At 67.9% G+C, this 115,343-nt stretch carries 82 protein-coding genes (2 of these 82 running past the window's edge); 28 read left to right on the top strand and 54 right to left on the bottom strand.

The features are described from left to right. The 9 genes from ACY34H_RS02515 to ACY34H_RS02555 all read right to left on the bottom strand — a co-directional run. Positions 1 to 442: the 5' portion of an NADP-dependent malic enzyme gene (locus tag ACY34H_RS02515; protein WP_464975901.1), read on the bottom strand. 1,757 nt of this gene lie to the left of the window's left edge; only the first 442 of its 2,199 coding nucleotides appear in the window; it begins with the start codon at positions 440 to 442; its stop codon lies beyond the left edge, outside the window. A 120-nt stretch (positions 443 to 562) separates the two neighbouring features. Further along, positions 563 to 3,958, bottom strand: coding sequence for an exo-rhamnogalacturonan lyase family protein (locus ACY34H_RS02520; protein WP_464975902.1), 3,396 nt, complete (start codon positions 3,956 to 3,958; stop codon positions 563 to 565). Between the two features lie 29 nt (positions 3,959 to 3,987). Then, a complete protein-coding gene (locus ACY34H_RS02525) occupies positions 3,988 to 6,561 on the bottom strand; it encodes a TonB-dependent receptor (protein ID WP_464975903.1) in 2,574 nt (857 codons plus the stop codon). A 78-nt stretch (positions 6,562 to 6,639) separates the two neighbouring features. Continuing rightward, a complete protein-coding gene (locus ACY34H_RS02530) occupies positions 6,640 to 7,596 on the bottom strand; it encodes a FecR family protein (RefSeq protein WP_464975904.1) in 957 nt (318 codons plus the stop codon). Then, positions 7,593 to 8,114, bottom strand: a complete 522-nt coding sequence (locus ACY34H_RS02535) for a sigma-70 family RNA polymerase sigma factor (RefSeq protein WP_464975905.1) — start codon at positions 8,112 to 8,114, stop codon at positions 7,593 to 7,595. Before ACY34H_RS02535 ends, ACY34H_RS02530 begins: the two co-directional genes overlap by 4 nt. Before the next feature lie 219 nt (positions 8,115 to 8,333). Next, positions 8,334 to 8,582, bottom strand: a complete 249-nt coding sequence (locus ACY34H_RS02540; RefSeq protein ID WP_464975906.1) for a DUF378 domain-containing protein — start codon at positions 8,580 to 8,582, stop codon at positions 8,334 to 8,336. Positions 8,583 to 8,814: 232 nt separating this feature from the next. Further along, positions 8,815 to 9,021, bottom strand: a complete 207-nt coding sequence (locus ACY34H_RS02545) for a hypothetical protein (protein ID WP_464975907.1) — start codon at positions 9,019 to 9,021, stop codon at positions 8,815 to 8,817. 125 nt (positions 9,022 to 9,146) lie between these two features. Continuing rightward, positions 9,147 to 11,345 carry an ATP-binding protein gene (locus tag ACY34H_RS02550; protein ID WP_464975908.1) on the bottom strand — a complete coding sequence of 733 codons (2,199 nt, stop codon included), beginning with the start codon at positions 11,343 to 11,345 and terminating at the stop codon, positions 9,147 to 9,149. Positions 11,346 to 11,417: 72 nt separating this feature from the next. Next, positions 11,418 to 12,254, bottom strand: a complete 837-nt coding sequence (locus ACY34H_RS02555) for an AraC family transcriptional regulator (RefSeq protein ID WP_464975909.1) — start codon at positions 12,252 to 12,254, stop codon at positions 11,418 to 11,420. Positions 12,255 to 12,310: 56 nt separating this feature from the next. On the opposite strand from ACY34H_RS02555, the gene ACY34H_RS02560 reads away from it, so the two are divergent. The 9 genes from ACY34H_RS02560 to ACY34H_RS02600 all read left to right on the top strand — a co-directional run bounded on the left by ACY34H_RS02560 (position 12,311) and on the right by ACY34H_RS02600 (position 22,612). Beyond that, entirely contained in the window at positions 12,311 to 12,766 is a 456-nt protein-coding gene (locus ACY34H_RS02560) for a DUF3224 domain-containing protein (protein WP_464975910.1), read from the top strand. A gap of 138 nt (positions 12,767 to 12,904) precedes the next feature. After that, positions 12,905 to 15,535 carry a PepSY domain-containing protein gene (locus ACY34H_RS02565; protein WP_464975911.1) on the top strand — a complete coding sequence of 877 codons (2,631 nt, stop codon included), beginning with the start codon at positions 12,905 to 12,907 and terminating at the stop codon, positions 15,533 to 15,535. Between the two features lie 143 nt (positions 15,536 to 15,678). After that, positions 15,679 to 16,749: a sensor histidine kinase gene (locus ACY34H_RS02570; protein WP_464975912.1), complete on the top strand. Its 1,071-nt coding sequence runs from the start codon at positions 15,679 to 15,681 to the stop codon at positions 16,747 to 16,749. After that, entirely contained in the window at positions 16,746 to 17,351 is a 606-nt protein-coding gene (locus tag ACY34H_RS02575; RefSeq protein WP_464975913.1) for a response regulator transcription factor, read from the top strand. Before ACY34H_RS02570 ends, ACY34H_RS02575 begins: the two co-directional genes overlap by 4 nt. 78 nt (positions 17,352 to 17,429) lie before the next feature. Beyond that, positions 17,430 to 17,816, top strand: a complete 387-nt coding sequence (locus ACY34H_RS02580) for a response regulator transcription factor (protein WP_464975914.1) — start codon at positions 17,430 to 17,432, stop codon at positions 17,814 to 17,816. A 104-nt stretch (positions 17,817 to 17,920) separates the two neighbouring features. Next, the gene (locus ACY34H_RS02585) at positions 17,921 to 18,655 is read left to right on the top strand and encodes a sensor histidine kinase (RefSeq protein ID WP_464975915.1); all 735 of its coding nucleotides are present in this window, start codon (positions 17,921 to 17,923) and stop codon (positions 18,653 to 18,655) included. Position 18,656: 1 nt separating this feature from the next. Beyond that, positions 18,657 to 19,280 (top strand): response regulator, encoded by a 624-nt coding sequence (locus tag ACY34H_RS02590; RefSeq protein WP_464975916.1) that lies wholly within the window; start codon positions 18,657 to 18,659, stop codon positions 19,278 to 19,280. A gap of 102 nt (positions 19,281 to 19,382) precedes the next feature. Beyond that, complete coding sequence (locus tag ACY34H_RS02595) at positions 19,383 to 21,479, top strand: TonB-dependent siderophore receptor (RefSeq protein ID WP_464975917.1); 2,097 nt, start codon at positions 19,383 to 19,385, stop codon at positions 21,477 to 21,479. Between the two features lie 11 nt (positions 21,480 to 21,490). After that, positions 21,491 to 22,612, top strand: a complete 1,122-nt coding sequence (locus tag ACY34H_RS02600) for an acetyltransferase domain-containing protein (RefSeq protein WP_464975918.1) — start codon at positions 21,491 to 21,493, stop codon at positions 22,610 to 22,612. 71 nt (positions 22,613 to 22,683) lie between these two features. Here ACY34H_RS02600 and ACY34H_RS02605 read toward each other — a convergent pair whose 3' ends face one another. The 4 genes from ACY34H_RS02605 to ACY34H_RS02620 form a co-directional block, all read right to left on the bottom strand. Next, on the bottom strand, positions 22,684 to 24,072 hold the full coding sequence (locus tag ACY34H_RS02605; protein ID WP_464975919.1) for a zinc metalloprotease: 1,389 nt from the start codon (positions 24,070 to 24,072) through the stop codon (positions 22,684 to 22,686). Then, entirely contained in the window at positions 24,069 to 25,190 is a 1,122-nt protein-coding gene (locus ACY34H_RS02610) for a hypothetical protein (RefSeq protein ID WP_464975920.1), read from the bottom strand. The genes ACY34H_RS02605 and ACY34H_RS02610 overlap by 4 nt, the downstream gene beginning before the upstream one ends. A 10-nt stretch (positions 25,191 to 25,200) precedes the next feature. Next, a complete protein-coding gene (locus ACY34H_RS02615; protein ID WP_464975921.1) occupies positions 25,201 to 25,767 on the bottom strand; it encodes a hypothetical protein in 567 nt (188 codons plus the stop codon). A 448-nt stretch (positions 25,768 to 26,215) separates the two neighbouring features. Then, positions 26,216 to 27,514, bottom strand: coding sequence for a sugar MFS transporter (locus ACY34H_RS02620; protein ID WP_464975922.1), 1,299 nt, complete (start codon positions 27,512 to 27,514; stop codon positions 26,216 to 26,218). Between the two features lie 246 nt (positions 27,515 to 27,760). Here ACY34H_RS02620 and ACY34H_RS02625 point away from each other — a divergent pair, with 246 nt between their 5' ends. Next, entirely contained in the window at positions 27,761 to 30,436 is a 2,676-nt protein-coding gene (locus ACY34H_RS02625) for a bifunctional diguanylate cyclase/phosphodiesterase (RefSeq protein WP_464975923.1), read from the top strand. Positions 30,437 to 30,481: 45 nt separating this feature from the next. On the opposite strand, the gene ACY34H_RS02630 is transcribed toward ACY34H_RS02625, so the two are convergent. Then, positions 30,482 to 31,330: a ferritin-like domain-containing protein gene (locus ACY34H_RS02630; protein ID WP_464975924.1), complete on the bottom strand. Its 849-nt coding sequence runs from the start codon at positions 31,328 to 31,330 to the stop codon at positions 30,482 to 30,484. A gap of 171 nt (positions 31,331 to 31,501) precedes the next feature. Next, positions 31,502 to 32,887 (bottom strand): PQQ-dependent sugar dehydrogenase, encoded by a 1,386-nt coding sequence (locus tag ACY34H_RS02635; RefSeq protein WP_464975925.1) that lies wholly within the window; start codon positions 32,885 to 32,887, stop codon positions 31,502 to 31,504. Between the two features lie 446 nt (positions 32,888 to 33,333). Between ACY34H_RS02635 and ACY34H_RS02640 the strand changes: the two genes are divergently transcribed. After that, entirely contained in the window at positions 33,334 to 36,360 is a 3,027-nt protein-coding gene (locus ACY34H_RS02640; protein WP_464975926.1) for an Ig-like domain-containing protein, read from the top strand. 45 nt (positions 36,361 to 36,405) lie between these two features. Here ACY34H_RS02640 and ACY34H_RS02645 read toward each other — a convergent pair whose 3' ends face one another. After that, positions 36,406 to 36,549 carry a hypothetical protein gene (locus ACY34H_RS02645; protein ID WP_464975927.1) on the bottom strand — a complete coding sequence of 48 codons (144 nt, stop codon included), beginning with the start codon at positions 36,547 to 36,549 and terminating at the stop codon, positions 36,406 to 36,408. Positions 36,550 to 36,629: 80 nt separating this feature from the next. Further along, on the bottom strand, positions 36,630 to 37,058 hold the full coding sequence (locus ACY34H_RS02650; RefSeq protein WP_464975928.1) for a KGG domain-containing protein: 429 nt from the start codon (positions 37,056 to 37,058) through the stop codon (positions 36,630 to 36,632). A 331-nt stretch (positions 37,059 to 37,389) separates the two neighbouring features. Between ACY34H_RS02650 and ACY34H_RS02655 the strand changes: the two genes are divergently transcribed. Both ACY34H_RS02655 and ACY34H_RS02660 read left to right on the top strand, forming a co-directional pair. Beyond that, the gene (locus ACY34H_RS02655) at positions 37,390 to 37,542 is read left to right on the top strand and encodes a hypothetical protein (RefSeq protein ID WP_464975929.1); all 153 of its coding nucleotides are present in this window, start codon (positions 37,390 to 37,392) and stop codon (positions 37,540 to 37,542) included. Positions 37,543 to 37,788: 246 nt separating this feature from the next. Further along, entirely contained in the window at positions 37,789 to 37,935 is a 147-nt protein-coding gene (locus tag ACY34H_RS02660; protein ID WP_464975930.1) for a hypothetical protein, read from the top strand. Between the two features lie 65 nt (positions 37,936 to 38,000). Here the strand turns inward: ACY34H_RS02660 and ACY34H_RS02665 are convergent, their stop codons facing one another. The 3 genes from ACY34H_RS02665 to ACY34H_RS02675 form a co-directional block, all read right to left on the bottom strand. Beyond that, entirely contained in the window at positions 38,001 to 38,306 is a 306-nt protein-coding gene (locus tag ACY34H_RS02665; protein WP_464975931.1) for a hypothetical protein, read from the bottom strand. Positions 38,307 to 38,617: 311 nt separating this feature from the next. Next, positions 38,618 to 39,856 (bottom strand): acyl-CoA dehydrogenase family protein, encoded by a 1,239-nt coding sequence (locus tag ACY34H_RS02670; protein ID WP_464975932.1) that lies wholly within the window; start codon positions 39,854 to 39,856, stop codon positions 38,618 to 38,620. An 11-nt stretch (positions 39,857 to 39,867) separates the two neighbouring features. Next, a complete protein-coding gene (locus tag ACY34H_RS02675) occupies positions 39,868 to 42,159 on the bottom strand; it encodes a TonB-dependent receptor family protein (protein WP_464975933.1) in 2,292 nt (763 codons plus the stop codon). 240 nt (positions 42,160 to 42,399) lie between these two features. Here ACY34H_RS02675 and ACY34H_RS02680 point away from each other — a divergent pair, with 240 nt between their 5' ends. Then, on the top strand, positions 42,400 to 43,305 hold the full coding sequence (locus ACY34H_RS02680) for a CysB family HTH-type transcriptional regulator (protein WP_464975934.1): 906 nt from the start codon (positions 42,400 to 42,402) through the stop codon (positions 43,303 to 43,305). Positions 43,306 to 43,326: 21 nt separating this feature from the next. Here ACY34H_RS02680 and ACY34H_RS02685 read toward each other — a convergent pair whose 3' ends face one another. The 10 genes from ACY34H_RS02685 to ACY34H_RS02730 all read right to left on the bottom strand — a co-directional run bounded on the left by ACY34H_RS02685 (position 43,327) and on the right by ACY34H_RS02730 (position 57,008). Beyond that, entirely contained in the window at positions 43,327 to 44,100 is a 774-nt protein-coding gene (locus ACY34H_RS02685; protein ID WP_464975935.1) for a YybH family protein, read from the bottom strand. Between the two features lie 113 nt (positions 44,101 to 44,213). Next, the gene (locus ACY34H_RS02690) at positions 44,214 to 46,013 is read right to left on the bottom strand and encodes an ABC transporter ATP-binding protein (protein ID WP_464975936.1); all 1,800 of its coding nucleotides are present in this window, start codon (positions 46,011 to 46,013) and stop codon (positions 44,214 to 44,216) included. After that, complete coding sequence (locus ACY34H_RS02695) at positions 46,010 to 47,965, bottom strand: ABC transporter ATP-binding protein (RefSeq protein ID WP_464975937.1); 1,956 nt, start codon at positions 47,963 to 47,965, stop codon at positions 46,010 to 46,012. The genes ACY34H_RS02690 and ACY34H_RS02695 overlap by 4 nt, the downstream gene beginning before the upstream one ends. Then, positions 47,962 to 48,972 carry an aldo/keto reductase gene (locus ACY34H_RS02700; protein ID WP_464975938.1) on the bottom strand — a complete coding sequence of 337 codons (1,011 nt, stop codon included), beginning with the start codon at positions 48,970 to 48,972 and terminating at the stop codon, positions 47,962 to 47,964. Before ACY34H_RS02700 ends, ACY34H_RS02695 begins: the two co-directional genes overlap by 4 nt. 34 nt (positions 48,973 to 49,006) lie before the next feature. After that, entirely contained in the window at positions 49,007 to 50,632 is a 1,626-nt protein-coding gene (locus ACY34H_RS02705) for an ABC transporter substrate-binding protein (protein WP_464975939.1), read from the bottom strand. A gap of 11 nt (positions 50,633 to 50,643) precedes the next feature. Continuing rightward, positions 50,644 to 52,032 (bottom strand): SfnB family sulfur acquisition oxidoreductase, encoded by a 1,389-nt coding sequence (locus tag ACY34H_RS02710; RefSeq protein WP_464975940.1) that lies wholly within the window; start codon positions 52,030 to 52,032, stop codon positions 50,644 to 50,646. A gap of 24 nt (positions 52,033 to 52,056) precedes the next feature. Continuing rightward, positions 52,057 to 52,866, bottom strand: coding sequence for an ABC transporter permease (locus ACY34H_RS02715; RefSeq protein WP_464975941.1), 810 nt, complete (start codon positions 52,864 to 52,866; stop codon positions 52,057 to 52,059). Beyond that, entirely contained in the window at positions 52,863 to 53,849 is a 987-nt protein-coding gene (locus ACY34H_RS02720; protein ID WP_464975942.1) for an ABC transporter permease, read from the bottom strand. The genes ACY34H_RS02715 and ACY34H_RS02720 overlap by 4 nt, the downstream gene beginning before the upstream one ends. Positions 53,850 to 53,859: 10 nt before the next feature. Further along, on the bottom strand, positions 53,860 to 55,620 hold the full coding sequence (locus tag ACY34H_RS02725; RefSeq protein ID WP_464975943.1) for an ABC transporter ATP-binding protein: 1,761 nt from the start codon (positions 55,618 to 55,620) through the stop codon (positions 53,860 to 53,862). Beyond that, positions 55,611 to 57,008, bottom strand: coding sequence for an LLM class flavin-dependent oxidoreductase (locus tag ACY34H_RS02730; RefSeq protein WP_464975944.1), 1,398 nt, complete (start codon positions 57,006 to 57,008; stop codon positions 55,611 to 55,613). The genes ACY34H_RS02725 and ACY34H_RS02730 overlap by 10 nt, the downstream gene beginning before the upstream one ends. Positions 57,009 to 57,424: 416 nt before the next feature. Here ACY34H_RS02730 and galB (ACY34H_RS02735) point away from each other — a divergent pair, with 416 nt between their 5' ends. Next, entirely contained in the window at positions 57,425 to 60,172 is a 2,748-nt protein-coding gene (gene galB / locus ACY34H_RS02735; RefSeq protein ID WP_464975945.1) for a beta-galactosidase GalB, read from the top strand. Positions 60,173 to 60,257: 85 nt separating this feature from the next. Further along, positions 60,258 to 62,435 (top strand): hypothetical protein, encoded by a 2,178-nt coding sequence (locus ACY34H_RS02740; RefSeq protein ID WP_464975946.1) that lies wholly within the window; start codon positions 60,258 to 60,260, stop codon positions 62,433 to 62,435. Between the two features lie 12 nt (positions 62,436 to 62,447). Here the strand turns inward: ACY34H_RS02740 and ACY34H_RS02745 are convergent, their stop codons facing one another. Together ACY34H_RS02745 and ACY34H_RS02750 are read right to left on the bottom strand one after the other, a co-directional pair. After that, entirely contained in the window at positions 62,448 to 63,272 is an 825-nt protein-coding gene (locus tag ACY34H_RS02745; protein WP_464975947.1) for a ThuA domain-containing protein, read from the bottom strand. A 77-nt stretch (positions 63,273 to 63,349) separates the two neighbouring features. After that, positions 63,350 to 63,931, bottom strand: a complete 582-nt coding sequence (locus ACY34H_RS02750) for a histidine phosphatase family protein (protein WP_464975948.1) — start codon at positions 63,929 to 63,931, stop codon at positions 63,350 to 63,352. Between the two features lie 169 nt (positions 63,932 to 64,100). Between ACY34H_RS02750 and ACY34H_RS02755 the strand changes: the two genes are divergently transcribed. Further along, positions 64,101 to 66,893 (top strand): glycosyl hydrolase 115 family protein, encoded by a 2,793-nt coding sequence (locus tag ACY34H_RS02755; RefSeq protein WP_464975949.1) that lies wholly within the window; start codon positions 64,101 to 64,103, stop codon positions 66,891 to 66,893. A gap of 86 nt (positions 66,894 to 66,979) precedes the next feature. Beyond that, the gene (locus tag ACY34H_RS02760) at positions 66,980 to 67,195 is read left to right on the top strand and encodes a hypothetical protein (protein ID WP_464975950.1); all 216 of its coding nucleotides are present in this window, start codon (positions 66,980 to 66,982) and stop codon (positions 67,193 to 67,195) included. A 43-nt stretch (positions 67,196 to 67,238) separates the two neighbouring features. On the opposite strand, the gene rnk is transcribed toward ACY34H_RS02760, so the two are convergent. Then, positions 67,239 to 67,646 carry a nucleoside diphosphate kinase regulator gene (gene rnk, locus ACY34H_RS02765; RefSeq protein WP_464975951.1) on the bottom strand — a complete coding sequence of 136 codons (408 nt, stop codon included), beginning with the start codon at positions 67,644 to 67,646 and terminating at the stop codon, positions 67,239 to 67,241. 432 nt (positions 67,647 to 68,078) lie between these two features. Between rnk and ACY34H_RS02770 the strand changes: the two genes are divergently transcribed. Next, positions 68,079 to 69,017: a DMT family transporter gene (locus ACY34H_RS02770; protein ID WP_464975952.1), complete on the top strand. Its 939-nt coding sequence runs from the start codon at positions 68,079 to 68,081 to the stop codon at positions 69,015 to 69,017. Positions 69,018 to 69,157: 140 nt separating this feature from the next. Here ACY34H_RS02770 and ACY34H_RS02775 read toward each other — a convergent pair whose 3' ends face one another. Continuing rightward, complete coding sequence (locus tag ACY34H_RS02775) at positions 69,158 to 69,691, bottom strand: DUF488 domain-containing protein (protein ID WP_464975953.1); 534 nt, start codon at positions 69,689 to 69,691, stop codon at positions 69,158 to 69,160. Between the two features lie 169 nt (positions 69,692 to 69,860). On the opposite strand from ACY34H_RS02775, the gene ACY34H_RS02780 reads away from it, so the two are divergent. Further along, positions 69,861 to 70,076 (top strand): hypothetical protein, encoded by a 216-nt coding sequence (locus ACY34H_RS02780; RefSeq protein ID WP_464975954.1) that lies wholly within the window; start codon positions 69,861 to 69,863, stop codon positions 70,074 to 70,076. 73 nt (positions 70,077 to 70,149) lie between these two features. Here the strand turns inward: ACY34H_RS02780 and galK are convergent, their stop codons facing one another. From galK to ACY34H_RS02815, 7 genes are all read right to left on the bottom strand, one after another. After that, positions 70,150 to 71,313, bottom strand: a complete 1,164-nt coding sequence (gene galK, locus ACY34H_RS02785) for a galactokinase (protein WP_464975955.1) — start codon at positions 71,311 to 71,313, stop codon at positions 70,150 to 70,152. A 39-nt stretch (positions 71,314 to 71,352) separates the two neighbouring features. Next, on the bottom strand, positions 71,353 to 72,402 hold the full coding sequence (locus ACY34H_RS02790; RefSeq protein ID WP_464975956.1) for a UDP-glucose--hexose-1-phosphate uridylyltransferase: 1,050 nt from the start codon (positions 72,400 to 72,402) through the stop codon (positions 71,353 to 71,355). A 224-nt stretch (positions 72,403 to 72,626) separates the two neighbouring features. Further along, a complete protein-coding gene (locus ACY34H_RS02795) occupies positions 72,627 to 74,297 on the bottom strand; it encodes a sodium:solute symporter family transporter (protein ID WP_464975957.1) in 1,671 nt (556 codons plus the stop codon). Between the two features lie 405 nt (positions 74,298 to 74,702). Continuing rightward, entirely contained in the window at positions 74,703 to 75,896 is a 1,194-nt protein-coding gene (locus ACY34H_RS02800) for a GGDEF domain-containing protein (RefSeq protein ID WP_464975958.1), read from the bottom strand. A 408-nt stretch (positions 75,897 to 76,304) separates the two neighbouring features. Next, positions 76,305 to 79,037, bottom strand: coding sequence for a family 78 glycoside hydrolase catalytic domain (locus ACY34H_RS02805; RefSeq protein WP_464975959.1), 2,733 nt, complete (start codon positions 79,035 to 79,037; stop codon positions 76,305 to 76,307). Positions 79,038 to 79,042: 5 nt separating this feature from the next. Further along, entirely contained in the window at positions 79,043 to 80,797 is a 1,755-nt protein-coding gene (locus ACY34H_RS02810) for an NPCBM/NEW2 domain-containing protein (protein WP_464975960.1), read from the bottom strand. A 16-nt stretch (positions 80,798 to 80,813) separates the two neighbouring features. Further along, positions 80,814 to 84,458: a TonB-dependent receptor gene (locus tag ACY34H_RS02815; protein WP_464975961.1), complete on the bottom strand. Its 3,645-nt coding sequence runs from the start codon at positions 84,456 to 84,458 to the stop codon at positions 80,814 to 80,816. 342 nt (positions 84,459 to 84,800) lie between these two features. Here ACY34H_RS02815 and ACY34H_RS02820 point away from each other — a divergent pair, with 342 nt between their 5' ends. Genes ACY34H_RS02820 through ACY34H_RS02830 form a run of 3 tightly spaced genes read left to right on the top strand, consistent with a single transcriptional unit; the run spans position 84,801 to position 90,251 of the window. After that, positions 84,801 to 85,391 carry an RNA polymerase sigma factor gene (locus ACY34H_RS02820; protein WP_464975962.1) on the top strand — a complete coding sequence of 197 codons (591 nt, stop codon included), beginning with the start codon at positions 84,801 to 84,803 and terminating at the stop codon, positions 85,389 to 85,391. After that, positions 85,384 to 86,409 carry a FecR family protein gene (locus tag ACY34H_RS02825; RefSeq protein ID WP_464975963.1) on the top strand — a complete coding sequence of 342 codons (1,026 nt, stop codon included), beginning with the start codon at positions 85,384 to 85,386 and terminating at the stop codon, positions 86,407 to 86,409. Before ACY34H_RS02820 ends, ACY34H_RS02825 begins: the two co-directional genes overlap by 8 nt. Before the next feature lie 26 nt (positions 86,410 to 86,435). Next, positions 86,436 to 90,251, top strand: a complete 3,816-nt coding sequence (locus ACY34H_RS02830; protein WP_464975964.1) for a TonB-dependent receptor — start codon at positions 86,436 to 86,438, stop codon at positions 90,249 to 90,251. Between the two features lie 80 nt (positions 90,252 to 90,331). On the opposite strand, the gene ACY34H_RS02835 is transcribed toward ACY34H_RS02830, so the two are convergent. Further along, positions 90,332 to 90,730 (bottom strand): response regulator, encoded by a 399-nt coding sequence (locus ACY34H_RS02835; RefSeq protein ID WP_464975965.1) that lies wholly within the window; start codon positions 90,728 to 90,730, stop codon positions 90,332 to 90,334. Between the two features lie 387 nt (positions 90,731 to 91,117). Here ACY34H_RS02835 and ACY34H_RS02840 point away from each other — a divergent pair, with 387 nt between their 5' ends. Both ACY34H_RS02840 and ACY34H_RS02845 read left to right on the top strand, forming a co-directional pair. After that, positions 91,118 to 94,141 carry a TonB-dependent receptor gene (locus tag ACY34H_RS02840; protein ID WP_464975966.1) on the top strand — a complete coding sequence of 1,008 codons (3,024 nt, stop codon included), beginning with the start codon at positions 91,118 to 91,120 and terminating at the stop codon, positions 94,139 to 94,141. Positions 94,142 to 94,428: 287 nt separating this feature from the next. Beyond that, positions 94,429 to 95,406 (top strand): aldo/keto reductase, encoded by a 978-nt coding sequence (locus ACY34H_RS02845; RefSeq protein WP_464975967.1) that lies wholly within the window; start codon positions 94,429 to 94,431, stop codon positions 95,404 to 95,406. Between the two features lie 8 nt (positions 95,407 to 95,414). Here ACY34H_RS02845 and ACY34H_RS02850 read toward each other — a convergent pair whose 3' ends face one another. Then, the gene (locus tag ACY34H_RS02850) at positions 95,415 to 96,326 is read right to left on the bottom strand and encodes an FkbM family methyltransferase (RefSeq protein ID WP_464975968.1); all 912 of its coding nucleotides are present in this window, start codon (positions 96,324 to 96,326) and stop codon (positions 95,415 to 95,417) included. Between the two features lie 199 nt (positions 96,327 to 96,525). Between ACY34H_RS02850 and ACY34H_RS02855 the strand changes: the two genes are divergently transcribed. Beyond that, positions 96,526 to 96,972, top strand: a complete 447-nt coding sequence (locus ACY34H_RS02855) for a Fur family transcriptional regulator (protein ID WP_464975969.1) — start codon at positions 96,526 to 96,528, stop codon at positions 96,970 to 96,972. 84 nt (positions 96,973 to 97,056) lie between these two features. On the opposite strand, the gene ACY34H_RS02860 is transcribed toward ACY34H_RS02855, so the two are convergent. The 3 genes from ACY34H_RS02860 to ACY34H_RS02870 all read right to left on the bottom strand — a co-directional run bounded on the left by ACY34H_RS02860 (position 97,057) and on the right by ACY34H_RS02870 (position 103,335). After that, entirely contained in the window at positions 97,057 to 99,153 is a 2,097-nt protein-coding gene (locus ACY34H_RS02860) for a TonB-dependent receptor domain-containing protein (RefSeq protein ID WP_464975970.1), read from the bottom strand. Positions 99,154 to 99,265: 112 nt separating this feature from the next. Continuing rightward, entirely contained in the window at positions 99,266 to 101,362 is a 2,097-nt protein-coding gene (locus ACY34H_RS02865; protein WP_464975971.1) for a hybrid sensor histidine kinase/response regulator, read from the bottom strand. Between the two features lie 74 nt (positions 101,363 to 101,436). Beyond that, the gene (locus ACY34H_RS02870; protein WP_464975972.1) at positions 101,437 to 103,335 is read right to left on the bottom strand and encodes a glycoside hydrolase family 43 protein; all 1,899 of its coding nucleotides are present in this window, start codon (positions 103,333 to 103,335) and stop codon (positions 101,437 to 101,439) included. 197 nt (positions 103,336 to 103,532) lie between these two features. Here ACY34H_RS02870 and galB (ACY34H_RS02875) point away from each other — a divergent pair, with 197 nt between their 5' ends. Next, positions 103,533 to 106,085 (top strand): beta-galactosidase GalB, encoded by a 2,553-nt coding sequence (gene galB, locus ACY34H_RS02875; RefSeq protein ID WP_464975973.1) that lies wholly within the window; start codon positions 103,533 to 103,535, stop codon positions 106,083 to 106,085. A gap of 81 nt (positions 106,086 to 106,166) precedes the next feature. Beyond that, complete coding sequence (locus ACY34H_RS02880) at positions 106,167 to 106,865, top strand: GntR family transcriptional regulator (RefSeq protein WP_464975974.1); 699 nt, start codon at positions 106,167 to 106,169, stop codon at positions 106,863 to 106,865. Positions 106,866 to 106,867: 2 nt separating this feature from the next. On the opposite strand, the gene ACY34H_RS02885 is transcribed toward ACY34H_RS02880, so the two are convergent. The 8 genes from ACY34H_RS02885 to ACY34H_RS02920 all read right to left on the bottom strand — a co-directional run. Next, a complete protein-coding gene (locus tag ACY34H_RS02885; protein ID WP_464975975.1) occupies positions 106,868 to 108,235 on the bottom strand; it encodes an enolase C-terminal domain-like protein in 1,368 nt (455 codons plus the stop codon). Between the two features lie 340 nt (positions 108,236 to 108,575). Beyond that, positions 108,576 to 109,268 carry a GntR family transcriptional regulator gene (locus ACY34H_RS02890; protein WP_464975976.1) on the bottom strand — a complete coding sequence of 231 codons (693 nt, stop codon included), beginning with the start codon at positions 109,266 to 109,268 and terminating at the stop codon, positions 108,576 to 108,578. 2 nt (positions 109,269 to 109,270) lie between these two features. Further along, entirely contained in the window at positions 109,271 to 109,945 is a 675-nt protein-coding gene (locus tag ACY34H_RS02895; RefSeq protein ID WP_464975977.1) for a TetR/AcrR family transcriptional regulator, read from the bottom strand. A gap of 20 nt (positions 109,946 to 109,965) precedes the next feature. After that, complete coding sequence (locus tag ACY34H_RS02900; RefSeq protein ID WP_464975978.1) at positions 109,966 to 111,003, bottom strand: HlyD family secretion protein; 1,038 nt, start codon at positions 111,001 to 111,003, stop codon at positions 109,966 to 109,968. 21 nt (positions 111,004 to 111,024) lie between these two features. Beyond that, on the bottom strand, positions 111,025 to 112,617 hold the full coding sequence (locus ACY34H_RS02905) for an MFS transporter (RefSeq protein WP_464975979.1): 1,593 nt from the start codon (positions 112,615 to 112,617) through the stop codon (positions 111,025 to 111,027). Between the two features lie 2 nt (positions 112,618 to 112,619). After that, positions 112,620 to 112,877: a hypothetical protein gene (locus tag ACY34H_RS02910; RefSeq protein WP_464975980.1), complete on the bottom strand. Its 258-nt coding sequence runs from the start codon at positions 112,875 to 112,877 to the stop codon at positions 112,620 to 112,622. Between the two features lie 175 nt (positions 112,878 to 113,052). Further along, positions 113,053 to 114,252 (bottom strand): CaiB/BaiF CoA transferase family protein, encoded by a 1,200-nt coding sequence (locus ACY34H_RS02915; RefSeq protein ID WP_464975981.1) that lies wholly within the window; start codon positions 114,250 to 114,252, stop codon positions 113,053 to 113,055. Positions 114,253 to 114,257: 5 nt separating this feature from the next. Then, positions 114,258 to 115,343, bottom strand: partial view of an acyl-CoA dehydrogenase gene (locus ACY34H_RS02920; protein WP_464975982.1) — the 3' portion only. Its footprint extends 99 nt past the window's final position; only the last 1,086 of its 1,185 coding nucleotides appear in the window; the start codon falls outside the window, past its right edge — the gene reads right to left on this strand; the stop codon is at positions 114,258 to 114,260.

Genomic DNA, 115,343 nt, shown 5'->3' on the forward strand with positions numbered 1-115,343 from the left:
GGTTGATGCCGCCCACCGTGGGTTCGAGCATCGCGATGGCTTCCACCAGCTTGTCCGGGTCGTTCTCGGCCAGTTCGATGTCGAACACGTCGACGCCGGCGAACTGCTTGAACAGGCAGCCCTTGCCTTCCATCACCGGCTTCGAGGCCAGCGGGCCGATATTGCCCAGGCCGAGCACCGCGGTGCCGTTCGAGATCACGGCCACCAGGTTGGCGCGCGACGTGTATTCGGCGGCGGCGGCCGGGTTGGCGGCGATCTCCTCGCAGGCATAGGCCACACCCGGCGAGTAGGCCAGCGACAGGTCGCGCTGGTTCGACAGGGGTTTCGTTGGCACCACCTCGATCTTGCCGCGGGTGGGGAAACGGTGGTATTCCAGCGCGTCCGCGCGCAACTGCTGCTCGCGGCGTTCGTCCTTGTTTTCGTCGTTGTATGGATTCGACATTGCAATCTCCTTCAGGCCGCCCATCGCGCCGCCATGCGGCGGCGCCGGGCGAATTGGTCATAAAGCACAGTGATCGGCTATCGCGATATCAAAGTGACACGGTATGCGGAACCGTCAATATTACCCTGAAGTGGAGGAACGCGTGAGCGGCCCTTTTGGCACGATCGTTCGATTTGACGGGCGTTCGGCCAAACGAAACACGGCGAAATCGCTGATCCGCTGTCGCGACAGCGTGGTGCGAAAACCGAACAGGCCCGCGCCGATCCGCTCGCGCGCGGCGAAATACTGCACGTTGTCGACATACAGCCGGGTGCCGGCGCCATCGACGACGATGCGCACCCGGTACGGGTGATTGGCACGCAGCAGGTATGGACTGTCGGTATATTCCTGCAGCAGTATCCGTTCGCCGCTGCCGTCGTAGCGCCGGAAACGGGTCGTGGCATTGTAGTTGCCGCCGATGCCGGCATAGAACATCGGTACCCGGTCGTAGTCCGACAGCTTGCCGGACAGCGGCCGTGTCATCTTCGCCTGCCAGAACATGTTCATGTCCGACACCCGGTCGTGCGGGTTGCCTTCGTCCAGCACCGTGCAGGTGTAGGCGATCTCGTAGTGGCCGTCGAGCGGCTCGGTCAGCCACACGGTCAGGCCGGCGCGCGTGTCGAGCAGCAGCGCGCCATCCTTCACCGTCACGACGTCGCGCGGATCGCCCTGCTCCGCTTCGACGCGCCAGCGCCGCCGGTCGAAGGTGCTGAAATCGTCGCGCAGCAGCAGCGTGCCCGGCGCGCCGGCCCGGGCATCCAGCGCCAGCAGGCCCAGCGCGCCAAGCCCCCATTGGGCGGCGCCATTGGTGGAGATGCGCGGCGCCTCGTCGATATCGTTCAGCACCGCCGGCCGCGCGACCCGCCGGACCGCGAAATCGGCCTCGCGCAGCCCGGCCTTGCCGGCCTCGAACAGGCTCCACGCCTGCGCCATCAGCGTCCGCGTCTCCGCCTGGCTGCTCCCCTGCGCCGCCGCGTAGCCGAGCAGCCGGGCATGGCCCTGCGACAGGTTCAGCTTGCCGAGTTCCTGCCCCAGTTCGGCCTTCTGCACGGCGGGTGCGGCGTTGTACAGCCGGCAGTACTGCAGCCACGCGGCGCGGAACGCCGGTTCCGGCAGCGTACGCAGCAGTTCGGCGCAGATCTCCGTCAGCCCGAACACGGCCGACAGGTGCGAGACCGAGATCTTGTCCGAGTCGCTGATGCGGAACGCGCCGGTATCGAGGTTCATGATGGCGCTGCCGGTGAATAAGCCGCGCGGCTGCGCGGCGATCGTGGCCATGCTGGCCAGCAGCCTGTCGCGCCACGCCTTGTCGCCGGTGCGCTCCCATGCCGTGAACCACGCGCCGGCGATGGCGCCCCAGTCGGTGCCGAAGCCCACGCTGGCCTCGTTTGCGCCCGTCGCCAGCCGCTGGCCGATCTTGCGGCCCGGCGCGATGTCGCGCAGTCGCAGCACCGCATCCCGCTGTTCCGTCAGCAGGTCGCCGATGCGCTCGTCGGCCGTCAGGTAATACATGAAGCGCCGGTTGATCGCCGTGGAAATGCGCAGCTGCTTTGCGCTGTCGCCCCAGTGCTGCACGCCATGCCGCGTGCCCAGCAGGCTGAATGGGCCGATGTGATGCACGTCCACCTCGCCGGTGTGCCGCGTCATCGCCTCGGCCAGCCGGAACGCGTCGGCGCGGCCCGAATGCAGGAAGTAATGCCATAGCCAGATGTCGGTGGACAGTTCCGAATTGTCCCAGGCGAAGCCGCCGACGTCGTAGCGCCACTGGTGGCGGCGCGGATCGTAGGTGTGCATCACGTCGCCGTAATCCCAGAAGCCGTACCAGCGGCGCTGCTCGACCTGCCCCTGGTAGTAGTCGAACAGCGCCGCCAGCCGCGCTTCCAGCGGTGCCGCGCGCACGCCGCCCCGCCCCTGCGGCGCCCAGTAGTCGCTGAACACGCCGGCCGCGTACAGCCGCTCCGGCGCCGCCATCAGCCGCGGCGGCCGGGCGATGCGCGCGCCGATCGCGGCCAGCCCGGCAGCCGGCGGCGTGGCCGGCAGCAGTTGCAGTTCCAGTTCGCTGGTGCGCGCGATGCCGTACGGCGTACCGAAGCCGGGCTCGTAGTCCTCATAGGTGATGTCGAGCGCCGCCCGCTGCTTCGCATGGGTGTCCTGGCCCATGCCGTCGTGGAAGAAGCGCAGCTGCATCGGCGGCGCTTCCGGCGCCCACAGCCACAGCGTGACCGCGCAATCGTCGCCGGCGGCCCCGGCGATGTCGATCTGGCCCGGATGGCTTTGCCAGAAGTTGCGTACGCCGAACGCCACGCCGCCCTTCGCGCCGCCGACATAGGCGGTACCGCCGGCCCGCGTGCCGCTCCCGGCCGGGATCCAGCCGTGGCCCTTCGCGGTACGCTTGGCGATCGTGAATCCGTCGGCGTTCGGCTGCAGCAGCCGGTAGTCGCCGAAGGCGGGAACGTACTGCAGGCCATCGCGCACCGCCTGCGGCAACTGTTCCACCGGCGGCAGCGGCAAGCCGGCCACCTGCAGCGCGGCGTTGTCGTCCCCCACGTCGCGCCGCAGGCCTGTCAGGCTGCGCACGCTCTCGGCGAACACCCCGCCGGCGGCGGACGTGAAACGCACGTGGCGATCGTGCGGCGCCCCGTCCGGCGCCGTGCCGAAGCGCAGGCCGATGCCGCGCACGTCCAGTTTCGCCGGGTCGACGTCGATCACGAAGGTATGCAGCACGCGGATCGTATCGCTGTCGCGGTGGAATTCCAGCCGCAGCGTAAACGGCAGCAATGCGGGCAGCAGTGCGGCCTCTTCACCGGCGGCACCGTCCGCGCGGTGCGTGCCGGTCAGTTTCAGCACCGCGCGCACCGGGCCGTCCTGCTCCACCTGCACCTGGGCGATATCGCCCTGCCAGCGCTGCCGCCGGACCGTCCCCCCTTCACCATCGCCGATGCCATCGTTCACGGTATCGGTCAGCAGCACCAGCTCGCCGTCGCGCAGCAGCGTGTGGCCGGCCAGCGCAACGCCGCCGAGCACTTTGCGGCCCTTGCCCGGCACGCGGGCACGCAGCTTGCCGGTATCGATGACGAAGCCGGCGCCATCGCGGCTCACCATGCCGGCGGCGGCCGGCGAGGCGGGCCCCGGCTGCAGGTCATAGCTGTCGGCCGGCGCGCCGGCACCGATCGCGTGGGCGCTCCATTTCACGGAACCATCCGGCCAGAAGGCCAGGGGCCACGACTGCAGGGGTGCTGCCGCGCCGCCGGCGCTGCGCAATGCGAAGCCGCTGTCGCGCGGCACCTGCCCCTGCGGCCACGGCACGCCGAACGTGGCGCCGGCGAAGCTGGCGGGCGGCTCGCCGTCGAGCCAGCGCAGGGTGGTCGCGCCGACCGGCATGGTGGTGGTGGCGCCGGCGGCGCGCGCCGGCAGCATCGTCATCGCCGGTGCGCCAGCCAGTAGCGCGGTAAGTTTCAGCAGGTTGCGGCGGTCCATCGGTCTCCTTTGTTGTGTAACGTTATGTATCAGTAGCGGTATGCAAGCGACACGCCAAGTGTACGACGTTCGCCCAGCCAGCCGGCAACCGAACCGTATTCTCCGTTCGCAAGACGCTTGTAGTAGGTCTTGTCGAATGCATTGTTCAGCCACACCGACGCGCTCCATTCGCCGTCGCCCACCCTGCCTTCGGTACCGGCCGCGAACGAAGCAAGCCCGTAGCCGGGCACCCGCGTGAAACGCGACGTGTCGACCGTGCCGAACATCCAGCTGCGATAGGCGTAGCGGGCCGAGACGAAGGACCGCAGGCCATTGTCGCCGGTCCAGCCGTAGCGCACGCTGGCGTTGGCGGTCAGCTTCGGCGCGTTGAACACGCGCGCGCCGGTCAGGTTGCACGATGGCGGCGGGTTTGGCGCCAGGGTGACTTCGGGCGGGCAGCGCGCATTGTCGTAGTGCGTGTAGTACGTGTCGTTCCATACGGCCGCCGCGTCGACGCGCCAGTTGCGGTCCGGCGCCCAGCGCGCGCTGGCCTCGGCGCCGCGCGAGATGAACGTGCCGGCGTTGAGCAGGTAGACCTGCTGGTCGTCGGGATTGTAGCCCTGCGTCTGGAAGTCGCCGATCTCGGTCAGGAACAGCGCGCCCTTCAACGCCAGGCGCTCGTCCGCCAGGCTGGCCTTCACGCCCACTTCTCCGGTTTTCGTTTTTTCCGGCCTGATGTACAGCGAATCGAGGCCGGCCTGGCGGGCCGCGCCGGCCGAGATGTTCAGGCCGCCGGACTTCTCGCCGTACGAGGCGGCGGCATAGGTGCTCCAGCCTGGCGCCGTGCGCCAGGTGGCCGTCAGCGTGCCGGAGGGCAGCGTGTGATTCTCTTCCAGGTAGCCGGAATTGAACGGCACGCGGTTGTAGCGGATGAAGCTGCCGCCCTTCTTCTGCACGTTGGCGCGCACGCCGGCCGTGATGTCGACCGAGTCGCCCACGTGCAGCGTGCCCTGCGCGAACGGCGACAGCATGCGGTCGCGCAGCAGGCCGAGGCGGATGATATCGAGGTTGCGGAAGGCCGTGCTGTCCAGCCACAGCGCCGGCACCGTGGTGTTGGCGTAGCGCGTATGGGCCAGCGTTTCGGCGTGCTGGCCCAGGTAAGTCAGGCCCAGTGCGTATTCGAGGGGGCGGCCGGCGGGCGAATCGAGGCGCACTTCCTGCGACCAGGTCTTGTCGCGCACCTCGGTGCCGGTATTCGAATAGACCTGCACCGACAGGCCGTCGGCCATTGTGGGCTGCGAATGGAAGTAGCGCAGCGACGTGACCGAGCGCAGGCGCCAGCCGCTCTCCAGTTGCCATTCCGCCAGTGCGGAGACGCCGCCCTGCACCACGTGGATGCGGTTCTCGTCATCCAGGTCGACGTTCGGGCCGAACACCACGTTGTTGCCCGCCGCGGCGGAATGCGCCAGGTACGTGTCACGGCCGTTGACCGCATGCGTCGCCAACAGCACCGCGGTCGGTGCGCTGTTGCTGTTGTTGTAGTCGGCGGACAGGCGCAGCGTGAATTTCTCGCCGCCACGATACAGCAGCTGGCCACGGGCGCCGTTCGACGAGCCGCCGTTGAGCGCGTTGCCGGTGCGGATATTGGTGACCGCCCCGTCCGAATTGCTGCGCACGACGTTGACCCGGCCGGCCCAGTTCTGCGACAGCGGGCCGGAAACCACGCCGCGCACGCGCTGGTAGCCGTGCTGGCCGGCCGATACCGCGATGCTGGCCTCCGGCACGAAGGCCGGCGATTTCGTCGTGATGTTCACCACCCCGCCGGTGGCATTGGCGCCGAACATCGTGCCCTGCGCCCCGCTCAGCACTTCGGCCTGGGCGATGTCGCCAAGGCTCGACAGCATGCCGGGACGGGCCAGGTAGACGCCGTCCAGGTACACGGCCACGCTGCCCGGCATGCCGATGTTCGAGTCGCCGCTGGCCTGCCCGCCGCCGTCGCCGATGCCGCGGATCGTCACCTGCATGTCCGACGGGTCGGTGCTCTGGATGTTCAGGCCCGGCACCAGTTGCTGCAGTTCCTCCAGCGTGGTGACATTCTGTTCGTCGAGCTCGGAACCGCTGATGCGGTAGGACGACGTGGGCGTGCGCTGCGGATCGTCTTCCAGGCCGCCACGGCTATCCTGGCGCGTAGCGCTGACGGTGACAGTCGCCATGGCCGCAGGCGGCGCCGCCGCGGCGATGACGGGTGTGGCAGGCGTGGCCGGCGCCGACACCTTCAGCAGCGGTACCGCCGCCGGCGCTTCCGGCTTCGCAATGGCGCGGCGCCGGATCGTCAACGCCCCGCCGCTGCCGCTGGCCAGCTCGAAGCCGCTGCCATCGAGTGCGCGGGTGATCGCCTCCGCTGCGCTGTAGCGGCCGACGACGGGCGCCGAGCGCGCCCCGCCCAGCTGGCGCGGATCATAGGCAAGCGCCACGCCGGTGTCGGCGGCGATCGACAGCAGCGTCCGTTCCAGCGGGGCGGCCGGCAACTGGTAATCCTGGCGCCCGGCCTGGGCCTGGGCGTGAAAGGGAGCGAATGCGGGAAGAGTGGCCAGCACGGCCATGGTCATGGAATGCTTGTGCAAGGGATACCTCATTGAAGTCGTTGGTATTCACCTTGTGGAACGAGATGCGCAAAGCGTCAGCGCGAACCGAAAATATTTTTATTCGATGACCGTCAGCAGGCCGTACCGCGCCACCCGTACCGGCAGCACGCCGGCAAGCTGGCGCAGCGCGCCCGCCAGATCGGCAAGCCGGAATACGCCGCTGACGACGTGGCCTGCCGCTGCGCCGCGCACCTGCACGATGCCGCGATGGTAGCGGCCGAAGGCTTCGGCCAGGTCGGGCAGCGGCAGGCGATCGGCCACCAGCATGCCGCGGGTCCACGCGGCGGCGGCGTTGAACGACAGCGGCGACGCATGCGCCCCGGTACCGTCGAACGTGTATGCAGCGCCGGATGCGAGGGCGACAGGCGCGCGGCCCGCCAGCCGCAGCAATGCGCCAGCACCGCGCACGGCAACGACGCCGCGCCGCCCCAGCCGCCCGGCACACAGCTCGGCGCCATCGCAGACGATATCCGCGCCCGCCAGCGACACGGCGAGCGGTCCGCGTGCCCGCACCAGCATCTGGCCCTGGCGCAGGTGCAGGTGCGGGCGGCTGGCGCCGGCAGGCCCGCCCGGGGCCACGTGCGCCACGGCGTCGCGGAGATCGATGCGCGTTGCCGCATCGAAGCGCAGTGCGGATCCGTCGGCCAGCGTGGCCGCACCGTGCTCGCCGATGGCGCTGCGCCAGGTGGCGTCGTAACCCAGTTCGTGGGCCAGTTTCCACCCGCCGGCACCCGACACGGCCAGCAGCGCCATGCCGAAGCCGGCGCGCAGCGCGCGGCGGCGCTCCTCCACCGGATGGCGCAGCGCCCGCGCGACGGCCATGCCGCCGCCCCCGTGCCCCGCCATCTGCCCCAGCCGGCGCTGCAGCGATGCCCACGCCGCCGCGTTCTCCGGCGCGTCGTCATGCCATGTGCGGAATGCGTCCGGCACGCGTGGCTCCGCCGCCGGGTCGCGCAGCCGCACTTCCCAGCCGATGGCCGCGCGTTCGGCGCGGCTGCGCGACGCGCCGCTCATGCCGCGGGCCAGCAGGCGGCCAGCGCCCGCGCCACGTACTTGCGCACCATGCTGACCGAGACGCCGAGGCGCAGCGCGATCTCGGCATAGCCGAGCTCCTCGAACTGGCTCAGGATGAAAGCCTCACGTGCCTTGGGCGGCAGTGTCGCCAGCGCGGCATCGATGCGCACGATCTCCTCGACCGTCATGCATACCTCCTCGGCGGAAGCGCCATGCCCTTCCGGCCGCAGCGCCAGCTCGGCCAGCCACGCGCGCTCCAGGTCGCGGCGGCGCCAGAATTCGTATGTGAGACGGCGCGCGATCGTCGTCAGCAGCGCCCGCGGCTGGCGGATGTCGCGCACGTCGTCGAGCGCGGCCAGTTCGGTGAAGGTGGAGGCGGCCAGGTCTTCGGCATCGTTGCGGGAACCCACCAGCCGCTGCACCGTAGCGGTCAGCCAGCCGTAGCTGCGCCTGAATTCACCGCCCAGGAAGGCATCGCGCAGCGCCAGGAGTTCATTGGATCGGGGTGCGGCGTTCATCGTTTCGGTCATTGGCAAGAGCGCGGCACATGCCGGTGCATGGCCGCGTCGCCAATATAGAGGGACTGACAACGAAACTGAACGAAGCATTCCGACTATGCTTCGTTGGAATTCACCGTTACATATCAGGGGTGAACAGCCGGGGACAGCAAAAAGCCGGAGCGGCGAACGATCGCGGCTCCGGCTGCGCAGCGGGTGCTGGGCGGGGCTGATCCCTGTTCAGTGATTCGGCAGCTTTTTCGCGGCCAGGTAAATCCCGTACAGGGCGGACAGGCCGACCAGCGCATACACGATGCGCGACGCGGTCGTCTGTTCACCGAAGATCGCGGCCACCAGGTCGAACTGGAACAGGCCGACCAGCCCCCAGTTCAGGCCACCCACGATCAGCAGCACCATCGCGATCCAATCCACGGCATTCAAGGCCTTGTGCGCGACCACGTCGGCCGAGCCGGTATTCATCGTTGCCATCAGCTACTCCTCGAATCAGGTTGCAGGGACCCGCGGATGCGGGCAGGATTCATTGTAGGCAGACCGTCGATGCAATTCAGTCGGAGAGCAATCCTGCCCGGTGTAGGATCAGGCCTAGATTCGAGGTGGAAACGAACGAAATGGCGAAGGGGTGCTGGAGGGAAGGCGGAAAGGCAGGCGCAAAGGCAAGCCGAAGAACAGGCGGAAGGCCTGTCGGTAGCCGGGGGCCGGCTCAGCGGGGATTACGACGGCGTTCGCCATGGCGGTGGAACTGCGGCGCACACAGGACGCGCAGCGCGATGTCGCGCGGCACGCCAGCGCGCTGCATGAATTCCAGCGCAGGATGGATCCCATCCTCCTCGACAATTTTCAATGCATCGTCCACGCGCGCAGCCGTCGTTGCGTCAGCGCGCGACCGCTTTGTGCCGCGTTCCGCCATGATGCCTATCCAGTTCAAGAAACCCCAAATGGTACACCAACCCGCAACCGCGTGGCGTTCGCGAAGTTGTCTTTTTTTCACGCTCGAGGCCGCCGGTCAGCTGCCGCTCGCATTCCCGCTGCCCATCAGCTGCTCAACGACCGGCGCAGGTCGTCCAGCGACGCCGGCTTCGTCAGGTGCAGGTCGAATCCCGCGGCCTCAGCCCGCTCGACATCGCCCTTGCGGCCATAGCCGGTCAGCGCCACCAGCCGCAAGGCACGCCCCGATGCGGCCTCGCGCAATGCCGCGGCCAGCGCGTAGCCATCCATGTCGGGCAGGCCGATGTCGAGCAGCGCGGCATCCGCCGGCCTGTCGCCATAGGCGGCCAGCGCTTCATGGGCGGTGTGCGCCACCTGCACATCCAGGCCGATGTGGCGCAGCATCTGCGCACTGGCGCATGCCGCGTCCTCGTTATCGTCCACCAGCAGCACGCGCAGGCCCTGCGCGACCGGCACCTGCGGTGCCTCCACAGGCGCCGGCCGCCGCGACGCCAGCGGCAGCAGTACTTCGAAGGTGCTGCCCTGCCCCAGGCCCGGGCTGTGCGCCGTCACATGGCCGCCGTGCAATTCGACGATCTTGCGTACGATGGCCAGCCCCAGCCCGAGGCCGCCGGTACGCCGCGCCAGTTGCTGGGGTGCCTGGTAGAACGGTTCGAACACCCGCGCCAGCAGTTCCGGCGTCATGCCGGTACCGCGGTCGCTGACGGCCAGGCGCGCCATTTTTCCATCGCCGGCGGACACTTCCGACAGCGTGACGGCCGCTTCGCCGCCGCCGAACCGGCCGGCATTCGACAGCAGGTTGCCGAGCACCTGGGCCAGCCGGCTGTCGTCGCCGGCCACCCACAGCGTTTCCGGTGCCTGCAGCGTCACACGCAGGCCGCTCGCCGCGGCCACCGCCTGCCGCGCGATATCGGCCAGGTCCACCGGCCGCAAGTCCAGCTCCAGCTTGCCCGAGGCGATGCGCGATACGTCCAGCAGGTCGTCGACCAGCCGCTTCAGGTGCGCCACCTGGCGCCGCAGCACGGCGCGCTCGCGCTGGGCGCCGGGGTCGCCGCGCAGATCCATCAGGTCCAGCGAGGCGACGATCGGGCTGAGCGGATTGCGCAGCTCGTGCCCGAGCACCGCCAGGAACTCGTCCTTGGCGCGGCCGGCCTCGCGTGCGTCGGCCAATGCCTGTTCCTGGGATGCCACGGCCCGCTCCAGGGAAGCCAGCAGGTCGGAGCGCTCGTGCTCGTGCCGGTCGCGCGCCGCCGCCGCCGCGGCCAGGGCCTGGCCCATCTGTTCGATCTCGCGCACGCGCGACGTCTCCACCGCCACCGGCTGGCCGGCACCGAGGGCGGCCGCCCCCTGCACCAGGCTGTCGATACGGCGCACGATGCGGCGTGCCAGCAGCGAAGCCAGCGCGATGCACGCCACCAGCGTGAGTGCCAGCCCGGCCGCGTACACGACGGCGCCGCGCAGCAGCGGCGAACGCAGCGACGCGGTCGGCGCACTGACGACCACAGACCAGCCCCAGCGCGACGAGGTCGTGAACGCGGTGCGCACCGCGACGTTCTCGATCGTGTACGAATCGCCGGTGCCTTCCGTGCCGGAACGCAGCAGGCGTTGAAGGCCGGCGCTGGCCATGCCGCCCAGGTAGCGTTCGTGCTCGCGCGACCGCGCCACGCGCCGCCCGTCGGCGTCCATCACGGCGATCACCCAGTCGTCCGGTGCGCGCTGGCGCCGGATCACGTTGACGATGCGGTCCGGCGCGATCACGGCGGACAGCACGTAACGGCCGCCGGCCAGGTCGACGGGAACGCGCACCGGAAACGCCGCCCGGCCCCCAGCGCCGCGCACCACGCCGCCGGCGACCGGTACGCGCCGGGCAACAGCGCGGGCCAGGCTGGCGGGATCGGCCACCGGCGCGGGCGCCGCGCCGAACGGCACCATCGTGCGGAACAGGGAATTCCCGGCCGCGTCGGACAGGATGACACCCAGCCACTGGGCCTGCGCCCTGGCCTGCTGTGCCGCCATGTCATGGAATGCCCGCAGGTCGCCGCCACGCGCCACCGGGGAACTGGCGATGCCGGCCAGCGCCGCCGCCGCGCCGTCATGCTCGGCATCGACGGCCGACGACAGCGCCCGCGCCAGCTCGAGCATCGAACGGTCCTGCTCGCGCTGCTGCACGTCGGCGGCCGCCATCAGGCCCCAGCTGCCGAGCAGTGCCAGTGGCAGAAAGCCGATCGCCGTCAGCAGGAGCAGCAGATGGCGCAGGCTGAGCGTGATGCCGCGGCGGTGGTGCATGGGTCGGGCCCGGCTAAGGAAAGGCCCGATTATAACGGGCATCTTCCGGGGCGGCCTTCCGCCGTCCGGCTTTCAGGCTGCTGCCAACTGGCTCTTCCGGTATTCCAGCGGCGCGCGGCCTGCCAGCGCCGAAAAGGCCCGCGTCAGGTGCGCCTGGTCGAAGAAGCCCAGCCGCTGCGCCAGCGTCGCGAGGTCCGGACACACTGGCGCCGCCAGCAGCGCGGCCGCCTCCTGCAGCCGGTAGCGCTGCACCACCCACTTCGGCGGCACCCCCACGTACTGCTGGAACAGCCGCTGCAGGCCGCGCTCCGGCAGGCCGGCTGCCGCCGCCAGCATGGCGACGGAAATGGGGCCGTCCTGCGCGGCGGCGGCGTCGAGGGCGCGTTGCGCCAATGCCGCGCGGGGATCCGGGCGGGCCGCCGCGGCGGCCGGCGCCAGCAATGCCAGTACCTGCTCGACCATTGCGGCGTCGTCGCCGGCACCCAGCACCTGCCGCTCGGCAGCGGCCGTATCGATGCCGAAGACCTGCTCCAGCGGCACGATCCTGCCCGTCAGCGACGCGGCTGCCCCCTGCCACCATGGCTGCAGGCCGCCGGCGCGAAAACGCACGCCCAGCGCCCGGCCGCGGCCCGACAGGCACTTGTCGAACGGGCCGCGCACGACGCCGTGCAGCGCGCTCGCGCCCGATTCGAATACCAGGTGCGCATGCGGATAAGGCAGCACGCGCTGCACCTGGGCCGGCGCGCCCTCCAGGTTCCACTCGACGATCCACAGGTAATCGACGAACGGCGCAAGCACGGACGGCGGCGGCAAGCGCCGCAAGCCGAAGCGGCGCGGCATCGCCCCCGGGTCCAGGATACCTTTCGGCAGGCCGCTGCCCACGTTTCCCTGCGTGTCGCTTTTTTCCAATCCGCCTCCGCCGCCGCCCGTTATAGTCGCGCCATTATCAATCGAAGGAGAATGCCATGCAAACCATCGCCGCCCTTGCCCTGGCCGCCGGGCAGGCCGCCGCCGCGGGACAGGCCATCGAAGCGAGCGGCACGTTCGAGGTGAAGATCACCCCCGTCCCCGCGCCAAGCGCCGCCGCGGACGACACGCGCGGGCGCATGACCTTCACGAAGACATTCCAGGGCGCCCTGGCCGGTGCCGCCGAGGGCGAGATGCTGACGGCCGGCGCGCCGGGCGCCGGCAGCGCCGGCTACGTCGCCCTGGAGCGCTTCACCGGCAGCCTCGACGGCCGGCGCGGCAGTTTCGCCATGCAGCATTCGGGCACCATGCACGCTGGCCGGCAGGACCTGGCGATCGCGATCTCGCCGGGGTCGGGCACCGGCGAACTGGCAGGCATCGCCGGTACCGCGACGATCCGCATCGAAGGAAAGCAGCACTTTTACACCTTGCGCTATACCCTGCCGGCACGCTGAGCGGCGGATGCAACATCGGCGTACATAAACAGGAATGATTCTCATTACTGGCGGTTGTCGCCTATAATGCCAGTCACCCGAACCTCCGCCGCTACCGCCGTGCCCCGCGCCGCCGGTACGGCGTGTCAACCGCCCATCATGAAACGCGACTCCCTGCCCGCCGGCGTCATCTCCGCCACCATCCCGCCCCGCCGTCTTGCCCTGCCGACCTGGAAGCAGGTGTGGTTCCAGCTCCACTGGTTCATCGGCATCACGGCCGGCACGGTACTGATCGTGATCGGCCTGTCCGGCGCGCTGCTGGTGTTCAAGGACGAGATGCTCGACCTTGCCAACCCTGGCGTGCGCCACGTTCCCGTGCAGAACGCACCGGTGCTGGCCCCGCAGCAGGTGGCGCAGGCGGTGCGCGCCGCCCACCCGGAGCGCCGCGTCACCTCGGTGATCGTGTATTCCGAACCGGGCAGCGCCGCCCGCGTCGGCCTGGCGGCGCTGCCCGGCCAGCCGCGCGGCGAGTCGGTCTACGTGCACCCGTACGCGGGCACGATCCAGCCGGAACTGGCCGGCGAGGCGGCATTCGAATGGATCGAATTCCTGCACCGCTGGCTGCTGCTGGGGCGCGAGGCGGGCAAGCCGGTCACCGGCACGCTGGCGCTCTGCCTGCTGGGGCTGGCGCTGTCCGGGCTGTACCTGCGCTGGCCGCGCAACGCCCGCAACTGGCGCACCTGGCTGGCCATCGACACGCGCCTGAAAGGCCGTTCGTTCCTGTGGGCGCTGCACGCGGTGGCCGGCACCTGGGCGCTGGTCGCCTACGTGGTCTTCACGCTGACGGGCGCCTACTGGGCGTTCGACACGGTGCGCGACACGGTCGACGGCTGGGCCGGCGTGAAACGCCCGCCGCGCGAGGCCCCCGCCAGGCCGGTCGCCAAGGCGCCGGGCCAACAACGCGACAAGCCGGTACCGGTCGACCTGGCGCCGGCCTGGAATACGTTCACGGCCAATGCGCCGGGCTGGCAGATGGCGTTCCTGCGCTTCACCGACAAGCCGAACGACCCGGTCCAGGTTGCCTGGCTGGCGGCCGACGCGCCCCATCCGCGGGCGCGCAGCGCGATGACGATCGGGCGCGACGGCACGCTGGCAAAGAACGAACCGTATGCCGCCAAAACGGCCGGCGCCCGCGCGCTGACGACGCTCTATCCGCTCCATATCGGCACCTACTTCGGCCTGCCCGGGCAGATCGCCATGATGCTGGCCAGCCTGGCCCTGCCCGGCTTCGCGGTGACCGGCTGGATGCTGTACCTGAAGCGCCGGCGCCTGGCGCGCGCGGCGCGCGCCGAACGTGCCCGCCTGCAGGACATCGATGGCAGCGCCGGTTCGCCCGGTGCGATGGACAGCCACCCGGTCCTGGTCGCGTATGCCAGCCAGACCGGCCAGGCCGAGCGCCTCGCATTGCGCACCGCCGCCGCGCTGCGCGCTTCCGGCACGCCGGCCGAGGTGCGCGCCGTGGCCGCGCTGACACCCGGCGACCTGGCCTGCTACCGGGAAGCGCTGTTCGTGGCCAGCAGCTACGGCGAAGGCGAACCGCCGGACGGCGCGCGCCGGTTTGCCCGCCTGCTCGCCGGGCGCGACGCCGGCCAGCCTGGCCTGCCCGGTCTTCGATATGCCGTGCTGGCACTGGGCGACAGCAGCTACGCGCGGTTCTGCGGCTTCGGCCGCGCGCTCGACGAGCGCCTGGCCGAACTGGGCGGCACACGCCTGTTCGCGCCGGTCGAGGTGGATAACGGCGACGAGGCGGCCGTGGCACGCTGGTCGTCCGCGCTGGCCTGCCTGGGCGCCGCCCCGCTGGCTGCCGCGCCGGCCGGCGCCGCCGAACCGTGGCACACCTGGACGCTGGCCCAGCGTACGCTGCTCAATCCCGGCAGCCTGGGCGCGCCGCTGTATGAAGTACGCCTGACCCCGCAGGGAGACGCCGCGGCGCCCGGCTGGCTGCCCGGCGCGCTGGCCGAGGTCGCTGTCCGCCATGCCGATGCCGTCGTGCAGGCCTGGCTGGCACAGGCCGGGCTCGACGGCAGGGCCGTCGTTGGCGATCAGACGCTGGCCGGCCTGCTGGCCGCCAGCGAATTGCCCGATGCGAGCCACCGCTTTGCTTCCGCGGGAGCGTGCGCCGCCGTGCTGAAACCGCTGGCGCCGCGCCGCTATTCGATCGCGTCGCTGCCGGCCGATGGCGCGGTGGAACTGCTGGTCCGCCAGGTGCGCCATGAACAGGGACTGGGCCTGGCGTCCGGCTGGCTGACGGCGCACGCGGCACCCGGCACCGCGGTGAGTGCGCGGCTGCTGGCCAACCCCGGTTTCGCGCCGGTCGATGCCGACGTACCGTGCATCTTCATCGGCAACGGCTCCGGCCTGGCCGGCCTGCGCGGCCACCTGCGCGCCCGCGTGGCCGCCGGCCGGCAGCGCAACTGGCTGCTGTTCGGCGAACGCCAGCGCGCATTCGACGCCATCTGCGCTGGCGAACTGGGTGGCTGGGCCGCCGCCGGCTACCTGCCCGAACTCGACCTGGTCTTCTCGCGCGACGGCGAAGGCTATGTGCAGGACCGCCTGCGCGCCCGCGCGTCCTTGCTGCGCGCATGGATCGCCGACGGCGCCGTGGTCCTTGTCTGCGGCAGCCTGCAGGGCATGGCCGCCGGCGTCGATGCCGCGCTGGCCGACCTGCTGGGCCGCGACACGGTGGAACTGCTGGCCGCCGAAGGGCGCATCCGCCGCGACGTATACTAGGCCCGCGAGGCAGACCCGCACTCGCCTACCCCGATCCCGCGATGCCGGCCTCTCTCTTTGGCGAGAGACCACCTGCGGGAGCTGCCAGCCTTCCGACCACTCGTCATATACTGCCGGCAACTAACAACCAGTGATGACTTTCCATGCCCGGTCCCCTGCGCTCCGCCCTGCTGAAGGCAGCCATCGTGCTGCTGGCGGCCGCGATCTTCGCGCTCGATGCATTGACCTCGATGGACAGCGCGATCGCCGTGATGTACGTCGTCGTCGTGCTGGCAACCGTGCACGTGTGGCCGCGCCGCGTGCTGGCGGTCACGGCGGCCTGCCTGATGCTGACACTGGCCGCGCACCTGATCACCGGCTGGTTCGGGGTCGTCAATTCGTCGCTGGCCCGCTGCGCCGTCAGCCTGGCGGCGATCGGCATCAGCGGCTACCTTGCCCATGCGGGCGCGCAGGCCACCGCGCGGCTGCTGCAACGCGAGGAATCGCTGCGGTTGTCGCGCATGCAGCTGGCGCACGCGACGCGGGTGACGACGCTGGGCGAGCTGGCGGCATCGATCGCCCATGAAGTCAACCAGCCGCTGGCCGCCATCTCGGCCAACGGCGAGGCGGCGCTGCGCTGGCTGCGCCGCCAGCAGCCCGATCCGCAGGAAGTCGAATACGCGCTGCGGCGCATGCTGGACGACACCTGCCGCGCCAGCGAAGTGATCCGCCGTATCCGCGCGCTGGCGCAGAAAAGCGAGGCGACCTTCGCACCGGTCGAGCTGGCCGGCATCGTGCACGATTGCGTCGCGCTGCTGCAGCGCGAGCTGGCCAGCCATGGCGCCCGGCTTGCCGTCGATGTGGCGGACGACGTGCCGCCGGTTGCCGGCGACCGCGTGCAGCTGCAGCAGGTGCTGATCAACCTGCTGATGAACGGCATGCAGGCGATGGAACCGCACGGCGGCACGCTGCGGCTTTACGTGGCGCCGCTGGATCGTCCGGACGGCGACGCCGTGCGCATCGCCGTCGCCGACGAGGGCCCGGGCATTCCGGAAGACGGCTGCGGCCGCCTGTTCGAGCCGTTCTACAGCACCAAGCCCGACGGCATGGGCATGGGCTTGCCGATCTGCCGCTCGATCGTCGAGGCACATGGCGGGCGCATCGCGGCCGTGCCGGGCGGCCCCGGCGCAACGCTGGAAATCACGCTGCCGGCCTGCCGGAAAGTTGCCGCATGAAGCCGCTGGTCTATATCGTCGACGACGACGCGGCGCTGCGTGAAGCCCTGTCAAGCCTGCTGCGTTCGGCGGACATGGACGTGGCCACGTTCGGCACCGTGGCCGAATTCGCCGACCATTGCCGCGACGAGCGCAACAGCTGCCTGCTGCTGGACGTGCGGCTGGGCGGCCACAGCGGCATGGACCTGCATGCCGAGCTGAAGGCGCAGGGTTGCGCGCTGCCGGTCGTGTTCATGACCGGCTTCGGCGACATCCCGATGTCGGTACGGGCCATGAAGGCCGGCGCCGTCGACTTCCTTGCCAAGCCGGTGCGCGTCGAGGAACTGCTCGACGCCGTCGGCCAGGCCCTGGCCCGCGACGCCGCCGACCGCGCCGGGCAGGCCGAGCATGCCCGACTGCGCCAGCGCTACCAGACACTGACCCCGCGCGAACGCGAGATCATGGCGCTGGCCGCCCGCGGCCTGATGAACAAGCAGATCGCCGCCGAAGTGGGCACCAGCGAAATCACCGTCAAGATCCACCGCGGCCAGGCAATGCGCAAGATGCAGGCGAAAACCTTCGCCGACCTGGTGCGGATGGCCGAAGCGCTGCAGGACCGCTGACACGCCTATACCCACGTATGATTCCCGCGCCGCGCGCCAGCCGGTAAGCTCCTGCCGATTGCCATACCAGGAGCCGCAGTGTCCCTTTCAGATCAGGAAGTCTGCATCGTCGACGACGATGCCTCGGTACGCATCGCCGTCAGCAGCCTGGTGCGCTCGCTGGGCCTGCGCGCCCGGCTGTTCGCTTCGGCCGAAGAGTTTCTCGCCGCCGGCTGCGCTCCCGGCCTGGTGATTTCCGACGTGCAGATGCCGGGCATCAGCGGCATCGAACTGCTCGAGCTGCTGCGTGCCCGCGCCGACCAGGTGCCGTTCATCGTCATCACCGCCTTCCTGCAGGATGCGGTGCAGGGCCGCGCGGCGCGTGCCGGTGCAGCATGCGTGCTGGGCAAGCCGTTCCGCGCCGATGCGCTGATCGGCTGCATCGAGCGCGCGCTGGCGGAGGATACCGGTCATACGCACGTATGATTCCCGGCGCCGCCGAGGCGCCTTATGCTGTGTTCACGATGCACGGCGGCACAGACGAATGATGCTGCCGGCATCGCCGACCAACTCCCAGCCAACGAGTAGCCATGAGACAGCTGACGATTCCCCGCGCCGCGGCGCCGCTGCACGATATCCACGAAACGCCTGCCGCCAGCCGTGAAGCACGGCTTGACCGGAACGAGGCGCTGCATGACCGGCACGAAGCGCTGCGGGCGGACGAGCGCCTGCGCTGTGCCCGCGACGTGCACGACATCGTGCTGCAGGACCTCACCGCCGTGCTGCTGCAGCTGCGCGCCGCCAGCGGCAGCGGCGATCCGGCCCAGGTGGCGGCCTGCCTCGCCACCGCCATGCAGGCTGCCGAACAGGGCCTGGCCAGCGCGCGCGATTTCGTGCGGCGGCTGCGCGCCGCGGCGCCGCAGCGGCAGCGTTCGGCCAGCCTGGCCGCGGCGATCCGCACGGCGCTGGCGGCGCAGCCGCTGGCCGCCGGCACCAGGCTGCGCCTGCATCTCGACGACGATGCGATGCTGCCGCCCACCGCCTGCGAGCAGGTGGCGATGATCGTCCGCGAAGCGGTCGGCAATGCCGCCAAGCATGCACGGGCGCGCACCGTAACCTGCCACCTGCGGATCCGCACCGGCCGCGTCCAGGTGCAGGTGCGCGACGACGGCACCGGCTTCGACATCCACGTGCCCCGTGCCGGCTTCGGCATCGGCGGCATGCACGAACGCGCGGCGCTGGCCGGCGCCGCGCTGACGCTCGACAGCGTCGCCGGGCGCGGCACCACCGTCCACCTTTCCCTTCCACTCGATGCAGGAGAATGACATGTCCATATCCGTAATGCTGGTCGACGATCACCCCCTGGTACGCCTCGGCATGGCCGGCGTGGTTTCACGCCAGCCCGGCTACGCCGTGACCGCCGAGGCGGCCGACGGCGCCGAAGCCATCGAGCTGTACCGCCGCCTGCGCCCCGACGTGGTGCTGATGGACCTGATGATGCCGCGCGTCGGCGGCCTGGAAGCGCTGCATGCGATCCGCGAGTTCCATCCGGAAGCGCGGGTGGTGATGGTATCCGGTTCGGACGGCGAAGAACACGTCTATCGCGCCCTGCACGCCGGCGCCCGCGCCTACCTGCTGAAGGATGCGCCGGAAGCCCAGCTGGCCGAATGCCTGCAGGCGGTGCTGGCCGGCCGGCGCTATGTGCCGCCGGACGTCGCCACGCGCCTCGCCTCCCGCCTCGACAACGATGCGCTGACCGGCCGCGAGCTGGACGTGCTGCGCTTCCTGTCCCAGGGCCTGTCGAACAAGCTGATCGCACGCGCCGCCGGCATCGCGCCGGGCACCGTCAAGTACCACGTGAAGAACATCATGGCCAAGCTCGGCGCCTCGTGCCGCACCGAAGTGCTGCGCGAAGCCGTACGGCGCGGCCTCGTCGATATCGTGCACTGACGCGGTTGGCGCGGCGCGGAGGCATCGGGTACAATCCGTCGCTTCTGATAATCCGTTCTCATTTAAATGACCGCCGGCCCAAGTCTCCGATACCGCCGCGCAGTGCGCGGCAGCTGCGCCCAGTGTGCCCTGTGCACCCGATATGCATTCGCCCTGGCCGCACTGGGCGCATTCGCGCTGCCCTGGCCTGCTGCGCTGGCGGCCGATGCCGGCACCGTCGTCATCGACGGCCAGCGCGGCGGCTACCGCACGCTGGCCGTGGCCGGCGCCACCAAGACCGATGCGCTGTCGAAGGACTTGCCGCAAAGCGTACGCACGCTGACCGGCGAGCTGCTGCGGGATGCCGGCGTGACGTCGCTGGCTGGCGCGCTGGACCTGGCCAGCGGCATCGCCCGCCAGAGCGACCTGGGTGGTTTGTGGGACAGCTATGCGATGCGCGGCTTTACCGGCGACCCGAATTTCGGCTCCGACTACATGGTCAACGGCTTTGCCGCCAGCCGCGGCTACAACGGCCTGCGCGACATCGCCGGCACCCAGGCCGTCGAAATCCTGAAAGGGCCGGCATCGGCGCTGTATGGCCGCGGCGAGCCGGGCGGCACCGTCAATATCCTGACGAAGAAGCCGCGCTTTGCGCCGCGCTACGCGCTGGAAGCGGGCATCGCCAGCCATGCGACAAGGCGCGTGGCCGCCGACCTCACCGGGCCGCTGTCGCAGACGCTGGCCTACCGGCTCAACGGAGCGCACCAGGGCGGCGACAACTTCCGCGGCCTGCACACCGAGCGCGACTACCTGGCGCCATCGCTGCTGTGGCTTGCCGGACCGGACACCACGGTGTCCTATGAACTGGAGGCGTCGCGGCAGCGCTCACCGTTCGACCGCGGCATCCCCGTGCCGGACGGCCGCCCGGAAGTTCCCGTGGAACGCTTCCTCGGCGAGCCGGCGGATGGCCCGATCACCGTGAAATCGCTGGGCCACCAGCTGTTCGTCCAGCATGGCCTGGGCAACGGCTGGTCGCTGCAGGGCGGCGCCGCGTACCGGGACAGCTCCCTGGCTGGCTTCTCGACCGAGGCGAACGATGTGCTGCCGGACGGACGCACGCTGCGGCGCCAGCGGCGCTTCCGCGACTGGTCGGCCACCGACCGGTCGGCGCGCGCCGAACTGCTGGGCAACGCCGGCGCGTTCGGCTTGAAGCACGCACTGCTGTTCGGCGCCGATGCCTACCGCTTCGACGACACGCGGGTGCAGTGGCGGCGCAATCCGTCGAACGCGAATCCGTATGCGATCGACCTGTACGCACCGGTATATGGCGGCGAGGCCGCGCCGCTGGCCCTGTCGGTCGATACGCTGGAACACCAGCGCGCCCATGCCGTGTACGCGCAGGACCAGGTAACGCTGGGCGAACAGTGGAAGATGCTGGTCGGCGTGCGGCACGACCGCTACCGGCAGACCTTGATCAACCGGCGCACCGCGGCGGTCAACGCGCAGGCGCTGTCGGCCACCAGCCCGCGCGCCGGCATCGTCTGGCAGCCCACCGGAGCGCTGTCGCTGTACGCCAGCGCGGCGCGCGGCTTCCGCCCCAACAGCGGCATCAGCATCGAGAACACGGCGTTCCCCGCCGAACGGAGCGTCTCGTACGAGCTGGGTGCCAAGATCGAAACCCGCGGCGGCCTGGCCGGCACGCTGGCGCTGTACCGGATCGACAAGGAAAACGTGCTGACCACGAATCCCGTCAACACCGACTTCGCCATCGCCGCCGGCGAGGTGGCGAGCAAGGGCGTCGAACTCGATCTGTCGGGCGAGCTGGCCCGCGGCGTCCGGCTGTCGGCCGCCTACGCGTACACCGACGCGCAGGTGACACGCGGCGACAGCGCGATCGCCACCGGCAGCCGCCTGCCGAACGTGCCGCGGCACAGCGGCAACGTGCTGCTGATGGCCGGCAACGCCGTCGCCAGCATCGGCGGCGGCATCGCCTACGTCGGCGAGCGCCGCGGCGACGTGGACGCATCGTCCGGCTTCACGCTGCCCGGCTACACCACCGCGCGGCTGCTGGCGGCCTGGCTGCCGTCGAAACAGCTCCGGCTGGCGGTCAACGTCGACAACCTGTTCGACCGCCGCTATTACGCCAGTTCGTACAGCCGGCTGTGGGTGGCGCCGGGGAGCACGCGCACCGCGTCGCTGACCGCCACCTGCGTGTTCTGAGCGCGGCCGCCATGAAACATTCCAATCGCATCGCCTCGATCGACATCGCGCGCGGCATCGTGATGCTGCTGATGACCGTCGACCACGTCCGGGAAACGTTCTTCCTGCAGCACCAGGTGGGCGATCCAATGGACGTCGCCGGGACTGACCCCTGGCTGTTTTTTTCGCGCGTCGCCGCGCATTTCTGCGCGCCGATGTTCGTCTTCCTCACCGGCCTGGCGGCATGGCTGTATGCCAATCCGCCCGCCGGGCCGCGCGATGCCACGGGCTTCCTGGCCAAGCGGGGCCTGCTGCTGGTCGGGCTGGAACTGACCGTCGTCAATTTCGCCTGGACCGGCGACCTGACGCCGTCGACGCTGTACCTGCAGGTGATCTGGGCCATCGGGCTGGCGATGCTGGCCCTGGCGCTGCTGCACAAGCTGCCGCTGGCCGTACTGGGATTGCTGGGCGCCGCGATCGTGGCGGGCCACGGCGCGTTGCAGTTCTCGCCCGAACCGGGCACTTTCGCCGCCGCCGCATGGACGGTCCTCGAACAGCGCGGCTTCCTGGTCGACGGCCCGCTGCGCATCAAGATCAGCTACCCGTTGCTGGCGTGGATCGGCGTGATCCTGCTCGGCTATGCCGCCGGCCCGCTGTACGCGCGTGCCACGTCGCCGGCGCTGCGCCGCCGCCGGCTGCTCTGCATCGGTGCCGCCAGCCTGGCATTGCTGGCCGTGCTGCGCGGTGCGAACGGCTACGGCGAGCCGGTGCCATGGACGCTGCATGCCGATCCGCTCCTGAACGCGATGTCGTTCCTGAACTTCACCAAGTACCCGCCGTCGCTGGATTTCATCCTGCTGACGCTCGGCGTGGGCGTCATCGTCCTGGCCCTGGTCGAGCGGCCGATGCGCTGGACGGGCGTGGCCGCAGTCTTCGGTGGCGCGCCGATGTTCTATTACCTGCTGCACCTGTATGCGCTGCTGGCCCTGCAGCGCATCGCCGCCTTCGCGCTGGACGTGCCGCGCGCGGACTTCGATCACGTGTGGCAGGTATGGCTGGCCAGCGCGCTGCTGGCGTTCGCGCTGTACTGGCCGACCCGCTGGTTCGGCCGGTACAAGCGCAGCAGCGGGAAGGCGTGGGTGAAGTATTTCTGAGGCAGCCGGGAAAGGCCAGGGAAGATTCTGCATGGTACTGCGAGCATACAGTCTCCCATGGTCCCGGAACGCTACGTCCCGCTCAGGTTTTCCAGCATCCGTTCGGCAAGTTCCCGGCGGTGCTCGCCTAACGTGGTGCGTCGCGCCGCAAGCCGGAGCTGGTGCCGTGCCTCGCGCGCTAGCGTAGCGGCGGCCACTCCCTTGCGGTCGAGGGCGGCCCGCCCCAACGCCCGGCCGACCGCGTAGCGCGTCATTGCGCTCGTGGCGTCTCTCCTGTGCGCTTCCGCGAACTCGGTCAGCCTTTGCAGTGCCGCGCGGCGCTGCTTCGTCATGCGTCGGTAATACAGGGACTGGGCGCCATGGACGCTTGCCAGCACAGCCGCGCCATCGCGCCAGAACGCCGATCGTTCATCCTCCGCCAGCACTTCCACCTCGATCACGTTCGACCGCACCCCAATGCCGGGCCGGTATTCGAACACTGCCCATATCCGGTGCCGGCCCGCGCGGCGGAACGTGTAGCCGCCCGATTCACCGAAGATGCTGATGTCGCGCCGGAACGCGTTCTGCGCATCCAGCGTCAGGGTGCCGCGGGGCGAGCAGTAGTGCACCGGCGACCGGCGCTTGCGGCGAGTGCCATCAGGCTCCTCGATCCACAGCGAGAAGACGTCGTAGCCGGTGTCGAGCGCATCGGGTACGACGAGTTTCCTGCCGCCGCTACCGCGCAGTTCCACGTCCAGCTCCACTGGTTCGAAGTGCCAGAACGCTTCCTTGCTCGCGCTGATGGTGAGGGCGCAGTCAGGCGTGTTCGTGATGTCTTCCAGCTTCGCCGACTGAAGGACGCCGAGGTCGCCGAACGGGGAGCCACCCGGCCGGATAGAGGATTCGCGGCTGCATCGGGAGAGCCAGTTGCATTCCTTGGCGTTGAACGCGCCGTCCTTGACCGGACGCGGCTCCAGCGCCGATCGATACATAAAGCTGCGGCTGTCGCTGTGCTGCAGGTTGAATACGTGGCCCAGTTCGTGGATCGCGGTAAACAGCCCCTCTTCGAGCCGGTCGGATGGCGCGCGCGCTCCGGCGATCCCGTCCAGGAACACGGCACACCCTTCCCGCGGCGTGCGCTGTCCGGCGTTCGAGCCGTCCGGCCAGAAGGCATCGTCGAACATGATACCGAACGCCTCTCGCGCGGGCGCGTAGGAATCGGCGATCAGCAGGCCGATATTCGCGACCTCGTCCTGGTTCCTCTGGTAACCGGTCATGTCTTCCAGACGCGAGTGCAACGCATCGCTGGTCACGGCGCCGCCCCCGCCCAGTGAGCCATGGTCCTCGATGGAGAGCCGGATATCGTCATCGGATGCGTGCAGAAACAATTGCCGTGCCCTGGCACCGACCAGCTGCCTCAATGCCGCGGCGGACGGCTGTTTCGACAACGCCCCGATCATCAGCGTCAGGGCGATCGTCATTTTTCCACCCGCACCGTCAGCGTCACGGATTCCACCTCCGGCTTCTCCTTGGTACCGGTGTCGAATTTGAAATCGAACACGTAATCGCCCGCCTTGAAATTCTTGGGCAGCTCGATCCGGACGGAGACCTTATCCGGCTGCAAACTCACGACCGGGATCATCGAAAGGGGAAGTGCCAACTGCTTTTTCGTCGCGTGATCGATCGCCTTGTCGAAGCGCGTGCTGCGCAGGGGCATGTTGCTGCGCACAGTGGCACTCAAGGCACCGGATTTCGCCGCGGGCCGGATCACCAGTTGCGCCGGCAGCACTTCCAGTTCCGACGGCCCCGTCTGCGCGGGCGTGATTTCCCATGTGTCGCGGCTCGTCTGTTCGAACGCCTGGATCAACTCGACATCGTCCTTCAACATCTTTACACGCAGGAAGACGGGCTCCGGCGCCTTAAGATACTTGCCCGGTGCCGGCGCATTGGCCGAGGCCGGATTGAAGGCCACGCCGACCTGGCGCTCGCGCACGATGTCGATGCGCATCGCAGCTTCGGCTTGTGCCGCCTCTGCTGCCAGCAACTGGCTGGGCAGGTCCGCCGGTGCGCCGGGCCTGCCCTGCGCGGCCCGCAGCAGGTCGACCTTGGCCGTGGCTACGCGCAGTGCGGTCTGCGCCTCGGCGAGCACCAGCGCGGCGGCAGCCGTCGCGGCGGCCCGCGCGTCGCTCGCAGCCTTCGCCTGCTCCGCTTCCAGCTTGGCCTTGGCGGAGCTTGCCTCGATTTCGGCGGCGCGCACGGTCGCGTGGCTGGAGATCAGCTGCTTTGCCAGCTCGGTATTATTCGACGAGAACGACACCGTCTCCAGAAATCCTTCTTCGGAGCGGTTGATCTCGATCGTGTAGTTGCCGAGCAGGCTCGTGGTGGTCACCGTGTATTCGTGCGCCGGATCGGGCAGGTAGCGCGTTTCGACGCTCATCGTGCCGTCCGGTTTCGGCGTCAGCACGAGGAACACCTGCGGCAGGAAGTAGCGAATGCCGGCCGCGTTGGGGTTGGTTCCGTCGACCCTGGTTACCCGGACGGTCGAGATGCAACCGGCAAGGCAGGCGCACAGCGCCACGAGAAGGATAATGGATCGCATGGCGTGCTCCTCACTCGGCGAACTTGATCTGGATGGGCACACCTGGTTTGGGGGATATAGCCTTTTTGGTGTCCCCATGCTTCAGCGCCTGTCCGCCCTTCAAGTTCCAGCCCCCCTCGCTATCGCCGACGATACGGAACAAATAAGGCGAAGGAATGCCATTCCGATTGCTGTTCATCGCCTTGATACTGGCGGTGGCTACCTTCTCGAGCGCGGAAACGACGGCGGCCGGGATGATTGCTTCGTCGACGACCGCCTTGGCCTGCACGAGCCGGCCCTTCTCGAACTTCAGCGTGGAGTCGTTCTTCGCGCCATACGCGTAGGGGCGCACGGTGCGCAGCTTCGTTGCGTCCGGCAGGTACAGCACTTGACTGATGAGTCCGCCCTTGCCATCCGTGTACATCAACAGGAATGGCGACGTCTCGTAATAGCGGAAGCCGAGGTCGTCAGCCAGGTCTGTTGCCTTGGGAGCCCGCGCATCGATTCCGGCACAGCCTGCCAATAAACCAAATGCCGCTCCCGATACGGCCCCGATCACTGCCCGGATTGCCGCCCTGCTGCCTGCGCTTGTTCTCATGCCCCCCTCCTCGGACTGATGCGTGTCGTTGTGGATGTTGTCGATCAGGGGTGCAAGTCTTATGCCACTAAGAAAAATCCTATTCCTATCAGACGCTTATAACTTGCATCACGCTGCATGCATCATGCAAGTTGTAAAGGAACGCGACAGCACACTCTGCGCCTACGGGAATCTGCCAAGTAGGACGAGACGCGGCGTGCCAAGGCAGGTTTGCCAGTCTCGTAACGTCGGCTGGCGCAACATCGATTTCGTCGATGCGACCAAGCGCCCGCGTGGCTGGAGCGCCATCGGTGGCGCCATGCGTGTGGCAAGGGGCGTGTAACGAGGGACTCGTGAATGGCTGCAATGAGGCGGAACCATCTGCCGAAGCAGGATGCCTTTGTTCAGTCATCAGCAGGGAATGTCGGGCACTGAAAACGAAAAGCCCGCAACCGCGGGCTTTTCAACATCAGGACTGCATCTCCGGGAACGCATTGGTGGGCCTGGCCCCCCAAATCGCATAGAACAGGATGTACAGCTCGCACACCACGGTCAGCAGGAACGAGGTCTGCAGGCCGTACATGTCGGCCAGCCAGCCCTGCACGACGACCAGCGCGCCGCCGGCAATCGCCATGATCAGCAGGCCGGCGCCCTCTTCCGTCAACGGACCGAGGCCGCGGATGCCCAGCGTGAAGATGGTGGGGAACATCACCGAGTGGAACAGGCCCACGGCGATCAGTGCCCACATCGCGGTCGGGCCGGAAGCAAAGGTGGCGACCAGCATGACGATGAACGCGCCGATGGCGGCGCCGGCCAGCACGCGCTCGGCCGAGATCGAGCGCATCAGCACGCTGCCGACGAAGCGGCCCACCATCATCCCGCCCCACAGCAGGAACAGGTAGTGTGAAGCGCGCTCGTGCGTCAGGTTGCCGATGTCGGGCTGCGACACGAAGTTGATGAACAGGTTGGCAACGCCGATCTCGGCGATCAGGTAGATGAAGATGGCCGGGATACCGAACACCAGGTTGCGGTGCTTCCACAGCGAATGCGAACCGCGCTCCTCCTTCGATACGCGGCGCGACGTCATCGCCGGCAGCGGGTAGCGCGCGATGATGACGGCCAGCAGCACCAGCACGGCCGCCACGATCAGGTACGGCAGCTGCACGGCCTGCGCATCGGCCAGGCGCTCGGCCTGGGTCAGCACCTGGCCCGCCTCGGCGGTGCCGCTGGTGGAACGGCCGAGGATCAGGTAGCCGCCGAACAGCGGCGCGAACATGGTGCCCAGCGAATTGAATGCCTGCACCAGGTTCAGGCGCGACGATGCCGTCTGCGGCGGCCCCACCACGGCAACGTAGGGGTTGGCGGCCACCTGCAGCAGCGTGATGCCGCAGGCGATCACGAACAGCGCGACCAGCGTCACCGCGTACGACGGCAGCCGCGCCGCCGGGATCATGCCCAGCGCGCCGGCGGCCATGATGCACAGGCCGACCACCATGGCTTTCTTGTAGCCGACCCGCTCGATCAGCCGTGCCGACGGGATCGACGCGACGAAATAGGCGATGAACCAGACGGATTCGATCAGCGTCGTCTGCGTATAGCTGAGTTCGAACACGCTGCGCAGGTGGGGCAGCAGCGTATTGTTGATGACGGTAATGAAGCCCCAGATGAAGAACAGGCTTGCGAGCAGCGAGAGCGCCGACTTGTAGCTGGCAGGCGATGACGCCTGGCCATCGGGCGTCGCGCCTGCGGAAGAGATTGGGCCGGCCACGTAAATTCCTTTGTCGGAAGGTAAAAGGCGCATCGTATAGGGGCCCTTGCCTGATTACCAATTCAAAAATTGATGTCTGCTATATAAATTGTCGATATCTCGGCCATTTCGGCATCTGTGCGGACACGCACGCAGCTCGCCACTGTTGCGCTGCGACCGGTGCGCGGCCGTGTAGCGGCGCCGACAGGAGTATCCTGCTGTCATGACGCTAGCCTGTGCCGCCAGCGCCTTATTTCCGGACTCGACATGCGATTCAGGTTCGCCAGCCTGCGCCCGCCCCCGCTGGCCGCCTTGCGCCCATACCTGGTCTTTATCCTCCTGTGGCCGGTGGCCGGGCTGCTGATCGCCGGCGCCTCGTGGCTATTTCTGCTTAACAACTTCAGCCGCGAACGGGCGGCCGTCGAACGGCAGGTACTGGCAGCGACGCAAAAGATCGCCGAGGACGGCGCCGCGCAGAGCCGCACCAACCTCGGCATGATCGACCAGGTGCTGATGATGATCCGGGTGCAGTGGCAGGCGCTGAACGGCGACATGAAACTGGACCAGTTCGCCAAAATGCTGGACCCGGCCGGCACGCCGCTGCGCCTCAGCGTGTTCGGGCACGACGGGCGGCTGCGCATGAGCAATGCGAACGGCTTGTGGTCCGCCGCCGACCTGGCCGGCGTGGCGGAGTTGTCGTTTTTCGCCTCGCAGCAGTTGCGCGCGGCGGACGACCTGTTCATCGGCATGCCGCTGCCCGATGCCACGCAGACGGGCTACACGGTGCGTTTTTCCCGCAAGCTGCTCGACGCCGACGGCGAGTTCGCCGGCGTGGCCGTGATCTCGATCGACCCGGACAACCTGATCGCCGACTACGACGATGCCCACCTGGGCAGCCACGGTTTCCTGGCCGCGGTGGGCAGCGACGGCACGGTGCGCGCCTTCAAGCTGGGCGAAGCGTTCCGGCGCATCCAGCTGCTGCCGCCACCGCTGCAGCAGGCACTGACCAGTGCCAGCGGCAGTGCCTTCATCCGCGGCACGGAATTCGGCGACGGCGTCGGCCGCTACGTGGGCTGGCAAGCGGTCGAGGGCTTTCCCCTGATGGTGCTGGCCGGGGCCGACCAGCCGCATGCGCTGGCCCTGCTGCGCGAGCGCGAGCGGGCATCGCGCCAGACGGCCGTCGGCGCGTCGGTCGCGCTGCTGATCTTCGTGCTGGTGGGCATGGCGCTGTCCGGCCGCCTGGCGCTGCAGCGCTACCGGCTGACGGTGGCGCAGGATGCCTACCGTAATGCCACCGAGGCCAGTACCGAGGGGTTCTTCATCACGGCGCCGGTCTACGGCGATGGCGGGCAGATCGTCGACTACGTAACCGTCGACTGCAACGAACAGGGGGCGGCGCTGTCGCGCAGCACGCGCGAGGAACTGATCGGCAGGCGGATTTCGACGCTGCCGCGCGATTTGCCGGTGGAGCCGGCGCTCGCGCTGCTGGGCCAGGCGATGGCGCAGGGCAGCGCCGAAGGCGACATCGAGTCGCAGTTCGGCGGCAAGCCTTCGTGCGTGCGCGTGAAGGTGCGGCGCTCGGGCGACGTGCTGGCCGTAACCCTGCGCGACGTGACGATGGAACGGGCTCACGTCTCGAACCTGGAACGCAAGAACTTCGAGGATACGCTGACCGGCCTGCCGAACCGCGCCTGGGTCGGCAAATGCCTGCCGGAAGCGGTGGCGCGCGCCAGGGCCGGAGGCAGGCTGCTGGCGGTGCTGTTCATCGACCTGGACGGTTTCAAGGCCGTCAACGATACCTTCGGCCACGCAGCGGGCGACGAACTGCTGCAGATCGTCGCCCGTCGCCTGAAGGTGGCGGTGCGCCCGGGCGACCACGTGGCACGGCTGGGCGGCGATGAATTCATCGTGATCCTGGAACACCTGAACGGCACCGGCGAGGCGGCGCAGGTGGCGGCGCGGGTGCTGCAGGCATTCCACGCCGGCATCGCGATCGGTGCCGGCACCGCGTGCGTGGGCGCGTCGATCGGCATCAGCATGTGCCCCGGCGATGCGCACGATGTCGACACGCTGCTGCGCCACGCCGACATCGCCATGTACGAGGTCAAAACGCGCGGCAAGAACGGCTACCAGTTCTTCGATCCCGCCTTCTACGGCGCCATGCGGCAACGCAAGCAGCGCGAACGCGAACTCCAGGCGGCCATCGTCGACAGGCAGTTCGTCATGCATTACCAGGTGCGCGTGGACGCCGCGACGCAGCGGGTGGCCAGCCTGGAAGCGCTGGTGCGCTGGAATCACCCCACCGCGGGGCTGCTGTACCCCGACGAGTTCATCCCGCTGGCCGAGGAGACCGGCATGATCGTGCCCCTGGGTGAACTGGTGGTGGACAGCGTGTGCGCGCAGATCGCCGCCTGGACGCGCGACGGCTGTGCCCCGGTGCCGGTATCGATCAATGTATCGAGCCGCCAGTTCAACGAGCGCGACATGCACGCACTGTTCCTGCAATCGCTGGAACGGCACGGCATTCCAGCCAATCGGGTGGAAATCGAACTGACCGAATCGACGATGATCCGCGACCCGGAACGCACCTCGGAACGCCTGCAGGCGATGCACGCGCTCGGGATCCGCCTGCTGGTCGACGATTTCGGTACCGGCTACTCGTCGCTGTCGATGCTGCAGCAGCTCGATTTCGACCTGCTGAAGGTCGACAAATCATTCACGCACCGCCTGGGCCACGACGGCCAGGGAGAGATCCTGTTTACCGCCATCATCACGATGGCCCATGCACTGGGCATGAAGGTGGTCGCCGAAGGCGTCGAACGGCCAGAACAGGCCGATGCGCTGGCGCGGCTGCAGTGCGACGAGCTGCAGGGATATTACATTGCCTCGCCGCTCGATGCGGTGGCGGTGCAGGGGGAGATCAGGCGGCGGCAGGCGGCTTGAGACGAGCACTGCACGCCGGCGCCGTCCCTCGGGAAAGGGCGTCCGCTATCGACGGTCCGTTCCGGGCGCTGCCGGCTGGCCGCCCGGAGACATGGCGGCAAAGCGCGCCAGCTCTTCTTCCGTGAATCCCGCCAGCCGCCGCGCCTCCAGGTTGAACGGCCCTTTCAGTACCGGGGCGCGGTACTTTTCCACCAGTTCGTCATACGTCGAGTACGGCTCCAGCCCGTGCCCCTGGCACAGCCAGCGGTACCAGCGGTTGCCGATTTCCACGTGCCCGACTTCGTCGCGCAGGATGATGTCGAGGATCTCCGCCGCCGCCAGGTCGCCCGCCTGGGCAAGCTTGGCGCGCATCGGCGGCACGGCATCGAGGCCGCGCGCCTCCAGCGTGCGCGGCACGAGGGCCATCCGGGCCGTGACGTCGCCGCGCGTCTTGTGCACCATTTCCCACAGGCTGTCGTGGCCGGGAAAGTCGCCGTACGCATGGCCCAGCGTGGCCAGGTGCGCGGCCAGCAGACGGTAGTGGGTGGATTCTTCATCGGCCACGCGCAGCCAGTCCGCGTAGTACTGTGCCGGCATGTCCGGGAAGCGCCACAGCGCGTCGAGCGCCAGGTTGACGGCATTGAACTCGATGTGGGCCAGTGCATGGATCAGCATGGCCCTCCCCTCCTTCGTCGCCATCGAGCGGCGGCCGACGCTGGACGGCGACACCAGTTCGGGGCGCGCCGGCCGGCCCGGGATCGCCGGCGAATCGGCCAGGGCGGCGTGGCGGTCCAGCGTACAGGCACCGGCGCCCCAGGCCGCCGCCATGCGCGCCACTTCCGCTGTCTTGGTGAGCGGATCGGTGTCGAGCAGGCAGCTTCGTGCCCACGCGCGCAGTTCAGGGGATGGCACCATGTGAAAGACCTCGTGCGAATGCAAAAGGCCGAAGTGTAGCAAAGAGGCGGCCGGACGAGGCAGCCGCGCATCGCCGCAGAACCACCTGCGCGCCATGTCTGCTGCACCGCCGGGGGCTGCCGCGCGGGCCCGCGCCCGACATGGCGGACACGGGCACGCGCTAACGGGCCGTCAGCGCTGCCGGCTCAGCCGCAGTACCACGCCGGTATTGCCGCGAGTGGTGCCGTCGGCATTGCCCAGCACGTAGATTTCGCCGGCCGCATCCTGCGCCATGCCGAGTACCGGGATACCGAGCGGATCGCGCTGCGGCGCGACCAGCCGCTCGACCTGGTTGCGCACGCCCAGCGTCAGCAGCTTGCCGGTGGCATCGTCGCCGACGTAATCGGCAAACACGTACTGGCCGCTCAGTTGCGGGATCGACGTGCCGGTGTAGACATAGCCGCCGATTACGGCGCGCCGCAATACCGGCTGGTCCACGCCGTCGGCATGGTCGTACTCCGCCACCGGGTCGATCAGCCCGGCCGGCGCGCCGGGACTGGCCTGGTAGACGAATCCTCCGCTGGCGCCGTTCGCATCGAACAGGAAGCTGCCTTCCTTGATGCGCCAGCCGTAGTTACCACCGGAAACGATGTGATTCACTTCCTCGACCGCGCCCTGCCCCACGTCGCCGGCCCACAGCGTGCCGGCGGCGTCGAAGGCCATGCGGAACGGGTTGCGCAGGCCATACGCGAAGATCTCGTCGGCGCCGTCACGGTTTACGAACGGATTGTCGGCCGGGATACCGTAGGCGCCGTTGGCGGAATTGCTGCCCAGTGGATCGATGCGCAGGATCTTGCCGAGCACGTTGCCGGGCGCCAGGCTTTGCGCATTGCCTTCCGGAGCGTGGCCGGTGCCCTGGTCGTCGCCGGCACCGCCATCGCCGAGCGAGATGTACAGCATGCGGTCCGGCCCGAACGCCAGCGCGCCGCCGTTATGGTTGCCCTGCGGCTTGTCGATGCGCATCAGGACGCGCACGCTGGCAGGATCGACCGTCGGGTTGGCGCTGCCCGGGTTGGCCACGCGCCACTCCGACACCACGCTGTGATTGACCGGCGCGGTGCCGGCCGGCAGCGTGGTGAAGTCCGCCTGCCCCTGTACCGGTTCGGACGTAAACAGGTAGAAGCGGCCATTGCTCGCGTAATCGGGGTGGAAGGCCAGGCCCAGCAGGCCCCGCTCGTCCCGGTTGTTGAGAGGAACCAGCCGGCTGCTCACATCGATGAACAGCGCCGAGACGCCCTTGCCGGCCAGGCCGCGCACCGGTGCCCTGTGAACCTTGCCGACCTGGTCGACGATATACAGGAAATTCGGCTCGCCCGGCGCGACCGCACCGGCGACGGGCGCCGTCAGGTTTGCCAGGAACGGCCGCAGCGCGACGTTCACCGCGCTGGCCGGCAGCGTGCCGGGAATCGGATCGGCGAGCGGGGTGTTCTGCGCCAGCGCTGCCGGCGCAGCGATGGCAAAGGATGCAACGGCTATGGCACGTGCTGCGGACAACGGGCGTATCGGTCTGCGGGTCATGGCGGTCTCCGTCGTTGGTGGGGCGATATTGGGCTGACGCGGGGAATAGCTGTGTGGAAGCGATGCCGGAAAATCATGCGCCACTCCGGCTCGACATACAAGCGCGCCTGCTGCCGTGCGCGCCAAATGTCGAGTTTTCGCACTGTTTTCTTGCCTCAACATTTCCCCTCGCTTTGCGAGGTTTCCAGACGCTAAAAGGCCGCCCCAAAAGAAGGAATGGCGCGGCGCGCTTCCCTGGGGTGGCTGGCCGCCGGAGTCGTCCGTGTCGATGAATGCAACCTGCATCCAGTGCAAGCTTGCCAAAAAACCGTGGAACCAATCCTACAAATGTAATTTCTTTGCAGATAGTTTCCACGTAGATATTTCCCTGTTTTATGACGGCCTCTACCATTGCCACACAGCATCATCACATTATCCATACAAGCTCTGGACACGAAAGCCGTTATATGACCACCACCAAACCGACCAGTACCGACTTCAACGATTACGTGGGCCCCATTCAGCCGCTTCCCCTGCCGCTCGCCGTGAACGGACTCATGTTCGAAAGCACCACGACGACCTCGGCCGGCGTCTTCATCCCGGTCGCGTTCTATAACGGCAGCTCCGATCTGTCTGACTACGCATTGGCCCTGGAAAGCGGCGGAATCTCGACCGACACGAATTCGGTCTCGCCTGTGTTCAGCATGCATTCGGCTTCCCTGGCCGACAACTTCCAGCTGGTGTCGATCGCATTGCCCGTCATGACGTCCGATTTCGTCATTACCGGCTACAACGACGGCGTGCAGGTGGCTGCCGATACGGTCTCGATCTTGCAGAACGACAGTTCGGGCTCGGTGACGTATGCATACGCGATGAGCAACGTGGGGCAGGCGGCCGAGTTTCCCAGCGGGACACTGACGTTTGGCCAGGAATGGACCAATATCGATACCGTGACGTTCACAAGCACGACGGGCGAGCTGTACTTCGGTCTTCTGCTCGACGATATCGTCCTGAATCCCATCACGATGCAGCTCCAGCTCGACGCGGGCAGCGAATCCGGCGCGAGCATGACCGACAACATCACGAACGACAGCACGCCCCTGCTGACAGGCGTCGCCAACGCCGGCAGCGCCATCGACATCTATCTTGATAACGCCGCCAACCCTGTCACAACCGTGCAATCGGACACCGACGGCAAATTCACCGTGCCCGGCCTGCAACTGCAGGATGGCACGCATGTCATCAGCGCCCGCACCCAGGGCAGCAGCGAGGCCGCTACCCTGACGGTCACGATCGATACCGATGCCGGCGCCCCGGCGGCCCTGGCGCTGCAGGACAAGACGCTGCAATCCGATACCACGCCCACCATCACCGGCACGGCCGAGGCCCATGCCGGTGTCACGCTGTACGATGGCACGACCGTCGTAGGTACCGCCACGGCGAACAGCCTGGGCGCGTGGGAAATCACGGCGAACGCGCTCGATGACGGCGACCATTCGCTGACAGCCGTGCAATTGGACGTGGCCGGCAACCTGTCCGCCGCGAGCGACGCGCTGACCGTGACGGTGGACACGGGCCGCCCGGGCACGCCGGCGCTCGCCGAGGCGGACGATTCCGGCGCCAAAGGCGACAACATCACGAACGTGCGGATGCCCACGCTGACCGGCACGGCGGCGCAGAACGCCACGGTGTACCTGATGAAGAGCGGCGCCATCATCGGCGAAGGCCAGGCCGGGGTGGACGGAAAATGGTCGATCGCAGTGGAACTGCAGGATGGCGACCACGTCGTCAGCGCCGCGATCGCCGATCCGAACGCGCAAGTGCTGTACAGCGCGGCGTCGGGCACGCCGCCGATAGGGCAATTGCTCGAAGGCGACGCGCTCACCATCACGATCGACACCGAGGCGCCGGATGCGCCGGCCGGCCTGGCGCTGGCCGCGGCCAGCGACTCGGGCACGGCGGGCGACGGCAAGACCAGTGTCGCCACGCCGACGATCACGGGCACGGCTGATGCGAACGCGACCGTCACGCTGCACGACGGCACCCGCCTGGTGGGCACGGCGCAGGCGAACGACCAGGGCGTATGGAGCATCGCCAGCGACTCGCTGGCCGAGGGCGCCCACACACTGACGGCCGCGCAAGCCGACGTGGCCGGCAACCTGTCGCAGACCAGCACCGCGTTCAACCTGACGATCGAGGCCATGCCCATCGTCGAAACGCCCGTCGTCGAAACGCCCGTCACCACGGTCGATGGCGTCAATGTCGACGTCAAGCCCATCACGCTGCCTGGCGGCGCCAGCGGCACCGCCATCACGGTGCCGGTCGTGACGCCGGGCCGCGCCGAACAGAGCGGCGGCACCAGCACGGCCGACATTCCGCTGAGTTCGCAGGGCAGCACGGCGCTGGTGACGGCGCAGGTGCACACGGGCTCAGGCCTGTCCGCGGCGGGCGGCGTGAGCCAGGGCGCGGCCGCGTCGCTGGAACAGCTGATCGCCGCGATCAGGGCCACCGGCTCGGCAACGGGCAGCACGGACACGGGCGGCATGACGGGCAGCGGCAATACCTTCCTGTCGCACCTGCCGCACAATACGGCGCTGCTGGTGCAGACCGTCACACTGGGCGGTGAAGGCAAGGCCGACTTCGTGGCCGGCCAGGACACGGGCACGCCGGTTGCCATCGTGCTGGACGGCACGCAGCTGCCGGCCGGCGGCGCCGTCACGCTGAAGGACATTCCGTTCGCGGCCGTGTTCGGGGCGGTCACGGTGTCCAGCGGCACCCCGGGCCAGATCCTGACCGGTGACAGCGCCGGCCAGACCTTCGTCGTCTCGGCCGGTGCGGGCGGCAGCGTCCTGGCGGGCGGCGGCACCGACGTGCTGCAGTTCGGCAGCGCGGCCCGGGCGGGCGCAGACGGGGCCAGCGGCGGCGAAGTGCTTCCGGCCATCACGCTGCTGCATGGCGGCAAAGCCGCCGACACGGCCGTCTTCACCGGCGCCCAGGCCGACTACACGGTCGAGCAGCACGGCGGCTATCTGCTGGTCGCCAGCAAGGCCGTGCCGGAATCGGTGGCCAAGGTGGTCAACGTGGAAACGCTGCAGTTCGGCGATGGCGCGGTCGCGGTGGAAAACCGTGTCGAACTGACGACGCTGGCCGGCCTGTATGAAAACGTGCTGGGCCGCCAGGCCGACGTGGATGGTTTCGCCTACTGGGCCGGCGTGGAAGCGCAGGGCACGAGCATGGGTGCCATCGCCCTGCAGATCATCACGTCCGCCGAAGGTGTGGCCGCGTTCGGCGCACTGGACGGCAACGCAGCGCACGACGTGGCGATTCTCTACCAGGGCATCTTCAACCGCGCCCCGGATGCCGCTGGCCAGGCATGGTGGGCAGACCAAGTCGTTCAAGGCGTGACGCTGGAAGCGGTAGCGCAGGCGATGACGCAATCGGCCGAGATCGTGGGCCACCAGGTCGCCGCGACGGACTGGAACTTCACTGCCTGACGCCTGGCATAGCGACGAAAAGGGCTGCCGCGGCAGTAATGCCGTTCAGTCAGCGCTGAACGGCATTTTCCTTTTCAGCTGTTGCAAGCGGTGGCCCGGCGCCGTCGTCAGCGTCTCGTCAGGCTCCGCCATGAAGAACGGCCCGATCGAAAATTCGATCGGGCCGTCGAAGCCTTCCCTCAGCGCCATACCGTCCGTGTCTTGAAGAAAGACCTTGACTGAACGGCATCACCCCCAGGGCGGCTGTGCACAGCGATGTAGATTGCCGGTCAGCGGTCGTTCTTGTGACTCTGGCGGCCCGCGGCGGCGTGCTGTTCCGGCGTACCGCCCTGCGTGCCGCGGCCGCCCTGGTTACCCGACTGGCTGTTGCCGCGGTTGCCCGACTGGCTGTTGCCGCCCGATGCGCTCTGGCGGTTGCCGTCGTTCTTGTGGCTCATCTGGCCGGCGCGGCGCGCTTCTTCCGACGTGAACTCGTGGGCGTTGCCCGAAGCGTGGGCGGCGCGGCCGCCTTCCGAAGCGATCTCGCGCTGGCGTTGCGGATCCATCGATGCGAAGCCGCGGTTGCTGGTGCCGCTCTGGCTGTTGCCCTGGTTGCCCGACTGGCTGCTGCCGCGGTTGCCGGACTGGCTGTTGCCGCTGTTCTGCGTGTGCTGGTTGTTGCCCTGCGGGTTGTTGTTGTTCGAACGGTTGGCTGCCATGATGATCTCCTTAAGTAGGTGTAATAAATAAGTTGAACACTGCACATCCATCTGCGAGCTGGTCAACACCAGGTCGCTTGAAGGAGTGGCCATAGTAGGCCTTGGTGAACAGTTTTTTTATAAGCCATGCGCCTAGCGGCGCGTAGGAATCCGCGCCAGGGACGGGTCGGAGCGATCACTCATCGCTTGCAACAAATGTGGCGGTGCCGCCGTGCAGCGCGTAGAAATCAGATCAGGTTATAGCCCACATCCAAACTCGAAATTGGCGTTATATCTCACTCTTCCGTACCATTCGTCCATCGCATAACGCCAACGACTCAAGGACACCGCCATGAACGCGACGATCGCCGCTACCGCCCCCGCCCGCACACCCAGGACCGGCTCTGCCGTGCGCCGTGCAGCAGGCAGCTTCTTCCGCTTCATTCGCAACGCCATCAAGCAGTACGGCGCGCCGTACCTGAATGGACCGCTGCCGCCGCTGTGAGAACGCCTGCCGGCGTACCGCCCAAAGACCAGGATCGATTCCTGGTCTTTTTTCTTTTCAGAAAGTTATCGCGCGGTAGAGAAATAAGCAAAACGAATATTTACGTAACGAAACAGTGATGACAGCGCCGCACAGTTATTCGACCTGGTTATCGCCGGCATGGGAAATCAAAATTGGCCATATATCTGAGCGGCGCGTAAGATTCATCCATCGCAATCGCCAACGCACAAAATTCAGGAGCTGACCATGACGACCACTACCGCACCGCGCTTTGAAGCCGCCACCGAAACCTCGGGCTTTTCCCGCCTGCTCGCTTCCTTCCTGGCCGAAGTCCGCCGCGCCATCGAACTGGCTGGCGCACCGTACGTGAACGGCCCGCTGCCACCGCTGTAATTTTCAGCCGCCGCCGTTGAAAAAGCCTCCGCTCGCGGAGGCTTTTGTTTTATGGACAGGCCCGGTCAGTGGGCATGCCGGGGCGCCCGCATGCGCACCGCCGGAGCCGGAAACTGCTTCGCTTCGACGGCGAAGCGGTCGCCGTCGCGGCGGTTGTCCGGCGCCGACAGTACCCGCGTGATCACATTGCGCGGCACGCCTTGCGCCGCCATGTACACCCACGCATTGGCCGCGCCGCGCTGCGCATCGACCACCAGCCCCTGCCGCACCACCGCTTCCATCTCGCTGTTCCTTCTCAGCTGGCGCGTCATGATGCATGCTCCACCGGCAGGCAGGTGCTGGCCGGGATTGCCGCTACGGACGTCCGCCATGCGATGCACGCCTTGCGCGTGCCTGGCCGGACAAGATTCTCGAAACAGGGCGAATCGGGATCGATCGCCTGGATAGGGGCGCCACCGGCCGGAACACGGGACTGCGGCGCCAGGTTGATAGACAGGAAGTTCATCTGCGAGCCTTATAGTTGTTGAACTGCGCAAGATGCCGCCGGACGGCCCGGGGTTACCCGGGCAGCTTCGCGACGAACGCTGGTAGCGCTCGCTGCGGCATCTTCAACATGGTAGCGGCTGGCGGATAAAAAACTGTCATCGATTGTAACTACTGCCGCCCGGAAATGGCCGGCCGGCTAGTTCCGTGCCGGCCCGGCCGCCGGCATGCGCGGCGGTACCGTGCCGTTGAGCCAGTAATCGCCGATCATCCGCTCGCGGAAGATGGCGGGATTATGCGAGGCCGCCGTACGCGCGTTGCGCCAGTGGCGGTCGAGCCGCCGCGCCTCGCTGGTGGCCGAGGCGCCGCCCACGTCGAACAGCAGCGTGCTGGCCTGCAGCACCAGGTCGATGACCACCTGCTGCGCCTGGAACGCCTCGATCTCGACGGCGGCATACAGCGCATCGTCCGCGGCGCCGGCCAGGGCGCGCTGCCAGACGTCCTCCAGCGACCGAGCGACAGTCCCGACAATACTGTCGGCCGCATACGACAGGCTGGCGATGCGCCCCACCACGCGCTGCACCAGCGGGTCGTGGCGAGGGCTCGACTCGCCCGGCACGTCGAATGCCCGCGTCTTGCGCTGTACGAAGGCGATCGCCTCGCGCAACCCGGCCCGGGCAGCCCCGGCCATGCTGGTCAGCAGCACCAGTTGCAGGAACGCCTTATTGTACGAGACCGGCAACGTGCCGTCGAAACGGCGCACCACGTGCTCGTCGCGCAGCCGCACGTTGTCGAACACGGTGGTACCGCTGCCGGTCATGCGCTGGCCGAAGCCGTCCCAGTCGTCCAGGCGGGTCACGCCGGGCAAGGTGGCGGGAAAGGCGATGCTGGCCAGCTGTTCGCCATCCTGTGCCGTTGCCACGATCCAGTCGGCATAGATCGTGCCGGTGCTATAAAACTTCTTGCCGTTCAACAGCCAGCCGTCACCGTCCCGGACGATGGTGGTCCCGATCGTGGTGCTGGCGGACTGCTCCGCCATCGCGTAGCCGATCAGCGCGCCGTCGGCGACTTTCGGGAACCAGAATGCGCGGGTGGCTTCGTCCTCGTGGTTCAGGCGGCTCTCGAGGAAGGAGAAATGGCCGCGCAACAGGTGCGAGATATTGGAATCGGCCGTGGCCAGGTCCAGCAGCAGCGCGAAGAACTGCGGCAGTGTCGCCCCCAGGCCGCCGTAGCGGCGCGGGATGCGCAGCGCGCCGAAGCCGGCGCCGCGCAGCTGGCGCACTTCGTCGAACGGCAGGCGGCGCTGCTGTTCGCGCTCGACCGCGCCCAGCGCGATGCGCTCGAATACCGGCCGGAAGCGCTCGCGCAGCGCTTCGGTAGTCCATTCGGCGGCCGTTGCCGCAGGCTGCGTGGGATCGGATGCGTGGATGTCGCTCATGGCTGCTCCGTTCAGCGGAATGCGTACTGGATGCCGGCGTACACGCCGAATCCTTCGCCCGGCGCCGAACGGCGCTGGTCGGTGCCCGCGTCGTTGTAGGCCGGCGCCACGCTCGACACGTAATGCTTGTTGGCGAGGTTGCGCAGGTCGACGAACAGCTTCCAGCCGTCGCGCGGATGGTCGTAGCCCAGGCTGGCGTTGACGATGCCGTAGCCATGGGTGCGGAACGAGTTGGCGTAGTCGACGTCGATCGGCGACGCCGCCTGCACCGACACGCTGCCGTAGAAGCCGCCCGGGTGCTCGTACTGCAGTTCGCCCTGGTAGAAGCGTTTCGGTATGCCGGGCAGCGTGTTCCGTCCGAAGCGGGCATCGTTGCGGAAGTAGAAGTCGTTCAGCGTGAACGACTGCCGCGCCGACACCTTGCCGGCCGCGCCGCCATTCCACAGCTGCGATTCGAGGCCCGCCTCGATACCCTGGTGCACCGTCGGCGTGGCGTTCGACTCGGCCGTGATCGCCGCCGACGTCGCCGAGGACGGAATCACCTCGACCGACAGCAGCTCGTTCTTCACCAGCGCGCGGTAGATCGACAGGCTCCAGTTCGAATCGAAGGCGCGGCCGCGCGTACCCAGTTCGACGGTATTGGCCTTCTGGTCCTTCAGGTCCAGGCCGCGCCGCGACAGCCCGCTGGCGGGGCCGGAGGTGAAGGCCGGCGGAATCGTCAGGAATGCCCACGAATTCGGCGGCTCGACCGAGCGGCTGACGTTGCCGAACACCTGGATCTCGTTGTCGAAGGTGTAGCGCAGGCCGGCGCGCGGCGCCAGCGCCGTCGTGCTGCGGCGGTACGGTTCGTTCGTGACCGGATACACCACTTCCGTGTAGCGCTTGGTCCTGATGGCGGAAACGCCGGTGGTCAGCCACAGTCTGGATGCCACTTCCAGGTCGTTGCCGGCATGCAGTACGTGGTCCTCGCCGTCGTACTCGGCGCGGCGGATCAGCGTGCCGACCGGCAGCGCGGCGGTGGCCGCCGCCGGAATGCGCACCCGCGTATCGAGCCAGCCACGATTGATGTGACTAGTCGACAGCGCGCCCACCTTCGTTTCGCTGCGCCTGCCGAACAGCGTATCGCGGCGCGCGTACTGCAGAGAGTACGACGCATCGGCGAAGCCCCAGCTGCCGACGTTGACGGCCAGTTGCTGGTCGATCGGGTAATCGTGCACTACCAGGCCCACCTCGAGCGACGAATCGTCGTCGATGGTCCACGTGGTCTTGTTGGCCAGCCAGCGCGAACCTGGCTGGTTGCGGTGCGCATCCTGTGCCACGGCGACCGGGTTGGCCTGGCGCGGATCCTGTTCGACCTGCGCCACGGTCAACGCGCCGGGCTGCCAGTTGTCCGTCTTCCGGTAGCGGAAGTAGAAGCGCGTGTCCAGCTTCGGCGTGATCCGGTAGCCCAGGTTGCCGATGAAGCCGCGCGACTCGCCCTGCGACAGCTGCTGGTAGCCGTCCCGCTCGGAAGCGATGCCGGCCACGTAGTAATCCCAGTCGCCGATCACCTGCCCCGAGCTGACCGCCACCTTCCTGTAGCCATAGCTGCCGCCCTCCACGCGCACCTCGAACGGCGCCGCGTCGCGGCCGGTGCGCGTGACGTAGTTGATCGCGCCGCCCAGCATCAGCGCGCCCTCATCGAACGCGTTGGCACCGCGCAGGATCTCGGTGCGCGACAGCCCGAGCGGTTCGAACAGTTCATACGGCGTGCCGCCCGGTCCCGTGACGGGCAGGCCGTCGAACAGGAACAGCGTGCCGGAACGGAAGAAGTTGGTGCCGCGGTTGATGGCCGAGCCGCGGATCGAGATCTTGATGCCGTCGGTACCGCCGGCCGCCTGGGCGTACACGCCCGGCTGGAAGGCCAGCACGTCTTCATTGGTGAACACGCGGCCCTTTTCCACCTGTTCCTGGCTGACGACGCTGACGCCGCCCGGCACGTCGTCCAGCCGTAGCCGCGCGCGGTCGGCGCCGTTCAGGGCCTTGCCCGCCACATGCACGGTGCCCGCCATCGCGATGCTCGTATCGGCGTCGGCCGCCGCGGTCGCGGCAGCCGCGGCGCCCGCCACCTCGGCCTGCCCCGCCATGGCAACGGCCAGCGCGGGCACCGCCTCCACGGCGGCAACCGCCGCGGCGACCGATGCCGCCTGCGCCGGCGCCAGCATGGCGCACAACGCTGCCGCCGCTGCGGCGCTGGCGGTCAGCGCGCCGCGGCCGGTTTTGTTCCTGTTTTTCTCCTGAAGCTTCGATTCTGCCTGGTACACGTGCGGTTCTCTCTTTCGATGGGTGCAATGGAATAGTGAGCCCGACGTTACCGAACCACACCGGCTTGCACAAACAATCAAAAGTGGAATCGATATGAGCGCCGCCGATATATGGATCCGCGCCGCGGCGCTGCTTTGCAAAGCGGCCCTGCGCGTTTTCGATATCCATATTCGGAACGGTTCGTTGTCATTCGCGCATGGATAACTATGATGGTGGCGTGATAGTGACCGGAGTGACCGATGAATTTCCAGCAGCTGCGCTTCGTGCGCGAAGCCGTGCGCAACAACCTGAACCTGACCGAAGTGGCGGCCGTGCTGTACACGTCGCAGTCGGGGGTAAGCAAGCAGATCAAGGACCTGGAGGACGAACTGGGCATCGAACTGTTCGTGCGCTCCGGCAAGCGCCTGACGGCCCTGACGCGCGCCGGCGACGGCGCGGTGCAGATCGTCGGCCGCATCCTGCAGGAGACGGAAAACCTGCGCCGCTACGCCAGCCAGTATGCCGGCGTGGACAGCGGCCGCCTGGTGATCGCCGCCACGCACACGCAGGCCCGCTACACGCTGCCGAAAGTGGTGGAGGAATTCAACCGCGCATATCCCAAAGTCACGCTGGAGCTGCACCAGGGCACGCCGCGCCAGATCGCCGCGATGGTCAGCGAGGGCGACGCCGACATCGGCATCGCCTCGGAGGCACTGGACGCGGCGGCGGCCGTCCAGGCGTTCCCCTGCTTTACGTGGAACCACCGGGTGGTGGTGCCGGCCGGGCACCCGCTGCTCGCGCGCACGCCGGTCACGCTGGCCGACATCGCGGCCTACCCGCTGATCACCTACAACGAGCAGTTCACCGGCCGCAAGTGCGTCGATGCGGCATTCAGGCAGGGCGGCCTGGTGCCGGACCTGCGGCTGACGGCGATGGATGCCGACGTGATCAAGACCTACGTGCGGCGCGGCCTGGGCATCGGCATCGTTGCCGAGATGGCGCTCGATGACCTGGCGCAGTCCGGCCTGCAGGTCCTGGAAACCGACGGCGAACTGTTCGGCACGTGCACGACGATGCTGGGCGTACGCAACGGCGTGTTCCTGCCCAGCTTTGCCTACCGCTTCATCGACATGTTCGCGCCGGGCCTGCAGGTGGCCCCGCAGTAGGCGGGCGCACGCGTCCGGTGATTAGAGGCGCTTGCCCTGGTCGACCGGCTGCCCGTTGGCGCGCACCACGTGGCCGGTCACCTTGCCGTCCGCTCCGGACTTGAACTCGATCTCGATCGGGCGTTCCTTCATGAAGAAGATGTTCGCGCTCTTCGGATACAGCGTGACGGCGCGCCCTTCGACTTCCACCGACAGGTGGCCGTCGACACGCTTGAAGTCCAGCGACTTCTGCATGCCGGAGCTGTAGCTTCCGGCAAAACGGTCCAGCTCCGCGGCGGGCAGTTCGATTGCCTTGCTGTCGTTGGGGATCGGTTTGTGGTCGTAGCTGATCACGCGCGAAATGGTCCAGCCCTTGTCCGCGCCGCGCAGCCACAGCATCGAATACAGCGCCTGGCCGTCCGGCGCCACCGTGCTGCCCACCGGGCCTTCGGCAAACGCGTGCTTGCCGGTGACGAGCGCGCCGTAGACATCCGGCCCGCGGTTCAGCAGGTGGATCTGCACGTCCTTGTCCTGCGCCGTGCGCGTGACCGCCACCGCGGGCCGCCGGCCGCAGATGTTCTTGCGCACACTCTCGGTCAGCGCGGCGCGGCCATTGGTGACGCCGCCCCGGTCATGGTAGAACTCCACGTTCTCGGCCGTCAGCTTGTCCAGCGCCGCGTAGTCGCAGTCGTTGTACGCCTTCCAGTAGGCGGCATCGGCCCCCTTCACCTCCGCCAGCAGGCCGGGATTGGCATGGGCGGCGAGGACGGGGACAGTCAGTGCGATGGCGGCGAGCGACGTGCGGAGCATGGACATGGTATGCCTGTTGATGGTTTCAAGGACTCACATGGTAGCAACGGTTCACCGCCAGCGGGCGTCAACTTTCGCTCAAGCCATTGATTGCATTGACTTTCATATGCGTAGCCACGCTACCCGGACGCCGGGTCGTCGAACGAGGCGCTGCTGCTGCGGTGCAGTGCGGCGTACATGCCGTCGCGCGCGAGCAGTTGCCGGTGGTTGCCCTGCTCGACGATGCGGCCGCCGTCCAGCACCACGATCAGGTCGGCGTCGCGGATCGTCGCCAGCCGGTGGGCGATGATGATCGTCGTGCGGCCCCGGCGCAGCACGTCCAGCGCCCGCCCGATTTCCTGTTCCGTGAAACTGTCGATGCTGGCGGTGGCTTCGTCGAGGATCAGGATCTTCGGCGACGCCAGCAGCGCGCGCGCAAAGCTGAGCAACTGGCGCTGGCCGATCGATAGGCTGCGCCCGCGCTGGCCCAGCGGCGTGTCATACCCCTGCGGCAGCGCGGCGATGAAATCGTGCGCATGCACCGCCTTGCAGGCCGCGACAACCTGCTCGCGGGTGGCGCCGGCGAGGCCGTAGGCGACATTGTCGGCCACGCTCCCGCTGAACAGGAACGGCTCCTGCAGCACCATGCCGATGTGCCGGCCCAGCGAATCGAGCGTCAGGCCGCGCACGTCGCGCCCGCCCACCGACACCGTGCCCTGCCAGGCGTCGTAGAAGCGGTGCACCAGCGCGGCGATGCTGGTCTTGCCGGAGCCGGTCGGCCCGACCAGCGCCACGGTCTGGTACGGCGCGATCCGCAGGGTCAGGTCATGCAGTACCGGCAGGCCGGGACGGTAGCCGAACGTCACGTGCTCGAACGACACCGACGGCGGCGCATCCGTCCACTCCGCCGCGTCGGGACGGTCGTCCAGCGTCACGGGTACCTCCAGGACCTCGATGATGCGCTGGCCGGATGCCATGGCACGCTGCATCACCGTGTACTGCATGGCCAGCGTACGGATCGGGTCGAAGCAGCGCTGCACGCAGAAGATGAACGCCAGCATGACACCGACATCCTGCTCGCCGGCCAGCACGGCGCGCCCGCCCGCGACGACGACGACGGCCATCGCCAGTCCCGTCAGCAGGTCGACGGCCGGCATCATCACTTGCGACACCAGCGACGATCCGGTCTGCGCGTCGAGGTTTTCGCGCGCCCGGGCCGCGTAGCGCTGGAGGTTGACCGTTTCGCGGCGGTTCTCCTGCACGGTGCGGATGCCGTTGATGTTCTCCGCGAGCGCCGCGTTGACCGAGGACGACGCCTCGCGCGCCCGGGCGAACACCCGTTTCGCCCACGGCAGCCACGCATGGCGCAGCACCAGCAATGCCGGCAGCACCCCGAGCGTCAGCAGGCCGAGCTGGAAGTCCATCGTCAGCAGCAGGATCACCAGCCCGGCCAGCAGGAACAGCTCGCCCAGCGCGGTGACCGAGGTTTCCATGAACTCCTGCAGCGCGTTCACATCGCCCTGCAGCCGCGCCATCAGCCGGCCGACGTGCGTCTGGTCGAGGATCGCCAGCGAGACGCGCTGCAGGTGGGCGAACATGGCACGGCGCAGGTCGAAAATCACTGTCTGCGCCAGCCGTGCCGCCAGCCACTCCTGGAAAAAAGTCAGTACCGCGTTCAGCACGACCAGCAGCGCGAACGCCGCCAGCACGGTGTCGAAGGCATGCGTCGACCGCCCCAGCGCACTGTCGACCGCGTGGCGGATGGCGACCGGGAACAGCACCTGCACGGCCGTGTACAGCAGCACCAGCAGCACGACCACGGCCAGCATGGGACGGTGGCCGTGCATGAATTGCCACAGCCGCGCCGTCACGCTGCGGTCGAAGGGGGCGAAGACTTCCTCGCCCTGCTCGCGTGTGGCGCCGTTCGAAAAGGCGCTCATGTGCCCACTCCCGCCACCGGCTCGTGCATTTCCGGCACGCCCCGCCCGCCATCGCGCAGCGGGTCCCGATGGTCGTCGCGGGCCGCGCGGTGCTGCAGCGACCACAGCGCGGCATAACGCCCGCCTGCCGCGAGCAGCGATGCGTGATCGCCGCGTTCGACGATCGCGCCGCCATCGAGCACGACGATGTGATCGGCATGCCGCAGCGCGCCCAGGCGGTGCGCGATGATCACGGTGGCCGCCTCGCGGCAGGCGCCGCGCAGGGCCTCTCGCACCCGGCCCTCGGTGACCGGGTCGACGGCGGCGGTGGAATCGTCCAGCACGATCACGGCCGGGTCGCCCACCAGCGCGCGGGCAATCGTCATGCGCTGGCGCTGGCCGCCGGACAGCGCCGCGCCCCGTTCGCCGACGCGCGTGGCATAACCGTGCGGCAGCCGCGCGACATGCTCGTGGATCTGTGCGATGCCCGCGGCGGCCGTCACCGTCGCCGCGCTGGCGTCGGGCGATGCATAGGCCACGTTGTCATGGACCGAGGTATCGAACAGGAAATTCTCCTGCTGGACCAGCGCGACTTCGCGCCGCAGCGACGCCAGCGTGACGTCGCGCACGTCGCGGCCGCCCAGCGTGACCCGGCCGCCGCCGGGATCGTAGAAACGCGACACCAGGTGCGCGATGGTCGACTTGCCGCTGCCCGGCGCGCCCACGATGCCCAGCACCTGCCCCGGCGCGACCGTGAAGCTGACGTCGCACAGCACCTGCCGTCCGCCTTCCACGTAGCGGAAGTCCACATTCTCGAAGCGCAGCGTCTTCGGCCCTGGCGCCAGGTCCACCGCGCCGGGGCGGTCGGCGATCTCCGGTACCGCGTCGAGCACCTCGAACAGCCGGGCTCCCGAACCGGTGGCGCGCGCGCTGGAATTGACCACCATGCCGACCTGGCGCAGCGGCTGCTGCAGGATCGTGATGAAGGTGATGAACTCGGCCAGCGCGCCGACCGTGAGCTCGCCCGCGGCCACGCGCCGGCCGCCGACCCACAGCACCAGCGCCAGCGACACATAATAGAAGAACGTCATCAGGCTGATCGAGCCCATCCGCTCGGTGATGCGGGCGTTCGACAGCCGCAGCGCGCGCTGCGATATCTCGTCGAAGCGCGCCAGTTCGGCCAGGCTGGAGCGGAACGCCCGCACCACCCGCACGCCCTGCAGGTTTTCCTCCATGCGCAGCGTGAGCTCGGCCATCATCCTTTGCAGGCGCTGCCAGCTGGCGCGCAGCCGCACGGCGGCGCCGGCGGCAATGGCCAGCACGAACGGCACGAAGGACAGCGCCAGCAGGCCAAGGCTGGCGTCGACATGCAGCAGCCGCCACGAACCGACGCCCAGCAGCAGCGCCAGCGTGATGGTGCGCAGCACGCCGAACTCGAAGAAGGCGCGCACGCCTTCCAGGTCCAGCATGCCGCGGGCGATCAGTTCGCCCGTGTGGATGCGGTCGTGATAGGCGAATGACAGCTGCTGCAGCTTGTTGAAGAATGCCAGCCGCAGATCGTACGCCACGCGCTGCGACAGGGTCTCGCCGCAATAGCCCTGCAGGCCCGTCAGCGTGCCGCGGATCGCGCAGGCCGCCACGATGAACACTGCGGTCCATGTCAGTGCGTGCCCGGCATCGGCCAGCGTCGAATCGGCAAGCCCTGAGCCGGCAAGCGGCGCGCCTTTGCCGGCAAGGTGGCCGGCCTGGTCGACCGCCTGGCCCAGCAGCCGGGGCATGACCAGGTTGAAGACAGCCGCGCCGAGCGCGCACGCCACCGCGGCGGCGCAACGCCATGGATGACGCAGCGCCAGCCGCAGGAGGCGGCCCAGCACGCGGGGCATCGCATGGACATCGACATATTCTGGAAACTGCGCGTGAATCTGCGCGTGAATCGGCGGCGGTGCGGAGGGTTCGGGTGCCGCCGCCGTCATGCCCGCGCCACCCGGCCCGTCACCGGGTAGGCCGGGTCGGTATAGCCGGGCGTGCTGGGATGCCCGGGCGGCACCAGCCGGTCGAACAGCGCTTCATCCTCGGCCGTAAAACGGTAGCGCAGCGCGGCGCGATAGCTGCGCCACTGGGCAAGCGTGCGCGGGCCGCCGATCACCGACGAGACGTGCCGGTTGTTCAACACCCAGGCAAACGCGAATTCGGCGGTCGTGATGCCGCGCGCCCGGGCCGCCTCGCCGATGGCCTGGGCCAGCGCCAGCGACTCCGCACGCCATTCCGTCTGCAGCGCGCGCGCATCGTTGCGGGCGATGCGGCTGCCCTCTTCCGGCGCCGCGCCGGGCGAGTATTTCCCCGTCAGCACGCCGCGCGCCAGCGGGCTGTAAGGCACCACGCCCAGGCCGAAATGGGCCGCTGCCGGCAGGTGCTCCACTTCCGGCATCCGGTTCGCCGCGTTGTAGTACGGCTGCGTGACGACCGGCCCGGCGATGCCCAGCTGCCGCGCCAGGTGCGCCACCTCGGCGATCTGCCAGCCCTGGAAGTTCGACAGCCCGTAGTAGCGGATCTTGCCCTGGGCAAGCAGGTCGCCCAGCGCGCGCAGCGTTTCTTCCAGGGGCGTGAGCGCATCGGGGCGGTGCAGGTAATAGATGTCGAGGTAGTCGGTGGCCAGGCGGGCCAGGCTCTGCTCGGCCGCGTGCAGTACGCGGCGGCGCGACAGGCCCGCCTCGTTCGGCCAGTCGCCAACCTTGTTGCCGACCTTGGTCGCCAGGATCCACTTGTCGCGCCGCGCGGCGATGGCCCGGCCCACCACGCGTTCCGATTCGCCGCCGTTGTACACGTCGGCGGTGTCGATGAAGTTGATGCCGTTTTCATGCGCATCGTCGATGATGGCGCGTGCCTCGGTGTCGCCGGTAACGCCGCCGAACATCATCGTGCCGAGGCACAGCGGGGAAACGCGCAATCCGCTGCGCCCCAGTTGGTAGTAGTCGCTCATTGCTGTCCTTGCATCCTGTCCTTGATCGTGGCTGTCATGCCTTCGCCAGCCACACATTGGCGAAGTTGTTGCGCGTCGGGTATGGCAGTTCGTCCGCGTTCCGCAAGCGCCGGTTGTACACCGAGAAAAAATACACTTCGAGCAGCGGCAGCACCGGAAGTTCGGCCTGCACGATCTGCTGGATGCGCTTGTAGTTGACCTTGCGCAGCGCCGGATCGGCGCCGGAGCGGGTCGGTTCCAGCAGCGCATCGATCTCCTTGTTGCTGTAGCCGGACACCTTGCTCCACGGGACGCCGCGCCGGTCGCCGCGCTGGCCGAAGCGCACGTCCAGGCTGGCCTGCGGATCGCGCGACCAGCCGCCCCACGTGCTGATCACCTGGAACTTGCGGTCGGTGAACACGTCGCGGGTCCAGGTCGACAGGTCCTTGGCGCCCAGCGACGCATCGATGCCGACCTTGCGCAGGGCCTGCCGCACGAATTCGCCGGTGCGCCGGTAGTCGTCGCCGAACGGGATGAAGTCGTGGGTCAGCCGGAAGCGCCAGCCGCCGGCCTTGCGCGGGAATCCGGCGGCGTCGAGCAGCTGCTCGGCGCGTTTCGGGTCGAACGGATATTTCGGCACCTCCTTCGTGAAGTACTCCGCCACGCCCGACGGCACCGGCGCATCGAGTGGCGCCCCGAAGCCGCCCCACACGGTCTTCACCAGCGCCGCGCGGTCGATCGCATGGGCGATCGCCTGGCGCACGGCCAGCTTGCCGACCAGCGGATCGCGCAGGTTGAATTCCAGCCAGTACGAATTCGGCTCGTACTGCCTGGTGTCGATCACCAGGTCGCGGTGCCCTTTCAGCCGGGCCACGTCGCTGAAGGTAATCGGATTGCGCGCGGCGAAATGAGCCGCGCCGGTCTCCAGCGCCGCGGCGCGGCTTGCCGAATCGTTGATTACCTTCCAGACGATGCGGTCGAGGTAGGGCTGGCCGGCGATGTAGTAGTCCGGATTGCGCTCCAGGACGATGTGGCTGCCGCGCTGCCATTCCTTGAAGCGGAACGGCCCCGTGCCCACCGGCCTGTTGTTGTGCGGGTTGGTCGCGATATCGGTGCCTTCATACAGGTGCCGGGGCAGGATCTGCCCGGCGCTCTGGCCCAGGTAGCGCAGCAGGATCGGCCACTTCTCCTTCAGGCGCAGCACGATGGTGTGCGCATCGGGCGCCGTGACCCTGGCGATCACATTGGTGATGGTGGAGAACTGCAGTGGCCAGATCTTCTCGATCGAGAATTTGACGTCGCCCGCATCGAACGGGTGGCCGTCATGCCACTTGACGCCCTGGCGCAGCCTGATCGTGAGGTCCAGGCCGTCGACGGAGGTCTCGGCGGAAAGACCCAGGCGCGGCAGCAGTTCATGCCGGTTCCCTTCGACGAACAGCCGGTCATAGATCTTCGACGTGACCAGCGAGATCGGATTGGCGCCGTTCAGGTGGGTGGCCAGCGTGGCGGGCTCGGGGAACGCGATCGCCACCAGCGTGCCGCCGCGCACCGGCGTTTCCGCCGCGGCCAGGGCGGCGCCGGGCAGCATGCCGGCGGCCAGCGCCGCGCCGCCGAAGCGGAACAGGCGGCGGCGCGCCGGATCGGCCAGCGCGGCGAGGACGGGATTGTCGGATCGCAGCATCGGCGCCCTCCTCACAGGCCGGCCGCCAGCCGGGGCTGCGGCGGTTCGCCCGTCACGGGTTCCGGCCCCTCCGGCATGGCCTGCGGCTTGTCCGGCCTGTTCGGCTGCTCGGCCCACTTCGGCCGGCGCAGCGGCACCTTGTCGTTGACGTAGTAATTGCCGACATCGAACAGGCGCCAGCGCACCGGGTCGTGCAGCGTGTGCGTGCGGGCGTCGCGCCACAGCCGGTCCAGGCCGTAATCGGGCGCCGTCGAGCGCGTGCCCGCCAGCTCGAACAGTTTATTGGTGATCAGCAGCGCGCTGTGCGTGCTGGCCGCGCGCACCTCGGACACGGCGATCGCGGCACGCGTCCAGTCGGCGGCCAGCTGCGATGCGTACGCCCTGTCGATCAGCAGCCCGGCCCGCTCCAGCAGCGCCTCGCTGCCGTGCAGGGAGACGGCCAGGTCGCCGATCTCGCGGATGCTCAGCTGGTCTTCCTCCCACACCGCCTCGGGCGGCGCATCGTCCGCCTTTGGATTGCGCCGGCGGATGAAGGCCACCGTGGCGTCGAACGCGGCGCGGGCGAGGCCGGTATCGATCCCGGCGTGCATGATCTGGCCGACCGGACCCACCGGCTTGACGTGGTCGGCATTGACCGAGTGGGGCACCAGCCATTCCAGCTTCAGCCAGGCGTCATCGGCGATGACGGTGCCGCTGGCCGTGGTGCGCTGGCCGAACGAGGCCCAGTCGTCGACGACGCGCAGGCCTTCGGCCGTGCGCGGGTAGATCGCCAGGAAGTGGCGCTTCTCCTCGTCCGCCACCGCCACCGGCACCCAGTCCGCGAACAGCGCGCCGGTCGAGTAGTATTTGCGCACGTTGACGCGGTAACCGTCGCCATCGCGCCGCAGGCTGGCCTTGCGGTCTTCCGGCCGGCGCACGTCCGGCTCGACCAGCGCGTTGCCGAAATGGTCGCCTGCCAGCACGCGCTCGAAGAAGAACTTTTTCTGCGCCTCGCTGCCCTCGTGCCGGATGATCTCGAGGATGAAATAATGGTTCTGCGGGATCTGGCCGATCGAGCCGTCGGCGGCGGACAGGATCGCGAACACCCTGGCCAGCGTGGCGTACGACACGCCGGCGCCGCCATGTTCGCGCGGCACGGTAATGCCCCACAGGCCGCTCAGCCGCAGCTGGCGCAGCTCGGCCACGGGAAGGCGGCGTTCGCGGTCGCGCAGCGCGGCGCCGGGCGCGAACGCGGCGGCCAGCGCCGTCGCCACGTCGATCGCTTCGGCATCGTCGCGGATCACGTGGGCGCGGCCCTGGCCGATGGCGGTGATCGAGGATTGCGCGGCGGTCTGCTCAGCGCGTCTCGATGTTGTATTTACTGGGGTCTTTGCTGCCGTATTCGCTGCATCGTTGCTCATCTTCGCTCTCTCGGTGTTTGCGGTTCAGTTGTTGAGTTTCGGGTTGAAATAATCGTTCAGCGCGTCGCCGAGCACGTTCAGGGCCCATACCGTCAGCATGGTGGCCGCGCCGGGGATCGCGATCATGTACCAGCCGGTGCGGATGGCCTCGCGGCCGGTGCCGATCATGGCGCCCCAGCTCATCGCGTTCGGATCGCCCAGGCCGAGGAACGACAGGCTCGATTCCAGGAGGATGCAGCCGGCCACCACGATCGAGGTGCTGACGACGATCGGCGTCAGCGCGTTCGGCAGGATGTGGCGCAGGATGATGCGGCCATGGCCCATGCCCGCCGCCAGGCCGGCCTGCACGTATTCGCGGTGGCGCAGCCGCAGCACCTCGGCACGCACGACGCGGGCGGTGTGCACCCACGACGTGACACCCAGCGCCAGCACGACGACCCAGATCGACGGTTCCAGCACGGCCACCAGGATGATCGCCAGCAGGAAGCGCGGCACGATCTGGAAGAAGTCCGTCAGCCGCATCAGCGCGTTGTCGGCCCAGCCGCCGCAGTAGCCGGCCAGCGTGCCGACCACCACGCCGATCAGCAGCGTCAGGCCGGCCGACGATGCGCCGACCAGCAGCGAGACACGGGCGCCGTGGGCCAGCCCGGTGGCGATGTCCCGTCCCATCAGGTCGGAGCCCAGCGGGTGGGCCCAGTCCTGCCCCGGCCACAGGTAGGGAGTGGCGACCATGTCGTGCGGATCGCCCGGAAAGAACACCGGCGCGCCGAGCGCGGCGAACAGCACCAGCAGCAGGATCGACAGGCTGGCGGCGGCGGATAGCGGCATTTTCATTTTTTGAGTTCTATGCGGGGATCGAGGGCGGCATACAGGATGTCCAGCAGCAGGCTGGTGGCCATCACCAGCAGGGAGCTGAGGAACAGCATCGACAGCAGCAGGTTGGTGTCGCGGTTGACCACCGCGTCGTAGGTCAGCTTGCCCAGGCCGGGCCACGAGAACACGGTCTCGATGACGATGCTGCCGGCCAGCAGCTCGCCGAAGTGGCCGGCGATCAGGGTCAGCACCGGCAGGATCGCGTTGCGCAGCGCGTGGCGGAACACTACCACCGGTTCCGACAGGCCTTTCGAGCGGGCCGTGCGGACATAGTCCTCCTGCAGCGCGTCGACCATCGATGCGCGCGTGAAGCGGGCGTACACCGCGATCGAGTAGACCGCCAGCGTGGTTGCCGGCAGCACCAGGTGCCACAGCACGTCGCGCGCTTCGCTCCAGCGCCCCTGCGCCTCGATGCCCACTTCGCGCATGCCGTCGATCGGGAACCATTGCAGCGTGACGCCGAACAGCACCACCATCATCAGGGCCAGCCAGAACACCGGCACCGAATAGCACAGCGCCATCAGGGCCGATACGGCGCGGTCCAGCCGGCCGTTGCGCCAGCGCGCGCACAGCACGCCGAGCAGCACGCCGACGACGACTGCCAGGGCCAGGCTGGTGAGTCCGAGCAGCGCGGTGGCACCGACCCGGTCGCCGATCAGCTCGGCTACCGGGGCACCGAAGCGGTGCGAATACCCCAGGTCGAAGCTGGCCAGGCGCCCCAGGTAGGCCAGCAGCTGCATGTGCAGCGGCGCATCGAGGCCGAACGAGGTGCGCAGTTTCGCCACCTGGTCTTCGACGATGGCGCCCTCGACCTGTGCCGATTCGGCGGCCACCACTTCGGCCAGGTCGCCAGGCGCGGCCTGGATCAGGATGAAATTGAGGATGCAGATGCCCAGGATGACGGGCACGAATTGCAGCAGCCTGCGCTGGATATACGCTCTCATATCGGTTCTTTCAGGCGGTGCGGACGGCCAGCGCCCCGTCCATGGGGATCGCCGGCGGCTCCGGCCAGGCCGGCGTGGCCGCGATCAGCGTGCGGGTGTAGGGGTGCCGCGCATTGGTGAACAGTTCGTCGCGCGCCAGCGTTTCCACCGCTTCTCCCTTCTGCATCACCATCACGCGGTCGGCGATGTAGTTGATGACCGACAGGTCGTGCGAGATGAACAGGTACGACAGCCCGAACTCGTGTTTCAGGTCGACGAACAGGTTGAGGATCTGGGCGCGTACCGACACGTCCAGCGCGGACACCGGCTCGTCGCAGATCAGCAGCTTGGGGCGCAGGATCAGCGCGCGGGCGATGCCGATGCGCTGCCGCTGCCCGCCGGAAAACTCGTGCGGATAGCGGCGCGCCGCGGCGGCCGGCAAGCCGACGGCATCGAGCATGGCCGCGACCCGCCGGCGCCGCTCGTTCCGGTCGCGCACCTTTTGCACCGCCAGCACTTCCTCCAGTGCGTCGCCGATGCGCAGGCGCGGGTTCAGCGAGGCATATGGATCCTGGAACACCATCTGCACGTTGGCCCGGTGCGGGCGCAGCACACGGCCGGACAGCGGCGCGATGTCGGTGCCATCGAGGATCACCTGGCCGGCGACGGCGCGGTTCAGGCCGACGATGGTCTTCGACAGCGTCGACTTGCCGCAGCCCGATTCGCCCACCAGCCCCAGCGTTTCGCCGCGGCCGATCTGGAACGACACGTCCTTGACGGCGGAAATGGTCCCATAGCGGGACGAGTACTGGGCCACGAGATTGCGCACGTCGAGCACGGGCGGCAGGTGGATGGCCGCCGGGCGCGCCGCCGGCTGGCGGCGCTCCTGCTCCGTGAAGCTGAAGCTGCGCTGTCCGTCCGGGTCGACGGCGTGGCGGATCTCGGCCAGCTTCACGCGGCTGTAGTGGCATTCGTCCGTTACGTGCAGCGACGAGTCCAGCAGGCCCTGGCTGTAGCGGTGGCGCGGCGCGAAGAAGACTTCGTCGCGCGTGCCCTCTTCCACCTTGCGGCCGTGCTGCATGACGGCGACCCGGTCGGCCCACTGGCCGACGACGGCCAGATCGTGGGTGATCAGCAACAGCGACATCGATAACTCACGGCGCAGGCTGGCCAGCAGGTCCAGCACCTGGGCCTGTATCGTCACGTCCAGCGCGGTGGTCGGCTCGTCGGCGATCAGCAGGCGCGGTTCGCAGGCGACGGCGATGGCGATCATCACGCGCTGCCGCTGGCCGCCGGACAGATGATGCGGGTAGTCGTCGACCCGGCGCTGCGGCTCGGGAATGCGCACCAGGTCGAGCAGTTCGATGGCGCGGGCACGGGCCGCCGCGGCGCCCAGCCGGCGGTGGCGCCGCAGCACTTCGCCGATCTGCGTGCCGATCGTCAGCACCGGATTGAGCGACGTCATCGGCTCCTGGAAGATCATGCCGATCGCGTTGCCGCGCAGGTCGCGCAGGGCGCTTTCCGGCGCCGCCAGCAGGTCGCGGCCTTCGAACAGGATCGCGCCGTCGACGCGCGCCTGGTGCGGCAGCAGGCCGGCGATCGCCCCGGCTGCCGTCGACTTGCCGCAGCCCGATTCGCCGACCAGCGCCACCACTTCGTCGCGGTGCACGTCCAGGTCGAAGCCCTGCACCGCCACGCCATTCGGATACCACACGTCGAGCTTGCGCACCTGCAGCAGCGGTGCGGCGGCCTGGCCTTCGCCGGTCCGGTGCCAGGGTGCCGTCATTTCCATGTGCGGTACCTCGCGGCATGATGGTTGCCGGGCAGGCGCGCGCGGCCGGCGCCGAACAGTTTTTCGCGCAGCGTGCCTTCCTCGTACGAGGTCTTGTACAGGCCGCGGCTTTGCAGCTCGGGAATCACCAGTTCGATGAAATCGCGGTAGCTTTCCGGCGCCACGGTACGCGTCAGGTTGAAGCCGTCGAGGTCCGTCTCGGCGACGATCCGCTCGATTTCATCGGCCACCTGCGACGGCGTGCCGACCAGGGGGGCCTGCTGCGAGCCGAAGCGGCGCGCTTCGAGCAGCGTGCGCCGCGTGGTGCCCGCCGCGAACCGGCCGGCGCGGGCTTCGCCGACCCGGCGCAGGCGGTCGGGGTACAGCGCTTCGAGTTTTTCCTCGGTGATTTCCTCGTCCAGGCCGAAGCGGTTCAGGTCCACGCCGGTGCCGCTGACCATGTGCGCCAGCGCGCCCTCCGGGCTGGAGTAGGCACGGTACTCCTCGAATTTTTCCCGCGCCGACTTTTCGTTGGTGTCGACGACCACCGTCAGGCCGGAGAGGACCTTGACGTCGTCGCGCTCGCGGCCGGCCTCCACGGCCTGGCCGCGGATCGTGGAGACGATCTTCGCCAGCGCGTCGCGGTCCGGGCCGCCGGTGAACACGCACTCGGCGTGGCGGCCGGCAAACGCGTTGCCCCGTTTCGACGCGCCGGCCTGGAACAGCACCGGCGTGCGCTGCGGTGAGGGTTCGGTGAGGTTGTAGACGTTGTCGATCCTGTAGAACGGCCCGTCATGGCTGACGCGGTGGATCCTCGCCGGGTCGGCGTAGACGCCGCGCTCGCGGTCGGCCAGCACGGCGCCGTCTTCCCAGCTGCCTTCGAGCAGCTTGTAGAAGGCATCCATGAAATCGTCGCCGCGGTCGTAGCGGTCGTCGTGGTCGAGCTGCTGCTTCAGGCCCACGCCGCGTGCCGCGCTGTCCAGGTAGCCGGTGACGATGTTCCAGCCGATGCGGCCATTTGTCAGGTGATCGAGGGTGGCGAAGCGGCGCGCGAACAGGTACGGGTGTTCATACGTGAGGTTGGCGGTGACGCCGAAGCCGATGTGCTTCGTCGCCTGCGCCATCAGCGGCACCACGTAGCTCGGGTCGTTGACCGGCAGCTGCACCGCCTCGCGCGCCGTGGCGTCGATGCCGTCGCCCAGCACGTCGTAGACGCCGACGATATCGGCCAGGAACACCGCATCGAACAGGCCCTTCTCCAGCAGCTGCGCCAGTTCGATCCAGTATTCGGGCTTGCGGTAATCGACGGAATTGTCGCGCGGGTGCTTCCACAGGCCGTGATGTATATGGCCCACGCAGTTCATGTTGAAGGCGTTCAGGCGAATCTGCTTCACATTTTGCTTCGTCAATTGAGGCTCTCCGCTGTCTTCACCGGGCCCAGTGCCCAGCCGCAATGCAGCGTAACAGCGCCCCTGGCGAACCGAAACGAACCATTTCACAGTTGGTAATGCGGCGTTTCGTCATAAGCAAAGCAGCCGCGCTGCTAAAGCCGTTGATGTCGCACCGAAGCATTGCCCAAGGCCGGGGTCAGACCCCGAATTTGAGAAACATTTCCTGAAATCGGGGTCTGACCCCGGTTGGGAGAAACTTTCCTGTCGATTGACTCTGCGCCGACTTGAACCTACACTGACGTGGTTGCGCTAACAAAGATAATGCCGGGGGAAGCACATCATGGTACCGGCGCCCCACAAAGACAGGCAGAGATGGCGTTGATATACGCTACCAAGCCTCATCGGACAGCGCAGCGAGACAATCTGGAGGATTCGTGAAGCATTCACACCATGGGCGGCCGCTGGCTGCCCGGTTCGCACGCCCGCTGCTGGCGGCGCTGTGCCTGGCAATGGCGCCGGCCGTCGCCATCACCGCCATGGCGGCACCTGCGGCAGCCACCGATACGCAGTCGCCGCGCCAGCGCATCGCCTTCAACGAAGGCTGGAAATTCCACCTGGGCGACCCGGATGGCAATTCGGCGCCCTACCTGTACGACATCCGCCCGGAAGTGAAGGAATCGGCGGACGGCAAGGTGGCCGATGCCATGCCCGAGGAAGCGGCGCGTATCGCGCGCGGCAACGTGCCGCTGCTGAAACCATGGATTCTCCCGACCGGCAACGCCTTCATCAAGGACCCGGCGAAGCGCCACGCGCGGCCGGCCGGTGAACCTGCCATCGATGCGCCGTTCACGAAGGCCGATTTCAATGACAGCGCGTGGCGCAGCGTGACGCTGCCGCACGACTGGGCCATCGAAGGGCCGTTCCTGGCCACCGGCCCGTATGGCGGCATGGGCCGCCTGAAGACATGGGGCCCGGCCTGGTACCGCAACAACATCACGCTGTCCAATGCCGACGCGGGCAAGTCGGTGTTCCTCGATATCGATGGCGCGATGGCGTATTCGTCGGTCTGGATCAACGGCAAACTGGCCGGCGGCTGGCCGTACGGCTACAACTCGTTCCGCATCGATTTGACGAAGTACCTGAAAACGGGCGACAACCAGCTGGCGATCCGCCTCGACAACACGCCGGAATCGGCGCGCTGGTACCCGGGCGCGGGGCTGTACCGCAACGTATGGCTGACGAAGACCGCGCCGCTGCACGTGGGCCACTGGGGAGTGCAGGTACGCACGCCGCAGGTGTCGAAGGAGTCGGCCACCGTGGCGTGGAATGTCACGCTGGACAATGCCGGCACCGCGCCGGCCGCCGCCGAAGTCACCACGCAGCTGTATGCGCTCGACGACAAGGGCCGCATCACCGGCAGCGCCGTCGCCACCGTGGTCTCGCCGAGGACGACGGTGCCTGCAGGCGGCAGCGCCGCCATCGCCGGCGATGCCACGCTGAAGAACCCGCGCCTGTGGGGCCCGCTGCCGACCCAGAAGCCGAACCGCTACACGGCGGTGACGACGGTGCGCCACGATGGCCGCGTGGTCGACCGTCATGAAACCCCGTTCGGCATCCGCGCGCTGCGCTTCGATGGCGTGAAAGGCATGTACGTCAACGGCGAGCACGTGCCGATCCGCGGCGTGAACAACCACCACGACCTGGGCGCGCTGGGCGCCGCGTTCAACGTGCGCGCCGCCGAACGCCAGCTGGAAATCATGCAGGAGATGGGCATCAACGCGGTGCGCATGAGCCATAACCCGCCCGACCCGCAGCTGCTGGAACTGACCGACCGCATGGGCATCCTGGTGCAGAACGAAGTGTTCGATTCCTGGGAGCGCAAGAAGACGCCGCTCGACTTCCACCTGGTCTTCCCCGACTGGCACGAGCAGGACCTGCGCGCGATGCTGCGCCGCGATCGCAACCATCCGTCGATCGTGATGTGGAGCGTGGGTAACGAAGTGGGCGAGCAGTACACGGGCGAGCACGGCGCCGCCATCGGCCGCAAGCTGGTCGGCATCGTCCATGAGGAGGACCCGGACGGCCGCCCCGCCACCACGGCGATGAACTGGGCCAAGCCGGACATGCCGCTGCCGGCCACGATGGATGTGATCAGCCTGAACTACCAGGGCACCGGCATCCGCACGCTGCCGGGCCAGTTCCCGGCCTTCCACGAGAAGTTCCCCGGCAAGGCGATCCTGCACACGGAAAGCGCGTCGGCGCTGTCGTCGCGCGGCGAATACCAGTTCCCCGTGCCGGGCGCGCTGAGCGCATCGGTGCGCCCCGGCGCCGGCGGCGATCCGAAGACGCAGCAGGTGTCGGCCTACGAACTGTTCGCGGCGGACTTCGGCAGCTCGGCGGACCGCGCCTTCGCCTCGCTCGACCAGCATCCGTACACCGCCGGCGAATTCGTCTGGACCGGGTTCGACTACCTGGGCGAGCCCACGCCATACTACGGTGCGCGCAGCTCGTATTCCGGCATCGTCGACCTGGCCGGTTTCAAGAAGGACCGCTTCTACCTCTACCAGGCGCGCTGGCGTCCGGAACTGCCGATGGTGCACATCCTGCCGCACTGGACGTGGCCCGACCGTGTCGGCGAAGTCACGCCGGTGCACGTGTTCACATCCGGCGACGAGGCCGAGCTGTTCGTCAACGGCAAGTCGCAGGGCCGACTGAAGAAGGCGCCGTATGCCTACCGGCTGCGCTGGGATTTCGTCACGTACCAGCCGGGCACGATCGAGGTGGTGGCTTACAGGGAAGGCAAGGAATGGGCGCGTTCGTCCGTGAAAACGGCCGGAGAGCCGGCCGCGCTGCAGGCCAGCGCCGACCGCTCCGCCATCGCCGGCGACGGCAGGGACCTGTCGTTCATCACCGTGCGCGTGACCGACAAGGCCGGCCTGACGGCGCCGCGCGCCAGCAACAAGGTGCGCTTCACGGTCGAGGGCCCGGGCGATCTGGTGGCCACCGACAACGGCGACCCGACCAGCTTCGTGTCGTTCCAGTCGTCGGAGCGGGCAGCGTTCAACGGCCTCGTGCTCGGCATCGTGCGCGCCAGGCCCGGCGCGAAAGGCCCGATCACGGTGCGCGTGACGGCCGATGGCTTGCAGGCCGCCACGGTCGCCCTGCGCAGCACCGGCCGCTGACCATCGCCGCGCCACGCCGGTCCTCCGCAAGCGTGGCGCGGTTGTCTTTTTCTTCCCGATTTGTCATCCTGCTCCCTGCGGTGCCTTGAACCACCGCAGGGAGCCGACGATCGCCGAAGCAATTTCCACCCCGCGCCTGACCCGCACCGCCTTCCTGGCCGGCGCGCTGAACCTGTGCCTGTATCCGGTGCTGACCACGCTGGCCGGCAACGCCATCCTGCTCGGCCTCGAGCAGGCCCGCGAGACCCTGGTGGCGTTCGGCGAGCCGGATGGCGCCGGCACGGCCGATCCGCTGGCATCGCCCAGCTATGCGCTGTTCATCGTTGCCCTGGCCTACTGGGCATTTGCCAGCTGGTACTGCGCACGCATCATGCTCGGCAAGCGCTTTCCGCGCGACCGCCTGCTGCCCTGCATCGACGACCGCTTTGCCGATGTCACGGGCCGCTGGCTGCCGCGCCTGCTTGGCCTGCTCGGCGTGGTGCCGATCACGGTGTTTTTTATCCTGGCGACACCATCGCCGCGCTACTGGGCCGCGCTGGCGGCGGTGGCTGCCGCCTTCCTGGCGTTTGCGGTGTTCCGCCGCCAGTTGCCGGCGGCGCATGCCGGCTGGTCGCGCCGCGGCGACGATCCCTATCCCCGCTTCACGTCACTGAGCCGCGGTGCGGTCGCCACGGTGATCGCAATGTTCGTCATCTCGTTCGGCGTGCTGCTGGCCACGGTGACCGGGCGCGAAACGGCCGCGCGCGCGATCGGCTCGCCAGCCCTGGTGCTGATCGCGCTCGGCTCGTGGACCCTGTTCGGCAGCGTCGTGCTGACCTACTGGCCGCGCAGCGGCGGCTGGCCGTCGCTGGCGCTGCTGCCGTTCGCGCTGGCCTTCGGCCTGTCGTTCTTCAACGAAAATCACTACGTGGCCGGGTACGGCGTGCCGGCCGCCACCGGCCCGCGCCCCGTGTTTCCGGACGACCTGGAAGCGTGGAATGCCGCCCGCGGCGTGCGCGGCGGCGATCCGGTCTACCTGGTGGCGGCCGCCGGCGGCGCATCGCGCGCCGCGTTCTGGACCGGCGTGGTGCTGACCAACCTGGAAAACCAGGCACGCCTGCGCGGCCGCGATTTCGCGGGCAACGTGTATGCCGTCAGCGGCGTTTCCGGCGGCAGCCTGGGGCTGGCCGCCTTCGTGGCCGCGCTGGCGGCGGAACGGGATGCGGGCGCGGGCGCCAGCGGCCCGCTGGCGCCGCGCCCGACCGATTTCCTGGCGCGCGACTTTCTCGCGCCGGCCGTCGGCCAGATGCTGTACAGCGACACCATCGCGCGCTTCCTGCCCTGGCCGTGCATCGCCTGCGACCGCTCGCGCGGCCTGGAAGAAGCGTGGGCACGCGACTGGCAGCGCCACAGCCCGGGACAGGCATCGTGGTTCACGCAGCCGCTGCGCGCGGCGGGCAGCATGCCCGGCGTGCTGCCGCGCATGATCTTCAATACCACCACGGTCGGCGACGGCCGGCTGGTGGTGCAATCGGACCTGCACTTCGTGCCGACCGACGCCTACGACGTGTTCGACGGCACGCTCGACACGGCGCGGTTGACGCGCGCCGCCGCGGTCCACAACTCGGCGCGCTTCACGTACGTGAGCCCGGCGGCGGCGATCCGCCATGCCGATGGCGGCGCGGTCTGGGACTACGTGGTCGATGGCGGCTATTTCGAGAATTCCGGCGTGGCGGTGCTGAACGCGATGATCGGCAGGCTGCAGGCAGGCACGCCCGCGCAGCAGCAACTTGCGCGGCAGATCGTGGTCATCGTGATCGAGAACGATCCGGCCGGCAGCGCCCAGTGGATCTGCGATCCGAAGCCGCAGCCCCGCTCGCGGCAGCTGCCGATCGCGATGGAAGTGAGCGCCCCGCCATTCGCGCTGTACCAGACGCGCACGGCGCGCGCCCACGCACTGGAAGCGGAAACGATCCGCCTGCTGGGCGGCTGCGCGGCCGGCAAGGTGATCGAACTGCGCTACCCGGAAGCCGACCGCAAGCGGCCCGGCCACTCCGGCGCCGGCCCGCTGAACGACGATCCGCCGATGAGCTGGTTCCTGAACGCGGCCAGCCGCACGCGCATGGCCACCGTGCTGTGCGGCGACGGCCGCTGGGATCCCCGCGACCTGCTGGCGCGCGAATGGCGGCGTGCGCTGGACTGGATCGACCGGTCGTCGCCACAGCCCGGCATGCCGCGCGGCGGGTTCGCGCCGGCCGACGTGACGCTCGCCTGCGAACGTTGAAACAAGGAGAGGCTACGGAGCGGCGATGCCCTTGCCGGTGGCCGCCCACCAGATGCCGCCGTACAGGTGGTCCAGGTAGTGCCGGTCGCGGTACATGTTGACGTCGTGGCCCAGCGCGGTGACGAACACGCGCGCCGGTCCGCCCTTGCCGGCGGCCCCGCTGCCCGCTTTCGCCGGCCCGGCGCCGTCGATCACGTGGTACCAGCTCACCGGATGTTCGGCGCCCATGCCTTTCGCCACCTGGCCGGGCCAGATCCTGGTCGGATCGTAGCTGCGCTCATCCACGTTCAGCACCGGACGGATCGCCACCCGGTACGGGTTGGCCAGCTCGTACCACTCGTCGCTCCAGATCCAGCGCTCGGGAACGCCGAACGTGGCCGGAAAAGCCTTGTCGACGGTGCGCACGACGGCGCTCTGCATCATCGGATGGATCGTAAACGAGCGGCCGACCAGCTTTTCATACCAGGGCCACTTGCCGGGCGGGATGATGATCGCGCGGTGCACGATGGCCACATTGCCGCCGCCGTGCACGTAGTCCTCGAACTTCCTGCGCTGCGCCTCGCTGAATTCCTCGCCCGAGGTATTGAGCAGCACGATGGCGGCATACTGTTTCAGGTCGCCTTCCAGCGCCCACAGCTGGGTTGCATACGTCATCTCGAACGCATGCAGCTTGCCCAGCTGCTCGAAGCTTTCGCGGGCCACCGGGATGTATTCGAAATGGTATTTGTTGGGCACCGCCAGCACGAGCAGCTTGAATTGCGGATCGGCCCAGGCAGGGTTGCAGAGGGCAAGGCCGCAGGCGAGGATGGCGGGGATGGCGGAGAAAATCGGGCGCATGGTCGGATACGAGTGAAGGACGCCACAGGATACCGCAACGCCGGGCGGGCCGGCCAGGGGCGGCGGCACCTGCCCGGCTAAGGCGTCGCCCGCGGCACGGCCAGTGTCCCCAGCACCCGCAGGCTGCCATCCGCCCTCGCCTGCGCCACCACCATCTCGCCCTGCGCCAGGCTGGTGCCGGTCAGCGCGCGCACGTTGACGTCGTGCGTGACCAGCACCAGGTTGCCCGGCTCGCTGTAGGAAGCCACGTACCTGGCCACGGCGGCGGCCCTGCGCCGCGCCACCGCGTCGCTCTCCTGCCAGGTCGAATCCACCATTTCCGCCGGCTCCGCGCGGCCGAACGCCAGCTGCGCGGTATCGACGCAGCGGCACCAGCTGCTGGTGAGCACGCGGCCCACCGGCACCGCGTAACGTTGGAACGCGGCGCCGACCGCCCTGGCATCGGCCCGGCCGGCGGGTGACAGGTTGCGCTGGGTCGCGCAGTCGCCGGCCTTGAAGCCGGTGGGATCGCCGACGCCAGGCGTGGTGGCGGCATGCCGCATGACCACGACGTGCCCGCCCCCGGCCATCCGCTTCCACAGGCCGGCATCGTCCGCGTGGCCAACAGGTGCGTGCAAGGCCAGTGCCGCCAGCAGGCCGGCGGTGAAGGTACGTGACATGGCAACTCCTGGACTGGGTTGGTGGAACGGAGCCGTGCAAGCGCTGCGCAGGAAGCACGCAACTCAGTCACGCAACTCAGTCACCATGATGAGCGATGGGCAGCGAAACCGGCGCGCGCGACAGCGTAATATATCAGCGCTTCGACTTGTTCAACTTCAGCTCGCGTTCATGCTCATCCGTCACAGCGGCCTCGCGCTCGCCACCGCCCTTCTCTTCGCCAGCCCCGCACGCGCCACCGACTTCGAGCTCAAGAGCGGCAGCACGATGGCCGCCGTCCTGGCGGAAGACGATGCGACGATGCGCCTCGCCGCGGGCCTCGTGCAACGCGACCTGCGGGCGGTCGGCGGCGTGCCCGTGCCAGGCGCGGAGAAGCTGAGCGATTGCCGCGACGTCTGCATCGTCATCGGCCGCCACGATTCGGCGCTGCTGCGCGGGATCGCCAGCGCCGAGGGACTCGACTTTTCCGCGCTGGCCGGCCAGTGGGAACGGTACGAGCGCATGGCCATCGATTCGCGCGCGCGGCCTGGCACGCGCCTGCTGGTGATTGCCGGATCGGATGCGCGCGGCGCCGTGTTCGGCGCGGTCGACCTGACGCGCGAGATCGGTGTATCGGCCTGGGAATGGTGGGCCGACGTGACGCCGGCGGCGCGCGGGCGCGTCGCCGTGCGCGGCGAAAAAATCCTCTCCGATCCTCCCTCGGTGCGTTACCGCGGCATTTTCCTGAACGACGAGGACTGGGGCCTGCAGCCCTGGGCGGCGAAAACATTCGACCCTGCAAAAGACATCGGCCCGGCCACCTATGCGCGCATCTTCGAACTGATGTGGCGCCTGAAGGCCAACCTGCTGTGGCCGGCGATGCACGATTCGACGAAGCCGTTCTACCAGGTTCCCGGCAACGCGCAGGCGGCGAGGGATTACGCGATCGTCGTCGGCACGTCGCATGCCGAGCCGATGATGCGCAACAATGTGCGCGAATGGAAGAAGAGCGACGGCGACTTCAACTTCTTCACCAACCGGGAGGCGATCACCCGCTACTGGCGGAGCCGCGTCGACGAGACCAGGGGCGCCGAAGCGTTCTACACGATGGGCATCCGCGGCGTGCACGATTCGGCGATGGAAGGCGCGAACACGATCGGCGAGGCGCGCGCCGGCGTGGCCGGCGCGATGGCGGTGCAGCGCAAGCTGCTGGCCGATGCATGGCGCAAGCCGCTGGCGCAGATTCCGCAGGCGCTGACGGTGTACAAGGAAGTGCTCGACATCTACAACAGCGGCCTGCAGGTGCCGGACGATATCACCCTCGTCTGGCCGGACGATAACTACGGTTACCTGCACCAGCTCAGCACCCCGAAGGAAGCGGCGCGCGGCGGCGGGGCCGGGCTGTATTACCACATCTCCTACTGGGGGCGCCCGCACGACTACCTTTGGCTGGCCAGCACGGCGCCGGGGCTGATCCGCGACCAGCTGCAGCGCGCCGTGGCGACGAAGACCGACCGCGTGTGGGTCGTCAACGTGGGCGACATCAAGCCGGCCGAATACCTGACCCAGTATTTCCTCGACGCGGCCTTCGACACGCGCCAGCTGGACCGGCCCGCCGCCGATCACATGCAGGCGTGGTTCGCGGAACAGTTCGGCGCCGCGCATGCCCCCGCCATTGCCGCCATCATGCGCGAGTTCTACGCGCTGGCCTGGGAGCGCAAGCCGGAATACATGGGCTTTTCACAGACCGAGCCGACCACCCCGACCCGCCAGGCGGACTACCTGCAATCGGGCGGCGAGGAGGCGGAGCAGCGGCTGGCGCGCTACGAGGCCCTGGCGCTGCGCGCCCAGGCGATCGGCGCGGCACTGCCCGCGGAGCGCAAGGATGCCTTCTTCCAGCTGGTGCTGTACCCGGTGCGTGGTGCCGCAAACCTGAACGCACGCATCCTGAAGCTGGACCTGGCGGCGCAGTATGCGCGCATGGGCCGGCCGTCGGCGCAGCACTATGCCAGGGCCGCGAAGGCGGCGCAGGAGGCAATCGCCGCCGATACCGCACACTACAACGCGCTGGCCGGCGGCAAGTGGCGCGGCATGATGGACGCGGCGCCGCGCCGCCTGCCCGTGTTCATCGAGCCGGCATTCCCCGACTACGGCGCACCGGCGCGCAGCGGCTGCGGCCTGGCCTACCCCACGCCCCTGTCGGCACAGGGCGGTGCGCTGTGGTTTACGCAAGGCGTGCCGGAGACCAGGGTGCTGACGATCATCCAGTACGCCGCCGCGCCGCTGCGCTGGTCGGCCGGCAAGGTTCCGGCAGGCCTGCGCCTGTCGCACGCCGGCGGCACGCTCGATGCCGCCAATGGCTACGAGCAGCGCATCGCCGTCACGTACGACGGCAAGGGCGAAACAAAGGGGCTGCAGCTCGGCTGCGGCGACGGGCAGCTGGCCGCCCGCGTGCAGCTGGCGCCGGGAGCCGGCGTCGCGACCGAGCACGACAGGATCATCACGCTGCCGGCCGCCACGGCTTCCGCGCCCGGCTGGGCGCCGGTGGAGATCGGCAGCCTCGGCATCGCGCAGCGGGCCGACCTGGCGCTGCCGTCGCGTGACGATCCGGCCGGCGCGCCGGTACTGGAATATGCGTTTCACAGTCACACGAAAGCCGAGGCGCGCCTGCGTATCGTGGCCGTGCCGGTGCACGCGCTGACATCCGCCAGCAGGCTGCGTATCGCCGTATCGCTCGACGGCCAGCCGCCCGTGCCGCTCGATTTCGCTACCGTCGGCCGCAGCGACGAATGGAAACGCAACGTGCTGTCGAACAGCGCCGTGCGCACCATTGCGCTGCCGGCGCTGCAAGCGGGTCCGCACACGCTGCGCGTGCATGCGTTGGATCCGGGCTTCGTGCTGGACCGGATCGAGGTAGTGTTCGACGGCGCGCCGCAATACTATGGCGCCCCGCCCGCGTCGGCATTGCGCCCCGCCGCGCGCTGACCGGCGGCACGCGGCTGTGGCCTTGGGTTCTATATAATGGCCGCGCGTGGCGAGCAGCGCACGAAGGTGCCTGCCCCATGCAGGCAATGCATATCGAGACCGGTAATCAGACCGGTCGCGGAACGATCTCTGGTATCGGAATAATGAAAATACAAAGCAACGAACCGCTGCGCGAACGGCGCCGCCTGAACTTCCGCTCGACGACCGAGCTGATGGCGCGACGCAGGCGCATCCGCAACCGGCTCAGCGTCGTATTGGCGCTGAGCGCGACGCTCGGCGCGCTGCTGTTCAAGTTCGAATAAGCGGCATTCCCTGGCCGGGCGGCCATGACCGCCCGCCGCATCTTCAGCGATGCAGTTCGCCAGCCCGCTCGGGCTGGTAAATCACGTCCAGCAGCTTCACTTCGAACGTCGCGCCATCGGGCCGCGTCCAGGTGATGCGCTTGCCCGTTTTCAGGCCCAGCAGCGCGCTGCCGACCGGCGTGAGGATCGACAGCCGGTCCGCGCTGCCATCCATGTCCTTCGGGTACGACAGCACCATGTCGCGCGCTTCGCTCGAACTGTCGAGCACGAATCGCACCCGTGAGTTCATGGTCGCCACGTCCGGCGGCATGTCTTCCGGCTCCACCACTTCGGCACGCGACAGTTCCGCGAGCAGGGCCTGCTGGGCCTGCGCCTGCGCGGACGGCAGCGCGTCGAGCAGCGCTTCCAGGCGGTCCATGTCCAGCGACGATACGACGATTTTCGGTTTCATGAGCAACTCTGCAATATTGGCCCGGCCGGCGGCCGGGCGGGATGATTCGGGGTCGCCCGGGTTCGGGCGGCATTGGCAGGAGTGATGGGGCCCGGGAGGCCAGCTGGCCGGATGGCCGTCTGGGAGTTCCTCACCGAGCCCGGAAGAGCCGGGCGAAATCTCGCGAGCGCAGCGCCAGCACGGGCGCGGGGGAGGACGGGAACCGCGGGGACGACAGGACGCCTCCCTCGTTCAGGGGCGAACCATGGAGCCGCTCGGGACGTGATGGATTCGTTGACAACATGCGAAGGGATTATACACACGCCGGTTTTGCGGCGCGCAATGGGCCGTGCCGTTCGGGCTGCTCCCTGCGGGATGCCCGAATGTCACGTATCATCGCGTGTTTTGCCAACGGCTTGCACGAACTACACGAACAGGTACAGACCAAGAACAATGACCCCAGCCATACCCCCCGACGCCCGCCCGTTCTTCTCCCGCCCCCGTACCGTCTTCATGGTGGCAACGCTTTGCTGCCTGTTGTGGGGCAGTTCCTACCCCTCGATCAAGAGCGGCTACGAGCTGCTGGCCATCGCGCAGCATGACGTGCCGTCCAAGCTGATCTTCGCCGGATACCGTTTCCTGATCGCCGGCCTGTGCCTGGTGCTGCTGGCCGCCGCGCTGCGCAAGCCCGCCTGGCGGCTGACGGGGCGCCAGGTGCGCCAGCTCGCCGTGCTGGGCCTGGCGCAGACCGGCCTGCAGTACGTGTTCTTCTACATCGGCCTTGCCTATACGACCGGCGTGCGCGCGTCGATCCTGAATGCCACCACCACGTTCTTCAGCGTGCTGCTGGCCCACTTCATCTACCACAATGACAGGCTGTCGCCGCGCAAGGCGGCCGGCTGCCTGCTGGGATTCGCCGGCGTGGTGGCGGTCAACCTGGGCGGCGCCGGCTTCGATATCGCCTTCACCCTGCAGGGCGAAGGATTCATCGTGATCGCCGCATTCGTGCTGTCCGCCGCATCGATCTACGGCAAGCACGTCTCCGGCGGCATGGATGCGATGGTGATGACGGGCTGGCAGCTTGCCATCGGCGGCGCCGCGCTGCTGGCTGGCGGCTACGCGACCGGCGGCACGATCGGCAACATGACGTTCGCGCCGGCGCTCCTGCTGGCCTACCTGGCCCTGCTGTCGGCTGTCGCCTTCACCCTGTGGAGCCTGCTGCTGAAGTACAACCCGGTCGGCACGGTCAGCGTGTTCGCCTTCCTGATTCCCGTGTTCGGCGCGGCGCTGTCGGCGCTGTTCCTGGACGAGAGCATCCTCGAATGGAAGAACCTGGCGGCCCTGGCGCTGGTGTGCGCGGGCATCTGGCTGGTGACGCGGCCGCCCCGGTAAGGGCGTTGCCCCTCCCCAGGCCCACCGGCGATTTCATGGAGGCGAGATTGATCGAGCAGGAGTGCTCCCACCCGATGAAGGGCCCTTTCCAGGCTCATCCGTTACGCGTGAACACGTAGCGCTGTGTCGGCGCGGCGGGCTCACCCTGCCGGTTCCGGCGCCGGCGGATAGGCGATCCTGCCGTCCTCCACCCGTGCAAAGCCGGTCAGCACGTGCGGGCGCGTCTTGCCGCGATTGATGATGTGCTCGGCGGGGATGCCGCGTACCGCCAGCGCATCGGCCACCATCGAGCGGTGGCAGCGCCAGGGGACCGCTTCGGCGCACATCAGCGCGACGCGTTCGGTGCCGGCGAGCGCCACCACTTCATCGACACCGGCCTGGAACTGCTCCGTCTGCATGTAGTCGGCATAGCCACGAAAAGACTTGTTGCGCCACCCGGTGTTCGGCGAATCCTTGCGCGCGTGCCGCAAACCGCCCAGCGCGCCGATGTACTGGTACGAGATTCCAGCATCGGCCAGCGACCCAGGCAGCTGGTCCTGGCCGAACTGCGGATTGTGGCGTGATTTCGGGACGGTGCGGATGTCGAGCAGCCGCTCGATGCCGTGCTCGCGCAGCAGTTCGATGAACTCCTCGATCGGCCGGTTCGAATGGCCTATGGTGAAAACAGTCTTCATGCGGATCGGCCTCCTTCTGTCGGGAAGGTGTCATTGTCCCGGCACCGCGCATCGGACGGCGCCACGATGCTTCCACAGTGGTCCAGCGTACACTGACTAGCACATCCGACTTGACTTTTGGTTAACATTGGCCGATGCTGCTCTGCACAATGACTGCAGGAGAATAACGATGCATCCGCTCGACCGACGATGCGATACGGACATGGCGCGGGAAATCGATCGCGCCATATCCATCGAACACCTGGAGGGCTCCCTGAAGGCCTGGTCGCACCTCGTGCAGGTCGGCCTGTCGCCAAACGCGATCCGCCGCGTGCTGGCGCTGGACTCGCCCGGCCAGCGCCGCCGGCGCACCGCTGTGCCGCAATGGGAAGCCGAGGCGCAATGAGCGTGTGCGGGGTACAAAATAAAAGCCGCGCGGACCTCACGGCCCGCGCGGCTTTTCAGTGGCAAGGTTCAGCTCAGGCCGACACGACCCCTGCCCCTGCCGACGCCTTGCACACATAGATCGTGGCGCCCTGGCCGTTCGGACCCGGGTACTCCTTCTCGACCGCGGCACGCACCGGCGCGACCTGCGCGTCCGGCACCAGCGCCACCACGCAGCCGCCGAAACCACCGCCGGTCATGCGCACGCCGCCCTGTTCGCCGATCACGTTCTTGACGATGTCCACCAGCTGGTCGATCAGCGGCACGGTGATTTCAAAATCGTCGCGCATCGATACGTGCGACGCGGCCATCAGCTCGCCCATGCGCGACAGGTCGCCCTGACCCAGCGCCGTGTTGGCGGCCAGCACGCGATCGTTCTCGGACACGATGTGGCGCGCGCGCTTGAGCGTGACGGCATCGAGTTCGCCGCCGCGCGCATCGAGCATCGCCTGGTCGACGTCGCGCAGCGCCTTCACGCCGAAGTGGCTGGCGGCCGCCTCGCACTGCTTGCGGCGCGTGTTGTATTCGCTGTCCACCAGGCCGCGCTGCACGTTCGAGTTGAAGATCATGATCGCCGCGCCGGCCGGGATCGGCACCGGCGTGGTTTCCAGCGAACGGCAGTCGATCATCAGCGCATGGCCCTCGACGCCGGAAGCGGAAATGATCTGGTCCATGTTGCCGCACTTGGTGCCGACGAAATTGTTCTCGGCGCGCTGCGCGGTCAGCGCGATGTCGATCGGCGACACGTCTTCAAAGCCCGGCAGCGTGGCGAACAGGCGGCCGATGGCCACCGTCAGCGAGGCCGATGACGACAGGCCGGCGCCCTGCGGCACGTCGCCGGATACGACGATATCGAAGCCCTGCAGCGGCAGGCCGCGTTCGACCATGTCGCGGATGACGCCGCGCACGTAGTTGGCCCACATCGGCTCGTCGCGGCGCTCGATCGGCGCATCCAGCGAGAACTGGTCTTCGGCGCCCGCGTAGTCGGCGGCCACGATGTGCACGATGCGGTCGGCGCGGCGGCGCGCGGCGATCACGGTGCTGTAGTCGATCGCCGCAGGCAGCACGAAGCCGTCGTTGTAGTCGGTATGCTCGCCGATCAGGTTGACGCGGCCCGGGGCCTGCACAACCACTTCGGGTGCGGCACCGAACTTGTTCTCGAACGCGGTGCGGGTATGGTTAATCAGCGTTTCGCTCATCAGGATCTCTTCTTGTTTGCGTGACTCAATCTGGGTGCTTTACTGGCGTTGCAGGTAGTGTACATCCGGCAGTGCGCGCAGCTGCGCGGCCGCCTGTTCCGGCGTCAGGTCGCGCTGCGCCTCGGCCAGCATCTCATAGCCGACCATGAACTTGCGCACCGATGCGGAACGCAGCAGCGGCGGGTAGAAGTGGGCGTGCAGCTGCCATGGCTGGGTATCATCACCCTGGCCGTCGACCGCATACGGTGCGCCGTGCCAGCCCATCGAATACGGGAACGAGGTCTGGAACAGGTTGTCGTACTTGATGGTCAGCTGCTTCAGGGCCATGGCCAGGTCGGCGCGCTGTTCCTTCGTCAGGTCTTCCAGGCGTTTCACTTCGAAGCGCGGCAGCAGCAGCGTCTCGAACGGCCAGCTGGCCCAATACGGCACTACCGCCAGCCAATGCTCGGTACTGACGACGGTGCGCTCGCCGGCGGCCGCTTCGCGTTCCACGTAGTCGAGCAGCATCGGCCGGCCATGCTCCTTGTGGTAGGCGCGCTGCTGCACGTCTTCCTTCGCCGGTGAATTCGGGATGAAGCTGTTGGCCCAGACCTGGCCGTGCGGGTGCGGATTGGAGCAGCCCATCGCCTGGCCCTTGTTCTCGAACACCTGCACCCACGGGTAGGTCTTGCCCAGTTCTTCGGCCTGCGCGCACCAGGTGTCGACCACCTGTTCGAGCCCCGGCAGATCCATCTCGGGCAGCGACTTGCTGTGATCCGGCGAGAAGCAGATCACGCGGCTGACGCCGCGCGCGCTGGTGTTCTGGAACAGCGGGTCGGTGCTGGCCGGCGCGTCCGGCGTATCGGCCATCAGCGCGGCGAAGTCGTTCTGGAAAACAAACGTGCCCTTGTAGTCGGGATTGACTTCGCCGTTGACGCGCGTATTGCCGGCGCACAGGTAGCAGTGCGGATCGTGCGCGGGTTTCGGCGTATTGTCGACCGCTTCCTGCTGGCCTTGCCAGGGGCGCTTGGCGCGGTGCGGCGAGACGAGCACCCACTCGCCGATGAGCGGGTTGAAACGACGGTGTGGATGGTCTGTGGGATTGAACATACGGCTCCTGTTTTTATTGCTGGGACTGAGCGGTTACTGGGCGCTTATTGAGCGCTTATTGAGCGCTTACTGAGCGGTTACCGGCGCGTGCCGCCCCGCTCGCCTGCCGTCGGCGGGCGAGCCGGAAGGGCCGGGCCGGAAAACCGGGCGCGACCCGGCATGATAGCGCGTCGCGCGCAATCATGAATCCGGGCCGCGTGAGGTGTGCGGGCTGGCGGGCTAGATTACCACCAGGCCCCGTAGACGGCGATCAGGATCGCGCAGATGATGGCCGAGCCGATCGCGAAGCTGCGCTCCACGCGGAACATGCCGGTATCGACGATCATCCGCTTGGCCTCGCCGGAGACGGCCGAGGTCTTGCTGATCAGTACCATGCCGGCGACGACCACCCAGAACACGATGAACATGCGGTCCAGGAACGGAATCTCGTAGACGCCCGTACCGTTGTCGACCGCGAAGCCGATCGGTGCCAGGAACGACAGGTCCATCATGCCCGGCAGGAACTTCAGGATGATCGACAGCACCAGGCCGCCGACGGTGGCGAACATGGCCGCCGCGTGGGTGGTTTTCTTCCAGAAGAAGCCCAGCAGGAACATCGCCAGGATGCCCGGCGACACGAAGCCGGTGTATTCCTGGATGAAGGCGAAGCCGCCCTTCTTGTCGATGCCCAGGAACGGCGCGATCAGCGCGGCGATGGCGATCGACACCATGACGGTCAGGCGGCCGACCCACACCTGCTTCTGTTCGCTGGCGGTCTTGTTGAAGTGCTGCTTGTAGATGTCCAGCGTGAAGATCGTCGCGATACTGTTGGCCTTGCCGGCCAGCGACGCCACCACGGCAGCGGTCAGCGCGGCAAACGCGATGCCCTTGATGCCGGTCGGCAGCATGGCCAGCAGCGTCGGGTAGGCGCGGTCCGGATTCAGTTCGCCACCGACGCGCATCGAGTCGCCCAGTGCGCCGGACTTGTCCAGTGCGTAAGCGGCAATACCCGGCAGCACCACGATGACCGGCATCAGCAGCTTCAGGAAGGCGGCGAACAGCAGGCCTTTGCGGGCCGTCTTCAGGTCCGCGCCCAGCGCGCGCTGCGTGATGTACTGGTTGCAGCCCCAGTAGTTCAGGTTGACGATCCACATGCCGCCGATCAGCGTGGTCAGACCGGGCAGGTCCATGTAGTTCGGGTTGCCGCGGTCGAGCACCATGTCGAAGTGCTCGCCGGCCCGCACGAACAGTTCGCTGGCACCGGCGATCGAGCCGCTCTTGCCGCCCAGCGTGGCGACCAGGTCCAGCGCGATCCAGGTGGTGACGAGGCCGCCGACGACCAGGCACAGCACCTGGATCACGTCCGTGTAGCCGATCACCTTCATGCCGCCCAGCGTGATGATCGCGGCGAACACGGCCAGGAAGACCATGCAGGCGAACACGTTGATGCCGGCCACGCTGGAAATGGCCAGCGCGCCCAGGTACAGGATCGACGTCAGGTTGACCACCACGTACAGGCCGAGCCAGAACAGCGCCATCGTCGTCGCCACGGCCTTGCCGTAGCGCTGTTCGAGGAACTGCGGCATCGTGTAGATGCGGTTCTTCAGGTACACCGGCATGAAGAACACCGCAACGATGATCAGCGTGGCCGCGGCCATCAGTTCATACACGGCGATCGCCATGCCGATCTTGAAGCCGGAACCGCTCATGCCGATGAACTGCTCGGCGGAGATGTTGGAAGCGATCAGGGAGGCGCCGATGGCCCACCAGGTCAGCGAACCTTCGGCCAGGAAGTAGTCATGCGAAGCCTGGCCGGAAGTGCTTTTTTTCCGGCGGTAGATCCAGATGCCGTAGCTGGAGATGACGATGAAGTAAAACAGGAAGACAAGCGTGTCCAGGGTCGAAAATTGATTCATCGGAATATTTTTGAGTGTGTCTCTGGTAATGGGCGGTCTTGGATTCCGCCCTGCTTCTACTTATTGGGACCCCGGTCCGGCCTACGCTCATGGCCGGCTCCGGTGCCTTTTCCCCATGCGGCGACAGGATGCACCATGCAGTGCACTCGTCGGCGATCGCGACCGGAAACACTCAGCAGGTTGATTGCTGCGACGCTTATTTGGTCATTGTTGCGATAGCGCTAACTATACCATGGGCAATTACATAGCAGACACAAAAAATGTAGTCGAACATGCGCCTTCGGCGCGGATGCGTGCCCGGCAATGAAAAATTACTACGACTGTCGTGGATTTTCGCTACGCCCGGACGGATCGGGAACGCCGCCGCCGCGCGGAAGGTGACAGCGACGCGGCCGGTGACGGCTATCAGGTGCCGGAAAGCACCAGTTCGGGTACGTTGTTCAAGGCAATGCCGCGCACGCCGTTACGGCCGTTGTGCTTGACGGCATACAGCTGGGCGTCGGCAGCGCCGATCAGCGTTTCGGCCGATGCGGGCAGATGGGGATGCTGCGACGGCACGCAGGCGATGCCGAAGCTGGCCGTCGCGGCGGCGGATACGCCGTCTCCGATGCGCGTGGCGGAGCCGGCAAACGCGACACGGATGCGTTCGGCCAGCGCCAGCGCGCCGTCCAGTTCCGTCTGGGGCAGCACCACCAGGAATTCCTCGCCGCCGTAGCGCACCACGCGGTCGACCGACTCCCGCGTCATCGCCCGCAGCAGTCCGGCGAAGTCGGCCAGCACCTGGTCGCCGGCCGCGTGGCCATGGGTGTCGTTGATGCGCTTGAAGTGGTCGATATCGCACAGGATCACCGACAGCGCGGTGCCGTAGCGGCGCGTGCGCGCCAGTTCGGCGTCCAGCAGGCCTTTCTGCAGGATGCGCCGGTTGTGGCAGCCGGTCAGCGGGTCGCGGTCGGCCATCTGCTGCAGCAGGATGGCCGAGCAGAATTGCTCGCGCAGTCCGAGGTGGAAGCGTCGCGCCGCGATGTAGCCGAGGGTGTTGGCCAGGATCAGCAGCAGGACGAGGGTCAGCAGGTCGTCCGGCTTCAGGTTGCCCTGCACGAACAGCATCGCGCCGAAGACGGCACTGGAGCCGGTGCCGATCGCCACCGTATACTGGATCCGGTTGGGAAAATTGACGTACACCGCCATCAGGATCAGCGCCTGCGACATCACGTTCCATGGCAACGTTTCGGGCTGGTACCAGCACACCACCATGAACACGGCGAGCGCGACCACGAGCAATGCGCTGGAGACGCCGTTCGACAGCGTCACCGAATCTGGCCGGCGGGTGATGGCGGCATAGCCGCCCAGCGCTACCAGCGCCACCAACACGCGCAGCGCGACCAGGCCAAACGCAATCGCCGTCGGGCCGAGCGTGGCGATGTCGGTGGCGCCGAACACCACGTAGAATCCCGCGGCGCACAGCAGGGCGATCTTCAATTGGCCATTGCGCTCCGGCAAGGTATGGCAAATGAATTGCTCCTCGCAGTCCGGATCCGTGAATTCGGCACGGCGGCGGTCGATGGTCAGGCGGGATAGGGGCAGGTCTTCGATGGGCACAGGATGGTTCCGGCAGTTGTACGGGTTCGGGCCCGCACTGCTGCAACCGGTATCGGCATGCCATTCGAACCGGTTGCTGGATCGGCAAGCGTCCAGCCAGCAACTCCGGGTGGTGGCTGGTGATGCGGATGACCGAGAGCCAGAATCGTTCCCGGGTACGCGCGGCGTTGGCGCGCGGGCGGCGCCAGCATCGTATTTTACCTCAACAGGAAATTTTCATTGCCACGTGGCATTTCTTTTTTTCCCTCCCGGGGATCGTTCGTGGCGTGCACCCTACAACGCACCCGACGGGCGCTTGCCACTCCCGTACCCATCCCTAACCTTTCCTGCAACGCCACGCCCGTGCCGGTGCAGGCGGGCCGGTCAACCGCGTCCGCCAACGCGCCGGCAGCCGGACCCCTGCGCGGCTTACGGCGCGGGATCTCCTTGCCACGGGTAAGTCAGGCGGTACTCGCCGGCTCCCAGCTCCAGCGTGACGTCATTGCCCGTCTGGCGCGCACCGGGTGGGCGCGTGCCATCAAGCAGGACGCCGTCCAGCGCGGCTCCGGGCAACACGACCGTCGATTGCGTATTCGGCGGCACCGCTACCGACAGCAGCATCGCGCGGCCGCGAATCTCCCAGCGCGACGCCAGCCGACCGTACATCGTCTCCACGGCCGCGTCGACCCACGTCAGTCCGCCGCCGGGGCGCGGCCGGATGATGCTGCGCCGGTAACCGGGCGCGGCAGGGTCGGTATCGATGCCGGCGGCCACGGCGTACATCCACTCGACCACGGCGCCGTAGGCATAGTGATTGAACGAGTTCATCGACGCATCCTGGAAACTGCCGTCGGGCCGGATGCCGTCCCAGCGCTCCCAGATCGTGGTGGCACCCATCTCTACCGGAAACAGCCACGATGGATACGACTCCTGTGTCAGCAAGCGCCAGGCGGTGTCGGTCTGGCCATGGTCGCTGAGGGCGAACAGCAGCGCTGGCGTGCCGAGGAAACCCGTGGTGAGATGGTCCTTGCGTGCCGCCACCGCGCCGGCCAGGCGCCGCGCCCCCTCCGCTCGCCGCGCTGCCGGCAGGAGATCGAAGCGCAGTGCCAGCGCGTAGGCCGTCTGCGTGTTCTCGCCGACCCGGCCGGTCGCGGTGACGAATTCGCGGTTGAACGCCTCCCGGACGCGCGCCGCAAGTGCCGCATAACGGCGCGCATCGTCTTCCTTGCCGAGAACGGCCGCGGAACGCGCCAGCAGGTCCGCCGAACGGGCAAAGTACGCGGTGGCGATCAGGTCCTTGCCGGTCGTGGCGCCCGGGTAGTCCCGTGCCTCGCCCGATGGCGCCTGGTAGGCCAGCCAGTCGCCGAACTGGAATCCGCCTTGCCACACGCCGTCCGGCGCCAGCCGGGCCACATGGTCGACCCACGCCTGCATGCTGCCGTAGTGCCGCGCCAGGATCGCGCTGTCCCCGTACGCCTGGTAAACCGTCCACGGCACCACCGTCACCGCGTCGCTCCAGCCGGCGGCGCCGTCGATGGTCGCCTTCTTTCGCGAGATGATGTCGGGAACGACAAACGGAATACTGCCATCGGGCTTCTGGTCGGCGGCCAGGTCGTCCATCCATTTGCCCAGGAACGCGGCGCTGCCGAAATTGTACGTGGCGGTGCGCGCAAACACCTGCACATCACCGGTCCAGCCCAGCCGTTCGTTGCGCTGCGGGCAATCGGTGGGCACATCGAGGAAGTTGCCGCGCTGGCCCCACTCCGTATTGCGCACCAGCTGGTTCAATAGCGAATGCGAGCTTTCCCAGCGGTTCGGTTCCCCCAGGTCGCTGTGCAGCACGACGGCCGTCAGCGCCTCCAGCCCGGGCTGGCCCGGGAAGCCGTCCACGGCGACGTAGCGGAAGCCCTGGAACGTGAAGCGCGGCTCCCACGTCTCGGTGGGGCCGCCCTTGAGCGTGTAGCTGTTCGTCTGCGCCGCAGTGCGCAGGTTGGCCGTATAGAAATTGCCGTCCTTGTCCAGTACTTCGGCATGGCGCAGGCGCACCGTCGTGCCGGCAGGCCCCTGCACGGCAAGGCGCACCCAGCCCGCCATGTTCTGGCCGAAGTCGAACACGGTATCGCCCTGCGGCGTGCGCAGGATGCGCTGCGGGCGCACCTCCATGATGCGCCGCACGCCGGGAGCGGCCTGTCCGACCAGGGCGTCCTTCGGGTGGTCGAGGAGCTCGACAGGGCGCCAGCCCCGGTCGCCGAAACCGGGCCCTGCCCAGCCGGGCTGTTCCAGCCGCGCATCGTAGGTTTCGCCCTGCAGCAGGTCGGCGGCCAGCACCGGCCCGGTCGAGGCACGCCAGCTGCCGTCGCTGACGATGCGCGCGGCCGTGCCGTCGGCGTACGTCACGCGCAGTTCGGCCAGCAGCGCGCGCCGCGTGCCGTAGTGGTCGCGGCCATTGAAGCCGATGCCGCCGCGGTACCAGCCGTCGCCCAGCATCGCCCCGATGGCGTTCTCGCCCTGCTTCAGGTGGCCGGTGACATCGTAGGTCTGGTATTGCAGGCGCTTGTCGTAGCTGGTCCAGCCCGGGCGCAGCACCTGGTCGGTCACCTGCCGGCCATTGACCTGGGCTTCGTAAACGCCGAGGCTGCTTATATATAGCCGTGCCCGCGCGATGGGCCGGTCCAGCCGGAATTGCCGACGCAGCAGCACGGCCGGTCCCGGCGCGCTCTTCGCCGCCACGGGGTCGGCGGTGATCCATTGCGCCCGCCACTCGGCGGGCCGGACGAGGCCTGCCTCGAAATATCCCGGCATGCTCCAGGAGGAGGCCGCACCCGCGCCGTTCCAGGCCCGCACGCGCCAGTACACGCGCTGCCCTGGCGCCAGGGCAGGGCCGCCGTATGGCACGTGCACCGAGTCGGCCGTGTCCACGCGGCCGCTGTCCCACAGCAGCCTGCCGCCGAATCCGTCGGGCGCGGCGGCGGCCTGCACCTGCCAGGCCCGCTGCACCGCGCCGCGCTCCGGGAAAGCCAGCTTCCAGGCGAGGCGCGGCCGCGGCATGTCGATGCCGACCGGATCGGTCATGTAGTCGGCCGTCAGCGCGAATGGCGCCGCGGCCGCACGGGCTGTGCCTGCGGCCACGGCCAGCACGCACAACAGGAAAATCCGCAGCACGCGCATCACTCCAGCCTCGCTTCCGCCCAGGCCGCCAGCAGCGGCGCGGCGGCCTTGCCCTGCTCGTCGACAACCAGTTCGCGCGTGCGCACGCCGGCCACCGGCACGGCCAGCACCGCCGGCGCCGCGGCACGCCGCTCGGCCAGCACCTTGCCGTCGCCCAGCACCCGGAACATGGCGGTGGCGCCGGCGTCGAGTGGTCCGACCGTGGCGCGGAAGGTGCGGAACTGCCCATCCAGGGCGACCTGCAGGCGCGAGTTGCCGAGCACGCCCAGCCCGTCATTGTGCCGCACGCCGGCCAGTAGCAGCGGCTGGCCGGACGGCGCGGCATTCACTTGCGCCGGCACCCAGGCCGGATCGACCCGTCGCCCTGCCCGGCCATCGTCGACGACACGGATCCGCCCGGTCATTTCGGTCAGGCTGACGCCCGCCAGCGGGCTGCCGCTCACGCGCAGCAGCGCCGTCTCGCGCGGACCGAGGCGCCGCGTGATCGTGTCGCCGGCCAGGCGCCCGGAGCTGCCCTGCCAGATGTCGCGCACGGTCACGCCGGGCTGCAGCCGCAGCCGGCGCAACGGCACCGATATGGCGAGCGGCCCGTTGCCCCGGTTGACCAGTGCGACAGCCTTCGCGCCGCGCTCATGCAGCGATTTGACGATCACCTGTGCGTCGCCGTCGCGGCTGACCGTGATGCCCTGGTTGCCGGCCGGGTCCTGGTCGATGGCGATCGCCTCGCGGTTGCCGGCGATGGTGATCAGGCTGTCCGGCGACCTGGTCAAATCGTAGCCGAGCAGCAGCGGTGCGCCGAGGATGGCCCACAGCGACAGGTGCGCGCGCGCCTCCACCAGGCCACCGGCGCCGAAGTCGCCATTGCCGATCTGGAGCATGTCCGGATCGTTCCAGCGGCCCGGGCCCGCATAGAGGGCGCGCTTCTCCGCCGTGTCGAAGTTGGACAGCATCGATGCCCAGGTGGCATGGATGTCCGGGCTGGTACGCCACAGTTGCCCGTACTTGCCGGCCCAGTTGTTCGCATCGGCCTCGCCCCAGGTGCAGATCGACAGCACGTAATCGCGCCCGGGCCGGACCGCCGCGATTTCCCTGGCCAGGCTCGCATACAGCGCCTCGACCTTCGCCGCGTCGCCCCGCTCGGGCCGGTGGCGCACGATGTACGGTCCCAGTGCCCGGTAAGTGCCGTCGCGGACGAACTTCCTGTCCGGCGCGTAGTCGGCCATGCCGCAGGCATCGACCTTCAGGTAGTCGAAACCCCATTCACCGAAGATCAGTTCCATGTCCTGCCGCTGGAAATCCATCGAGCCGACTTGCCGTTCGGCCCGCGTGCCGGCCGGCAGGTTCGGGCTTTTCGGGTCCCACGCCTGCGAGCAGATATTGCGGCCGATGTCCGTATACAGGCCGGCCTTCAGTCCCATGCCGTGCAGCCGGTCGACGAACGGCTTCAGGCTGGTATTGCCGTCCGGCGTGGCGGCGCTGGGGAACATCGACGTGCGCACCAGGATGCGTCCGTCGGCGCGCCGCGCCTGCCACCAGCCGTCGTCGACGTTGACGTAGCGGTAACCGGCATCGGCAAGCCCGGACGACTTCAGCTTTTCCGCCACGGCGAGGATCTTCGCCTCGGTAACTTCGGTGCGGAACGCATTCCACGGATTCCACCCCATCGGCGGCGCCGCCGCGGCCACATCGGCCGCGTGCGCCGGCCCGGCGATGCATGCGCCGGCCAGCACGGCCAGCAAGGTCTTCTTGCGCATGGCGGTGTTCCGCTCCTTACAGGCCACGGTACACCAGGCCCACCGTCACGCGGCGGCCGGCGTACGCATAGTTCTGCAGGTACGGCGTGCCGTCGCTGTAGCCGGTCGAGGCGATGCTGCGGGTTTCCGTCTGGTTCGACAGGTTGCGGCCCTCGACGAACAGTTCCAGCTCGGGGCGCAGTTTATAGGAGATGCGGGCGTCGATGAAGCGGGTCGCATCGCGAATATTGGCCGTGCCCGGATTCCACGGCAGCGACGTCGACGAGTTCACGTTGAACGCCGGGTAGGAGTTCAGCCCCGTGCCGGTGGCGCCGCACGGCGCCGTGCAGCCGTAGTACGCGGCCACCGCCTGCACGGCCACGCGCGCGGCCAGCTTGCCGTCGTCGTACCACAGCGCCAGGTTGTACGAATACTTCGGCTCGCCCGACTGCGGCTGCGCCTCGCCGGTCAGCGGGTCGATCATCGCCTGCACGAACTTCGACTTCTGGCGAGTGTAGTTGGCATCGATCCCCGTGTAGCGCAGGTAGGAAGGCAGGAACGTGAAGGCGCTGCGGGTGCCGAATTCGACGCCGGTGCGCGTGGTCGGCGGGCCGTTCGTGTAGGTGGTGTAGTCGAACACGATGTCCGACAGCGGCTGGCCGGTGACGGGGTTGACTTCCGAGGAGCCGGCAAACAGCGGCACGTCGAACACGCCGGTGGTCTTGTTCGGGCCGATGCGGCCTTCCTGGCGATAGCCGGCCACGCTGAACATCGTGTCGGCGTTCGGATACCATTCCACCGACAGGTTCTGGTTGAAATTGCTCTGCCCCTGCAGCGCCGGATTGCCGACCGTGTTGCAGCGCAGGTTGCCGTCGTCGCCTTCCACGTCGTCGGCATCGCGCTCGTCGTAGGTGCAGGTGCCTGCCGCCAGCAGCCGCGAGACCGGCGGCAGCGCCGACGACTTCGCCGCGCTGTAGCGTGCCACCAGCTGGTTCGGGATCAGCCACAGGCCCACGTTGTAGCTGGGCAGGAAGACGTGGCTGGTGGCGTCGATCGCCGTGTTCTGCGTCACGGAATTGGTGACGATGCCGGCCGCGGCGTCCGGATTGAGCGGATCGAACTGCGGCGTCTTGGTGATCACCCGGAACGTCATGCTGCCGGTGCCCTGCACTTTCCGGTGCACGTAGCGGTAGCCGAAGTTTCCGTCCACCTCCCAGCCGAACGGCAGCGCGCGCTTCGTGAACGGGATCGTGTCGAAGCCGAAGTCGGTCATCAGGTAGAACGCCTTCGATTCCTCGCGCACCTTCGAGATCGGCTGCTGGTATACCTGGCCGTCGCTGCCGGCGCACTCCTTGGTGCAGTTGTAGTTATAGTTCGGCATCTTCAGGATGTCGATCACGCGCAGCACATCGAGCTGGTTCCAGTTGTCCAGCGTGTTGGCGGGCCGGCCCGAGGCGCCGTTGAACAGCTTCGTGGCGGTGGCCGGATCGGTCATCGCCGCGCCCAGCAGGTTCTGGAAGTCCGGCATCGGCAGCACCCAGGTGCCGGACAGCGACGGCGCCGTGCCTGGCGTGTAGCCGTACTTGCACGCATTGGCGGTGCCTGCGGAGCCCGGCGTATCCGTGCAGCCGCGGATCACGCCGCGCACTTCGGTGCTCGGCACGGTGATCGCCGGGCTGTAGTTCGGCTGGCCGGCGGTGCCCTGCGCCGTGCGCACCGTGTAGCCGCCGCCGCCCCAGCTGTCGTTGCCGCTTCGGCGCAGGTTGAAGCCGGACTTCAGGTACTTGAAGACAGGGATCTTGTCGGACAATGCATACGACAGGTCGAGCTTCGCGGTCTGCTCGTCGGTCTCGCGGATCTGCGGGCTTTGCCACAGCAGCGTGCGGTCGCTGGTTACGTTGGGCATCGCCGGATTCGTGTTGACCACGGTCTGGCCATAGTTGGCCGGATCGCCATTGTCCGGAATGCCGTTGGCGAAATCGTAGCCCCAGGTGCCGTTCGGCCCCACCGTGGCGGTGGCCGGGCCGGCATTGTTGAAGCTGACCGACCAGCGCGCGTTGGCACGGCGGAAGTCGGATTGCGAAGCGCCGACCAGCAGTTCGGCCGTCAGCGCGTCGCGCTTGAAGGTGCCGCCGAACTGCAGGTACTTGGTGTTCACCTCCATCAGGTTGCGGATCTGGTCGGTACCGGCGCCGCCGTTGTCGAGCGAGAAGCTGGTGAGATGGTGGGTCTTGTCCACCACCGCGGTGGCCGGGTTGAAGTTCACGGCCGCGCCCCGCACGATGCCGGTGCCGGACGCGCCCAGCCCATAGGTATGCGGCGACGTGTAGTAGCCGATCCCCGGGGCCGCCGTGCGCAGGCCATTGGCATCGACATAGTTGTTGGTGCCGTTGACGGCCACCTGGCCCAGGTTGTAGGTCATGTAGTTGTCGTCCACCTTGCGGCGGCTGTACGAACCCTTGGCGTACACGGTCAGATGGTTGTTGACCTTGAAATCGGTGCGCAGGTCGATGCTCTTGCGCTCGTCGATCTGGCGCTTGACGAAGTAGCGCAGCAGTTGCGGGCTGTAGTCGTTCCACTGGTTCAGGCAAGTCAGCAGTTCATTGCCGCGGTGGTCGATCGCCCGGTTGATGTCGCCGGACGACAGGCCGGCCAGCGCGCCCGACGTCTTCGTGAACTGCGGGAACGCATCGAAGCACGCTTCCTTGGTCTGCGCGGCGGCGGCGCGCTGCAGCAGGTCCTGCGGCGTGGCACCGGCGAAGATGACGCGGCCGCTGGCATCGCGCAGCGTCGTCGTCGGCTCCAGCGAAGCCGGATTCGACAGGTCCAGCGAGCCGGGCTGGAAGGTAAACGTCTTCTCCGGCGAATTGTCGATGTCGACGTAGCGGCCATAGCCGTTCTGGCCGTTGCCCGAGGTCTGCATCTGGTGCGCCTCGTTGTCCAGCTTCTGGAAGCCGGCGTTGACCACCACGCCCAGCCGGCCGTCGCCGAACTGGCGCGCGCCGGTGAAGGACAGGTCGGGCGTCCATTTTTCGTTCAGGCTGTGCTGGGTGCCCGAGGCGCGCACGGAAACAAAGGGCTTCTTGAAATCGAGGCCGGTGCGGGTCTGGATGCGGATGCCGCCGCCCAGCGAGCCTTCCACCATGTCCGCCGTCTGGCCCTTGATCACGTCGACGCTCTTGATCAGGTCCGCCGACAACGAGCGGAACTCCACGCCGCGGCCGTCGCCGCCGCCGTTCAGGTCGGAGCCGCCGGCCGACTGCACCGACATGCCGTCCAGTTCCACGCGGGTCAGGCTCGAGCCGTTGCCGCGCACCGACAGGCTGACGCCCTCGCCGTACTCGCCGCGGTCGATCGCCACGCCGGCCATCCGCGAGATCGCCTCGCCGATATTCCGGTCCGGCAGCGAGCCGACGTCCTCGGCGACGATCGAATCCATCGCGGTGGAGGCGTTCTTCTTGCGGTCGATCGACGACTGCTGCGAACGGCGGGTGGAAACGACGACTTTCTGCACCTCGCCGGCATCGGCCGTGCCGCCGGGCGCGGGGCTGGACGCGGCATTGGCCGGCGCGGGCGATGCAGCCTGCTGGGCCAGCGCATGGCCGGCCATCAGCGAAGCAAGGGCCAGCGATACCGCGCGCGCGGCGATCGTCGGCTGGGGAAAGGCGCGTTTCGAATTCATCTGTCGGTCTCCGGGTATGTTGTGCACGGCAGCTTTGGCGCTGCCTCATCCGGTTGACGGACCCTGCGAAAAATTTCCGCCGCCCGGTGCGCAAACAATCACCCAACATGATCGTTTCGCCGGCGTGCAGCGAAAATGTCACGCTTTCGCTCAAGCGATGGTTGAGCCGGGCGTCCGAAGCGTGTATATATGCACGCACTATTGATATGCCGCAGCCGAGTTTTCGGCGAGCGGCAACACGCTCGCAACGCGCGGACGGAGGAGATACATGGATCGGAGCACACAGCAGCATGGCGCCGGCGGAAACCCGCGCGCCGTTCGTCATATCGGTGGGAGGGCCGCATGATCGCGCCGCTGGATCCCGCCGTCGTCGCCTGGGTCAGCGCCCATGTGATTCCCTACGAAGCGGAATTGCGGCAGCGGCTGCGGCGGCTGTGCGGCAGCGACGCGGAAGTAGACGACCTGGTGCAGGACGTCTACTTCCGCATCCTGAAGATGGAATCCGTGCAGCATGTGCTGGAGCCGAGAGCGTTCCTGATGCAGATCGCCAAGAACATCATGGTGGACAGGTTTCGCCGCGAAGCCATCGTCCGCATCGAGGCGGTGGCCAGCCTGGAAGCGCTGGACGTGGCCGATCCCGGGCCGTCCCCGGAGCGGGTGGCGCTGGCCCGGGCCGAACTGAAATGGGTGCTTGGCCTGGTGGCCAACCTGCCGGAGCGCTGTCGCCGCGTGTTCAGCGCGCGCAAGATCGACGGCCTGTCGCAGCAGGAAACGGCGCAGCGGCTGGACATCTCGGAAAACGTGGTGGAAAAGGAAATGATGCGAGGACTGAAACTGGTGGCCGACATGGTGGCGCGCGTCGGCGTCGAGGGTGGCGAGGCAGCCGGCCAGGCGGGGCAATCGCGCCGCGCCCCGCGAAAGCGGCATGTCTAGCATCGACGACACGGCGCTGGAATGGGTGGCCCGCGAATCGGCGGGCCCGCTGGACGCCGCCACGCAGGCCGACTTCGAAGCCTGGTACCTGGCCAGTCCCAGGCACCAGGGCGCCTACCTGCGCGCCCGGGCCATCGCGCACTCGCTCGACGGGATCACCGTGCAGGCCAGCCTGAAGCCGACAGCGAAGCGCGCATCCAGCGAAGGGGCGCGGCCGGATGCAAACGTTGCCACGGCGGCAAACGACGACGCCACGGACATCCCCGCGCCGCGCAGGCCGGCGCGTGGCCGCCGCGCCTTCGTGTTCGGCGGCGCGCTGGCGGCGGGCATGGCGGCGGTGGCCGTCGCGTCGCTGGCGCCGGACCTGCTGGGCGGCGTCACCTATGCGACGGCACGCGGCGAATTCCGCAAGGTGCAGCTGGCCGACCGCTCGACGATCAGCATCAACAGCGCCAGCGAGGTGGAAGTGCGGCTGACCGATGCGCGGCGCCGCATTGCGCTCGCCCACGGCGAAGCGTGGTTCGACGTGGCGAAGGACAAGGCGCGGCCGTTCGTCGTGGAAGCTGGCGATGTGCGCGTGCGCGCGGTCGGCACCGCGTTCTCGGTGCGGCGCCACGCGCAGGGTGCCGAGGTGCTGGTGACGGAAGGCGTGGTCGAAGTGTGGGCCGAGGGCGGCACGGCGCCGCTGCGCCGCGTCGCGGCCGGCGAACTGGCGATGGTGCCCGCCGATGGCGGCGTCACCCGCATCGGCACGAACCCGCGCGAAGTCGAACGCCGCCTGGCCTGGCGCGAGGGCAAGCTGGTGTTCGAGAACCAGCCGCTGGGCGACGCCGTGGCCGAGTTCAACCGCTATAACACGCGGCAGATCGTTGTCGACGATCCGGCCCTGCGGCGCAAGCCGCTGGTGGGCCATTACCGCATCGACCAGCCGGAAGAATTCGCCAACGACGTGCACGCGCTGCTGAACGTGCCGGTGGCGATCCGCGCCGACGCGATCCGGATTGGCTCCGCGCGCTGATACGCCCGCCGGATGTCCTGTTCCCGATGATGTTGCGCAGCCTGCTGTCGACGGCGGTGGCGGCCATTGCCCTGCCCTCTTCCGCCATGGCCACGGCCATCCCGCTCGAACTGCCGGCCGGTCCGGCCGCCGTGACGATGCCGGTATTTGCCCGGCAGGCCAACCTGCGCCTGCTGGCCAGCGGCGACGACCTGGCCGGCGTGCGCACCAATGCGGTACACGGCGCGTTCACGGCGCGGCAGGCACTCGACAGGATGCTGGCCGGTACCGGCCTGGCGGCCACGCTGAACACGAACGGCACGGTACTGGTCCGGCGCGCGCCGGTAGCAAGTATGCCTCCCCCGCCGCCGCCGCCGCCGCCCCGGCCGCCGGCAGCGCCGCCGGCCAGGGTGAAGATCGTCGGCACCCGGGCCGCGGAACGCGACTCGATCTTCGACAAGAAGAACGCCGCCACGGCCGTCGACGTGATCAAGGCCGACGAGGTGGGAGCCTTCCCGGACCGCAATGTCGCCGAGGCGATTTCCCGCGTGGCCGGCGTGACCCTGGACCGCGGCGAATACGGCGAAGGCACCACGATCAACGTGCGCGCCAACACGGCCGAACTGGTGCGGGTGGAAATCGACGGCCTCGGCGTGCAGGCGGCAGGCGGCACGGACCTGAACAATGGCGGATCCGGGCGCGGCGTCGACCTGCGCGAACTGTCGACCGACCTGATCAAGAGTATCGAGGTCGTGAAAGGCTCCACCGTCGACATGACCGAAGGCTCGCTGGGTGGCGGCGTGCTGATCCGCACCCGCTCCGGCCTTGATTTCAAGCAGCGTTACGTGTCCCTGCGCGCCGCGGCGCAGCAGAATTCGATCAACGGCCGCCTGGCACCGAACCTGAATTTCATCCTTGCCGACCGCTTCCTGGGCGGCCGGGTGGGCCTGGTGCTCAATCTCACGCGCGCCGCCGCGCACAACGAGAACCACACGGCGCTGTATTCCGCCTACAACCTGGGCAGCGTGCGGCTGCTCGATGTCGACGGCTCGCCGGAGAAGACATTCTCGTTCAATCCTGCCACCGTCAACCTCGCCGATCCGGCTGCCACGGCGCCGATGGCGCGCTGGGAACGCAGCGGCGGCGGCACCTTCGATGCGCTCAGTCCGCTGGACATCGTGCAGCGTTCGGCAGCCGCGCACAGCAAGGCCGATTGCCGGGCCGCGTTCCCGCAATACACGGAGACGCAACTGTCCGCGATCGCCAGCCGCGCCCACCGCGCCACCGCGCAGAGCCACCGTGCCAACGAACTCCTGAGCTGCCTGAACCAGTGGAACGACTACACCCCGCAGCAGGTACGCTATCTGGTACGCCGCGAATACGACGAGCGCCTGTACGGCGACCTGCGCCTCGATTTCAAGGTGAGCGAGCAGCTGTCGCTGTACGCGAAGTTCAACCGCAATACGCGCAAGATCGACGACGAGCAGTCCTTCTTCTCGCTGGGGAACATCAATGTCAACCCGGCCGGCCGCTACGCCGACGGCGGCGCCGCGCCGGCCATCACGCGCAGTCCGGTGCCGGGCTCGAACACCTGGTTTTATCCATCGCCCGTCAACCTGGGCGCCAGCACCACCGCCTGGCGCGGCATGACGGACGGCTCGGTGGCCAACGTGGTGCCCGGCTCGGTCGTCGTGGATGCCAATCACCACCTGCTGCAGTACACGCTCACCGATGTGTCGGCCAACGTGGACCAGATCTACGACCGCATCGAGAGTTCGTCGCAGTACGCGCAATTTGGCGGCACCTGGCGTTCCGGTCCGTGGCGCGCCGAATTCCTGTACGGGCACGCCGGTTCGGATGCCTGGCGCATGCAGTGGCGTACCAACTTCGGCTATATCTACGGGCCGGCGACCCTGGCCGTGGCACCGAACGGCATGTGGACGCATTCGCTGCCGCCCGGCGTGGCCTACGACCAGTCGAACGTCGCCAACTACGGCACGCTGAACAATCCGGCCGACCCGGCCGCGCCGCGCACCTCGAACGCCACGCAGCTGACGATGGCCAACCCGCGCATCATGGAACGGCGCGAGGACACGGCGCGGCTGGACATGACGTATGCATCCGCCGGGCGGATACCATTCATCAGCCGCTTCAAGTTCGGCCTGCAGGGGCGCGACTACCGCACCGTCAACTGGTCCGGCGCCGGCTACACGGTGCAGGCGGCCACGCAGGCTTCGCCCGCTATCGTCGTGCCGTGGGCTCAGGTACGGGGCAACTTCCAGGCCTGCGAGGACACGGCGGGATCGCTGGCCCCCGGCGGCCGCCCGTGCCGGTACGGCATCCGCTACGGCAGCGATCCCGCCACCGCGTTCGCAAGTTCGATCGTGATGACGCAGGCGCAGTACCGCGACATCGTGGCGCAGGCGCTGACCAGGAATTCGATCCGCTACCTGCACGGTGCGCGCGACATCCCGGACGGCATGATCGCCGGATGGACCGAAATCGACGTGCGCAAGGTGATCGAGATGACCGGCGTGCAGCATTTCAACCTCGACTGCGTGAAGACATGCCGGGGTACCGACGGCAACGTCCACGAGCAGCCGAAGACTGCCGTCGGCGAACGCGTGCTGGCCGGCTACCTGAGCGCGGACTTCAACGTCGACCGGCTGCCATTCATGGCACTGGCCCTGCCCTTCGGCTCGTCGATCGAGGGCAATTTCGGCTGGCGCGTGGTGCGCACCGACGTTGCCGGCACCGGCCTGATGACGTTCCACTCGGTGACGAAGACGCCTGCCTACGACCCGGACGACCGCGATGCCGCCGCCGGCGTGTTGCGGCAGTCCGTGGCCCGCAACACGACGCTGCGCAGCGGCAGCACCGACGTGATGCCGATCCTGAACCTGGCCTGGTGGACCGCCGGGAACAGGGTGGCCATGCGCTACCACCGCGCGAGGGCGATCGCGCGGCCGCCCGTGCAATACCTGTACAGCAACAACGTCTCCTGCACGTACGACGAACGGCGGCTCGATGAAGCGCTGGCCGAGGACATGCGCTGCGACGGCACGCTGGGCAATCCGGCATTGCGCGCGCTGAGCAGCCGCAACCAGAACCTGTCGCTGGAATGGTATCCGAACCGCGACACGATGCTGTCGCTGGCCGGCTTTCGCCAGCGCGGCCTGAGCGGCGCGCCGATGCGGGTGGCCGTCTACGCGGCGCAGCCCTTCGCCGGCTCCGGCACCGCCGATCCGGCCACCGGCGCCGGCCTGTCGGACCTGCGCTATGCGTATGCCACCTATGTCAACGGCCCGTCGACGGCACGCAACGGCATCGAGTTGAGCGGCAAGACCGCGTTCACATGGCTGCCGTCGTTCCTGCGCCATACGGGGCTGGACGCGAACTACACGCGCATGCGTTCGAAGGTGCTGGGCGAACCGATCAGGGACCTGCTCACGGGCACCGCGCTCGGTCCGCAGCGCGAGCTGCGCTATACGTGGAATGCTTCGCTGTGGTACGACGACGGCAGGCTGCAGGCGCGCCTGGCGGTGCAAAGCGCGGCCGGCTCATTCCGCGAACTGCCCGGCGCCGCCAACTACTACCCCGCCGTCGGCGTGGACAGCGCGCCGGCGTTGCCCTTCAATCCCGCGTCGCCGACGTTCAACAGCGCCACGCGCTTCGTCGACGCGCGCATCGCCTGGCGCCTGACACGCCATATCGAACTGTTCGCGGAAGGCCGCAATATCGGCCGCGCCGGCGAATCGACCTCGCATGGATCGTACGCCCCCTATGCGGACGGCCGCCCGAACCTGCTCGATCGTTCGTACTCGGGCGCGCAGTACCTGTTCGGGGTGGTGCTGCGCAACTGAGCCGGCATCGGATAGCGCTCCGCGCATCGAAATCTGGTCGAATCCAGGCTGAACCGGCCGGGAGACCGGTGTGGCCGCGCTCAGCCGGCTTCCAGCGCCCCGATTAGCGCCGGCAAGGGGGCCGGTTTCGTCAGGTGCAGGTTGAAGCCCGAAGCGGCCGTGCGGGCACGCGCCTCGGCATCGCCCCAGGCAGTCAGCGCGATGATGCGCAAGCCGGTGAATTCGGGGGAGGCACGCAGCACCTGCGCTACCTGGTAACCATCCATGCCCGGCATGCCGAGGTCGAGCAGCATGACATCGGGCCGGAAAGCAGATACCGCCTGCAGCGCACTGGCGCCGCTGAAGGCTACGGCGACCTGGTAACCCGAAAGGCGCATCAGTTCCGCCAGCAGCTCCGCCGCGTCGCAGTTATCGTCGACTATCAGGATGCGCCGCTCTGCGCGCACCGACATCTCTGTGCCCATTCCCGTCCCGTCCATACAGTGCTCCTGTCATGGCATACCTTACCTTTTATCTACAGGAAACTTGTAGGACGGCATCCCGGTATGGTGTCGGAGCTTATGCTGACATGATGCTAGTGAAAAAATAACATTATCCCAGCGCCATATCGCCACCCGAGCATGGTTGCGCAACCAAAGATTGTTAGATCACCAAACACCGCGTTTGGCAAGCAGGCGTTTAGTGGTACTGACTGAACAACAACGCCAAACAATTCGCCATTGCCGACGCTGTGGAGTTCGTCTACATTCGGTCCTGGACAGGTGAAAACGGTTTCAACATAGAATCCGCTTCCTCATCCGCCGGAATGCCATGCCACAACAGAGGGCAGGCGCGCTGGCTAACTATAAAAAACACAGGAGACAAAAGTGAGAAACCTTCAGAAAACGGCAATCGCCGTTGCCGTCGCTCAACTCGCAATCTGGTCGCACGGGGCCGCCCTGGCCCAGGAAGTTAGCGCTAACGAAACTCAATCCACTGCCAACAGCGCTGCTGTCGTCGTCGTCAGCGGGCAGCGTGCCGCGCTGCAGTCGGCGCAGAAACTGAAGCAGGATGCGGACGAAGTCGTCGATTCGATCGTGGCCGAGGACATCGGCAAGCTGCCCGACCGTTCGGTGACCGAAATCCTCAGCCGCGTGGTCGGCGTGACGATGGACCGCAGCATGAGCAACGACCCGCAGCACTACGCGGTCGAAGGTTCCGGCATCGCCATCCGCGGCCTGACCTACGTGCGCTCGGAACTGAACGGCCGCGAGTCGTTCTCGGCCAACGGCGGCCGCTCGCTCAGCTTCACCGACGTGCCGCCGGAACTGATGGCCGGCGTCGACGTCTACAAGAACCCGTCCGCCGAGCAGACCGAGGGCGGCGTGTCCGGCCTGGTCAACCTGCGCACGGCGATGCCGTTCGACTTCAAGGGCTTCAAGGGTGCGGTGTCCGGTTCATACACCTACTCCGACCTGCGCAAGGGCCAGGCGCAGCCGACCGGTTCGCTGCTGCTGTCGGACCGCTGGAATACCCGCTTCGGCGAATTCGGCGCGCTGATCGACCTGGCCTCGTCGATCAGCCACACCCGCACCGACGAGATGTTCATCGAAGCCTATTACCCGAACGCCAACGTGGAGCCGGGCCGCACGATGTGGGTGCCGCGCGGCGCGCAATGGCGCTCGATGAACTGGGAACGCGACCGCAAGGGCCAGTACGCGGCCTTCCAGTGGCGCCCCAACCGCGACTTCACCGCGGCGCTGACGTACTTCCAGTCGAAGTACAAGGAAGGCTGGTCGGAACAGGCGCTGCTGTCGCAGGAAACCGGCGACCGGCCCTACGGCATCCAGGTGGAGAACGGCGTGTTCGACAAGAACGGCGCCTTCATCTCCGGCGTGATCTCGAACCCGGCCAACGGCGGCATCAACCTGAATTCGGACCGCCGCGTGTCCGACCGCCGCTCGGCGACGCGCGACCTGGCGCTGAACCTGAAATGGCGCATCGCGCCGGCATGGAGTGCGACGACCGATTTCCAGGTGGTGCGTGCCAGCACCGAGGCGCTCGATTCCGACGTGGCCACCGGCATCCAGATGCAGAAAGAGACGCTGGACCTGTCCGGCGACCTGCCGAAGATCACGTTCGATGCGGACGACATCAAGTACCTGTCCGACCCGAAGAATTACTACTGGGCCTACACGATGGAGCACAAGGACCGCTCCAAGGCCGAAAGCAAGGCGTGGAAGACCGACATCCGGTACGACTTCGACCATCCGGTGCTGCGTGACCTGCGCTTCGGCGTGCGCCTGCAGAACCGCAGCTCGCGCAACCAGAACACCAATCCGAGCTACAACTGGCAGGCGATCAGCCAGCCGTGGATGCTGGGCTGGCAGGTCGACCGCCTGGCCACGCTGGACGATCCGAAATTCGCCGGCGGCGCCACGCTGCGCAGCTTCAACAACTTCTTCGGCGGCGACGTGCAGGTGCCGGCCATCATGTTCCCGGACGACGCGGTGGCCCGCGGCTATCCGGACAGCTATGCCAAGCTGCACACCTACCACGACATCCTGTGCGCCGAGAAGGGCACGACCTGCACGCCGTGGCCGGCGGCAACCTTCGACAACGATCCGGCCGGCACCAACTTCCAGGAAGAAAAGACCCGCGCGTTCTACACGCAGCTGCGCTTCGGCTGGGACAAGCTGAAGTACCCGGTCGACGGCAATATCGGCGTGCGCTATGTGAAGACGAAATCCACGGCCTACGGCTACACGACGTACAACCCGACCATTCCGACGTTCGAGGATGCCGCGGCAGTGCTGGACCGCAACAAGATCGCCAACATCACGCCGTTCGCCACCCGCCGCGACTACGAGAACGACTACCACAACTGGCTGCCGAGCCTGAACCTGCGCCTGAAGTACAACGACCAGCTGCAGTTCCGCGCGGCGATCGCCCGCTCGATGTCGCGCCCGGACTTCTCGCAGATGAAGGCCTATACGCCGCTGTCGCAGACGATCACCACCGTCACGGATGAGGCGAACAATATCGTGACGGTCACCAACACGTCGCTGACCGGTACCGCCGAGGGCAATCCGAACCTGCGGCCAACCACCGGCACGTCGGTGGACGTGACAGCCGAATGGTACTTCGCCAAGGCCGGCTCGCTGACGCTCGCGCTCTTCAACAAGGACCTGAAGAACGTCATCGTCAACCAGATGTACAACTACGAAGTGCAGGACGTGAACGGCAACACGCAGAGCTTCGCGGTGACGGGACCGGTCAACGGCGCGCACGGCTATGCGCGCGGCTTCGAGCTGGCCTACCAGCAGTACTACGACTGGCTGCCGGGCTACCTGAAGGGCCTGGGCGTGCAGGCCAGCCTGACCTACGTGGACAGCAGCCGCAAACTGGACAACCCGGTGTACTCGGAATACTGCTCGGGCAATGCGGATGCGAACAACCTGAACCTGTACATCAACGGCTGCGACACCGATGGCCGCACGTTCGGCAACATGCCGCTGCAAGGCCTGTCGAAGCACACCATCAACCTGGCCCTGATGTACGAGCGCGGTCCGATATCGGCGCGGGTGGCCTACAACTGGCGCTCGCGCTACCTGGCCGGCGTCAACCAGTGGGGCACGCGCGACACCAACGGCAAGGACACCAATCCGTCCAGCCCGACGTTCGGCCAGAACAACGTGGCCTGGGGCCTGCCGCTGTGGCAGGAGCACTATGGCCAGGTGGACGCCTCGGTGTTCTACAACGTGACGGAAAAATTGCGCATCGGGCTGGAAGCGCAGAACCTGAACGACGCCACGTCGAAGCAGACCATGCAGCAGCACGCCGGCACGTTCGGCCATGCGTGGTTCGTCACCGGCCCACGGTATACGGTCCAGGCGAACTACTCGTTCTGATGTAGACATCCGATAGCATCAACCGTAGCGGTTCGCTGCGGACACCGGTGTCAGACACCATTTCCGGATGAATTTCCCGGAAATGGTGTCTGACACCGGTTTTTGTTCCAATTGTGGTGTCAAGGAGTGATGGCATGCATGCCATCACCGCTTGGCAGGCGCGGAGCACGCTCCGCGAAACCCCTGCCAAGCCACCGGTTTTTTTACGCCAACATGTGAATCATGCGACAACCAGGGCCAAATTCACTATCATGTGCCCCGGCCTTTTACACGAACAAGGAATGGAAATGCAAACACGAAAACTCGCCGACCTCACCATCCCCGAAATCGGCCTGGGCTGCTGGCAGCTGGGCGGCGGCTGGCGCGACGACTGGGATGACGCCATCGCCCAGCAGACCCTGAACACCGCCTACGACGCCGGCGTGCGCTTCATCGATACGGCCGACGTCTACGGCGACGGCGCCAGCGAGCGTTCGATCGGCAGTTTCCTCGCCAGCCACCGGGACCCGTCGCTGGTGGTGGCCACGAAGCTGGGCCGCGCCGGCATCTACCCGGATGGCTACACGCGCGAGTCCCTGCGCGATGCCACGCTGCGCTCGATCGAACGGCTCGGCGTGGAAGCACTGGACCTGACCCAGCTGCATTGCGTGCCCACCGACGTGCTGCGCCAGGGCCATGTGTTCGAGTGGCTGCGCGAACTGCAGCAGGAAGGATTGATCCGCCGCTGGGGTGCCAGCGTGGAATCGGTGGAAGAAGGCCTGATCTGCCTGGAACAGCATGGGCTGGCGTCGCTCCAGGTGATTTTCAACATCTTCCGCCAGAAGCCGGCCGAGGAACTGCTGCCGCGCGCCCATGCGCAAGGCGTCGGCATCATCGTGCGGCTGCCGCTGGCCAGCGGGCTGCTGGGCGGGAAGATCACCCGCGAGACCGTGTTCCGCCAGGACGATCATCGCCACTTCAACCGCGACGGCCAGCATTTCAACGTGGGCGAGACGTTTGCCGGCCTGGAACTGGAACGGGGCGTCGGCGCAGCCGAACAGGTGGCGGCGCTGCTGCCGCCGGGACTGACGATGGCGCAGATGGCCTTGCGCTGGATCCTCGATCACGAAGCCGTCTCCGTCGTGATCCCCGGCGCCAGCTCGCCGGCGCAGGTGACGGCCAACGTGGCGGCCGCCGATGTCGAAGGATTGCCGGCCACGCTGCGCGCCGCGCTGGCACAGGTGTACCGCGACCACGTCCGCGACCACGTCCGCGGCCCGTACTGATCCAGCCGCTAGCCCGGCAGGCCGAGCGCCTGCCGGAACCGCGGCGGCACGGCGATCAGCATCGGGTAGGTGGCCGGCGGCACGCGCTCGCCCGTGACGATCGCATACTCGTACGGCCTGCCCAGGACGGCCATTGCCAGCAGATTGAGGCGCCGCACCAGGCGGCTCTTGCGGTGCGACGTCGGCTGGTGCCAGCAAAAGCGGTAACCGAGCGTCTTCAGCAAATCGATCGACGGCGTCGAACCATCGCGAAATTCCGTGGCATGCTGCTCCAGCAGAATCAGCGGCTGGTGCCGGCGGATCGCTTCGAGACCACCGCCAAGAACATGCCGCTCGTGGCCTTCGACATCGATCTTGACGAGGTCGATATGCGCCAGGTCGCCCGCGACGTCGTCGAGCCGCTTCACGGCGATGGCGATCTTGCGCAATGTGCCGTCCGCGGCGTAGCGGATCGACGAGGCCCCCATGTTTTCCGGATTCTCGTTCAGCAGCAGCGTTTCGTCGCGTTCGCCCAGGCCGAAATTGAAAGGCGTGATGTTGTCCACCGTGCGGGCATTGAATGCCAGCAGTTCAAACGTGCGCGGATGCGGTTCGAACGATAGCACCCGCCCGACGCGGGACGAGAAGAACAGCGCGTGGTTGCCGATGTTGGCGCCGATGTCCAGTGCCGTGCCATCTTTCAGGACCGGGTGGATCGGTGCCAGAAAATTGAACAGCAGGTTCAGGCAGAACCGGTCGTAGCAGCCGTACTGGTTGATGCTGATCCCGATATGCTCGTTGGCGAAGATCGCCAGCTTTTCGCCGTGGCGAGCCTGGTTGAACAGGCGGGCCTTGCGTTCGAGCCTGGCAACGCATTGCTCGTCGATTATCCGGTCGACGTAGTACGCAAAACCTCTTTTTTCGCTGAATTTGTGGATCATGCTGGGTCACCTCTTCGGGGGGGATCGAGACAATGGAAGCGCTTCGACCAATGTATACCCGTGATGCCGAGAAAACATCTTGAAAGTCGAAATTCTTCGCAAAATGCCATTCCGCCACGCCCGGGTGGCCGTTCCGGACTGGACCGGTACGACGGCCATCGGATATGGGATAATAGGCATTTACCCGATACGCATCGCCATGGAACGCTCAACCCGCCAGCGCACCGCGATTCGCGCGGCGATCGAAGCCGCCGCGCGCCCGCTCAGCCCCCACGAAATCCACGACGCCGTCCGCGTGACGGTGCCCGAGATCGGCATCGCGACCATCTATCGCAACCTGAAGCTGCTGCTGGGCGAAGGTGAGATCCAGGCGGTCACGTTGCCGGGAGAAAACCCGCGCTACGAAACCGCGCACCTGGCGCATCACCACCATCACCATTTCCATTGCGTGCCGTGCGACCGCGTCTTCGAGGTCGAAGGGTGCCCCGGCCAGATGGACGACCTGGCTCCCGCCGGTTTCACCATCGACCGCCACGAACTGACCCTGTACGGCGAATGCGCCGAGTGCGCCGCCAAGCGCAAGGGCAAGGCGGCGCCCGCATCGACGACCGCGGCCAAGCGGCCGGCCCATCCGCACAAGCACTGACCGGCTGCATCTTCCGGGAGGGGCGCGATGCACCGGCCCCTGCCCCGGGCCCGTGCCAGCGACAGGCCACGGGCTCATTCATGATCAGAACGTCAGGCGAAGCCCCGCCGTGAGATTGCGTCCCGGCAGCGGCGCGGCCGCCTTGATGAACGAGGTGTGGCTGAACGCCAGCTCGTCGGTCACGTTGTTCAGGCGTGCGTACAGCTGTGCCGGCAGGCCGGCGATGCGCAGGTTGTAGTGCGTGCCCAGGTTCAGCATGTTGTAGCCGGACGTGCGGCTTTCATGCGTTGCCACGTCGTCCTGCGTGGCAACGCGGTAGGCCTCCACCATGCCGTGCCAGCCCTGCCATTCGCCATCGAGCCTGGCGCCGAGGCGGCCGGCCGGGATGCGCGGGATATTGCCGCCGCCATCGCGCAGTTTCGCCCGCACGTAGTCGCCGAACAGCGTGGCCTGCAAGTTCGCCGACAGTGCCTGGCGCAGTTCCCCTTCGACACCGGTAAACGTGGCATCCTGCTGCGCGTACTCGATCAGCTGGAAGCCTTCATGGTTGTCCAGCGTGCGGGCGTAGATGTAATTGTCGATGCGGTTGTGGAAAGCGCTGACCGAGAACGTGGTCGGCCCGGCGAATTTGCGCAGCGTAATGTCGATGTTGTTCGAGGTTTCCTTCGTCAGGTTCTCGTTGCCGATCTCCCAGGTGCTGGTGGCCAGGTGGATGCCGTCGGCATACAGCTCTTCGGCGCCCGGCAGGCGGTGGCTGCGCGAGATGGCCGCGCGCAGCGAATACTGCGGCGCGAACTTCCATACCGCGCCCAGCGCCAGCGACGTGCCACGCGCATCCCTGTCGCGCTCGCGGGCGCCCTCGACCGCGATATCCTGCCACTCGTGCCGCAGGCCAGCCTCGAAGCGCCAGTCGGCCAGCCGGTATTCCTCGGTCACGAAGGCGGCATGCTTCTTCGTCAGCGTAGCCGGCACGTAGGCTTCCTCGCCCAGCGCGGCGAAATCGCGCCGCGTCGTCTGCAGGCCGATCACGCCGCGCCAGCCGGCCACCGGCTTGTGCTCCAGCTCCAGCCGCGCATCATGCGCCTTGCTGGTGAACGTGGTGGCCACTTCCGAGCCTTCGATCTCGTCGTGCCGGTAATCGGTGAACGACGCGCGCACGCGCACTTTCGAGAATCCGGCCAGCGGCTCGCGGTACTCGCCGCGCACGTCCCAGCGGTCGCTGTCCAGCTTTACCCAGGGCACCGCGCCTTCCTCATGCTCGTGGCCGTGATCGTGCTCCCCTTCCTCTTCTTCCTCGTGGCCGTGGCCACCGCAGTGGAGATGGTCGCCGTGTGGATGGCAGCCTTCGAACTCGTGGCTGTGGCCGGGAATGCCGTACTCGGAGCGCTCCTTCGTGTAGGCCGCGCCGATGTAGCCCCGCTCGCCGATCCACGACAGGCCGACGGTGCCCGTTTCCGACTCCTTGTAGCTGCCGCCGACCCGGCGGCCTTCCGGCCAGTCCTTGCCGACGCGGTAGTCGTCCGCATCGCGCTTCGCGCCCTCGGCATGGAACGCCACGCTGCCCGCCGCCGCCGTCATTTCGAACGCGCCCGCCTTTTCGCGCGCCGCGGAATTGGCGCGCACCTCGGCGCTGCCCTCGACTGCCTTCGACGGCAGCGCGGTCGGGATTTTCCGGTCGATGATGTTGACCACGCCGCCCACCGCGCCGCCACCGTAGGCCAGTGCCGACGGGCCGCGCAGCACTTCGATGCGCTCGGCCAGCAGCGGCTCGAACGCCACCGCATGGTCAGGGCTGATGGTCGACGCATCCTGCACTTCCGCGCCGTCGGCGAGGATTTTCACCCTCGGACCATCCATGCCGCGGATCACCGGCCGGCTGGCGCCGGCGCCGAAGTGGCTCGACGTGATGCCCGGCAGGCGCCCCAGCGTTTCGCCCAGCGTCGATTCGCGCACCCGTACCAGCTCGTCGCCGGACAGCGTGGTCGCGGGCGTGATCATGTCGTCGGCCAGCACGCCGAGCGCGCTGGCGGAAACCAGCACGGTGGGAATGCTGTCCGGATCGCCGCCATGGCGGTCGCCGGCTCCCTGGGATGCCTGGGCGTGCGCGCCGGACATGGCGCAGAAAGTGGAACCGAAGGCCAGCGCGATGGCCAGCGCGAGCGGAGTGCGTTTGTCGTACATGGGGTGAAATCCTTGCAATGGGTGAAAGATTCCCCTGATTATAATGAGAATTCATTATCGTTAAAAGGGGCAATCGTCCCATGCCGCGTCCTGACCGGGCCGGGCGTGCCGTTCAGGCCCCGGCCAGCACCGCGCTCACCTCGGCCGGCACCGCCGGCTTCAGCAGGTGGTGGTCGAAGCCGGCGGCGCGGCTGCACTCCCGGTCAGCGGCGGCACCCCAGCCGGTCAGCGCGGCCAGCCGCACGGCCGCCATGCCGGGCAGGCGGCGCAGGCGGCGCGCGGTCTCGTAGCCGTCCATGCCCGGCATGCCGATATCGAGGAACACCACATCCGGCAGGAAACCGGCTGCCAGTTCCAGCGCCGCCACGCCATCGGCGGCGACACGCAGCTCGTGGCCGCCCAGCGCCAGCAGGTCGGCCAGCGAGTGTGCGGCATCGACGTTATCGTCGGCGACCAGGATCCGCAGCCGCCTGCCGTTCGCCGGCGCGGACAGGGGCGGCGCAGCATCGGCGGGCGCCGGCAACGCGGCCGCCAGCGGCAGGCGGATCGTGAACGTGCTGCCCTGCCCCGGCCCCGCACTGGCGGCCGTGGCGCTACCGCCGTGCAGCGCCACCAGGCGCCGTACCAGCGACAGCCCGATCCCGAGCCCGCCGTTGGAGCGTTCGCTGTGCCGCGCGACTTGCGTGAACATGTCGAACACGGCGTCGAGCGATTCGGCGGGGATGCCGATGCCGTTGTCGGCGACCGTGACCACGGCGGCGCCCGCCTCGGCCTGCGCGGCAACGCGGACCCTGCCGTTGCGCGGCGTGTACTTGGCGGCGTTGGTCAGCAGGTTGCCGATCACCTGGCTGATGCGCACGGGGTCGGCGTCGACCGGCAGCGGGCCATCCGGAAGCTGCACGGCGAGGTCATGCCCGGCCGCCTCGAGCGCCGGCATGCTGGCTTCGATCGCGCCGGCCACGATGCGCCTCAGGTCCGCCGGCACCCTGTGCAGCACGATCTTGCCGCTCGACACGCGGGCGATGTCCAGCAGGTCGTCGATCAGGTGGGTCATGTGGCTCAGCTGGCGGTCCATCATGCCGCCCACCCTGGCGACCGTGTCGCGGCCGCCGTCGCCGAGGCGCAGCAGTTCCAGGCCATTGCGGATCGGCGCGAGCGGATTGCGCAGCTCGTGCGCCAGCACGGCCAGGAACTCCGACTTGTGGCGGTCCGCCTCGCGCAGCGCCTCCGTCGAGCGCACCCGCTCGATGTGCGCCCAGCAGCGTTCGACCACGGCTTCCACCAGCGCCAGTTCCTCGGCCGTCCAGCGCCGCGGATGCACCTGGTGCACGGCCATCATCGCCACCAGCCGGCCGCCCTTGACGAGCGGGCAGCAGATGATCGCCTTGATGCCGATGCTGTTGAACATGCCGTCGCCATCGCCCGGGGCGAGGTCCAGGTCGACGTCGTCGATGACGAGCGTGCGGCCGATGCGCAGGTTCGAGGTCGCCCGCGAGCCGAACAGGTCGAGCGAATACACGCCCGCCGTGCTGACAGCACCGGGCACGCGCCAGTCGTGGCGGATCGTGAAGCGGTCGTTGTCCGGTTCCAGGTCGGCGTAGGCCACGCGCGTCACGCCGAGGTATTCGCCCAGCAGCCGGGTGGCCTCTTCCATGATGGCGCGCGGCTCGCTGGCCACGCGGGTGGCCTCGCCGATCTCGTCGAGCAGCCGCAGGCGCTCCATCGCATCGTCGCGCTCGCGGCGCGACGCCACCCTGGCCGTGGTATCCACGCAGGTGGCCAGCAGGCCGGCGATCGCCCCGGTGTCATCGTGGATGGGGCTCGTGAAAAAAGTGACGTAGAGATGTTCCGGATAGCCGTTGCGCTGGACAGTGAACGGATGGTCCTCCACCACGCCGGTAGCGTGGCCGCGCAAGGCATCGTCGAGCATCGGTCCGGACAGGTCCGCCAGCTCGGGCCACACCGCGCGGAACGGCTGGCCCATCACGCCGTCGTGCGCCCGCGCGCCCAGCATCGTCCGGTAGCCTTCATTGAACAGCAGGAGCAGTTCGGCGCCCCACATCACGCACATCGGCTGCCGCGAATGCAGCACCATGCCGGCCGCCGTGCGCAGCGCCGGCGGCCACGCCGCGGCCGCGCCGAACGGGGTGGCAGCCCAGTCGAAAGCGTCGTCGATGGCGGGAGCTGGAACGGAGCGTGGATCGGGCATGGCAGAGCACTATGTGGCGCGGCATGCCGCAAAGGCGCACCTTACCATGCTGCGAAACAACACGTCGCCCGGCGTCACCTGCCTGCGGCGCGCCCTTTCGTTACCGGCTCGCCCACGTCGCCCGGACGGAACGGCACGGTCAGCGGGTCCATCGGCCTGATCGCCCCGTCGGCATCGAATTCCATCCTGGCCAGCAGGGTTTGCCGCTGGTAGCCGTTCCCCTGCGGCAGCGCATGCCGGTGATAGGCCGCGTACCAGCGGTCGGTGCCGGGAACATTGACGACGCTGTGGTGCGCGGTGGCGACGGCCGGGCCGTTGCGTTGCAGGACGATGAAACCCTTGTCCGGCGAGCGCACCGGCCCGAGGGGCGAATCGGCCACGCCCCACCCTACCCGGTAGTCCGGGCTGCGCGCATCGTCGATCGACCACATGAAGTAGTACTTGCCGTTGCGCTTGAAGACGACCGGCGCTTCGCGGTGGTCGCGCAGTTCGATGGTGTGCACCGGGCCGTCCAGCGTGATCATGTCCCGCTTCAGCTTGTAGACGTTGCCCAGCTTGCCGTTGCCGTAGTACAGATACGCCTGGCCATCGTCGTCGATGAACGGGTACGGGTCGATGGTGTTCGACTGCACGCCGGTGCCCTTGGCGATCAGCGGCTTGCCCAGCGCGTCGACGAACGGCCCGGTGGGCGACGTCGACGTGGCCACGCCGATGTTGCCCTCCGCGCAAAAATACATGTAATAGGTGCCGTTCCGCTCGATCACGTCCGGCGCCCAGGCCTCCACCTTCGCCCATTTCAGGTCGTTGGCCACGTCGAGGATCATGCGCTCCTTCTTCCAGTCCACCAGGTTCTTCGACGACCACACGGAGAAATCGGTGGTCTGCCAGTTCGGCTTGTCGGAAGTCGGATAAATATAATAGGTGTCGCCGAACAGGCGGATCGACGGGTCGGCCGTGAACCCTTCGAGGATGGCTGGCGGGGCAGGCTGCGGCGCCACCGCCGCCGCCGCGGGCGGCTTCGTGGCGACCTCCTTCGCCAGCCACGCCGGCACGGCCAGCACGCTGCCATGCCGCTGGCCCTTCGCCACCGCAAGCTGCGCCGACACATCGGTCCACTGCTTCCAGTCCCTGGTCTCGAACGCGCCGTAGCGCTTGTCCGCGTAGAAATCGACCAGCAAGGTGGTCTTGCCGTCCTGCGTGTACAGGGTCGGCCCTTCGGCGCGCAGCCCGCTGACGATCGGCTCCGGCATCACGCGGTAGGGGCCGAGCGCGCTGTCCGCTACCGCCCAGCGAATGGCGCCCCACTTGCCTGCCTTCTGCCTGTCGCCTTCCTTGAAGACGGCGAAATAGCGTGCACCTTCGCGTCCGCCCTCGCGCACGACCGTCGTGTCGATGTGATCGAAGCCCGGGTCGAGGAACAGCTTCGGTTCGCTGAACGTGACGAAGTCCTTCGTCGTCACGTAGTAGGTGCGGTGGTTCATCCGCTCGTCCGACTTCGTCTCCGGAAAGCGGCCGTCGATGTCGGACGATACCGTGATCACGTACTGCTGCCCCGCTTCGTCGTAGAACGTTTCGGGCGCCCACGCATCGGTGGCACCGGCGGTGTTTTCAAGGATCGGCAGATAGCGCTGGGCCGACCAGTTGACGAGATCCGTCGATGCCGCGTAGCCGATGCCCCTGTCCTTCCAGCCCGTGGTCCACACCATCCTGAACACGCCGTCCGGCCCGCGCAGGATGTGCGGGTCGCGCATCAGGCCCGAACCCACCGACGGTTTCAGGAAGACCTTGCCCAGGTCCGTCCACGCCTTGCCGTCCGCGCTGGCCGACAGGTGCAGGCCATCGCCCTTGCCCTGGAACGACGTGAACATCCACGTGATGTCGGGCCACTTCGACTGCTGGGCCGCGGCGCCGGCGGCAAGCGCCAGCAGCGCCGTTCCAAGCACGGCGCGGCGCAAGGTCGCATTGGTGGGCATGGTCTCCTCCTCCTTGTGTTGTGGCGCCGTACCTTAGCACGGCGCGCGGCGCCCTGAGCGGGCCGGCCGCCGATCGCTCATCCGGTTGATCGGCCGGCCGCGCTATAACGCTTCCGGATAGCCCGTGCGATAAATGGAATAGCAACGGCGTTGCAATTGCGGCTAGACTTTTCGGTCCATCATCATGCACCCGATCCATGTTCAGACGCCTGTTACCCCTGGTCGCCTTCGGCTTCCTCACATTCGCCGGCGCGGCAGTCCATGCCGCCGAAGCCCCGGTCCGCGAACGCATCGCCTTCAACGCCGACTGGCGTTTTCATAAAGAAGAATTCAACAAGCAAGAAACCGGCAAGGACCAAGCTGGAAAGCCGGCGGCGCCGGCCGCGCAGCCCGGCTTCGACGACGCCACCTGGCGCAAGCTTGCGCTGCCGCACGACTGGGGCATCGAAGGCCCGTTCCGGCAGGAGTACCCGAACGACACCGGCAAGCTGCCGTGGTGGGGCACGGCCTGGTACCGCAAGCACTTCACGCTGCCGGCCACCGATGCCGGCCGCCGCGTCTACCTGGACATCGACGGCGCGATGTCGAATGCCCAGGTCTGGATCAATGGCCGGCACGTGGGCGGCTGGCCGTACGGCTACGCCTCCTGGCGCGTGGACCTGACGCCGCACGTGAAACCCGGCGGCGACAACGTGGTGGCCGTGCGCCTCGACAATCCGCCGGCCTCGTCGCGCTGGTACCCGGGTGGCGGCATCTACCGCAACGTGTGGCTGGTGAAGACGGCGCCGGTGCACGTGGCGCAGTACGGTACCTTCGTCACCACGCCGGTGGTGACGAAGGACTCGGCCACGGTGAACGTCGAAGTGACCGTCGACAATCATGGCGCCGATACCGAGGTGCAGGTGGCCACCGAGATCTACGCGCTCGATGCCACCGGCAAGCGCACCGGCCAGCCGGTGGCACGCAAGGAGGCGACCAGCCCGTGGAAGGCGCCCGCCGGCCACCAGGTGCAGCTCAGCCAGGCGCTGTCGGTGTCCAATCCGCGGCTGTGGAGCACGGCCGCCCCGCAGCGCTACGTCGCGGTAACCACCGTGACCGGCAAGGGCCGCGTGGTGGACGTGGTTGAAACGCCGTTCGGCATCCGCACCATCGCCTTCGATGCAAGGCAGGGCTTCCTGCTGAACGGGACGCGGCTGGCGATCAACGGCGTGTGCCAGCACCACGACCTGGGCGCGCTGGGCGCGGCAATCAATGTGCGCGCGCTGGAACGGCAGCTGGAAATCCTGCGCGAGATGGGCGTCAACGCGATCCGCACCAGCCATAACCCGCCGGCGCCGGAATTGCTGGACCTGGCCGACCGCATGGGCTTCGTCGTGGTGGCCGAAGCGTTCGACATCTGGGGCCTGAAGAAAACGCCGAACGACTACCACCTGCATTACCAGGAATGGCACGACAAGGACCTGCGCGCGATGATCCGGCGCGACCGCAACCACCCCAGCGTGATCGCCTGGAGCATCGGCAACGAGATCGTCGAGCAGGGCCAGCACGAAGGCTGGAAAGTGGCGGCGCACCTGTCCGAGATCGCCCGCGGCGAGGACCGCACCCGTCCGACCACGGCGGCCTTCAACCACATCGGTTCCGGCTACAACGGCTTCCAGAACGCGGTCGACGTGTTCGGCTATAACTACAAACCGCAGGAATACGCGAAATTCCACGAGCACGCGCCGCACATCCCGCTGCTCGGCAGCGAGACGGCGTCCACCGTCAGCTCGCGCGGCGAGTACTTCTTCCCCGTCAGCGACGTCCAGTCGAAGGGGCTGGCCAACTTCCACGTCAGCAGCTACGACCTGAGCGCGCCGCCATGGGCATCGCCGCCGGATACCGAGTTCCGCGGGCAGGACGACAACCCGTTCGTGGCCGGCGAGTTCGTATGGACCGGCTTCGACTACCTGGGCGAACCGACGCCATACAACAGCGACAGCACGAACCTGCTGAACTTCACCGACCCGGCGCAGCGCCAGCGCATGGAACAGCAGCTGGACAGCCTGAAGAAGATCGCCGTGCCGTCGCGCAGCTCGTACTTCGGCATCGTCGACCTGGCCGGTTTCAAGAAAGACCGCTTCTACCTGTACCAGGCACGCTGGCGCCCGGAACTGCCGATGGCGCATTTGCTGCCGCACTGGAACTGGCCGGAGCGCGTCGGCCAGGTCACCCCGGTGCACCTGTACACGTCGGGCGACGAGGCCGAGCTGTTCCTGAACGGCAAATCGCTGGGCCGCAAGAAGCGCGGGCCGCGCGACTACCGGCTGCGCTGGGATGACGTGGTCTACCAGCCCGGCAAGCTCGAGGCGGTAGTCTACAAGGATGGCAAGCGCTGGGCCGGCGATACCGTGCATACCACCGGCAAGGCGGCCAGGCTGCTGCTGTCGGCCGACCGGCAGGCAATCCGCGCCGATGGCGACGACCTGTCGTTCGTGACGGTGACGATCGTCGACAAGGAAGGCCGGCCGGTGCCGCGCGCGAGCAACCGCGTGACGTTCGCGCTGACCGGGCCGGGCGACATCATCGCCACCGACAACGGCGACCCGACCAGCTTCGAATCGTTCCAGTCGCGCGAGCGCAAGGCCTTCAACGGCCTGGCGCTGGCGATCGTGCGGACCCGTGCCGGACAGGCGGGCAAGCTGGTGCTGACCGCGACGGCAGAGGGGCTGGACGGCGCGAAGGTGACACTGGAGAGCAAGACGCCGTAAGCACCAGGCCGGGGTGGCGTGCGATGCCTGGGGGAGCGGCTACAATAGCCGCTTTTTACCCGGCACCGACTTCAGCATCCCATGATCCCCGGCCTGCCCTCCACGCCGTTCCGCCTCGACCGCCTGCGCAATGCCTCGTCACAGGTGTTCGACCACTTGCGCGAGCTGATCGTGACGCTGGCGCTGGCCCCGGGCACGCAATTGCACCGCAACGAACTGGCGGACTATTACGGCCTGTCGTCGACGCCGCTGCGCGATGCGCTGTCGCGGCTCGGCGAGGAAGGCCTGATCGACATCGTGCCGCAGCAGACAACCACCGTCAGCCGCATCGATGTCGACGCGGCGCGGCAGGCGCACCTTCTGCGGCTGTCGCTGGAACTGGAAGTGGCCCATACACTGGCGCGATCGCCGGACGCCGCGCTCGCACTCGCACTGGAACAGCACATCGCGCAGCAGAAGCTTGCCGCGCAGATGAACGACGATGCGGCGTTCGACCGTGCCGTCACGGCGTTTCACCGCCTGCTGTTCGAGCGCGCGCACGTTGCCGACCTGTGGGAACTGCTGCAGCGCCAGGGCGGCAACCTGGAACGGCTGCAGCGCCTGCGGCCGCGCGCCGATGCGGAACGCGTACTGGCCGATCACGCCGGTATCGCGGCGGCGATCGCCGCCGGCGACGGCAGGCTGGCGATGGACTGCGTGCGGCGCTGCCTGGGCGATGCGCTGGCCGGCGTCGAGGCGATCCGGGAACGGTATCCGGAGTACCTGGCACCCGGCGCCTGAGGTCAATCCCGCGCGAGGCTGGGCTTGTTCGGGTGATACGTCCAGCCGGGCACCAGATAGCGCATCGCCATCGCATCGTCGCGTGCGCCGCCGGCCACCTGTTTATACAGTTCGTGCGCCGCTTCGATGCGGTCCATGTCCGGTTCGATGCCGAGGCCCGGCCTGTCCGGCACCGCCACCGCGCCGTGCTCGATGCGCAGCGGATCGCGCGTCAACCGTTCCGCGCCTTCCTGCCAGATCCAGTGCGTGTCGATCGCCGTGATGTCGCCCGGCGCCGCGGCTGCCGCGTGCGTAAACATCGCCAGCGACACGTCGAAGTGGTTGTTCGAATGCGAGCCCCACGTCATGCCCCAGTCGGCGCACAGCTGGGCCAGGCGCACGGAACCCTGCATGGTCCAGAAGTGCGGGTCGGCCAGCGGGATGTCGACGGCGCCCAGCAGGTGCGAATGGCCCATCTGGCGCCAGTCGGTGGCCACCATGTTGGTGGCGGTGCGGATGCCGGTGGCGCGGCGGAATTCGGCCATCGTCTCGCGGCCCGAGTAGCCGTTTTCCGGGCCGCACGGATCTTCCGCATACGCCAGCAGATGTCCCTTGCCCTTGCAGGCGGCGATCGCCTGCTCCAGCGACCAGGCGCCGTTCGGATCGACCGTCACGTTGCCGTGCGGGTGGCGTGCCTTGATGGCGGCTACCGCCAGCAGTTCGTCTTGGGGCGACATCACGCCGCCCTTCAGCTTGAAGTCGCGGAAGCCGTATTTCGCCACGGCCGCATCGGCCAGGTCGGCAACGCTTTCCGGCGTGAGCGCCTCGCGGTGGCGCAGCTGGTACCAGTCGTCGCCCGCCTCTGCCCGCACATAAGGCAGGTCGGTCTTGCCGGCATCGCCGATGTAGAACAGGTAGGCCAGCATCGTCACGCTGTCGCGCTGCTGGCCGTTGCCCAGCAATTCGCAGACGGGCACGCCGAGGTGCTGGCCCAGCAGGTCGAGCAGCGCCGCCTCGACGGCGGTGATGACGTTGTCCAGCCGCAGGTTGATCTCGTGCGGCTGGCGCAGCACCGCCGCTTCCGCCTCGTTGGTGACCTGGTGCTGCATGCCCCCGCGCGCACCGAATGCCGCGCGCAACGCGTTGAGCGTGCGCTGGTAGCGGCCGACGGGCGTGCCGACCACCAGCGGAACGATGCGCTCCAGCGCCTTCAGGATGCCTTCCCCGCCCGGCACCTCGCCCATGCCGGTATTGCCGGCGCTGTCGGTCAGCAGCACGATGTTGCGGGTGAAGTACGGCGCATGCGCACCGCACAGGTTCAGCAGCATGCTGTCGCGCCCGGCAACGGGAATGGCGCGCATGGAAGTGATGACGGGAGTGGTCGAAGTCATGGTCGGGATGGGCATGGAGTTGCGGGAACGGTCAGAAAATGAGAGACAGAAAATCGGGGACAGACCCTGTTTTCCAGGAAACTTTTGCCGATGCAGTACGACAGAAAAATGGGGACGGACCCTGTTTTTCAGGAAACTTTGCCAATGCAGTACGACAGGGCATGGCATCGGCTTCAATTTCCTCAAAAACAGGGTACGTCCCCAGTTTCAGTTTTTATCAAGTATTTGTTTCCTCAAAAACAGGGTACGTCCCCAGTTTTTTGGCAACAGGGTTTGCCCCAATGTTGCGCTGGTTGTGATGCACTAATATATCACGATAGGCCAAAAGGCTGGCGGAGAATTATCCTGCCAAGTATTCCGGATACTGCTCGCGCAGTGCGATCAGCCGCGACAGCGTGCCGCTCAGGTGCCGCCGCACGCATTGTTCGGCGCGGTCGGCGTCGCCCGCCGCGATGGCATCGGCCAGCTCGGCGTGTTCGCCCAGCACCGACTCGGCCTTGCCGTTCAGCTGCATGTGCAGGCGGCGCAGGCGGTCCATGTTGCCGCTGCTGCCGCGCATCAGCCGCCACAGGTCGGGCGCCCCGGCGGCGGCGAACAGGCGTTCGTGGAATGCCTGGTCGGTGTGGATGAATGCTTCCACGTCGCCCCGATCCAGGCACTGCCGCTGGCGGGCGACGAGCGCCTGCAAGCCGTCCGACAGCCCGGCATCGCGTTGCCGCGCCACCGTGCGGGCGATTTCCAGTTCCAGCGCGAGACGCAGGAAATGCGCGTGGCGGGCCGAGTCGATATCGACCGCGCTGACCCGCGTGCCGTGCTGCGGGAAGATGTCGACCAGCCCCTCCTCTTCCAGCTTCAGCAGCGCGTCGCGCACCGGGGTGACGGACACGCCGTAGTAGCGCGCCAGCTCGTTGCGGTCGAGGTTCATGCCCGGCTTGAATGCCAGCGTGACGATCGCGCTGCGCAGGTGCCCGTAGACCTGCCGGGCCGCGCCCTGCGACCTGTCGGGTTCGAACGGTGCGGCCTGGTCGAGCATCGTCACACGCTCCCCGCGTCCGCCGGCCGGCTGTCGTGGGCATCGCGCAAGGCGCGCAGCGCCACGCCGATCAGGTCGCCGGCCGTCAGGCCGCCATGCAATTGCTTCACGTGGCCGTAGGCGATGTTCATCACCAGCGCGCCCAGTTGCAGCACCGGCACGGGCGCCACGCCGTCCGGGAATATCCTCGACAGGTGCGCGCCGACCTGGTGCCATTCGTCGTCGAACATCCGGGTGTGGCGCGCCGCCACCGCCGCATCGGCGCGTGCCAGCCGGGCCATGTCGACCACGAGCAGGCGCAGGTCCGGTTCGTGGCGCATGCCGTCGGCCCACGCACAGGCCGTGGCGATGATCGCATCGGCATCGCCGGCCGCATCCAGGCGCCGGCACAGCTCATCGGCCTGGCCCAGCGCGTAGTAGTCGAACATCGCGAAGAACAGCTCGTCCTTCGAAGCGAAGTTCGAGTACATGGCGCCTTTCGAGTAGCCCGCCTCCTCGGCGATACGGTCGACCGACGCGCCGGCATAGCCTTCGCGTGTGAACACCACGGCGGCCGCGGCCAGCAGGCGTTCGCGCGTGCGGGCACGGCTTTGTTCGCGCGTCAGGCGCGGCGGCCTGGCAACGGGCGCATTGGCGGCGGCAGCGGTGGCGGTAACGGTGGCATCCTGGTCTGTCATGATCCTGTTCTTGAAATGCGTCAGCCTGCCTCGCAGATGACGGTCGGCGTGACGGACATGCCCACCTTCAGCAGCTGCGCGGCGCGCTGGCCGGGATCGATGACGATCTTCACGGGCAGGCGCTGCACCACTTTCGTGAAATTGCCGGTGGCATTGTCCGGCGCGATCGGCGAGAACGACACGCTGCTGGCGGGCGCAAGGCTTTCGACATGGCCGGTCAGCGTGGTACCGGGCAGCATGTCGACCGCAATTGTAACGCGCTGGCCGGCGCGCATCTTCGCCAGCTGCGTTTCGCGGAAGTTCGCTTCGATGTAGGCGTGCTGCAGCGGCACGATGGCAAGCATCGCGCTGCCTGCCTGCGCGTAGGCGCCGACCCGCACCGCACGCTGGCCGACGATGCCGTCCACCGGCGCCTCGATCCGCGTGTACGACAGGTTCAGCTCCGCGGCGGCCACCGCGGCGGTGGCGCGCGCCACCTGGGCGCGGGCCTGCGCCACCTGCGCGCCCAGCACGTCGAGCTGCTGTTTCGCAGCGGCCAGCGCGGCCACGTCGGCCGCATGATTGGCCGCGGCGGCGTCGGTCTGCGATTCGGCCTGCTGGCGGTCCTGCACGGAAGCCGAGCCGTCCGACGCCAGGTCGCGATAGCGCTCCGCGTTGGCCTTGGCATACTTCAGCGTGGCGGCGCCGGCATCGATCGCGGCGGAGGCGCGCCGGATCGTGCTGCCCTGCTGGGCGATGGCGGCGCGCGCGCTGGCGAGGTCCGCTTCGGCCTTGGCCAGCTCGGCGCGCGCGATGTCGACGGCGACCACGAAATCGCGATCGTCGATGCGGGCCAGCAGCTGGCCCTTGCGCACGGCCTGGTGGTCCTCGACCAGTACTTCGGCCACCCTGCCGGCGACCTGGGGCGCGACCAGCGTGAAGTCGGCGGTGACGTAGGCGTCGTCCGTGCTCTGGCGGCTGCCGCCGCCTTCGTCGTGGCTCAATGACCAGGCGCTGCCGGCGGCCAGCGCCGCAAGCAGTACCCCGATCGCGATCTTTGCGGAAGTTGGAAGAGACATGTGATCCTCGAATGAATTGAATTATTGTTTTGGCAGTACCGGCGGCGCGATGTACTGCAGCGACAGCACCAGCGGCACCAGGGCCAGCGCCAGCGCGCCGAGCACCAGGTAGCCGTCGGCGATGGACAGCACGAAGGCCTGGTGCGACACGCGCCCGGCCACGCCGGCCAGCGCTTCCGGCGGCACGGCGCCGGCGCTGCGCCGCATGTTGGCGGCGGCGTCGAGCAGCACGTTGGCATGGGTGGCTTCGCGCACCGCCAGCAGGCGGCCGACCAGCGCGCTGCCCAGCATCGTGCCGAACGCGCGCAGCGTGTTGACGATGCCCGACACCTGCGGCCCTTCCATCGGCTGCACCACGCTGGTGGCCAGGAACAGCAGCGCGATCACGGCCATCGGCTGGCCGAACGCGTGCAGCGCCTGCGCCAGCGCGAATTCGGCCGCCATCCACTGCGGCGTGATGCGCGAGCCGAGCCAGCACGCCGCGGCGATCAGTACCAGGCCCACGGCGAACACGTGGCGGGCGTCGACCCATTTTTTATAGAGCAGCCAGGACACCGCCGGGCCGAGGACGAACTGCGGCAGCCCCACCTGCAGGCCGATGACGGCCAGCTGCGGCGTGCGGAAATGCCAGGCATGGCCCAGGTAATCGGCCGGCAACAGGGAGCCGGACAGCAGCACCACCAGCATGCCGACGAATACCGTGAAGCCCAGGCCAAGGTTGCGGCGATGCAGCAGTTGCAGCTTGACGAAAGGCATCGGGTGAAACCACTCGCAGACCAGGAAGATCGCCAGCAGGGCCGCGCCGCCGCCGAACAGCCAGCACACCAGCACGCTGTTGAACCAGTCCAGCCGCTCGCCCTGCGACAGGCCGATGCCGATCATTACCAGGCCGGCCAGGCCCGTCACCAGGCCGGGCAGGTCGATCTGCCGGAAGCGCTCGAGCCGCACCGGGTCCTGCGGAATGCCCCACCCCACCGCGGCCAGCGAGAACAGTGCCATCGGCACCGTCTGCCAGAACAGCAGGCGCCAGTCGGCCACGCCGTCGGTCCACGTGGCGGACAGCCAGGTCGCCACGTTCGGTGCGAACGTGGCCGTCATGGCATACAAGGCCAGGCCATAGAGCCGGACCGGCGCCGGGAAGAAGCGCAGCGCCGCAGCCATCAGCACGGGAATCAGCAGGCCGCCGGCCAGCCCCTGCAGGCAGCGCAGCACCAGCAGCGTCGCCGCATCCGGCGCCAGCGGCGTGACGAGGCCCAGCACCGTGAAGATGGCCACCACGGCCATGTGGTAGCGGCGAAACGAGAACGTGATCGCGAACCATGCCGAAAACGGCATCGCGGCCAGTTCAAAGGCGCCATACAGGCTGGCGACCCAGCTGCCGTCGTCGATGCCCATGCCGTACACGGCGCGGATATCGCCCAGCGCCAGCGTGCCGATGCGGCTGTTCAGGCCGGACATCATCGCGGCCACGAACACCCCGGTCACGCCGGTCAGCAGGCGCGGGCCGAACGGGTGGATAGCCGGTGCGGATGGGGCCAGCGAGGCGGCCGGCGAGGCGGCCGGCAAGGCCGCCGGCACTGCGGCAGGCGCCGATGCGGTCGGTTGCGCGGCCATCGTCAGTCGATCCGCGTGGAGTTGGCGGCGAGCAGGTGCGCCGCCGACACGGCAGCCTCCCTGGCCTCGGCCAGCGTGGCGCAGATGCCGGAATCGGCCAGCCCGGCATCGTCATAAGTCTGGATTTCCCAGTGCCAGCGGCCGTCGAACTCGTCGGGCCAGACACACAGGCGGCGGTGTTCGACGCTATACAGCGCATCGTCGAGGTCGAGTACCCACAGCGGCAGGTCGGATTCGTCGGATTGGTGCCAATCGCGCATAGGCGGTCGAGAATTGATGAAAGGCATCAATTATACCGACCGGTATCTGGATTTCAAGCAGTATTACACTTATAAAATTCTCTGTGAAGTGCGTAATTCCAGGAAAGTTGCCTGAAAAATGGGGACGGACCCTGTTTTTCAGGCAACTTGCTGAGACGACTTTTTCGATCCGCTGTTATCGGGTATCCAACCAGTCGGCCAGCACTTCGTCGGTATGCTCGCCCAGCATCGGCGGCGGACGGCCGTAGGCGACCGGCGTGGCCGACATGCGGATCGGGTTGGCGACCAGGGGCACGCTGCCGGCCACCGGGTGCGGCATGTCGATGCGCATGCCGCGCGCCTGCACCTGCGGATCGTCGAACACCTTGTCGAGCGTGTTGATCGGGCCGCACGGCACGCCGGCGCCTTCCATCAGCGCCACCCACTCGGCGGTGGGACGGGTGACAGTGACGGCGTGGATGCCGGCGATCAGTTCCGCGCGGTGCCGCACGCGCTGCGGGTTGGTGGCATACCGTTCGTCGGCGCCCCACTCGGCCCGGCCCAGCACGCCGCACAGCTTGCGGAACTGCCCGTCGTTGCCCACGGCGACGATCATGTAGCCGTCCGCAGTGGCGAACTCCTGGTACGGCACGATGTTCGGGTGGGCATTGCCCATGCGCCGCGGCGCGGTGCCGCCGATCAGGTAATTGGCCGCCTGGTTGGCCAGCACGGCCACCTGCACGTCCAGCAGCGCGAGATCGATGTGCTGGCCTTCGCCGCTGCGCTCCCGGTACGCCAGCGCGGCCAGCACGGCGTTCGAAGCGTACAGGCCCGTCATCACGTCCGTCAGCGCCACGCCCACCTTCATCGGGCCGCCGCCAGGCTCGCCATCCGGTCGGCCGGTCAGGCTCATCAGGCCACCCATGCCCTGGATCAGGAAGTCGTAGCCGGCACGCTGCGCATACGGGCCGTCCTGCCCGAAACCGGTAATCGAGCAGTAGATCAGGCGGGGGTTGAGCGCCTTCAGGCTCGCGTAGTCGAGCCCGTACTGTGCCAGGCCGCCGACCTTGAAGTTCTCCAGCACCACGTCGGCCTCTTCCGCCAGCCGGCGCACCACGGCCTGGCCTTCCGGCGTGGCGATGTCGATCGCCACCGAGCGCTTGTTGCGGTTGGCGCTGAGGTAGTAGGCCGCCTCGCCGGTCGGCCTGCCGTCCTCGTCGGGCAACCAGGGCGGCCCCCACGCCCGGGTGTCGTCGCCGCTGCCGGGCCGCTCGACCTTGACGACGTCCGCGCCCAGGTCCGCCAGCAGTTGCCCGGCCCACGGCCCGGCCAGCACGCGCGACAGGTCGAGCACCTTCAGGCCGGCGAGTGCGCCCTTGCCGATTGGGTCCGCCATGGCCGTCAGAACGCCGCGATGCCCGTCATCGCGCGGCCGAGGATCAGCGCGTGGATGTCGTGCGTGCCTTCGTAGGTGTTGACCACTTCCAGGTTGACGAGGTGGCGGGCCACGCCGAATTCGTCGCTGATGCCGTTCCCGCCCATCATGTCGCGCGCCACGCGGGCGATGTCCAGCGCCTTGCCGCAGGAGTTGCGCTTCATGATCGACGTGATCTCGACGGCGGCGCTGCCCTCGTCCTTCATGCGGCCCAGCCGCAGGCAGCCCTGCAGGCCCAGCGTGATCTCGGTCTGCATGTCGGCCAGCTTTTTCTGCACCAGCTGGTTCGCCGCCAGCGGCTTGCCGAACTGCTTGCGGTCCAGTACATACTGGCGCGCGCGGTGCCAGCAATCCTCGGCCGCGCCCAGCGCACCCCAGGCGATGCCGTAGCGGGCGCTGTTCAGGCAGGTGAACGGCCCCTTCAGGCCGCGCACGTCCGGGAAGGCGTTTTCCTCGGGGCAGAACACCTCATCCATCACGATCTCGCCGGTGATCGACGCGCGCAGGCCCACCTTGCCGTGGATCGCCGGCGCCGACAGGCCCTGCCAGCCCTTCTCCAGCACGAAGCCGCGGATCGCGCCTTCGTCGTCCTTGGCCCACACCACGAACACGTCGGCGATCGGGCTGTTGGTGATCCACATCTTGCTGCCGCTGAGCCGGTAACCGCCATCGACCTTTTTCGCCCGGGTGATCATGCTGCCCGGGTCGGAGCCGTGGTTAGGCTCCGTCAGGCCGAAGCAGCCGATCCATTCGCCGCTGGCCAGTTTCGGCAGGTATTTCTGTTTCGTCTCCTCGTTGCCGAATTCGAAGATCGGCACCATCACCAGCGACGACTGCACGCTCATCATCGAGCGGTAGCCGGAATCGACGCGCTCGACTTCGCGGGCCACCACCCCATAGCTGACGTAGTTCAGGCCGGCGCCGCCGTATTCCTCGGGGATCGTCACGCCCAGCAGCCCCAGCTCGCCCATCTCGCGGAAGATCTCGCTGTCGGTTTTTTCGTTGCGGAAGGCTTCCAGCACGCGCGGCGCCAGGCGGTCCTGGCAATAGGC

It is taken from the genome of Pseudoduganella sp. jia 9, from assembly GCF_055502615.1.

Excerpts from the sequence above, each read along its gene's own strand:
- ACY34H_RS02700 (WP_464975938.1), bottom strand. The coding sequence starts at position 48,972 with ATGAGCGACTACTACCAACTGGGGCGCAGCGGATTGCGCGTTTCCCCG.
- ACY34H_RS02900 (WP_464975978.1), bottom strand. The coding sequence starts at position 111,003 with ATGTCTCTTCCAACTTCCGCAAAGATCGCGATCGGGGTACTGCTTGCG.
- ACY34H_RS02645 (WP_464975927.1), bottom strand. The coding sequence starts at position 36,549 with ATGGCGCTGAGGGAAGGCTTCGACGGCCCGATCGAATTTTCGATCGGG.
- ACY34H_RS02720 (WP_464975942.1), bottom strand. The coding sequence starts at position 53,849 with ATGAGAGCGTATATCCAGCGCAGGCTGCTGCAATTCGTGCCCGTCATC.
- ACY34H_RS02650 (WP_464975928.1), bottom strand. The coding sequence starts at position 37,058 with ATGGCAGCCAACCGTTCGAACAACAACAACCCGCAGGGCAACAACCAG.
- ACY34H_RS02670 (WP_464975932.1), bottom strand. The coding sequence starts at position 39,856 with ATGAGCGACATCCACGCATCCGATCCCACGCAGCCTGCGGCAACGGCC.
- ACY34H_RS02850 (WP_464975968.1), bottom strand. The coding sequence starts at position 96,326 with ATGATCCACAAATTCAGCGAAAAAAGAGGTTTTGCGTACTACGTCGAC.
- ACY34H_RS02610 (WP_464975920.1), bottom strand. The coding sequence starts at position 25,190 with ATGCGATCCATTATCCTTCTCGTGGCGCTGTGCGCCTGCCTTGCCGGT.
- ACY34H_RS02695 (WP_464975937.1), bottom strand. The coding sequence starts at position 47,965 with ATGACGGCGGCGGCACCCGAACCCTCCGCACCGCCGCCGATTCACGCG.
- ACY34H_RS02530 (WP_464975904.1), bottom strand. The coding sequence starts at position 7,596 with ATGAGCGGCGCGTCGCGCAGCCGCGCCGAACGCGCGGCCATCGGCTGG.
- ACY34H_RS02570 (WP_464975912.1), top strand. The coding sequence starts at position 15,679 with ATGCCCGGTCCCCTGCGCTCCGCCCTGCTGAAGGCAGCCATCGTGCTG.
- ACY34H_RS02640 (WP_464975926.1), top strand. The coding sequence starts at position 33,334 with ATGACCACCACCAAACCGACCAGTACCGACTTCAACGATTACGTGGGC.
- ACY34H_RS02575 (WP_464975913.1), top strand. The coding sequence starts at position 16,746 with ATGAAGCCGCTGGTCTATATCGTCGACGACGACGCGGCGCTGCGTGAA.
- ACY34H_RS02560 (WP_464975910.1), top strand. The coding sequence starts at position 12,311 with ATGCAAACCATCGCCGCCCTTGCCCTGGCCGCCGGGCAGGCCGCCGCC.
- ACY34H_RS02685 (WP_464975935.1), bottom strand. The coding sequence starts at position 44,100 with ATGTCCATGCTCCGCACGTCGCTCGCCGCCATCGCACTGACTGTCCCC.
- ACY34H_RS02845 (WP_464975967.1), top strand. The coding sequence starts at position 94,429 with ATGCAAACACGAAAACTCGCCGACCTCACCATCCCCGAAATCGGCCTG.
- ACY34H_RS02855 (WP_464975969.1), top strand. The coding sequence starts at position 96,526 with ATGGAACGCTCAACCCGCCAGCGCACCGCGATTCGCGCGGCGATCGAA.
- ACY34H_RS02660 (WP_464975930.1), top strand. The coding sequence starts at position 37,789 with ATGACGACCACTACCGCACCGCGCTTTGAAGCCGCCACCGAAACCTCG.
- ACY34H_RS02815 (WP_464975961.1), bottom strand. The coding sequence starts at position 84,458 with ATGAATTCGAAACGCGCCTTTCCCCAGCCGACGATCGCCGCGCGCGCG.
- ACY34H_RS02890 (WP_464975976.1), bottom strand. The coding sequence starts at position 109,268 with ATGCTCGACCAGGCCGCACCGTTCGAACCCGACAGGTCGCAGGGCGCG.
- ACY34H_RS02750 (WP_464975948.1), bottom strand. The coding sequence starts at position 63,931 with ATGTCACGTACCTTCACCGCCGGCCTGCTGGCGGCACTGGCCTTGCAC.
- ACY34H_RS02770 (WP_464975952.1), top strand. The coding sequence starts at position 68,079 with ATGACCCCAGCCATACCCCCCGACGCCCGCCCGTTCTTCTCCCGCCCC.
- ACY34H_RS02655 (WP_464975929.1), top strand. The coding sequence starts at position 37,390 with ATGAACGCGACGATCGCCGCTACCGCCCCCGCCCGCACACCCAGGACC.
- ACY34H_RS02780 (WP_464975954.1), top strand. The coding sequence starts at position 69,861 with ATGCATCCGCTCGACCGACGATGCGATACGGACATGGCGCGGGAAATC.
- ACY34H_RS02590 (WP_464975916.1), top strand. The coding sequence starts at position 18,657 with ATGTCCATATCCGTAATGCTGGTCGACGATCACCCCCTGGTACGCCTC.
- ACY34H_RS02540 (WP_464975906.1), bottom strand. The coding sequence starts at position 8,582 with ATGGCAACGATGAATACCGGCTCGGCCGACGTGGTCGCGCACAAGGCC.
- ACY34H_RS02790 (WP_464975956.1), bottom strand. The coding sequence starts at position 72,402 with ATGTTCAATCCCACAGACCATCCACACCGTCGTTTCAACCCGCTCATC.
- ACY34H_RS02710 (WP_464975940.1), bottom strand. The coding sequence starts at position 52,032 with ATGAGCAACGATGCAGCGAATACGGCAGCAAAGACCCCAGTAAATACA.
- ACY34H_RS02880 (WP_464975974.1), top strand. The coding sequence starts at position 106,167 with ATGATCCCCGGCCTGCCCTCCACGCCGTTCCGCCTCGACCGCCTGCGC.
- ACY34H_RS02615 (WP_464975921.1), bottom strand. The coding sequence starts at position 25,767 with ATGAGAACAAGCGCAGGCAGCAGGGCGGCAATCCGGGCAGTGATCGGG.
- ACY34H_RS02605 (WP_464975919.1), bottom strand. The coding sequence starts at position 24,072 with ATGACGATCGCCCTGACGCTGATGATCGGGGCGTTGTCGAAACAGCCG.
- ACY34H_RS02535 (WP_464975905.1), bottom strand. The coding sequence starts at position 8,114 with ATGAACGCCGCACCCCGATCCAATGAACTCCTGGCGCTGCGCGATGCC.
- ACY34H_RS02600 (WP_464975918.1), top strand. The coding sequence starts at position 21,491 with ATGAAACATTCCAATCGCATCGCCTCGATCGACATCGCGCGCGGCATC.
- ACY34H_RS02755 (WP_464975949.1), top strand. The coding sequence starts at position 64,101 with ATGCTCATCCGTCACAGCGGCCTCGCGCTCGCCACCGCCCTTCTCTTC.
- ACY34H_RS02810 (WP_464975960.1), bottom strand. The coding sequence starts at position 80,797 with ATGCGCAAGAAGACCTTGCTGGCCGTGCTGGCCGGCGCATGCATCGCC.
- ACY34H_RS02915 (WP_464975981.1), bottom strand. The coding sequence starts at position 114,252 with ATGGCGGACCCAATCGGCAAGGGCGCACTCGCCGGCCTGAAGGTGCTC.
- ACY34H_RS02585 (WP_464975915.1), top strand. The coding sequence starts at position 17,921 with ATGAGACAGCTGACGATTCCCCGCGCCGCGGCGCCGCTGCACGATATC.
- ACY34H_RS02795 (WP_464975957.1), bottom strand. The coding sequence starts at position 74,297 with ATGAATCAATTTTCGACCCTGGACACGCTTGTCTTCCTGTTTTACTTC.
- ACY34H_RS02895 (WP_464975977.1), bottom strand. The coding sequence starts at position 109,945 with ATGACAGACCAGGATGCCACCGTTACCGCCACCGCTGCCGCCGCCAAT.
- ACY34H_RS02830 (WP_464975964.1), top strand. The coding sequence starts at position 86,436 with ATGATGTTGCGCAGCCTGCTGTCGACGGCGGTGGCGGCCATTGCCCTG.
- ACY34H_RS02910 (WP_464975980.1), bottom strand. The coding sequence starts at position 112,877 with ATGCGCGATTGGCACCAATCCGACGAATCCGACCTGCCGCTGTGGGTA.
- ACY34H_RS02550 (WP_464975908.1), bottom strand. The coding sequence starts at position 11,345 with ATGCACCACCGCCGCGGCATCACGCTCAGCCTGCGCCATCTGCTGCTC.
- galK (WP_464975955.1), bottom strand. The coding sequence starts at position 71,313 with ATGAGCGAAACGCTGATTAACCATACCCGCACCGCGTTCGAGAACAAG.
- ACY34H_RS02745 (WP_464975947.1), bottom strand. The coding sequence starts at position 63,272 with ATGCGCCCGATTTTCTCCGCCATCCCCGCCATCCTCGCCTGCGGCCTT.
- ACY34H_RS02625 (WP_464975923.1), top strand. The coding sequence starts at position 27,761 with ATGCGATTCAGGTTCGCCAGCCTGCGCCCGCCCCCGCTGGCCGCCTTG.
- galB (WP_464975973.1), top strand. The coding sequence starts at position 103,533 with ATGTTCAGACGCCTGTTACCCCTGGTCGCCTTCGGCTTCCTCACATTC.
- ACY34H_RS02665 (WP_464975931.1), bottom strand. The coding sequence starts at position 38,306 with ATGGCGGACGTCCGTAGCGGCAATCCCGGCCAGCACCTGCCTGCCGGT.
- ACY34H_RS02820 (WP_464975962.1), top strand. The coding sequence starts at position 84,801 with ATGATCGCGCCGCTGGATCCCGCCGTCGTCGCCTGGGTCAGCGCCCAT.
- ACY34H_RS02865 (WP_464975971.1), bottom strand. The coding sequence starts at position 101,362 with ATGCCCGATCCACGCTCCGTTCCAGCTCCCGCCATCGACGACGCTTTC.
- ACY34H_RS02630 (WP_464975924.1), bottom strand. The coding sequence starts at position 31,330 with ATGGTGCCATCCCCTGAACTGCGCGCGTGGGCACGAAGCTGCCTGCTC.
- ACY34H_RS02860 (WP_464975970.1), bottom strand. The coding sequence starts at position 99,153 with ATGTACGACAAACGCACTCCGCTCGCGCTGGCCATCGCGCTGGCCTTC.
- ACY34H_RS02690 (WP_464975936.1), bottom strand. The coding sequence starts at position 46,013 with ATGAGCGCCTTTTCGAACGGCGCCACACGCGAGCAGGGCGAGGAAGTC.
- ACY34H_RS02760 (WP_464975950.1), top strand. The coding sequence starts at position 66,980 with ATGCATATCGAGACCGGTAATCAGACCGGTCGCGGAACGATCTCTGGT.
- ACY34H_RS02885 (WP_464975975.1), bottom strand. The coding sequence starts at position 108,235 with ATGACTTCGACCACTCCCGTCATCACTTCCATGCGCGCCATTCCCGTT.
- ACY34H_RS02715 (WP_464975941.1), bottom strand. The coding sequence starts at position 52,866 with ATGAAAATGCCGCTATCCGCCGCCGCCAGCCTGTCGATCCTGCTGCTG.
- ACY34H_RS02680 (WP_464975934.1), top strand. The coding sequence starts at position 42,400 with ATGAATTTCCAGCAGCTGCGCTTCGTGCGCGAAGCCGTGCGCAACAAC.
- ACY34H_RS02635 (WP_464975925.1), bottom strand. The coding sequence starts at position 32,887 with ATGACCCGCAGACCGATACGCCCGTTGTCCGCAGCACGTGCCATAGCC.
- rnk (WP_464975951.1), bottom strand. The coding sequence starts at position 67,646 with ATGAAACCGAAAATCGTCGTATCGTCGCTGGACATGGACCGCCTGGAA.
- ACY34H_RS02565 (WP_464975911.1), top strand. The coding sequence starts at position 12,905 with ATGAAACGCGACTCCCTGCCCGCCGGCGTCATCTCCGCCACCATCCCG.
- ACY34H_RS02705 (WP_464975939.1), bottom strand. The coding sequence starts at position 50,632 with ATGCTGCGATCCGACAATCCCGTCCTCGCCGCGCTGGCCGATCCGGCG.
- ACY34H_RS02825 (WP_464975963.1), top strand. The coding sequence starts at position 85,384 with ATGTCTAGCATCGACGACACGGCGCTGGAATGGGTGGCCCGCGAATCG.
- ACY34H_RS02775 (WP_464975953.1), bottom strand. The coding sequence starts at position 69,691 with ATGAAGACTGTTTTCACCATAGGCCATTCGAACCGGCCGATCGAGGAG.
- ACY34H_RS02725 (WP_464975943.1), bottom strand. The coding sequence starts at position 55,620 with ATGGAAATGACGGCACCCTGGCACCGGACCGGCGAAGGCCAGGCCGCC.
- ACY34H_RS02545 (WP_464975907.1), bottom strand. The coding sequence starts at position 9,021 with ATGGCGGAACGCGGCACAAAGCGGTCGCGCGCTGACGCAACGACGGCT.
- ACY34H_RS02870 (WP_464975972.1), bottom strand. The coding sequence starts at position 103,335 with ATGCCCACCAATGCGACCTTGCGCCGCGCCGTGCTTGGAACGGCGCTG.
- ACY34H_RS02520 (WP_464975902.1), bottom strand. The coding sequence starts at position 3,958 with ATGGACCGCCGCAACCTGCTGAAACTTACCGCGCTACTGGCTGGCGCA.
- ACY34H_RS02905 (WP_464975979.1), bottom strand. The coding sequence starts at position 112,617 with ATGGCCGCGCAACCGACCGCATCGGCGCCTGCCGCAGTGCCGGCGGCC.
- ACY34H_RS02835 (WP_464975965.1), bottom strand. The coding sequence starts at position 90,730 with ATGGACGGGACGGGAATGGGCACAGAGATGTCGGTGCGCGCAGAGCGG.